The organism is Carnobacterium sp. (genome assembly GCF_045617425.1).
Lineage (GTDB): Bacteria > Bacillota > Bacilli > Lactobacillales > Carnobacteriaceae > Carnobacterium_B.
The window spans coordinates 403699-519041 of sequence record NZ_JAZLIO010000009.1 but is presented as its reverse complement, the minus strand read 5'-3'; the positions used below and the strand labels follow the sequence as shown (position 1 = coordinate 519041).

The 115343-nt window shown below is 35.2% G+C and carries 115 protein-coding genes and 1 pseudogene (2 of these 116 only partly in view); 101 read left to right on the top strand and 15 right to left on the bottom strand.

Going from position 1 to position 115343, the window contains the following annotated elements; translation table 11 throughout:
* The 6 genes from ACKI3H_RS05770 to ACKI3H_RS05745 all read left to right on the top strand — a co-directional run.
* Positions 1 to 692, top strand: the 3' portion of a protein-coding gene (locus ACKI3H_RS05770) for a 1-phosphofructokinase family hexose kinase (RefSeq protein ID WP_407371320.1). The gene continues 232 nt to the left of window position 1, outside the view; only the last 692 of its 924 coding nucleotides appear in the window; the start codon falls outside the window, past its left edge; it ends in the stop codon at positions 690 to 692.
* A gap of 412 nt (positions 693 to 1104) precedes the next feature.
* Positions 1105 to 2367, top strand: coding sequence for a dicarboxylate/amino acid:cation symporter (locus ACKI3H_RS05765; protein ID WP_407371319.1), 1263 nt, complete (start codon positions 1105 to 1107; stop codon positions 2365 to 2367).
* A 36-nt stretch (positions 2368 to 2403) separates the two neighbouring features.
* Complete coding sequence (locus ACKI3H_RS05760; RefSeq protein WP_407371318.1) at positions 2404 to 3330, top strand: RimK family alpha-L-glutamate ligase; 927 nt, start codon at positions 2404 to 2406, stop codon at positions 3328 to 3330.
* A gap of 110 nt (positions 3331 to 3440) precedes the next feature.
* On the top strand, positions 3441 to 4058 hold the full coding sequence (locus ACKI3H_RS05755; RefSeq protein WP_407371317.1) for a PepSY domain-containing protein: 618 nt from the start codon (positions 3441 to 3443) through the stop codon (positions 4056 to 4058).
* A 117-nt stretch (positions 4059 to 4175) separates the two neighbouring features.
* Positions 4176 to 4829 (top strand): ATP-binding cassette domain-containing protein, encoded by a 654-nt coding sequence (locus tag ACKI3H_RS05750; protein ID WP_407371316.1) that lies wholly within the window; start codon positions 4176 to 4178, stop codon positions 4827 to 4829.
* The gene (locus tag ACKI3H_RS05745; protein ID WP_407371315.1) at positions 4826 to 5584 is read left to right on the top strand and encodes an ABC transporter permease; all 759 of its coding nucleotides are present in this window, start codon (positions 4826 to 4828) and stop codon (positions 5582 to 5584) included. The genes ACKI3H_RS05750 and ACKI3H_RS05745 overlap by 4 nt, the downstream gene beginning before the upstream one ends.
* 337 nt (positions 5585 to 5921) lie before the next feature.
* On the opposite strand, the gene ACKI3H_RS05740 is transcribed toward ACKI3H_RS05745, so the two are convergent.
* On the bottom strand, positions 5922 to 6767 hold the full coding sequence (locus ACKI3H_RS05740) for a DegV family protein (RefSeq protein ID WP_407371314.1): 846 nt from the start codon (positions 6765 to 6767) through the stop codon (positions 5922 to 5924).
* Positions 6768 to 6930: 163 nt separating this feature from the next.
* Positions 6931 to 8568 (bottom strand): peptide ABC transporter substrate-binding protein, encoded by a 1638-nt coding sequence (locus ACKI3H_RS05735; RefSeq protein WP_407371313.1) that lies wholly within the window; start codon positions 8566 to 8568, stop codon positions 6931 to 6933.
* Between the two features lie 223 nt (positions 8569 to 8791).
* On the opposite strand from ACKI3H_RS05735, the gene ACKI3H_RS05730 reads away from it, so the two are divergent.
* From ACKI3H_RS05730 to ACKI3H_RS05700, 7 genes are all read left to right on the top strand, one after another.
* On the top strand, positions 8792 to 9295 hold the full coding sequence (locus ACKI3H_RS05730) for a general stress protein (protein WP_407371312.1): 504 nt from the start codon (positions 8792 to 8794) through the stop codon (positions 9293 to 9295).
* Positions 9296 to 9392: 97 nt separating this feature from the next.
* Positions 9393 to 9899, top strand: a complete 507-nt coding sequence (locus tag ACKI3H_RS05725) for a cysteine hydrolase family protein (RefSeq protein ID WP_407371311.1) — start codon at positions 9393 to 9395, stop codon at positions 9897 to 9899.
* Positions 9900 to 10047: 148 nt separating this feature from the next.
* Positions 10048 to 10389: a GNAT family N-acetyltransferase gene (locus ACKI3H_RS05720; RefSeq protein ID WP_407371310.1), complete on the top strand. Its 342-nt coding sequence runs from the start codon at positions 10048 to 10050 to the stop codon at positions 10387 to 10389.
* 143 nt (positions 10390 to 10532) lie between these two features.
* Positions 10533 to 10898 carry a DUF2512 family protein gene (locus tag ACKI3H_RS05715; protein WP_407371309.1) on the top strand — a complete coding sequence of 122 codons (366 nt, stop codon included), beginning with the start codon at positions 10533 to 10535 and terminating at the stop codon, positions 10896 to 10898.
* A 208-nt stretch (positions 10899 to 11106) separates the two neighbouring features.
* Entirely contained in the window at positions 11107 to 12024 is a 918-nt protein-coding gene (locus ACKI3H_RS05710) for an alpha/beta hydrolase (RefSeq protein ID WP_407371308.1), read from the top strand.
* Between the two features lie 37 nt (positions 12025 to 12061).
* Complete coding sequence (locus tag ACKI3H_RS05705; protein WP_407371307.1) at positions 12062 to 13471, top strand: alcohol acetyltransferase; 1410 nt, start codon at positions 12062 to 12064, stop codon at positions 13469 to 13471.
* 5 nt (positions 13472 to 13476) lie between these two features.
* Positions 13477 to 14142, top strand: a complete 666-nt coding sequence (locus ACKI3H_RS05700; RefSeq protein WP_407371306.1) for a DUF6320 domain-containing protein — start codon at positions 13477 to 13479, stop codon at positions 14140 to 14142.
* 246 nt (positions 14143 to 14388) lie between these two features.
* On the opposite strand, the gene spxA is transcribed toward ACKI3H_RS05700, so the two are convergent.
* Positions 14389 to 14793, bottom strand: a complete 405-nt coding sequence (gene spxA, locus ACKI3H_RS05695; RefSeq protein ID WP_013711643.1) for a transcriptional regulator SpxA — start codon at positions 14791 to 14793, stop codon at positions 14389 to 14391.
* A 271-nt stretch (positions 14794 to 15064) separates the two neighbouring features.
* Here spxA and ACKI3H_RS05690 point away from each other — a divergent pair, with 271 nt between their 5' ends.
* The gene (locus tag ACKI3H_RS05690) at positions 15065 to 15712 is read left to right on the top strand and encodes an NAD(P)-dependent oxidoreductase (RefSeq protein WP_407371305.1); all 648 of its coding nucleotides are present in this window, start codon (positions 15065 to 15067) and stop codon (positions 15710 to 15712) included.
* Between the two features lie 66 nt (positions 15713 to 15778).
* Here ACKI3H_RS05690 and ACKI3H_RS05685 read toward each other — a convergent pair whose 3' ends face one another.
* Complete coding sequence (locus ACKI3H_RS05685) at positions 15779 to 16642, bottom strand: PPK2 family polyphosphate kinase (protein WP_407371304.1); 864 nt, start codon at positions 16640 to 16642, stop codon at positions 15779 to 15781.
* Between the two features lie 171 nt (positions 16643 to 16813).
* On the opposite strand from ACKI3H_RS05685, the gene ACKI3H_RS05680 reads away from it, so the two are divergent.
* Complete coding sequence (locus ACKI3H_RS05680) at positions 16814 to 17233, top strand: pyridoxamine 5'-phosphate oxidase family protein (protein ID WP_407371303.1); 420 nt, start codon at positions 16814 to 16816, stop codon at positions 17231 to 17233.
* Positions 17234 to 17283: 50 nt separating this feature from the next.
* Here the strand turns inward: ACKI3H_RS05680 and helD are convergent, their stop codons facing one another.
* A complete protein-coding gene (helD, locus tag ACKI3H_RS05675) occupies positions 17284 to 19530 on the bottom strand; it encodes an RNA polymerase recycling motor HelD (protein WP_407371302.1) in 2247 nt (748 codons plus the stop codon).
* 702 nt (positions 19531 to 20232) lie between these two features.
* On the opposite strand from helD, the gene ACKI3H_RS05670 reads away from it, so the two are divergent.
* The 4 genes from ACKI3H_RS05670 (at position 20233) to pepF (ending at position 26688) form a co-directional block, all read left to right on the top strand.
* Positions 20233 to 21102 carry a manganese catalase family protein gene (locus ACKI3H_RS05670; protein WP_407371301.1) on the top strand — a complete coding sequence of 290 codons (870 nt, stop codon included), beginning with the start codon at positions 20233 to 20235 and terminating at the stop codon, positions 21100 to 21102.
* Positions 21103 to 21816: 714 nt separating this feature from the next.
* A complete protein-coding gene (locus tag ACKI3H_RS05665) occupies positions 21817 to 23487 on the top strand; it encodes a peptide ABC transporter substrate-binding protein (RefSeq protein ID WP_407371300.1) in 1671 nt (556 codons plus the stop codon).
* An 11-nt stretch (positions 23488 to 23498) separates the two neighbouring features.
* A complete protein-coding gene (gene pepT / locus ACKI3H_RS05660) occupies positions 23499 to 24728 on the top strand; it encodes a peptidase T (RefSeq protein WP_407371299.1) in 1230 nt (409 codons plus the stop codon).
* A gap of 148 nt (positions 24729 to 24876) precedes the next feature.
* The gene (pepF, locus tag ACKI3H_RS05655) at positions 24877 to 26688 is read left to right on the top strand and encodes an oligoendopeptidase F (protein ID WP_407371298.1); all 1812 of its coding nucleotides are present in this window, start codon (positions 24877 to 24879) and stop codon (positions 26686 to 26688) included.
* Positions 26689 to 27196: 508 nt separating this feature from the next.
* On the opposite strand, the gene ACKI3H_RS05650 is transcribed toward pepF, so the two are convergent.
* The 5 genes from ACKI3H_RS05650 to ACKI3H_RS05630 form a co-directional block, all read right to left on the bottom strand.
* Positions 27197 to 27475 carry a hypothetical protein gene (locus ACKI3H_RS05650; protein WP_407371297.1) on the bottom strand — a complete coding sequence of 93 codons (279 nt, stop codon included), beginning with the start codon at positions 27473 to 27475 and terminating at the stop codon, positions 27197 to 27199.
* Between the two features lie 182 nt (positions 27476 to 27657).
* On the bottom strand, positions 27658 to 28641 hold the full coding sequence (locus ACKI3H_RS05645; RefSeq protein WP_407371296.1) for a permease prefix domain 1-containing protein: 984 nt from the start codon (positions 28639 to 28641) through the stop codon (positions 27658 to 27660).
* A 2-nt stretch (positions 28642 to 28643) separates the two neighbouring features.
* On the bottom strand, positions 28644 to 28973 hold the full coding sequence (locus tag ACKI3H_RS05640; RefSeq protein ID WP_407371295.1) for a PadR family transcriptional regulator: 330 nt from the start codon (positions 28971 to 28973) through the stop codon (positions 28644 to 28646).
* A gap of 136 nt (positions 28974 to 29109) precedes the next feature.
* A complete protein-coding gene (locus ACKI3H_RS05635; protein WP_407371294.1) occupies positions 29110 to 29301 on the bottom strand; it encodes a hypothetical protein in 192 nt (63 codons plus the stop codon).
* A gap of 396 nt (positions 29302 to 29697) precedes the next feature.
* Positions 29698 to 29874, bottom strand: coding sequence for a hypothetical protein (locus ACKI3H_RS05630; protein WP_407371293.1), 177 nt, complete (start codon positions 29872 to 29874; stop codon positions 29698 to 29700).
* 213 nt (positions 29875 to 30087) lie between these two features.
* Here ACKI3H_RS05630 and ACKI3H_RS05625 point away from each other — a divergent pair, with 213 nt between their 5' ends.
* From ACKI3H_RS05625 to ACKI3H_RS05615, 3 genes are all read left to right on the top strand, one after another.
* Positions 30088 to 30507 carry an Hsp20/alpha crystallin family protein gene (locus ACKI3H_RS05625; protein WP_407371292.1) on the top strand — a complete coding sequence of 140 codons (420 nt, stop codon included), beginning with the start codon at positions 30088 to 30090 and terminating at the stop codon, positions 30505 to 30507.
* A 181-nt stretch (positions 30508 to 30688) separates the two neighbouring features.
* Positions 30689 to 31810 (top strand): NADH-dependent flavin oxidoreductase, encoded by a 1122-nt coding sequence (locus ACKI3H_RS05620; protein WP_407371291.1) that lies wholly within the window; start codon positions 30689 to 30691, stop codon positions 31808 to 31810.
* Between the two features lie 214 nt (positions 31811 to 32024).
* Entirely contained in the window at positions 32025 to 33431 is a 1407-nt protein-coding gene (locus tag ACKI3H_RS05615; RefSeq protein ID WP_407371290.1) for a uracil-xanthine permease family protein, read from the top strand.
* 87 nt (positions 33432 to 33518) lie between these two features.
* On the opposite strand, the gene ACKI3H_RS05610 is transcribed toward ACKI3H_RS05615, so the two are convergent.
* Positions 33519 to 34430 carry a nuclease-related domain-containing protein gene (locus ACKI3H_RS05610; protein ID WP_407371289.1) on the bottom strand — a complete coding sequence of 304 codons (912 nt, stop codon included), beginning with the start codon at positions 34428 to 34430 and terminating at the stop codon, positions 33519 to 33521.
* Positions 34431 to 34826: 396 nt separating this feature from the next.
* On the opposite strand from ACKI3H_RS05610, the gene ACKI3H_RS05605 reads away from it, so the two are divergent.
* From ACKI3H_RS05605 to ACKI3H_RS05360, 50 genes are all read left to right on the top strand, one after another.
* Positions 34827 to 35738 (top strand): aldo/keto reductase family oxidoreductase, encoded by a 912-nt coding sequence (locus ACKI3H_RS05605; protein ID WP_407371288.1) that lies wholly within the window; start codon positions 34827 to 34829, stop codon positions 35736 to 35738.
* A 261-nt stretch (positions 35739 to 35999) separates the two neighbouring features.
* On the top strand, positions 36000 to 38072 hold the full coding sequence (locus ACKI3H_RS05600) for a methyl-accepting chemotaxis protein (RefSeq protein WP_407371287.1): 2073 nt from the start codon (positions 36000 to 36002) through the stop codon (positions 38070 to 38072).
* 94 nt (positions 38073 to 38166) lie between these two features.
* Entirely contained in the window at positions 38167 to 38616 is a 450-nt protein-coding gene (locus ACKI3H_RS05595; RefSeq protein WP_407371286.1) for a chemotaxis protein CheW, read from the top strand.
* Positions 38617 to 38650: 34 nt separating this feature from the next.
* The gene (locus ACKI3H_RS05590) at positions 38651 to 39133 is read left to right on the top strand and encodes a chemotaxis protein CheD (RefSeq protein ID WP_407371285.1); all 483 of its coding nucleotides are present in this window, start codon (positions 38651 to 38653) and stop codon (positions 39131 to 39133) included.
* Positions 39134 to 39158: 25 nt separating this feature from the next.
* On the top strand, positions 39159 to 40181 hold the full coding sequence (locus tag ACKI3H_RS05585; RefSeq protein WP_407371284.1) for a chemotaxis response regulator protein-glutamate methylesterase: 1023 nt from the start codon (positions 39159 to 39161) through the stop codon (positions 40179 to 40181).
* A complete protein-coding gene (locus ACKI3H_RS05580; RefSeq protein WP_407371283.1) occupies positions 40181 to 40951 on the top strand; it encodes a CheR family methyltransferase in 771 nt (256 codons plus the stop codon). Before ACKI3H_RS05585 ends, ACKI3H_RS05580 begins: the two co-directional genes overlap by 1 nt.
* A 38-nt stretch (positions 40952 to 40989) precedes the next feature.
* Positions 40990 to 43044: a chemotaxis protein CheW gene (locus ACKI3H_RS05575; RefSeq protein WP_407371282.1), complete on the top strand. Its 2055-nt coding sequence runs from the start codon at positions 40990 to 40992 to the stop codon at positions 43042 to 43044.
* The gene (locus ACKI3H_RS05570) at positions 43034 to 43630 is read left to right on the top strand and encodes a chemotaxis protein CheC (RefSeq protein ID WP_407371281.1); all 597 of its coding nucleotides are present in this window, start codon (positions 43034 to 43036) and stop codon (positions 43628 to 43630) included. The genes ACKI3H_RS05575 and ACKI3H_RS05570 overlap by 11 nt, the downstream gene beginning before the upstream one ends.
* A gap of 14 nt (positions 43631 to 43644) precedes the next feature.
* Positions 43645 to 44007 carry a response regulator gene (locus ACKI3H_RS05565; RefSeq protein WP_407371280.1) on the top strand — a complete coding sequence of 121 codons (363 nt, stop codon included), beginning with the start codon at positions 43645 to 43647 and terminating at the stop codon, positions 44005 to 44007.
* Between the two features lie 13 nt (positions 44008 to 44020).
* On the top strand, positions 44021 to 44422 hold the full coding sequence (locus tag ACKI3H_RS05560; RefSeq protein ID WP_350450895.1) for a chemotaxis protein CheW: 402 nt from the start codon (positions 44021 to 44023) through the stop codon (positions 44420 to 44422).
* A 16-nt stretch (positions 44423 to 44438) separates the two neighbouring features.
* The gene (gene fliM, locus ACKI3H_RS05555) at positions 44439 to 45434 is read left to right on the top strand and encodes a flagellar motor switch protein FliM (protein ID WP_407371279.1); all 996 of its coding nucleotides are present in this window, start codon (positions 44439 to 44441) and stop codon (positions 45432 to 45434) included.
* Complete coding sequence (gene fliY / locus ACKI3H_RS05550) at positions 45434 to 46516, top strand: flagellar motor switch phosphatase FliY (RefSeq protein ID WP_407371278.1); 1083 nt, start codon at positions 45434 to 45436, stop codon at positions 46514 to 46516. The genes fliM and fliY overlap by 1 nt, the downstream gene beginning before the upstream one ends.
* A 532-nt stretch (positions 46517 to 47048) precedes the next feature.
* Positions 47049 to 47351 carry a flagellar biosynthesis anti-sigma factor FlgM gene (gene flgM, locus ACKI3H_RS05545; RefSeq protein WP_407371277.1) on the top strand — a complete coding sequence of 101 codons (303 nt, stop codon included), beginning with the start codon at positions 47049 to 47051 and terminating at the stop codon, positions 47349 to 47351.
* The gene (locus ACKI3H_RS05540; protein ID WP_407371276.1) at positions 47351 to 47719 is read left to right on the top strand and encodes a flagellar motor switch protein; all 369 of its coding nucleotides are present in this window, start codon (positions 47351 to 47353) and stop codon (positions 47717 to 47719) included. The genes flgM and ACKI3H_RS05540 overlap by 1 nt, the downstream gene beginning before the upstream one ends.
* A gap of 12 nt (positions 47720 to 47731) precedes the next feature.
* Positions 47732 to 49159 (top strand): flagellar hook-associated protein FlgK, encoded by a 1428-nt coding sequence (gene flgK, locus ACKI3H_RS05535; RefSeq protein WP_407371275.1) that lies wholly within the window; start codon positions 47732 to 47734, stop codon positions 49157 to 49159.
* A gap of 3 nt (positions 49160 to 49162) precedes the next feature.
* Positions 49163 to 50086 carry a flagellar hook-associated protein FlgL gene (gene flgL / locus ACKI3H_RS05530; protein ID WP_407371274.1) on the top strand — a complete coding sequence of 308 codons (924 nt, stop codon included), beginning with the start codon at positions 49163 to 49165 and terminating at the stop codon, positions 50084 to 50086.
* Between the two features lie 203 nt (positions 50087 to 50289).
* Positions 50290 to 51141: a flagellin gene (locus ACKI3H_RS05525; RefSeq protein ID WP_407371273.1), complete on the top strand. Its 852-nt coding sequence runs from the start codon at positions 50290 to 50292 to the stop codon at positions 51139 to 51141.
* A 131-nt stretch (positions 51142 to 51272) separates the two neighbouring features.
* Positions 51273 to 52145, top strand: coding sequence for a flagellin (locus ACKI3H_RS05520; RefSeq protein ID WP_407371272.1), 873 nt, complete (start codon positions 51273 to 51275; stop codon positions 52143 to 52145).
* A gap of 98 nt (positions 52146 to 52243) precedes the next feature.
* On the top strand, positions 52244 to 52615 hold the full coding sequence (locus tag ACKI3H_RS05515; protein WP_407371271.1) for a flagellar protein FlaG: 372 nt from the start codon (positions 52244 to 52246) through the stop codon (positions 52613 to 52615).
* 4 nt (positions 52616 to 52619) lie between these two features.
* A complete protein-coding gene (gene fliD / locus ACKI3H_RS05510; RefSeq protein WP_407371270.1) occupies positions 52620 to 54104 on the top strand; it encodes a flagellar filament capping protein FliD in 1485 nt (494 codons plus the stop codon).
* Between the two features lie 45 nt (positions 54105 to 54149).
* Positions 54150 to 54515 (top strand): flagellar cap protein, encoded by a 366-nt coding sequence (locus ACKI3H_RS05505; RefSeq protein ID WP_407371269.1) that lies wholly within the window; start codon positions 54150 to 54152, stop codon positions 54513 to 54515.
* Between the two features lie 34 nt (positions 54516 to 54549).
* Positions 54550 to 54915 (top strand): flagellar export chaperone FliS, encoded by a 366-nt coding sequence (gene fliS / locus ACKI3H_RS05500; protein ID WP_407371268.1) that lies wholly within the window; start codon positions 54550 to 54552, stop codon positions 54913 to 54915.
* A 421-nt stretch (positions 54916 to 55336) separates the two neighbouring features.
* A complete protein-coding gene (gene flgB / locus ACKI3H_RS05495; protein WP_407371267.1) occupies positions 55337 to 55717 on the top strand; it encodes a flagellar basal body rod protein FlgB in 381 nt (126 codons plus the stop codon).
* Between the two features lie 28 nt (positions 55718 to 55745).
* Entirely contained in the window at positions 55746 to 56183 is a 438-nt protein-coding gene (gene flgC, locus ACKI3H_RS05490) for a flagellar basal body rod protein FlgC (protein WP_407371266.1), read from the top strand.
* 26 nt (positions 56184 to 56209) lie between these two features.
* A complete protein-coding gene (gene fliE, locus ACKI3H_RS05485) occupies positions 56210 to 56530 on the top strand; it encodes a flagellar hook-basal body complex protein FliE (protein ID WP_407371265.1) in 321 nt (106 codons plus the stop codon).
* Between the two features lie 27 nt (positions 56531 to 56557).
* Positions 56558 to 58132: a flagellar basal-body MS-ring/collar protein FliF gene (fliF, locus tag ACKI3H_RS05480; protein ID WP_407371264.1), complete on the top strand. Its 1575-nt coding sequence runs from the start codon at positions 56558 to 56560 to the stop codon at positions 58130 to 58132.
* Positions 58133 to 58140: 8 nt separating this feature from the next.
* The gene (gene fliG / locus ACKI3H_RS05475; RefSeq protein WP_407371263.1) at positions 58141 to 59145 is read left to right on the top strand and encodes a flagellar motor switch protein FliG; all 1005 of its coding nucleotides are present in this window, start codon (positions 58141 to 58143) and stop codon (positions 59143 to 59145) included.
* Positions 59129 to 59887, top strand: coding sequence for a FliH/SctL family protein (locus ACKI3H_RS05470; RefSeq protein WP_407371262.1), 759 nt, complete (start codon positions 59129 to 59131; stop codon positions 59885 to 59887). The genes fliG and ACKI3H_RS05470 overlap by 17 nt, the downstream gene beginning before the upstream one ends.
* Positions 59888 to 59889: 2 nt before the next feature.
* A complete protein-coding gene (gene fliI / locus ACKI3H_RS05465; protein ID WP_407371387.1) occupies positions 59890 to 61221 on the top strand; it encodes a flagellar protein export ATPase FliI in 1332 nt (443 codons plus the stop codon).
* Between the two features lie 11 nt (positions 61222 to 61232).
* Complete coding sequence (fliJ, locus tag ACKI3H_RS05460) at positions 61233 to 61676, top strand: flagellar export protein FliJ (RefSeq protein WP_407371261.1); 444 nt, start codon at positions 61233 to 61235, stop codon at positions 61674 to 61676.
* Positions 61677 to 61732: 56 nt separating this feature from the next.
* On the top strand, positions 61733 to 63229 hold the full coding sequence (locus tag ACKI3H_RS05455) for a flagellar hook-length control protein FliK (RefSeq protein WP_407371260.1): 1497 nt from the start codon (positions 61733 to 61735) through the stop codon (positions 63227 to 63229).
* 13 nt (positions 63230 to 63242) lie between these two features.
* The gene (locus tag ACKI3H_RS05450; RefSeq protein ID WP_407371259.1) at positions 63243 to 63674 is read left to right on the top strand and encodes a flagellar hook assembly protein; all 432 of its coding nucleotides are present in this window, start codon (positions 63243 to 63245) and stop codon (positions 63672 to 63674) included.
* Positions 63674 to 64054 (top strand): TIGR02530 family flagellar biosynthesis protein, encoded by a 381-nt coding sequence (locus ACKI3H_RS05445; protein ID WP_407371258.1) that lies wholly within the window; start codon positions 63674 to 63676, stop codon positions 64052 to 64054. Before ACKI3H_RS05450 ends, ACKI3H_RS05445 begins: the two co-directional genes overlap by 1 nt.
* 71 nt (positions 64055 to 64125) lie before the next feature.
* Complete coding sequence (locus tag ACKI3H_RS05440) at positions 64126 to 64989, top strand: flagellar hook-basal body complex protein (protein WP_407371257.1); 864 nt, start codon at positions 64126 to 64128, stop codon at positions 64987 to 64989.
* Between the two features lie 33 nt (positions 64990 to 65022).
* A complete protein-coding gene (locus tag ACKI3H_RS05435) occupies positions 65023 to 65283 on the top strand; it encodes a flagellar FlbD family protein (protein WP_407371256.1) in 261 nt (86 codons plus the stop codon).
* Entirely contained in the window at positions 65280 to 66089 is an 810-nt protein-coding gene (locus ACKI3H_RS05430; RefSeq protein WP_407371255.1) for a motility protein A, read from the top strand. Before ACKI3H_RS05435 ends, ACKI3H_RS05430 begins: the two co-directional genes overlap by 4 nt.
* Positions 66082 to 66813 (top strand): flagellar motor protein MotB, encoded by a 732-nt coding sequence (locus ACKI3H_RS05425; RefSeq protein ID WP_407371254.1) that lies wholly within the window; start codon positions 66082 to 66084, stop codon positions 66811 to 66813. Before ACKI3H_RS05430 ends, ACKI3H_RS05425 begins: the two co-directional genes overlap by 8 nt.
* Before the next feature lie 5 nt (positions 66814 to 66818).
* Positions 66819 to 67286: a flagellar basal body-associated protein FliL gene (fliL, locus tag ACKI3H_RS05420; RefSeq protein WP_407371253.1), complete on the top strand. Its 468-nt coding sequence runs from the start codon at positions 66819 to 66821 to the stop codon at positions 67284 to 67286.
* A gap of 27 nt (positions 67287 to 67313) precedes the next feature.
* Positions 67314 to 67706: a flagellar biosynthetic protein FliO gene (locus tag ACKI3H_RS05415; protein WP_407371252.1), complete on the top strand. Its 393-nt coding sequence runs from the start codon at positions 67314 to 67316 to the stop codon at positions 67704 to 67706.
* Entirely contained in the window at positions 67703 to 68473 is a 771-nt protein-coding gene (gene fliP, locus ACKI3H_RS05410; protein ID WP_407371386.1) for a flagellar type III secretion system pore protein FliP, read from the top strand. The genes ACKI3H_RS05415 and fliP overlap by 4 nt, the downstream gene beginning before the upstream one ends.
* A gap of 10 nt (positions 68474 to 68483) precedes the next feature.
* A complete protein-coding gene (gene fliQ / locus ACKI3H_RS05405; RefSeq protein ID WP_407371251.1) occupies positions 68484 to 68747 on the top strand; it encodes a flagellar biosynthesis protein FliQ in 264 nt (87 codons plus the stop codon).
* Between the two features lie 10 nt (positions 68748 to 68757).
* Entirely contained in the window at positions 68758 to 69510 is a 753-nt protein-coding gene (gene fliR / locus ACKI3H_RS05400) for a flagellar biosynthetic protein FliR (protein WP_407371250.1), read from the top strand.
* A 130-nt stretch (positions 69511 to 69640) separates the two neighbouring features.
* Positions 69641 to 70708: a flagellar biosynthesis protein FlhB gene (gene flhB / locus ACKI3H_RS05395; RefSeq protein ID WP_407371249.1), complete on the top strand. Its 1068-nt coding sequence runs from the start codon at positions 69641 to 69643 to the stop codon at positions 70706 to 70708.
* A 28-nt stretch (positions 70709 to 70736) separates the two neighbouring features.
* Entirely contained in the window at positions 70737 to 72818 is a 2082-nt protein-coding gene (flhA, locus tag ACKI3H_RS05390; protein WP_407371248.1) for a flagellar biosynthesis protein FlhA, read from the top strand.
* A gap of 97 nt (positions 72819 to 72915) precedes the next feature.
* A complete protein-coding gene (locus ACKI3H_RS05385) occupies positions 72916 to 73632 on the top strand; it encodes a sigma-70 family RNA polymerase sigma factor (RefSeq protein WP_407371247.1) in 717 nt (238 codons plus the stop codon).
* A complete protein-coding gene (locus tag ACKI3H_RS05380; protein WP_407371246.1) occupies positions 73625 to 74383 on the top strand; it encodes a flagellar hook-basal body protein in 759 nt (252 codons plus the stop codon). Before ACKI3H_RS05385 ends, ACKI3H_RS05380 begins: the two co-directional genes overlap by 8 nt.
* A gap of 12 nt (positions 74384 to 74395) precedes the next feature.
* Entirely contained in the window at positions 74396 to 75151 is a 756-nt protein-coding gene (locus ACKI3H_RS05375) for a flagellar hook-basal body protein (protein WP_407371245.1), read from the top strand.
* Positions 75152 to 75265: 114 nt separating this feature from the next.
* The gene (gene ftsE, locus ACKI3H_RS05370; protein WP_407371244.1) at positions 75266 to 75982 is read left to right on the top strand and encodes a cell division ATP-binding protein FtsE; all 717 of its coding nucleotides are present in this window, start codon (positions 75266 to 75268) and stop codon (positions 75980 to 75982) included.
* Positions 75983 to 76321: 339 nt separating this feature from the next.
* The gene (locus tag ACKI3H_RS05365; protein WP_407371385.1) at positions 76322 to 77959 is read left to right on the top strand and encodes a methyl-accepting chemotaxis protein; all 1638 of its coding nucleotides are present in this window, start codon (positions 76322 to 76324) and stop codon (positions 77957 to 77959) included.
* A 231-nt stretch (positions 77960 to 78190) separates the two neighbouring features.
* A complete protein-coding gene (locus ACKI3H_RS05360) occupies positions 78191 to 79885 on the top strand; it encodes a methyl-accepting chemotaxis protein (protein ID WP_407371243.1) in 1695 nt (564 codons plus the stop codon).
* A gap of 270 nt (positions 79886 to 80155) precedes the next feature.
* Here ACKI3H_RS05360 and ACKI3H_RS05355 read toward each other — a convergent pair whose 3' ends face one another.
* Entirely contained in the window at positions 80156 to 80599 is a 444-nt protein-coding gene (locus tag ACKI3H_RS05355) for a YaiI/YqxD family protein (protein WP_407371242.1), read from the bottom strand.
* 104 nt (positions 80600 to 80703) lie between these two features.
* Between ACKI3H_RS05355 and ACKI3H_RS05350 the strand changes: the two genes are divergently transcribed.
* The 3 genes from ACKI3H_RS05350 (at position 80704) to ACKI3H_RS05340 (ending at position 82089) form a co-directional block, all read left to right on the top strand.
* Positions 80704 to 81126 carry a secondary thiamine-phosphate synthase enzyme YjbQ gene (locus tag ACKI3H_RS05350; protein ID WP_407371241.1) on the top strand — a complete coding sequence of 141 codons (423 nt, stop codon included), beginning with the start codon at positions 80704 to 80706 and terminating at the stop codon, positions 81124 to 81126.
* Positions 81127 to 81221: 95 nt separating this feature from the next.
* The gene (locus ACKI3H_RS05345) at positions 81222 to 81665 is read left to right on the top strand and encodes a MarR family winged helix-turn-helix transcriptional regulator (RefSeq protein ID WP_407371240.1); all 444 of its coding nucleotides are present in this window, start codon (positions 81222 to 81224) and stop codon (positions 81663 to 81665) included.
* Positions 81658 to 82089: an organic hydroperoxide resistance protein gene (locus ACKI3H_RS05340; RefSeq protein ID WP_407371239.1), complete on the top strand. Its 432-nt coding sequence runs from the start codon at positions 81658 to 81660 to the stop codon at positions 82087 to 82089. Before ACKI3H_RS05345 ends, ACKI3H_RS05340 begins: the two co-directional genes overlap by 8 nt.
* Before the next feature lie 77 nt (positions 82090 to 82166).
* Here the strand turns inward: ACKI3H_RS05340 and ACKI3H_RS05335 are convergent, their stop codons facing one another.
* The gene (locus ACKI3H_RS05335) at positions 82167 to 82685 is read right to left on the bottom strand and encodes an arginine repressor (protein ID WP_407371238.1); all 519 of its coding nucleotides are present in this window, start codon (positions 82683 to 82685) and stop codon (positions 82167 to 82169) included.
* A 240-nt stretch (positions 82686 to 82925) separates the two neighbouring features.
* On the opposite strand from ACKI3H_RS05335, the gene arcA reads away from it, so the two are divergent.
* The 23 genes and pseudogenes from arcA (at position 82926) to ACKI3H_RS05220 (ending at position 110242) form a co-directional block, all read left to right on the top strand.
* Entirely contained in the window at positions 82926 to 84167 is a 1242-nt protein-coding gene (gene arcA / locus ACKI3H_RS05330) for an arginine deiminase (protein ID WP_407371237.1), read from the top strand.
* Between the two features lie 43 nt (positions 84168 to 84210).
* Entirely contained in the window at positions 84211 to 85227 is a 1017-nt protein-coding gene (gene argF, locus ACKI3H_RS05325; protein WP_407371236.1) for an ornithine carbamoyltransferase, read from the top strand.
* A gap of 134 nt (positions 85228 to 85361) precedes the next feature.
* Positions 85362 to 86789 carry an arginine-ornithine antiporter gene (arcD, locus tag ACKI3H_RS05320; protein WP_407371235.1) on the top strand — a complete coding sequence of 476 codons (1428 nt, stop codon included), beginning with the start codon at positions 85362 to 85364 and terminating at the stop codon, positions 86787 to 86789.
* Positions 86790 to 86804: 15 nt separating this feature from the next.
* A complete protein-coding gene (gene arcC, locus ACKI3H_RS05315; RefSeq protein WP_407371234.1) occupies positions 86805 to 87746 on the top strand; it encodes a carbamate kinase in 942 nt (313 codons plus the stop codon).
* A 146-nt stretch (positions 87747 to 87892) separates the two neighbouring features.
* Positions 87893 to 88597 carry a Crp/Fnr family transcriptional regulator gene (locus ACKI3H_RS05310; protein WP_407371233.1) on the top strand — a complete coding sequence of 235 codons (705 nt, stop codon included), beginning with the start codon at positions 87893 to 87895 and terminating at the stop codon, positions 88595 to 88597.
* A gap of 218 nt (positions 88598 to 88815) precedes the next feature.
* Positions 88816 to 89676, top strand: coding sequence for an ROK family protein (locus ACKI3H_RS05305; protein ID WP_407371232.1), 861 nt, complete (start codon positions 88816 to 88818; stop codon positions 89674 to 89676).
* A gap of 30 nt (positions 89677 to 89706) precedes the next feature.
* Positions 89707 to 90702 (top strand): LacI family DNA-binding transcriptional regulator, encoded by a 996-nt coding sequence (locus ACKI3H_RS05300; protein ID WP_407371231.1) that lies wholly within the window; start codon positions 89707 to 89709, stop codon positions 90700 to 90702.
* Between the two features lie 221 nt (positions 90703 to 90923).
* Positions 90924 to 92309 (top strand): annotated as a pseudogene (locus ACKI3H_RS05295) (sucrose-specific PTS transporter subunit IIBC); the annotation flags it as partial.
* A gap of 40 nt (positions 92310 to 92349) precedes the next feature.
* Complete coding sequence (locus tag ACKI3H_RS05290; protein WP_407371230.1) at positions 92350 to 93759, top strand: glycoside hydrolase family 32 protein; 1410 nt, start codon at positions 92350 to 92352, stop codon at positions 93757 to 93759.
* A gap of 121 nt (positions 93760 to 93880) precedes the next feature.
* Complete coding sequence (locus ACKI3H_RS05285; RefSeq protein ID WP_407371229.1) at positions 93881 to 94540, top strand: undecaprenyl diphosphate synthase family protein; 660 nt, start codon at positions 93881 to 93883, stop codon at positions 94538 to 94540.
* Positions 94541 to 94740: 200 nt separating this feature from the next.
* Positions 94741 to 96783, top strand: coding sequence for a BglG family transcription antiterminator (locus ACKI3H_RS05280; RefSeq protein WP_407371228.1), 2043 nt, complete (start codon positions 94741 to 94743; stop codon positions 96781 to 96783).
* The gene (locus ACKI3H_RS05275) at positions 96783 to 97064 is read left to right on the top strand and encodes a PTS sugar transporter subunit IIB (RefSeq protein WP_407371227.1); all 282 of its coding nucleotides are present in this window, start codon (positions 96783 to 96785) and stop codon (positions 97062 to 97064) included. Before ACKI3H_RS05280 ends, ACKI3H_RS05275 begins: the two co-directional genes overlap by 1 nt.
* Before the next feature lie 44 nt (positions 97065 to 97108).
* On the top strand, positions 97109 to 98461 hold the full coding sequence (locus ACKI3H_RS05270; protein WP_407371226.1) for a PTS ascorbate transporter subunit IIC: 1353 nt from the start codon (positions 97109 to 97111) through the stop codon (positions 98459 to 98461).
* Between the two features lie 273 nt (positions 98462 to 98734).
* Positions 98735 to 99529 carry a histidinol-phosphatase HisJ family protein gene (locus ACKI3H_RS05265; RefSeq protein ID WP_407371225.1) on the top strand — a complete coding sequence of 265 codons (795 nt, stop codon included), beginning with the start codon at positions 98735 to 98737 and terminating at the stop codon, positions 99527 to 99529.
* A gap of 162 nt (positions 99530 to 99691) precedes the next feature.
* Positions 99692 to 101086, top strand: a complete 1395-nt coding sequence (locus ACKI3H_RS05260; protein ID WP_407371384.1) for a glycoside hydrolase family 1 protein — start codon at positions 99692 to 99694, stop codon at positions 101084 to 101086.
* Positions 101087 to 101314: 228 nt separating this feature from the next.
* On the top strand, positions 101315 to 102595 hold the full coding sequence (gene celB / locus ACKI3H_RS05255; protein WP_407371224.1) for a PTS cellobiose transporter subunit IIC: 1281 nt from the start codon (positions 101315 to 101317) through the stop codon (positions 102593 to 102595).
* A gap of 173 nt (positions 102596 to 102768) precedes the next feature.
* Positions 102769 to 103485 carry a GntR family transcriptional regulator gene (locus ACKI3H_RS05250; RefSeq protein WP_407371223.1) on the top strand — a complete coding sequence of 239 codons (717 nt, stop codon included), beginning with the start codon at positions 102769 to 102771 and terminating at the stop codon, positions 103483 to 103485.
* A 34-nt stretch (positions 103486 to 103519) separates the two neighbouring features.
* On the top strand, positions 103520 to 106219 hold the full coding sequence (locus ACKI3H_RS05245; RefSeq protein WP_407371222.1) for a sigma 54-interacting transcriptional regulator: 2700 nt from the start codon (positions 103520 to 103522) through the stop codon (positions 106217 to 106219).
* Between the two features lie 158 nt (positions 106220 to 106377).
* Positions 106378 to 106695: a PTS sugar transporter subunit IIB gene (locus tag ACKI3H_RS05240; RefSeq protein ID WP_407371221.1), complete on the top strand. Its 318-nt coding sequence runs from the start codon at positions 106378 to 106380 to the stop codon at positions 106693 to 106695.
* Positions 106696 to 106726: 31 nt separating this feature from the next.
* Positions 106727 to 107056 (top strand): PTS lactose/cellobiose transporter subunit IIA, encoded by a 330-nt coding sequence (locus ACKI3H_RS05235; RefSeq protein WP_350466500.1) that lies wholly within the window; start codon positions 106727 to 106729, stop codon positions 107054 to 107056.
* Positions 107057 to 107184: 128 nt separating this feature from the next.
* On the top strand, positions 107185 to 108603 hold the full coding sequence (locus tag ACKI3H_RS05230) for a glycoside hydrolase family 1 protein (protein ID WP_407371220.1): 1419 nt from the start codon (positions 107185 to 107187) through the stop codon (positions 108601 to 108603).
* A gap of 117 nt (positions 108604 to 108720) precedes the next feature.
* Positions 108721 to 108885 (top strand): hypothetical protein, encoded by a 165-nt coding sequence (locus ACKI3H_RS05225; RefSeq protein WP_407371219.1) that lies wholly within the window; start codon positions 108721 to 108723, stop codon positions 108883 to 108885.
* A 184-nt stretch (positions 108886 to 109069) separates the two neighbouring features.
* Positions 109070 to 110242, top strand: a complete 1173-nt coding sequence (locus ACKI3H_RS05220) for a hydroxymethylglutaryl-CoA synthase (RefSeq protein WP_407371218.1) — start codon at positions 109070 to 109072, stop codon at positions 110240 to 110242.
* A gap of 226 nt (positions 110243 to 110468) precedes the next feature.
* Here ACKI3H_RS05220 and ACKI3H_RS05215 read toward each other — a convergent pair whose 3' ends face one another.
* Positions 110469 to 111791, bottom strand: coding sequence for a hydroxymethylglutaryl-CoA reductase, degradative (locus ACKI3H_RS05215; protein WP_407371217.1), 1323 nt, complete (start codon positions 111789 to 111791; stop codon positions 110469 to 110471).
* A 136-nt stretch (positions 111792 to 111927) separates the two neighbouring features.
* Positions 111928 to 112539: a 50S ribosomal protein L25 gene (locus ACKI3H_RS05210; RefSeq protein WP_407371216.1), complete on the bottom strand. Its 612-nt coding sequence runs from the start codon at positions 112537 to 112539 to the stop codon at positions 111928 to 111930.
* 327 nt (positions 112540 to 112866) lie between these two features.
* On the opposite strand from ACKI3H_RS05210, the gene ACKI3H_RS05205 reads away from it, so the two are divergent.
* The 3 genes from ACKI3H_RS05205 to ACKI3H_RS05195 form a co-directional block, all read left to right on the top strand.
* On the top strand, positions 112867 to 113505 hold the full coding sequence (locus ACKI3H_RS05205) for an SGNH/GDSL hydrolase family protein (protein WP_407371215.1): 639 nt from the start codon (positions 112867 to 112869) through the stop codon (positions 113503 to 113505).
* 27 nt (positions 113506 to 113532) lie between these two features.
* Positions 113533 to 114303 (top strand): MurR/RpiR family transcriptional regulator, encoded by a 771-nt coding sequence (locus ACKI3H_RS05200; RefSeq protein WP_407371214.1) that lies wholly within the window; start codon positions 113533 to 113535, stop codon positions 114301 to 114303.
* 123 nt (positions 114304 to 114426) lie between these two features.
* On the top strand, positions 114427 to 115343 hold the 5' portion of the coding sequence (locus ACKI3H_RS05195; RefSeq protein ID WP_407371213.1) for a PTS transporter subunit EIIC. It continues 688 nt past the right edge of the window; the window shows 917 of its 1605 coding nt (coding positions 1-917); its start codon is at positions 114427 to 114429; its stop codon lies beyond the right edge, outside the window.

Genomic DNA, 115343 nt, shown 5'->3' with positions numbered 1-115343 from the left:
ACCATGACTTTGTAGAAATTTATGGCAAACCAACAAGAGAAAGTTACGTAATCTTAGAAAAAGGAATCAGCGGCAGTATTCTGATTACTGAAAAAGGATACGACGTTTCTAGTTATGCTAAGTCTTTATTATTTGATAAAATTGAAGAAAAGGTGGAAGCGAAAGACACAGTTTTGATAGCGGGCTCTATGCCTCCGGGTTTTGAAATTAAAGATTTAGAAAAACTAATGAGGCTATTGAACAACATAGGCTGTTTTATTGCTTGTGATCTTTCAGGGGAAGCTTTAAAATCAGCTGTAAAATGTGGTGTCAATTTTATTAAGCCAAACAGATTTGAAATACAAGAATTATCCCAACATGGTCAGACGTTGGTGGAAACGGTAGAAGAACTAACAAAAACAATTGATTACGTTATCGTGTCTCAAGGTGGATCAGGTAGTCTCTGCGGCCATGCAGATGAATTGTATCAAATTAAACCTCCGTCTGTAGTTGTTAAAAATGATACAGGTGCTGGCGATTGTTTTGTCGGTTCATTTTTAGCTTCTTTAACGCAAAAAAAGTCTTTTGTTGATTCTTTAACGTTTGCTACAGCTTGTTCAGCTAGTAAAGTTCAATATAATGATAGTTCATCCTTTAGTGTTAAAGATGCTGAGAACTTACAAAGAAAAGTAGTCGTAGAAAAAATAGACTAACTAGGAGCATGTTCTTAACTTTACTCATTTAGAATGAACAGTTGACAATGAAATTGGAGATTGTTACAATAAGTCTACTTTAACTGTGTGAGCGCTCACCTTTAAAGAAAATTAAAAAATAACCTAAGAAGGAGGAAGCGAATATGAAAAAGATGATTTGTATGAACGTGTTGTGTTGTCCATGTTGTATGAACCACTCATGTTATCAGCAATCATCTTTTACTAGAGCTTCTTTCCTATTTAACTAATTAGAGTAGCTCTTTCAATAAGGACAAGACACATCTAAGCCTGCTTTTGGCATACTCAGGGCGTTTTTTCGTTAATTGTTAAGGTGATCCAACTGTGCATGAGTGTAATATTACTCATGCACTTTTTTTGTACTCTTTATTAACCGATTGGAGGAAAATAGATCATGTCAGGAAACACTAGAACGATGAAAAAGCCAAGCTTAATGTTGCAAGTTATCATTGGTGCTTTGGCAGGTATAATTGTCGGGTACTCCAGTAAAAGTGCAGGGCTGCAGTTAGAAGTACTCGGAACGATATTTATGAACTTGATTCAAATGATTATAGTGCCGCTTATTTTTCCAGTCATTATTTTAGCAATTGTTAATATTAGTGATTCTAAAAGTTTTGGAAAAGTAGCAGGTAAGTCTTTTATCTATTTCTTTTCTGTCACAACTGGCCTGATCATTTTGAGTGTTTTAGCGGGGAAATGGACTGGAATTGGCAGTAAATTCCAAACAGGTAGCATTTCAACTGAGTCACTTGATGGTATAGCAAGCGGGATTGAGTTTCAAAGCTTTTTCCTAAGCATCGTACCTAGCAATCTATTTCAAGCTTTCGCAGATGGTAATCTTTTGCCGATTATCTTTTTTGGTATTTTTCTAGGACTATCTTTAGTATCTATAGGTGAAAAAGGAAAACCAGTTATTGTATTTTTTGAATCATGGTCGCAAGCGATGTTTAAAATGGTAGATTATGCAATTTCTTTTGCTCCCATTGGTGTATTTGGATTTCTGGCATATGATATAGCCGCTTATGGAATCGGAAATTTACTTTCTTTAGGGCAATTCGTCTTATTTACGTATCTTGCGTTCATGGTTGTAGTCTTACTCGTTTTTCCAATCATTGCTTGGTTTTTCCATGTACCTTACTTCGCATTACTTAAAGAAATTAGTGATTTGGTCGTTCTTGTTTTTACGACAGGCAGCTCAAGTGTGGTATTGCCATCTCTTATTGATCGATTGAAGAAATTTGGCGTATCGCCGGCGGTTTCTTCTTTTGTAACACCGCTTGGTTATTCATTTAATTTAGATGGAGCATGTGTTTATATTAGCTTAGCAACAATGTTTATTGTGAACATGTATGATGTAACTTTAGGATTTGGAGAGATAGTCGCACTTGTTTTATTTTTAACCATTATTACTAAAGGCATTGCAGCCGTTCCTTCGGGAGCAGTAGTGGTATTATTAGCAGCAGCAACACAACTTGGCTTACCTGCTGAAGGAGTTGCACTGATGGTTTCAGTAGATTTCTTTATCAACATGGGCCGGTCAGCTGTTAACGTTGTTGGTAATGCATTAGCACCAGTCTTAATTGCTCAGTCAGAAACTGCATTTGAGTATGAGAAAAATGGGAATTTCACTAAAGAAGCTTTGGAATCTAAGAAATAACAAGGAAGACATAAAGATGAATGAGGAGAGAGTAAAATGAAAAAAATATATATTATTCATGAAAATAACGATTGGACAAGACATTTGACCGCACGCTTAGATGAAATCAATGCCCCTTATGAACTATGGGACTTATCTGATGGATTGATCGATATCCAAGAAGAACCCCCTGTAGGAATTTTCTATAATCGAATGAGTGCTTCTTCTCATACGCGTGGCCACCGTTACGCACCAGAATTAACGGATAATCTGTTAACATGGCTGGAGAGTCATAATGCAGTTGTGTTCAATGGAACAAAAGCTATTGAATTAGAAGTTAGTAAATTAAAACAACACTTAGCTTTGCAAAAATATGGTATTCAAACACCTGAGACATATGGGGCAGTTGGAAAAGAACACATCCTTAAAGCAGCGGAAAAGCTGAATAAATTTCCATTTATCATCAAGCACAACCGTGCTGGAAAAGGTTTGGGCGTTCGTTTATTGCAATCTATTGAAGAGCTAAAATCTTATGTGTCTAGTCCGGAATTTGAAGATTCAATTGATGGTATAAGTTTAATACAAGAATACATCAAGCCAGCTGATGGAACAATCGTCCGTTCAGAGTTTATTGGGGGGAAATTCTTTTATGCTGTAAAAGTCGATTCAAGCGATGGGTTTGAATTATGCCCAGCAGACAGCTGCCAAATTGGAGATGTGCCAGTAGCTAATAAATTTACAATTATTGATTCATTGCCAAGTGAACAAATTAAAAAGTATGAACACTTTCTTAAAGAACAAAATATTGATGTAGCAGCTATTGAATTTATTTTTGACGCTGACGGAGTAGCGCATGCATACGATGTAAATACAAACACCAATTACAATGCTGATGCTGAAAAAGTTGCAGAGAAGTTTGCTATGTTAGCATTAGCAAACTTCTTGAAATCAGAATTGGAAAAAGTAGTAAAACTAACTAGTTAAATATTTCTTAAACATATTCTACAACCTAAGACTGAATTTACTTCTATAGAGGCGGATTTATGTAAAGGTGAGAAAATTTTTGGTAGAATAGGCGAAAGGGAGATGATAAAATGTTAACGAAATTGAAATTAGGATTAGTTAGTGGAAGTGCTTTGCTATTATTAGCAGCATGTGGAGGAACAGACACTACGACTAATGATTCAGCGACCTCGACAACAGAATCATCGGCAACTAGTTCAATGGAAAGTTCAACAACTTCAGAAAGTAATTCGAATCCAAAGAACTTTGAAGGGGAAAGTTTTACAGTAACCTATGAACAAGCTATTGCTAGTTTCCAAGAAACGTATCCAGATTCATCAATTACTTCGATTGATTTTGATAAAGACTTTGGCGAGTATACTTTTGAAATCAATGGATTCAACGATGCTGAAGAAATTGAGTGGGAAGTAAGTGCTGAAACCGGAGATGAAACAAAGAATAGAACAGAAAAAAAGGATGCTGATTTTGACGACCAAGAACTTATGGTAGATGAGTTGATGGCAATCGATGAGTTGATTACTAAAGCTGAAGAAGAAGCTCTAAATGCAACACTTATGTCATGGAACATAGAAGCAGACGATGATACTAAAACACCAGTATTTACAGCAGAATTTGAAGAAAACGACAACGAGATAGATGTACAACTGAACGCTGAAACTGGAGAATTTTTATCTACGGATAACGACTAAAATAGACAAACTGCCAACCTTTTCTTTTGGGTTAGCAGTTTTTTTGTTATCCTATGTTTAATGGATATATTTTTTAGTAAATCGTTCATACATAAACGTTATCTAGGAGGAAGAAAAATGAATGCACCACTATTGACTATTAAACAATTAGGCTATGAAGCAGAAGGAAAAGTTATTTTAAAAGGTATTGATTTTTCTGTTGAAGAAGGAGAATTTGTGACGATTACTGGCCCGTCTGGAAGTGGGAAAAGTACACTATTAAAGATTGTTGCGTCCATGTTATCTCAAACTTCCGGAGAAATCCTTTATCAAAATAAACGAGTTGAAGATTATGAACCTACTAGTTATCGAAAGGAAGTGTCTTATTGTTTTCAAACAGCCACACTGTTTGAAAAAACAGTAGAAGATAATTTAGTCTTTCCCTATGAAATTAGAAATCAAACGTTTGATAAGCAAAAAGCGTTATCCGCTTTAAACGAAGTTGGTTTGGGAGAAGAGTATTTGGCTAAATCAGTGAATACTTTGTCAGGTGGAGAAAAACAAAGAGTGGCATTGATCCGCAATCTAATGTTTTTACCTAAAGTAATTTTATTAGATGAAGTAACCAGCGCCTTGGATTCAGAAAATCAAGAAATTGTTCGCAAATTGATTCATACACTCAACCATGAACAAGGTGTGACCGTATTATGGGTGACACATAATCCAGTGGAAGTTCAATTATCCAGTCGGATTATTCAACTTGTTAATGGTGAAATGGAGGTTTCTAAATGAATCTAGCTATTAATAACACGTCATTATTATTTGCCACAGCATTAGTTGGAATAGCACTCATGATTGTTTATAAAGAAAAGTTAGGATTGGGAAAAGATATACTTCTGAGCGTTTTTCGAGCTGTTATTCAACTATTTGCAGTTGGTTATTTATTAGGCTACGTTTTCAAATTAAACAATACTGTAGTAACATTAGCACTCGTTTTAGTCATTATTTTTAATGCTTCTTTTAATGCAGGAAAGAGGAGCAAAGGCTTATCCCATGCATTTAAAATCTCGTTTATTGCTATTTTTACTGCAACGAGTTTAACGTTACTGGTTTTAGTCGTGTCAGGTTCAGTGTTATTTATTCCTTCACAAGTGATTCCAATTTCAGGAATGATCGCCAGTAATTCGATGATTGCTATTGGTATCTGTTACCGAAATTTGAATGCAAAATTTACTGATCAACGACAACAAGTTTTAGAAAAATTAGCTTTAGGCGCAGATTTAAAGCAAGCTTCTCGTTCAATTGTGCGGGATAGCATTCGTGCAGGTATGTCGCCAACAATTGATTCAGCAAAAACGATTGGGATTGTCAGTCTGCCCGGAATGATGTCAGGCTTGATGTTTGCTGGAGTGGATCCTACACACGCGATTAAATACCAAATTATGGTGACTTTCATGTTATTATCTACTACAAGTATCGCATCCGTTAGTGCAAGTTATATGGCGTATAAGGAATTTTATACAGAACGAAAACAACTGAAAATGTAATGTGAACTGTCTGAATAAAAGTTTTATCTAAATAAATGAATAATAATAGATGATTTTTAAATCCAACTCATCTTTTCATGGAAGAGTGAGGTTGGATTCTAAATTCACTTCGACATGAAACTAACTTTGATGGAAAAGTGAGAATCAAATTTGGGGTCACTTATCTATGAAAAGTCGTTTCATGGATAAGTGAGACACTTTTTCAACGTCACTCTTCCGTTAAAGGGTATTTCACGGAAGAGTGGCGGTAGTACACATAAAAAGAACATCAAAAAGCCACGCCATCTATAAATATTAGATAGTGTGGCTTCTAAAATGTAGTTTTACCGTTCAATAGCTATTTTTCTAATAAAAATTGGACGGAAATTGCTTCAGGACCTGCATGTGTCATTACACTAGGACTAGCGTAAGAAACCATTGGTTCAACATGAGGAAAGGTTGTTTTTAAAAGCTCTAAAATCGTAGTTGAATAGTCGCTCATACCAATATGAGTAAAACCGATAGCAATAACTTTTTTGGGTGCATCATGAAGGGTATGACAGATTTCTTTATAACGCTTCACAATTGACTTCGTTCCACGTCCTTTAGAATCTGAATGCAGTTTTCCATCCGTCATTTCTAAAGTAGCTTTGATATTCATTAAAGAAGTAAATTTTCCCATAGTCTTACCAATGCGGCCACCTTTTATCATGTTCTCCAGGTTTGCAATACTGATATAAAGGATGGTTCTAGATTTTATATCTTCTAAATGATCAAGGACTTCTTCTATTGATGAAGCTTTTTCAGCAAATTCAGCTGCAGCTAGGACTTGAAAAGCCATACCGCGTGCGCAAAATTTAGAATCGATAACTGTTACATCTCCATCAGCTAACTTTGCGGCTTGATGCGCTGATTGAACTGTTCCACTTAAGGTTTCAGTTACATGAATAGATAAAACTTCACTTCCGTCAGCTGTTAAGGTATTGTAGGTATCTAAAAATTTCCCAACAGGGGGCTGAGAAGATTTAGGCAATGTAGACGATTGTTGCATTTTTTGTAAAAATTCTTTATTTGTTATTTCGATATCATCGTGATAAACAATTCCATCAATTGTAGAAGATAAAGGTACGATGGTGATACCGTAACGAGCAGTTTCTTCGTCGGTTAATTCGACGGTTGAATCGGTTACAATTTTTAATTTCATTAATAAGCTCCTTAAATAAGTTCTTGCTTTAGTATATAGGAAAATACTTAAGAAAAGTATAAATTATCGGTATATAGTGATTTTATGCAAACCTACATAAGTAAAAACAACCCTGTTCATCCTATAACATGAGTTGTTTTCGCTGAATTTCATTTAATTAGCCTTATTTTGTAGAATCAATAGATGCATATTTAAAACTTCGACTACCAAATACTGGGCGATAAATGTCTTTTACATAAGGCTTCTCAAGATAAGCTTCAGCTGTTTGGTAGACCGGAACATGAACATAATGTTCACCTAAAGCAACTTTTTCAATTTCGATTAGAGTGTTCCATCTTTCTAAGGCATCATCGTATTGTTGATTGCTTTGATCGATTAGTGCATCAATGTCTTCAAATGAATAATTTCCGCGATTAATATCTGTATCAAAACGTTCGATAAAATTAATAGGGTCTGCAAAATCAGCTAACCAATAAGAGGTCGCTATTTCATAGTTGCCAGACTTAATATTATCTAATCTAGAGTTATCTGGCATTTGACGGATCTCAATCGTTAAACCAGGCAAATTGTTTTGTAATTCGCTTTGAAGGAATTCTGCTAATTTCTTACTATCTTCAGAATCTGAAGTTGTTAATTCCAATGAAATACTCTCCGTACCCAATTCTTCTAAACCAGTTTCCCATGCTCCTTGAGCCGTTTCTACATTGTATTCCACGACATCTCCAGCATCTTCACGGAAATCAGTACCAGTTTCAGGGTTTTTTGCTAAACCATTTGGCACATGTCCAAATGTTGGCTGAGAACCATTTAAGAGAACATTATCGGTAAAACCTTGACGATTGATGGCGTAAGTTAACGCCTTACGAATATTTTCATTCGCTAATTCAGGAACGGCATGATTCACTTCAATATAGTTGATCCATGCTTTGCCATTCGTTTTGAAATCAGGATTTTCTGTATACTGAGCGACAAAATCACCAGATAAATTAATAGAATCTAATTCGCCAGATTCAAATAAGTTAAGTCCAGTTCCAACTTCTTTAACGACTTGATTATTGATTTCGTCTAATATAACCGTATCTTTGTCCCAATAGTCATCGTTTTTTAGATACTTCCAAGAATCTCCTGAAGCAGCATCCCAATCCGCTAGTGTAAAAGGACCATTATAAATAACATTTTCTGCAGTCAGCCCGTAGTTTTCACCTTGTTCCATTACAAAAGCTTCATTTTGTGGGAAGTAAGAGGGGATAGTCAAGACATCAAGAAAGTAAGGTACAGGTTTTTCTAATGTTACTTTTAACGTCTTATCATCAACAGCTTCTACTCCTAGTTCATCGACAGGTGTTTCACCGTTTAAAATTGCTTCAGCATTGTTAACGATTCCCGAAAATAAATAAGCATATCCAGAACCATTTTCGGGATTTACCATTCTTTTCCATGCAAAAACAAAATCATCAGCTGTTACAGGTGTTCCATTTGACCAATTAGCATCTTCACGAAGATTGAAAATATAGGTTAACCCATCTTCAGATACTTCAGGCATAGCAGTTGCATTTCCAGGTACTAAATTCCCCTCTAAATCGTAAGTAATCAACCCTTCAAAGACATTGTTCATAGGTGTAAAATTGGTAGTGGATATCGTGGTATCCATCGTATCCATTTCTGAATCAGCAGCTAAATTTAGGATTTGCTGTTCTTCATCAGTATTTTCTGTATTTTCTTGTCCAGTATTTCCACATGCACTTAACACTGCGAGGGAAGCAAGTGTTAAAAAACTAAATTCTTTAACCGTTCTTCTCATATGTCACACTCTTTTCTTTAAAAGTATAGAATTGTTTTCTATACCAATTTGTTTTTTTCTTTTATTGTATCATGTAAAGTCTTTTTTTGAGTAACGATTACAACTAGTTAATGAATCATTCATTAGACTAAATGAAAAAAATTAAAAGCATTATCTTTGGAAGCGTTTCTTTTATTTGATATGATATAAGAAATACAAGCAGAAACGAAAGGTGTGGAAGTAGATGAAAAAAATACAAGCAGCTTATCCTACAATTGAAGAAACAACTGCAAAAGTTGAACAATTGTTACAAGAAGGCTACAGGTCAGATAATATTACTGTAGTGGCAAAAAAAGAAAAAATCGAAGCGATAAAAAGTCAAACTATAGCTGAGGTTGAATCGGTTACCACTGTAGAAGAATCACCCTCTGTATGGGAAAAAGTTAAACAAGTTTTTTCAAATGAAGAAGACAGTCCACTTGGAAAATATCACTTTAGTAAAAAACAAACGGAAGACTACACAAAGGCTATTAAAAATGGGGAATATGTAGTGATTATTGATGATTATACAGATTATGCGGATGAGGATAGAAAAAAACAGGTTATTCCTATTGTACCGACTGGAAACAATACGGCTTCAGGATTTGGATCAATTCCTATTATTCCTGGTGTTGGTGTGAATCCTGGAGCAGCAAAAGAGGACCCAGAAAAGGATAATCTTGATGACTCCACTCTACCACCAAGATAACCAGTATCCATCACTAGATGTTCAATTTTTTAACTACCTAATGGAGTTACACAAATTGTGTGACTCTTTTGGCGTTCTATAAAAGGGAGGAAATCAAATGCTTTTTGTTATTGATATGCAAAATGATTTTGTAGATGAAGAAAAAGGAATTCTTTCAGTTACAAACGCTGAAACATTAGTACCAAAAATAATTAAAGAAATACAAGAACAAGAAAAAAAAGGGGAACCTGTTTATTATACGTTAAATCAGCATGAATTAGAGGATGATGATCGATCAGATGAAGAAAAACAATGGGGGTTGGAGTTATTTGGTCCGCTAAAAGAAGTCTTGAAAAAACATAAAGCTATTAAGAAAAAATTCCATTCTATTTCTCCTGAGAATGCAGCAGAATTAAGAAGCCAATATGAAGATGATCCCGATAGAATCATTGAATTTATTGGTGTAGAAACAAATGTGTGTGTGTTATCAAATGCAATTATGCTGCATAATTCTTTTCCGCTTGCTACCATAAAAGTGATTAAAGACTTATGTGCAGGTTCTACTGAAAAATTGCATAATGAAGCTTTAGATGTGTTGGAAAGTTTGAAAATCGAAATCCATTAATTGTAACAATTTCAGATTTGATGTAGAAAAAAATGCATATAACAGTTAACTAGCAGTTCACTTTGTTGGGACACTGATTAGGTATGTGGTAATCTTTCCTAGTAACCAAGATGGATGTGATTTATGTTAAAGGAGAGTAGGATATCTAGTGTTAGTTAAGTTCAGAAATAGCCAAAATAAAATGGCTTTAGGTTTACTATCACTGATGTTAAAAGAGCATGACGCTAAACAACTCCAACAATTGATGCAACTCTATGAACAGAACCCTGATATGGAAATGTATTTTTGGAAAGAAGAAGAAAAATACATTGGAATAATCGGTATTGAAGTCCAAGAAAAAGAATTTATTATTAAGCATTTAGCAGTTTTACCGTCCTTCAGAGGAGAAGGAATTGGTAGAGCAATGGTAAGCGAAATACAAAAAAAATATAGTGATCTTACTATGAATGCGACTGAAGAAACAGAAGCTTTTGTTCAATCTCTTTATTGATAAATTCATAAGAAATACAAGTTGTTATTTTTGATTTTAAGAATAGAATAACGTAAAGTTATATTAAACAAAGCAACACATTTGGTATTTTATCTTGTACTCGTCTTAGCAGACAAAATAAAAAAAGAAGGAGTGATAGAAATATGAAACATGTAAAAGCTTTAGTAATAAAAGCCATTATGATTTGGGCTATTTTATGGATCGTATTGACTGGTATATATGATGTTAGTTTTATGGATTCTACTATTGTAGGGGTTATCATTGTAGTCATGATTTATATTTTAGGAGACTTGGTTATTTTAAGAAAAATTGGGAATGTTGCAGCTACAATTGCAGATTCTGGAGCAGCAGCAGTTATCTTATGGATTTACCTTACTTCTATGGACTACACAGCAGATTTATGGATGAAAGTACTGATTCCTGCTATTTTAATTGGCGGAGGAGAATGGTTCTTCCATAAATGGTTATTAAAACAAGATATTGTACCAGATGAAAGAAAAATGAAATAAAGATAGCACTCATATTAGAAGGTTTAGGATGAAAGATATCCTAAACCTTCTTTTTATATAGTTAAATAAGTGTTATAGCAGTTTTTGAAAAGGAAGCAGTTCATTTTTCCTAATAAAGTTATAAAGTAGAAAAAATAGTTTGGCTTGACAATCCTAATCGAATAACTCATGCTAAATAAAAAGAATGTGCAGTGTGAAAGGGAAAACCATGAATCTATTCGTTCGATTGATACTAAAGGTAGTATCTTCACCAAAAATCAATATGCAAGAAGACTATATCTGGGTAAGGAAAGCACAACAACTATTCTCAAAAAAGCCTAAAAAAGGCTATCGAATATTGGATAAGAAAATTTATTCAGAGGATCAATCACATGATATTCCAGTTCGCATATTTTACCCAAAGGAACCATTAAATGAAGATGTTTTAGTTTTTTTTCATGGAGGAGGCTGGGTAATAGGCGACATTGATACCTACACGAGTGCTTGTATCAATATGGCTGATTTAACAGGAAGAGTCGTGTATTCAGTTGATTATCGTCTAGCACCCGAATTTCCGTACCCATCAGGTTTGGAAGATTGTTACCAAGTGGCAGAAACCTTAATGACTCAACTGGAATTAAGCGGTTTATTAGATGCGTCACAAATTACGTTGATTGGAGATTCAGCCGGCGGAAATTTGGTTGCAGCTGTTTCTTTATTATTAAGAGATAAAGGAAAACAAATTCCGACTAAACAAATATTACTGTATCCCGTAACTTATTGGAACCATTCCAAAAGTTCACCTTTTAAATCGATTCGTACTAACGGATATGAATATGGATTAACTTCAAAAAAAGTTCAGGAATATATGGAAATGTACGAGCCTAATAAAGCTAACCGTAAAAATCCTTATATTGCACCACTGATGGCAAAAGATTTAACCCATCAACCTAAAACATTGATTATAACGGCTGAATTTGATCCTTTACGTGACGAAGGAGAAATGTATGGTATAGCTTTAAAGGAAGCTGGAAATGAGGTAGTGATACAACGTATTGGAGGTGCTGTGCATGGATTTATTACCTATCCTAAAATTGCAGCTCCGGTGACAGCCACTTATCAAGCAATAAATGAATTTTTGAACTGATTTAAAGGGATTTTATCCAAATGAAAGGAGGAGAATAATGAAAAGATCCAAAAGAAAAACATGGGTCCGCTTAGATAATGCGTCCAATATTTTTCTTGCAGCAATGACTGATTTTGATACAAAAGTTTTTCGTTTAAGTGCAGCTATGGAAGATTCAATAGACCCAGAACTTTTGCAGCAAGCTCTGGATAAAACATTTGAATCTTATCTGCTGTACCATAGTGTACTGCGTAGAGGAGTATTTTGGTATTACTTAGAAGAAAGTGATCTTAAACCACAAGTAATGTTAGACGAACAACCACCTTGTGCTCAATTGTATCACTATGATCGCAAAGAATTGTTATTTCGAGTGATTTATTATCAAAATCGAATTCATTTGGAAGTTTTTCACGCTTTATCAGATGGAACAGGAGCATTGTGGTTTTTTGAAGATTTGCTAAGTGAATATGTTCTCCTTCGGTATGCTCAGCCATCTACTCAATTAAATGAAGAAAATTCTCTTTCCAGGCATCCAATCGAACAGATGGATACAGATAGTTTTATTCATTATTTTCGTCATAAGGGGCAACGCAGTTATACTGAAGCGACTCAATCTGCCATCCGAAAATTAACAGGAGCCAGCAAGACGGTTGGGAAATTTGCATTGCGTTATGGGAAAAAAGCTATTCAATATGAAACAGCACCCGAACAAGAAAATGCGAAGAAAAAGAAAGTTTATCAAGTGAAAGGTAAGCGAACTATTGATAATCGAACGCATGTTATCGAATTGGACATGCCAGTTCAACCTGTTTTGGCATTAGCACATGAACAACAGGCTTCTCTTACGATTTATTTAACGGCATTATTTATGGAAGCCATTCGAAAAACAGATCCAGCTGTACAAAATGGAATGACCATAGCGGTATCAGTTCCAGTTAATCTAAGACAATTTTACTATTCAAATTCAGCACGAAATTTTTTCAGTACTACGCGGTTGGAATACACATATGATCCAGCAGAGGAAACAACGCTAGCTATCATTTGTAAAACACTTAAAGAACAACTTCAACAGCAGCTTAGTCCAGATAGCTTAGAAAAACGATTGAACAACTTGATAGCCTATGAATTTAACCCAGTCACACGTGTAATCATTCGTCCTATTAAGGATATCGTTTTAAAAGCAATCAATTATTTTAACAATCGTGGATTGACATTTGCTATGTCTAACTTAGGCAAGGTGCATCTATCTCAAGGAATTGATGAAAAGGTTCAACAATTTTATTTTCAAACATCTGCTGTTAGACCTCAGTTTTGTGTCATTAGTCACCATGATCATTTATCGATCTGTTTAAATTCACCATTTGTTGAAACCACCATTTCTAAACAATTTGTTAGAGATCTAACGGCTCTTGGAATACCAGTAACCCTATCTGCCAATAAGATAAACGAAATTACTAGTGAGGAGTGAAAATTATGAGTCATTGCCAACACTGTCAGGTAACAGTTAAAGGCGATTGGTCAACTTGTCCACTTTGTCATCAGTCGTTAGAAAAAAGTTCGGACACACTTATACCGAATCCTTATCCAGATATCCCGTTACGTTTTAACAAAGAACAAGTTATCCGGATATTGATGATTATTTCTCTTGCGACGATTAGTATATCTTTGATTATTGAATTATTCTGGCTACATTCAGCCAAGGGTCTGAATATCATTTCATTTGGTATAGTGAGCATGTGGTTAGTTCTATTAATCATTATTCGGAAACGACGAAATATTGCTAAAAGCATTGTTTATCTGATTATTTCTTTATCCCTCCTAAGTATTTATTGGGATTATGTAGGCGGTTGGTCAGCTTGGTCAACAACTCATGCGGTACCTATGATTTGTATATTTGCGCTTGTTGCTATGTATATTGCAGTCCGATTAGTAAAAATAGAAGTTGGAGATTATATTTTATATTTGCTATGTGCTGCCTTGATAGGTTTTATACCAGCCGTATTTCTTTTCTTTAATTGGGTAACCACTCCTTTACCATCGTGGCTATCTATTGGTTTTAGCACAATAATGCTAGTCATAACGATTATTTTTTATCGGGTAGAAGTTTTGAAAGAATTAGAAAAAAGAATGATGATATAATTAGTTGATTTTGGTAGTGGAATAGGTTTTTTACAGAATAATACTTCAAAAAGAAAAAAATTAAACAACAGACTCTCCAACAGAAATTTTTAATATTTTTGTTGAAAAGTCTGTTGTTCTAATAAAAAACTAGAGCATTGACGTTAGTTACAAGACGTCAATGCTCTAGTTTTGTTTGGTACATATTTAAAATAATCGTGTACAAGAATAAGTATAAACTCTTTTCTTGCTAAGTATAAATTTATTTTAAGATATATGAGAAAGTTGTTTTTGCATTTCTAATAAATCGATGCGACGCACTTCTCTTGGTAAAAAACGACGGATATCATCATCGTTGAATCCAATTTGCAATCTTTTTTCGTCAATCAAAATAGGACGACGAATCAGGCTTGGTTCTTCTTGAATCAGTTCCAATACTTCAGATAATGAAAATTCATCTATCGGCACATTTAAATTTTGAAAGGCTTGTGAACGGTATGAGATAATATCTTCTGTTCCATTCTCTGTCAGACGTAGAATGGCTTTCAGTTCTGAAATAGTCAAACTTTCGTTGAAAATGTTTTTTTCAATAAAAGGTAGGTTATTTTCTTCTAACCATGATTTTGCTTTACGACATGAAGCTGAGCTAGGTGTTGTATATAACGTAATCATTTTTTTCACTCTCCTGTTTATAATTAATCTAATTTATAAGTGCTGAACGAAACTGAAATTCGTTTACAAGTAATATATTACTATGAATGTGTACGAAAAGCAACGTTATTTGTCACATAAAGTTCACAACTTTGTGACAAATAGACGTATTTTTTGTAAAAATCTGTAATGAAATTGTAAAGAAAGAATTTAAGACGAGAAATTTTGATTAAAAAGCGCTATATGTTAATCTGATAAAAAGAGTGCAACAAAATTAAGGGAGGTCATTGAAATGAAAGTCGCCGTTATTGGAGCAACTGGAAGAGCTGGCAGCTTAATTGCTAAAGAAGCGAAAGATAGAGGCCATAAAGTAACGGCCATCGTAAGAAATGCGGAAAAAATGGCCGATAAAGATATAAGGGTAGTAGAAAAAGCTTTTTTCACACTAACTTCAGAAGATATAAAAAAATATGATGTAGTTGTAAATGCTTTTGGTACAGGAATGGAACAAGAAGAAGCTGTCAAACATGTACAATTTGGTAAAATTTTAATTGAAGCTTTAAAAGAAGCACCTGATACAAGGTTGATTGTTGTAGGTGGAGCAGGCAGTTTATATCTAAATGAAGATAAAACGCTACGAGTAATGGATACGCCAGATTTACCAACATTTTTTCAGCCTACAGCGATCAATCAAGCTAAAAATTTGGAGGATCTCGAACAAGCTGATGATATAAACTGGACTTTCGTCAGTCCAGCATTAGATTTTGATGCGACAGGAAAACGAACGGGAACTTATCAAACAGGTACAGATCAAGTGATCGTTAATTCAAAAAATCAAAGTTACATTAGTTATGCTGATTTTGCTATTGCTATCGTGGATGAAATCGAAGATGCAGCACACATGAATGAACGCTTTACAGTCGTATCTGAACCTGAATAATAGACAAATAAAAAGGAACCTAATGAGCTGAATGCTCGTTAGGTTCCTTTTTATTTGTTAACGTTGTTAGTCATTTTCAAGTAATTCAATACTTTCATCAAGTTGTTGACGGTCTTCTCCAGAAATTTCTGGAAATTGTGGGTCAAGATTTTCGAGTACATTTATCATTACTTCGCTAATGATGTAACGTGCGTACCAATCGTCATCCGCTGGTAGGATATACCATGGTGCATAATCTGTGGAAGTATTATTCAACATATCTTCGAATACTTCTTGATAGGTATCCCAATGTTCTCTTTCTTCGATGTCACTAAATGAAAATTCCCAGTTCTTTTTAGGATCTTTCATTCTTTCTAATAAGCGTTCCTTTTGTACATCTTTTGAAACATTGAAGAAAAATTTAATGACTGGAAACCCATTTTCTGTCATGTATCGTTCAAAATCGTTTAATTGACGGAAGCGGACTTTCCATATGTCTTCATCGATTAAGTGATCGGGAAGAGGATCCTTATCCAATACATCGTGAATCCGAGGTGCAATAACTTCTTCATAATAGGAACGATTTAAAATACTGATTTCTCCCCTTGAAGGTTTTCCTTCATGAATTCTCCAAAGATAATCATGCTTAACTTCTGTTTCAGACGGTTTTTTTACTGAAGTAGTCTTCAATCCTTGAGCTGTTAGATTAGAAAAAATAAAACTGATGGCTTCGTCTTTGCCACTAGCATCAATTGCTTGCAGAACGACCATAATGCCTTTTTCTTCTTCTGCGTGGAGTTTTAAGTGTAAATCTTGTAGTTTTTTTATGCTTTCCGGAATCCACTTGTCTTGTAGTTCTTCTTCACTGAGGTGTTTGTATTCGGTTGTCGGATAATCTGCTAATTTAATTGGCGTTTGTTTTGGGGTGATGCGGTATTTTGAAATATCCATCCTAAGTTCCTCCTATTTTAATACTTGATTCTTTATTTACTATCTTTTATTTAAGTATGTCACATATAGTAAAGAGAGTAAAAGAATAGGATTAGGTGTGGATGAAATCGTATTCTTTGAAGAAGAACATCTGATATGGCATAATTAAATTATAAATGGAGGGATGCACTTATGGCTGATGAGCGTGATAAAGCGTTAAAAATTATTGAAAAGAATAAGATTGGAACAATGTCTACTGTCTCAGAGAATAAACCAGTATCTCGTTACATGACCTTTTTTAATGAAGGATTCATTCTTTACACTTTGACCGACAAACGGACAGATAAAGTGGAAGATCTGGAAAAAAATCCTCATACGTTTATTTTACTCGGATACGACACAGGTTTATTGAACAATAAATATGTTGAAATAGCAGGTCAGGTTTCCATTACTGAAGACCAATCTTTAATTGAACACCTATGGAGCCCGTATATGAATGCCATTTTTGATGGGAAAGATGATCCAAATATTACAGTTTTAAAAATTAAACCCGATACAGTTACTCTGAGAGGTACAAAAGATTCCGAAATTATCTCAGTTGATTTAAATTAAAACTAAAAAAAGTGAGACTACCAAGCATTATGCTTAGCAGTCTCACTTTTTTAGTTCAGTTCGGCTAAGTGATAATCAGCTGATTCAAGTCGATTGATTAAGGGATCTTGAAGATCTGGAGCCAGAACATATAACTCATGCATAGCTCGACTGCAAATGGTGTAAGCAGTAGATAAATTAGTAGCAGAAGATTGATTCGAGTAATGGAAAAGTGCAAAAGCAATATCAAATTCTAATCCCTTAGCTAACTGTACTGGGATGACAATAACGGGATGATGAGTGCTATCTGTATCTTGTAGTACTAAACTACTGTCGATACCAGCGTTTGTTAACTCTTTGTGGAAAAGTTCAGCTTCGTCGTAGTTTTTGCTAATAAAAGCTGTACGCAAGCCGTTTTTTTGACTATTAGAAACCTTTTCTTTTAGATAATTCCAATAATAATCGTTGTTAGCTGTTAAAATCAATTCTGGTTTTTTACCTTCACGAAAAGGCGACTCAGCAGCAACTTTTTCTTCTAAAAAGCGATTTGCGAATTGAGTGATCTCATTTGTAGAACGGTAACTTGTTAACAACTGATAGCGTTGAAAAGAATTTCCAGTGAATATGGTATCTAAATCGTTAAAAGAGATTCTCTTCATCAAAATATTTTGGTTTAAGTCACCACTCATAACAAAATTAGCCGTTGGATAAAAATCTTTCAGCATTTGCAATTGGAAGGGAGAGAAATCTTGTACTTCATCTAGGCAAATGTACTTGAATTTAGTGCTACTGATGGGACCATGCATTAATTGATATAAGCTATAAAAAGCATCCATATCTTCCAATACCATTTTTTTATGAGCCATGTTCGTTACAACTTGTTCGATGTGTTCTGACCACAGCTCTTCATCAATTGAAAATTCTTTTAGAGAAAGCAATTTAGGTACTGCTTTTAAGAAATGAATATATTGATGCTGATAACGAATAAAAGTTAATTTTTTAATTCTTTTGATAACTGGTGAGTAAGCCGTTTCTATAATTGAATCAATCAATGTTTCTTCAGCTTTTTGCTCATTTTTCGATTCACTTTCGTGCTGGCGCAATTCACTGTCCGACATGGAAAGCATTGCATCTTCGACCCATTTAGCGGTTCGTTGTGTTCTTTTGAGGACGTCTATTTTTTGTAACAATTGTGTTTGAAGAAGCCCTAATTTGCTGGCTAAAGTACCTTTGCTTTCAATACGGTAAAAGAGTTCTTTTATCTCTTCTTTTGAAATAAGAATTTCACCTTGAAAAGATAGAGAAGCAAAACGCATATAGTTCATTTTCAATTGATTTGTATAGTGTTTTAAAGCGTCTGAAAATTGAAGACTTCCTTTTAGTAAACTTACTTTAGATAATTCTTCATCCTGATTAGAAATAAGGGTGAAATTTGAAATTTTTTGATTCATGAATTCAGGGAAAGTATGACTAGTAACGTTCATTTCGCCCAATTCGGGCAATACTTGTGAAATATATGTTTGGAAAATTTTATTGGGTGAGAATAAGATGATTTCAGATGCTTTTAATTGATCTCTGAAAGTATAAAGCAGATAAGCAATTTTTTGCATCAATACAACAGTCTTCCCAGATCCAGCAACACCTTCGATTAAAGTGATTTTAGCAGAGATTTCTCGAACGATTTGATTTTGTTCCTTTTGAAGTGTCGAAATAACGGCACCCATTTGATAAGCGGATTTGTCTTCTAAGGCCTCAAGTAAGTAGGGGTCGCCCATTACATTATCTGTATCTAACATTTGAATGATTTTAGCCTTGCGAATTAAAAATTGACGTTTCAACTCGATCAAAAGAGCTAATTTTTGATCTCCAATTTTCAATGAAATGGTGTCTCCTACATTGCCTTCATAATAGAGCGAAGCAATAGGTGAACGCCAATCGACAACTAAATGGTCGTATTCATCAAAGACAGAACTGATACCAATATAAATGGTTTCTTGGCCAAATTCGTCTTCATAATCAATTCGCCCAAAATAAGGGTCGTCTACCATTTTTTCTAATGCGACAACTCGATTTTGGTTTTTTAACAATGTTTTACTGCGGATCATTAAATCTTGTTCAACTGCTCGTAACTCTCCGGCTGATTCCCACATACTTTCGCTTGACCCTTGATTGATTTTAATTTCGCCGGATTCTTTTAAACGTCTTTTTTGTTCAGCACTATCTTGTTCAACTGTTTTTTTTAATTGATTCAGTTCAAGTTGAATCTTTTCAACAACGGTATGGACACGTTGCTGTTCCATGTATTGGCTATCTTTCAATGAAAAAAACTCCTTTCAAAAACTCAAAAAATAAAGAATAATTTATTCAACTCATTTTTAATGCAACTAGCAGTATACCACCCAATAAGCTTGATTGCTATAAGTGCTTTTAATTCCATTTTAAAGAGTAAAAGTTATATAAAAAAACTATACACTATTTATGAAGCACTTTTATTATGAGAGCATCAATAATCAGGTTTAAATAAATCGTTTTTCTGAAAAAGATCTGTTACTTAGTAAATATTGAAACAAATATATCGACGCCTCTAATGTATTAAAAAATAATATAGATATTTCCAGAACTGTTGTCTGCGGTGCAAAGATGTTTTGATTTTAAACTTATAAAAATATATTTTGTGCTTGCGTATGTAAGAATTCATTTAAAAAATAAAACTAGATAAAGTCATGTATCGATATACTCTTATTAAATTAATGATCTAGTTAGTAAATCTGAAAATTTTAATCGACACGTATACCAAACAGCGAAAATCATTCAGATCAATACTTGGTAAATAGATATCCTGGGTAGACTCTATTAGTAAAGAAGCTAATGCCTATAAATTGTAATATAGACTTTAGATATCAGCTTTTTATAAAAAAAGTAAGCCTTGAGCAGGGTTTTTGTAAACGTTATATAAATGTGCTACATTAACCGTGAGCTTAAAAGTTCAATGCTAAAAAAAATTAGAAAGAAGGAATTTTATGTTTAAGCATACGAAAATTTTACAGTATAACGCTCTACCTGATAAACCAGATGCTTTAATGGCACGTCGGTTGCAAGAAAATCTTGGTGGCCACTGGGGTGAAATGACCGGAATGGCTGCATATTTATTCCAAGGTTGGAATACAAGTACTCCTGGAAACGAAAAATACAAAGACTTATTATTAGATACGGGGACAGAGGAGATTGGACATATTGAAATGCTCGCAACGATGATTGCTCATCTTTTGGACGATGCCCCTTTAAATATTCAAGAGAGCGTTTATAATAGTGGAGATCCTGCCATTGCTGCAGTAATGGGCGGAATGAATCCACAACATGCTATTGTAAATGGGTTAGGTGCTAGTCTTCAGGATGCTAATGGTAATCCTTGGACAGCTGCATATATGGAATCAAGCGGAAACTTGCTGGCTGACATGCGTTTCAATATTACTCGTGAATCTATGGGACGATTGCAAGTTACTCGACAATACCATTCGACAGAGGATAAAGGAGTTCGCGATATGTTGAGCTTCTTAATGGCGCGTGAAACTCAACACCAACTGCAATTTATGCAAGCAGCGAAAGAATTGGAAGAGAAATATGGTGTAGTAGTTCCTCATGGTACAGCTGATTTACAACATTCGGAATTCAGTCATACACTTTACAGTTTCTCTGAAGGTGACGAGTCTAGAGAAATTGTTGAAGGGAAAACAGCCAGAGATGGACAACCATTCAAGTATGAAGAAGGAAAAGCCATGTCTGAAAAACCTGTTAGTAAACCAAGACCTGAAGAATTGAGAAATACGGATGTTGACAAAATAATCGAAGATGGAAGAAAAATTATCGAAAATGATCCTGAGTTAAAATAATTAAATAGAATTTTTCAAGAGATTGGGAAAAAGATGCTGACCCCAAAAGTTAGAGAGAAATTTAAATTTTTTGGGGTCATTTCTATAGTATTCATTTATAATAATTACAATTGACCAGAATTATACAAATAAATAATTTAACAAACAAAAGGACTCTATCGCTTAAAAGCCGTAGAGTCCTTTTTTTATACGATTTAGTTAGATAGCTCATGAATTGTATACTTTTTTGAATATTTTTCAAACACTTCTATCCACTTTTTATTCACTTGAGACGTTTCTATATTAGGATGGACTGTAAGCACAAGTGTTTTCATAAAGCGCATTTTCTTATTTATAGTAATACTGTTCTACATTTAGTATAGCGTTCCTATTTTTTATAAGTACGCATTATTTATTTAGGTACTTTCGTAAAGGTAAGTAATAATTTAACTTATGCCTACTATATAAAATTTAGAGGGGAACTATGGAAATTAATCTCAATTTGAAATAAGAAAGAAAAGGGCTGAATTTAACTCAAGAACAAATAGTACAAAAAATAGTTGTATCTCAAAAATCATTTTCAAATTGGGGGACTGAGGAATCATTTCCTGATAGTTAGAATATAATTTAATTAGCTCATTTATAATTAATTATGAATAATAAATGATAAAAAGATTAAAATTAAATGTGTATTATGTTAAGATAAATATACTTTAATTTTTTGGGGGTATATTTATGAGAAGAAACAAAATAGGCGTGTTGTCTGTAGCACTTACACTAACCGCGGCACTAACTGCAGCTTGTGGAGGAGCTAACAGCGATACAAAGTCAACGAGTTCAGGTGAATCAAGCAATGGGGAAAATCTTGCAGCAGATCAAAGTATCTCTGTTGGAGTATTAAATGAATTGTCTACAGGGGATACCTTACTCGTATCGGATATTGGGACGAATACGGCAATGAATCAATACTTAGAAGGTCTCTATCGACTAGATGAAAATAATCAACCCATTCCGGCTCTTGCCGAAGATACAATCGTATCAGAAGATGGTTTAACGTATACCTTTAAACTTAAAGAAGATGCCGTGTGGTCAAATGGAGATCCGGTCACGGCTCATGATTTTGTGTATGCTTGGAGACAAGCTGTTAATCCTGAAAAGGCTGCACCGTATTCTTACATGTTTACTTCAGTGGTTAATGCAGAAGAAATTATTAATGGCGAAATATCACCAGATGAACTAGGTGTAGAAGCAGTCGGAGATTACGAATTTAAGGTTCAATTAAACGTGCCAGTCTCTTATTTTTTAGGTGAAATGGCCTTTATGCCTTTTTTTCCTCAAAATCAAACATTTGTAGAAGAAATGGGTTCAGATTATGGAACAAGTAGCGAAACAACACTTTCAAATGGACCATTCATTTTAACCGGTTGGGATGGAACGAACCAAGCCTGGAGTTATGAAAAAAATGAAGACTACTGGGATGCAGAAAAAGTTACTTTAGAGAGTATCAATGTTCAAGTGATCAAAGAGGTCTCAACAGCACTTAATTTGTTTGAATCTGGTGGGATAGACGATGCCATTCTTTCAGGTGAAATTGCTAAACAATACGTCGATCATGAAGCTTATGTAGTTGAACAAGAAGCTCGTACAAATTTTCTGCAATTTAATTACACTGATGTACCAATGCTTTCTAATGCAAAATTGAGAGAAGCTTTCTCTTTGGTATTAAACCGTGAAGAATTAGCAAATACGATCTTAGGAAATGGTTCGCTTCCAGCAAAGGCACTTGTTCCACATGATTTTGTCACAAACCCTGTTACCGGAAATGATTTTGCAAATGATGCAGGAGATTTTTTGACATATGATAAAGAACAAGCCATACAACTTTATGAAGAAGCAAAAGAAGAGTTAGGAACAGATACGATTGAAATAGCATTGGTTGCAGATGATGATGAAACAAGTAAGCTTGTAGGACAATACGTTCAGGGGGAACTACAAAATAACTTTGAAGGGTTAACCATTAATCTGACAAATGTACCGAAGAATAACCGAATTGAAAAAGGGCAGTCTGGTGATTTTGATATGATTCTAGGCGGTTGGGGTGCAATATTACCTGATGCTATCAACTTGTTGGATATTATGAACAGCGAAACGACTTTCAATAATGGGCCATATAAAAATGAAGAAGTTGATCAATTGTTAAATGATGCAGAAACAGTCAATGCGAATGATCCAGAAACCCGTTGGCAAAACATGCTTGATGCTCAGGCGATCATGCTAGATGAAAAAGGGTTCATTCCTTTGTATCATACAGCAGAAGTGCATTTGCGCAATCCAAAATTAAAGGGTGTTGAAGTTCATTCCGTAAGTTCTCGTTATGATTACCGCAATGCTTATGTTGAAGAATAGGAGAATAAAAAATGAAGGAACGCTTACTCGAACGATTCGTCAAATACGCTAAAGTTAACACACGATCTGATATGAATAGTCAGACCATTCCAACCACTTATTCACAAGTTGAATTTGCTTTAAAATTAGCTGAAGAATTGCAAAAAATAGGGTTAGAAGAGGTGGAGTTCAATAACAAAAATGGATTTGTAACGGCAACATTGCCAAGCAATTTGCCACATGAAGTTCCGACTATTGGATTTATTGCTCATATCGATACGGCCGATTTTAATGCAGAAAATATCCAGCCACAAGTCCACACGAATTATGATGGCCAAGATATTTTACTGAATGAAAAATTAGGTATTGTCATGACCACAACTGAATTCCCTCAGTTAGCGAATTATGTGGGTAAAACGGTGATTACAACAGATGGAACAACCTTATTGGGAGCAGATGATAAAGCAGGGATGGCCTCTATCGTTACGGCGATGGAAGAATTTATCCAGCATCCAGAACTTCCGCATGGAAAAATACGGATTGCTTTTGGACCAGATGAAGAGATTGGGCGAGGAGCATTGCTGTTTGATGTCGACCATTTTCAAGCTGATTTTGCTTATACATTAGACAGCGGAGTAGTTGGGAAATTCGAATACGAAACGTTTAATGCAGCTCAAGCAGAACTGACAATTAAAGGAACAAGTGTGCATCCTGGAACAGCTAAAGACAGTATGGTCAATGCGTTATTAGTTGCTGCTCAATTTGCCACAGCGTTGCCGCAAGAAGAAGTACCAGAAAAAACAGAAGGTTATCAAGGGTTCTACATGCTTTCGAGTCAAGTGGGAACGATTGATGAAGTCAAAGCAACCTACATTATTCGGGATCATGATAAAGCAACTTTTGAAAAAAGGAAGCAGCACTTCAAATTATTAGTTGATCAGTTTAATGAAACCTTTGATCAGCCACGTATTGACTTGAAGTTGTATGATCAATATTACAATATGCGCGATATCATTGAAAAGGATTTATCTATAGTAGAGTTAGCCTTAGATGCCTATAGGTCGTTGGGCATTGAACCAGATGTAAAAGCTTTTAGGGGCGGAACAGATGGCAGTATTATTACCTATAAAGGATTGCCGACTCCAAATATCTTTACCGGGGCTGAAAATTTACACGGTAAGTATGAGTTTGTTTCGTTAGAAGGTATGCAGCAAGCCGCTCAAGTGGTCATTGAGATTGCTCGGATGATTGCAGAAAAGTAAAGATTAGACAAAAAAAGACTCAGTGCTAATGGGTCTTTTTTTGTCTAAGATAAATAAATTTGGCAACCGATAAATGAGTAGTGTTATACTAGATGGGTAATTCTATTAAACGAAGTAAATAAAGTACAGGATGAAGGAGCGCGATAAAATGGCACAAGAAGAAATGAAAAATAGAGCAGATGTCTCTGAAGCATTAACCTGGGATCTTACAGGTTTATACCCAACGAAAGAAGCATTTGAAACTGCAGTAGCAGAGTTGAAAACGGCTGTTGCACAGTTCAGCACAACTTATGAAGGTAAATTAACGAATACCCAAACCATCCGTGCGGCTTTAAAAGAATATGAAGCTATTATGCAAACTGCTGACTGGACGAATCATTATGCCTTTTTGCCAGCTACGACTGATTTAACAAATCCCGCAAATACTGAATTGTCTCGTTCAATGGACAATGTGTTAGCTGAAATAGGTGCACAGTTATCTTTTTTTGAGTCAGAATTAAAAGCAGCAGATACAGTTGTCTTAGACCAAGTTGAAATAGAAGAGCCACAATTTGCTTCTTTTATCCGTCACATTAAAGAAGATAAATCGATTCAGTTGGACCCTAAAGTTGAAAAAGCATTGGCTCAACTTTCTCCTGTTCTTGGAGCGCCTGAAGCTATTTATGAACAAGCTCGTTTGGCGGACATGGATTTTGGAACGTTTAGTGTTGCAGGAAAAGAATACCCATTAAGTTTTGTTTTGTACGAAGACCACTATATGTACCATGCGGATACAGCTATTCGACGTGCGGCATTTGATCAATTTTCAGCAGTCCTGAGCAATTATCAAAATGTTGTGGCAGCTGCTTATTACACGCAAGTGCAAAAAGAAAAAACACTTGCTACGATGCGTGGTTTCGATTCTGTTATTGACTATCTTTTGTACGATCAAGAAGTCGACCGCGACTTATACAATCGCCAAATCGATCGCATTATGAATGATCTATCTCCTGTTATGCAAAAATACATTACTCACGTTAAAGAAATTAATGGGCTGGATAAGATGACCTATGCTGACTTGAAAATTGATTTAGATGCTGATTATTCGTCAATAATTACAGTGGAACAGTCAAAAGAAGTTGTGGTAGATGCATTGAGTGTTTTAGGACAAGATTATGTTGACCTTGTTATGAAAGCTTATCCAGAACGTTGGGTAGACTTTGTTCAAAATAAAGGGAAATCAACCGGTGGATTCTGTACGTCTCCATATGGCAAACACCCTTATATCTTGATGTCATGGAATAATCAACTATCAGATGTGTACACATTCATCCACGAAATAGGACATGCTGGACAAGGAATTCTTTCCGCTGAAAACAACAGCATCTTGGGTGCAGAACCGTCTCTTTATTTGATAGAAGCGCCATCGACATTCAATGAATTGTTATTGACTGAAGCGTTGCAACGCAAAAGCGAAGATCCGCGTGAAAAACGCTATGCCTTATCAAATATGATCTCAAATACGTACTTCCATAACTTTATTACTCATTTATTGGAAGCTGCTTATCAACGTGAAGTTTATCAATTGATTGATGAAGGGAAAAGTTTTGATGCTGCTAAATTAAGTGACATCAAACGCTCTGTATTGAACCAATTTTGGGGAGATGCTGTTGAGATCAATCCTGGGGCAGAATTAACATGGATGCGCCAAAGCCATTACTATATGGGCTTGTATTCATACACGTATTCTGCTGGATTAACGATTGCAACTCAAGCATTTTTACGGATTAAAGAAGAAGGGCAGCCAGCTGTAAAAGAATGGTTGGAATTTTTAGCTCTTGGAGATCAGTATCGTCCAGCTCCAGCTGCTAAAATCGCAGGTGTAGATATCACTACTGATAAACCTTTATCAGATACGATTCAATATTTAGATGAATCCGTTGATACGATTATTGCCTTGAGCAAAGAAATAAACATCTAAAGATAGCTAAGGGAAATAGTTAGAAGAAAACACATTCTAAATTTTTGATGATCTCATTCATCAGGAGTTAGAATGTGTTTTTTTATCTATTTTTCTTGGAGTTTCGTGCCACTCTTCCGAGGAATGACCGTTAACGGAAGAGTGGAGCAGAAAAAAGGTGTCACTCATCCATGAAACGACTCTTCATGGATGAGTGACACAAAAAAAGACCGTTACTTTTCCATCAAAGTGGGTTTCATGGAAGAGTGAAGCTAGAAAAAGAGCGTACTTGTCCATGAAAAGATAAACTAAATAAAAAAAAGCCTTTGCTATTAAAGCAAAGGCTTGAAAAGGGGGTATAACTATTTATTTATGGGGGTAAATAAATAGAAGAGAAAAGAAAAGGTTTAAGGTTTGGTATGTCTATAGTATAACTATTGGATGTGAAAAAATAATGCTCTTTTCGACTTATTTTATGATGATGAATGAAAGAAAATGTGAAGATTTTAGGAATATTACCTCAGCTGATTTAAGCAATTAAAAGTGTATAGATTGTAAAAGCTATAAAAGCAATGATCAGCACATTAAGGATAAATAAAAGAATGGTATAAGCTTGGCTTCTAGATTTTGATGCCAATACTAATGATAACGTGTTTAATAAAACTGCGACAATCAGCACACCAAGAAAAATAGGAAAGCTAAACAGTGAGAATTGATTTTGAATAAAAATAGAGACAATAGTTAAGATGAAAGAAATAGAAATTAAAAACGTTGGCCATTTGGTAGTGCTTTTTTTTGTGTTATACATAAGTTTGAACTCCAGTCTTTTTTTATGAAATATCGATAAACTTAAGTATACAATTTGAGAATCTGCTTCACAATAGTTTCTTAAAAGAAGACTTGATTTTGTAAGAATAGACATGAAACAGGTGGAATCATTATAGATAGAAAAAAACCCTCCACTCGAATCAGAGTAGAGGTTTTAGAACATTATTTTCTTCGTTTTGTCTTAATAAGACTTTGGTACAAGGAAGAAAATGCAGCAAAGAGAATACCGGTGATTGGAAAAATGATCCAAGCTGTTCCCCAAGCATTATAGATAAAACCTAAAAGCAAATAAACAGCTGTGGCTATTGGAAATACGACTCCTGCAATAGTATCTGTCAGTTTACTGGCAATAACTTTTTCAGGCTGATAGTCTCCTAGCGAAAGGAGTTTTTCATAGGTGGAGTACAAAACGCCATAAAAGACAAATAAGAAAACACCAACGGATACAAAACCTAGAAGAAAGATAACGGACCACGCGTTATCGTCTCCCAGAAGAACAATTGCGAGCAATAAAGAGATAGGGGCTAAGATACATAGGATAACTCCAGCTGCGATTGCTTTTGCAAAACTAGGTTTGAACTCCTGCATCTCTCGATCTAAGTGGATACGTGTAGAAGGATCAAGAATAACGACCTTTTTATCAAGGTTGTATTGTTCCTCTTTTAAACCAAAGATAATAAAAATTCCAACCGCAATAGCAATGAAAATAAAAAGTGGAATAATCGATAAGAGATCTATGCCCTCCATATTTGCAGGAGAATTAAAAGAAAACAAATTTGCAAGTTCGTTGAATAATAGCATCACAGCTGGAGCGAGAATACATAGAGCAACTCCTGTCGCAATTCCCAGTCCAAATTTTGTCCGATGCTGCATAAAATCCTCAACTTCTGCCTCTGATAAAAAGACAGAGTCCTTGTCAACTTCTTCCGAATCCTTCTCTAAATTGTACTCTTCGATGATTTCATCGATATTGCCAAATTCAGAGAGAACAGTTCCAATCGCTTCATTTTCACTTTGACCTTCTGATTTTAACTGAAGGTATTTATCTTCCATATTGGTCAGCATATCTTCTTTAAGTTGCTGCATTTCAGGAGTGCGTGGCAATTGAACAAAAACTGATTCGACATAACTTTTAATTGTATCCATTTTTACGATTCCTCCTTAATAAATCTATCCATCACATTTTTTGTATCCAGCCATTCGCTTACTTTATCGCTATACGTTTTTTTACCTAATTCTGTAATTCGGTAGTAAGTTCGCGGTTTGCCATTGGTTTCGGTACTAGAATAAGATTGAATAAGAGCACTTTTTTCTAATCGGTTAAATGCAGAATAAAGAGTGGTTTCTTTCATAATATATTTTCCATCTGTTATTTCTTTAATTGTATTTGAAATTTGATAGCCATAAGAATCTTCTTTCATCAAAATAGACAATAGAATTAAACTATTAAATCCTCGCATGACATCACTTGATATCACATCATCACCCCGTTTTTTACTTCATCTATCGTAGTAATTAAAGTATACTCCTTTTACTACGACAGGTAAAGTAATTTGAACGACATTGGCAAATGAAAAAAGAGATAGCTTATAGAAAGCTAATCTCTTAAGTGAATTAATTGTTTGATACGTTTACTATTTTTTTAGAACGAAAGATATTTAAGATAACGGTTCCTGTATGAAAGAAAAAGACGATTGTCGAATACCCCATTAAAAAAAGAATGAAATTGTCTGTTGGAATGTTTAATTCATCATACAAAATACCAGAGAAAAAAGAAGCGGAAACGATTGTTATAAAGGTTAACAATGAAGGAATCCATAAAAATAATAAATTTTTTATTGAAGTTTCCTTTCCATTATTTATTAAGAAGGAGGTCACCAATAATACTGTTAAAGTAATGCTTAAAAATATAAAAACATTTTGAAATAAATTCCAATATAAGTTATAAATAGGATGCATTGTCAAAATCCTTTCTTCTATGTAATAAATTTTTTATCTGTATTCTTTATTATGATGTAAGCGTACACCAAAACTTTTGTTATTCCTAAATAGAAGTTGATAAATTATTCAGATGATTAATAAAATCTATATATAATTGTCTATACAAAAAAAGATAGATCAATCATTAAGATTAACCTATCGTACTTATTCAAAAATGATAAAACGTTATGTTCAGCATCTATCTTTTTATTGTTAAATCGATTATATTCTAGGTGGTAAGTTACGTCCAAAGACAAAAGCTACAGCTGCAATAATGATACCCACTATAATAAATAGGGTTCCAATAATTGGATCACCAGACCTAACGGGTCCAAAATAACCAAAAATGATAATAATGATACCAACGATCAATAAAATTTTTCCTAATATATTAAACATCATACCTACCTCCAGTACAGTTTTTATTTGATCAGTATAGCAGATAATAGTGAAAGAAAATACTAATATGACTAGTAGGCTAGCTAGTAAAAAAACTTCAAAAAATTTTTTAGCGCTCTGTTGACAAGAGTGCTAAAACGTATTATATTAAACGTGAGCAAGGGAAATACCTGCTCAGGAGGTTAAAAAAATTTTAGAAAGAGGGTTAAGTTTATGAGTAATTTATTTCCAGTAGGACGTGATTTCATGAATTTTGGCAAAAACTTTTTCGAGGATCCTTTTGACCATTTATTAGCACACACGGCTAATTTTAATGTAGACATTCGAGAAGAAGAGAATGCTTATATCGTAGATGCTGATTTGCCAGGTATGCCTAAAGATAGTATTCAGTTAAAATATGAAGACAATGTATTGTCAATTGGGGCAACTCAAGAAGAAAGCAAAGATGAAAAAGACGATAATGGCAATTACATCCGTAGAGAGCGTTCAACTAAATCTTTCAGTCGCCAATTTTTATTAAAAAACGTCAACGAAGAAGAAATTGCTGCATCTTTTGATAATGGAGTTTTAACAGTTACTCTACCTAAAAAGGTTTCAGACGAAACAACTCCTAAACAAATTGAAATCCAATAAATATAATAGTATTAAGAGTAGTTGAGAGGAAGTTTCTCGATTACTCTTTTTTACATATACAGACGGACTTTTTTACAAATTGTAAGTAAAAACAATTGAAAAAAGATGGCCGTTCTTTTACCATTAGAAGAATGAGGCTAGTTGCTTAAAAAATAAATAAATAAAAAGTAGGAGAAAATTTATGAAACCAAAATACAATCCACTGTTTGAGCCATTTACATTTGCATCAGGAGTTAAAGTTGACAATCGCCTATTTATGGCACCAATGACGACAAATTCTTCATTTGAGAATGGCATGGTCACGACTGATGAAAAAGATTATTATAAGAGACGTGTCGCTGGTCTTGGTGCTGTTGTGACTTCGTGTGCTCAAGTCATGGAAAATGGGCGCTTTGCTGGGTCATTAAGTGCAGCATCTGACGACCGAATCGATAGTCTTGCGGGGTTAGCAAAAACGATTCAAGATGAAGGTCCAAAAGCGATTTTACAAATTTTCCATGTAGGAAGACTGGGCTCAAAACGAACGTTAAGAGGTGAGCAGCCGGTTAGTGCAAGTGCTGTCCCAATTGATTTTGAAGGAGCCGAAGTACCTAGAGCGTTAACAGATAAAGAAGTACGTGAATTAGTTGATGCATTTGGACAAGCGACTAGAAGAGCCATTCAAGCTGGGTTTGATGGAATCGAATTGCATGGAGCAAATAATTATTTGATTCAACAATTTTTCTCTCCACATTCCAATCAACGAGAAGATCACTGGGGAGGATCACTTGAAAACCGAATGAACTTCCCATTAGCTGTTGTTCAAGCGGCAAAAGAAGCGATTCAAACCTATGCGGAGAAACCTTTTATTTTTGGCTACCGTATTTCCCCTGAAGAAATAAAAGAACCTGGGATCACGATAGAAGATACCTTACAATTAGTAGCTAAGTTAAAGGAACAAGGATTGGATTACAGTCATGTTTCAACAAACAAATGGACGCAAGGTTCGGTTCGTGATCTTTATGAAACAAGACCTGTAGTCCAACGGATCCAAGAACATGTAGGAAAAGAGTTTCCTATTATTGGAGTCGGCTCAATTATAACGCCAGATGATGCTGTCGAAACAATGGCATTAGGTGTACCACTTGTGGCGATTGGTCGAGAGTTAGTTGTTGAACCGGACTGGATCCAAAAAGTGAAATTAGGAAACGAAACAGCCATCCGTAAAAAAATTAAACCAGAATACCGTGAAGATCTCACTCTGCCAGATGCAATGTGGGAGTATATCGAAAGCAGACCAGGTTGGTTCCCAATCGTGGATTAATAATTTTAAGAAATCACCAAAAAGACCTTTCACTTCAAAGTGAAAGGTCTTTTTTTGTTAAAACACGAACATTAAATAGTGGAAAATGATAAAATAATTCGCTTTTAGGTATTTACATCATGTTGTTTTGAGGTTATACTACAAATGAATCATCAATAAACGAAGTATAATCAGTTTGATAAAATAAATGTTCGTATTTAATAGGAGGGTTATTTTGGAAGAAAGAATGAAACAGCCAGCAGGAACAATTGTATTGCCGAAAAGAGAAGGGAAGAAAGCAAAGGTTACGCCAAAACCTGAATCAAATCTTATTTATCAAGTAGACGATAAACCAGGATTTATCTTGATGACACTTTTAGGTTTTCAAAATATACTGACTGCTTTTGGTGGAATTGTTGCTGTTCCTTTAGTTATTTCCGGTATGGCCGGATTTGGGGTTGCAGATACTTCTTATATGATAAGTGCAGCTTTACTGGGTTCAGGTGTCGTTTCAATCATTCAATCTAAAGGAATTGGACCAAAATGGTTTCGTGTAGGAGCTGGGCTTCCAACAATTATGGGAACCGATTTTGGATTTGTTGGTCCTGCAAATGCGGTCATCAACACGATGGGCGGCGGTATTGCCGGTTACTTCGGTGGAACCATGATGGGTGCTGTTTTAGAAATTATCTTGAGTTATTTTATTAAACCGCTAATGAAATTTTTTCCTCCTGTTGTTACAGGTACCGTTATTTCACTGATGGGATTAACGTTGATGCCTGTAGCATTTGACTGGGTGGCTGGCGGAGTTGGTGTAGCCAACTACGGATCGCCTCTTAATTTAGCAATTGCTACTATTGTATTTTTATTGATCGTGGTGTTGAATCACTATGGCAGCGTCAAAATCGGACCTGCTGCAGTCCTGATTGGTATTGTAGCTGGTTATATTATGTGTATCCCACTTGGAATGGTTGATTTTAACCAAGTAGCTCAAGCAAATTGGTTCGCTATGCCACAATTGTTTAAATATGGCGTTAATTTTGATTTGAAATTTGCAATTCCATTTATTTCAGGTTACTTAGTTACAGTTATCGAAACTGTTGGTGTGATGCAAACGATTGGAGAAGTCACAGAAACAAAATTAACTGATGAAGATATTGCAAATGGTGTTCGTGCTGATGGTGTGGGTTCATTTATTGGACCTGCAATGGGATCAGGTCCAGTAGCTACTTTTAGTCAAAATGCTGGATTGATTCCGTTGACTCGTAATGCTTCTCGTTCTGTTGCGATTACTGCGGGTGTTCTTTTAATGGCAATGAGTTTCCTTCCAAAATTTGCTACGTTGGTTTCTATTATGCCAATGGCGGTATTAGGTGGAGCAGGAGTCTTGATGTTCGGAAACGTAGCAGCATCTGGTGTTAAGTCATTATCACGTGTGAATTTTGATAACCGCAATTTAGTCATAGTCGCTGCAGGTTTAGGAGTTGGACTAGGTGTAGCTTTTCGTCCTGAAGTGGTAGCTGGACTGCCTGGAATTCTTGGTGGATTGTTCTCATCAGGAATTTCAGCTGGAACAATCGTTACATTAGTGTTAAATATTATTTTAAAAGAAACACCAACAATGGAATCGCAAGAAGCTTAATAGAAAAGCAAAACGTTTGTCACTCAGTTTTATAGGTGATGAACGTTTTTTTGTTGTAAGGGGTCTAGTTCTTTCCATGAATGAACATTATTTTTTACTATAATAAGTCATCTTACGTGATAAATGACTCTGGTAATTTTTTTTTAAGATAATTCGAATACGTTCTTTGGAATAGTTTTTTTCACACCATTCGTAAATCTGGCTTGTTGACATTAAATTATCAGGAAAGAGCAGTTTGAATTCTTTTATACTCCGCTCAATTGCGGTTTTAATGGTTTCTTTGTGTCCACATGCAGTACAAAAGTAATTTTGTCTAGTAGTTGTATGACTAAGTGAAAAGCAAATAGGGCACAAAATACCTTTCTTCAGTTGTCCCAATTGATAGATAGGAAGATTATCGGGACGATAATCTTCATTATGTAACTCTTTAAGTTTAATTGCTAGATTTAAATGTTCTTGTTTTATCAAGAAATTTTGATTGGATAGAGTACTAAGATGTTTAGGCAATTGATAAGAAAAAAGGAAATGTTTATTTGGCAAGATAGAGTAGAGAGTGAATTCGGGATTAATAAAGACAACAATTGGGTGTATGGGCAATCGGTATCCTAGGCGAAGCAGCACGTTTTGTAAATAGGTCACACTTCTATCGATTTGCCTTAATGGGTTAAGAATTTGATAGCCTGATTCTGTGAAAAAAGAATCTTCTTTATAAAAGTAGGAACCGGTATAATTTTTCACTTCATATAAATAGATAGAATTATTCACAATAAAGAGACAATCAATTTGAAAAACAGTGTCTTTATAATTTAGAACGAGATCATTTAGTACATAGCCTGATTGGTGAAATTGACTCATATAGAAATCGAAATGTTTTTCACCAGCCCAACCTTTCACTTGATGCTCATATTTTAGTTTTTCGTCAACGGGTAAGTTCATGCGGAAATTTAAAGATTCCAATACACGATGAGTAATCGATTTTGTTCGTTCTTTTAGTATCATGATTTTCGTGCGCTCCTTAAATTTAATCGTTCTCTCTTAATATAAGAAAAAAGTATCAAGAATCACTTTTTATGTAAGCTATTTTGTTGCTTTTTGTAAATGGAGTCTTCATGGAAGAGTGAAGAGGAAAAGAAACTTCAGTTGTCCATGAAACTGCATTTAACGGATAACTGAAGCAAGAAATGGGCTTCACTTATCCATCAGCAGGTCGTTCATGGAAGAGTGAATCATAAAACTACACTCACTTAGACATTAAATAACATTTGATGAAAGAAAAGAGTATTTTGAATCCAGCATTATAATCTGAGTGAAGAATGACCATTATTTTAGTAAAAAAAGTGTAGTAGTGGTATACTGAAAACGATTTCTTATAGAGAAGAAAGAGGGTTGATGGATATGAAAAGAATGTTTTTAGGGAAAAGTGAGTTAATGGTACCGAATATTGCGTTAGGATGCATGTCGATGGGGAAATTGTCTCCTGACGAAGCTAGCAAAGTTCTAAATAATGCATTAGACCATGAAATTGATTTTTTTGATTTAGCAGATATATATGGTGGAGGAAAAGCTGAAGAAATATTTGGAAAAGTAATTGAAATGGATCCTTCTATACGAGAAAAAATGTTGATTCAATCTAAAGTAGGGATTCGAAAAGACAGTTATGATTTTTCAAAAGAGCATTTGATTGAAAGTGTGGATGGAGTTCTTAAACGTTTGCAAACAGATTACTTGGATGTATTGCTGTTACATCGTCCAGATGCACTAGTTGAACCTGAAATCGTTGCGGAAGTTTTTGACGAATTAGAAAAGAGTGGAAAAGTCCGCAACTTTGGAGTCAGCAACCACAATCCATATCAAATTGAATTATTGAAAAATTATGTTCAACAACCACTTGTTGCAAATCAATTGCAGTTTAGTGTCATGCACACCGGAATGGTCGACGCGGGAATAAATGTCAATACGAAGTTTGATAGTGGTATCAATCGTGATGGCGGAGTATTGGATTACAGCCGTTTAGAAGCCATGACGATACAAGCTTGGTCACCGATTAAAAGTGGTGAAGATATTTTTGTAGATAACAAAAACTATCCGGAAGTAAATGCTAAATTGCAAGAAATTGGAGAACGATATGGATTATCTAATTCAGCAACTGCTATTGCTTGGATCTTGCGTCACCCAGCTAACATGCAAGCCATTGTAGGTACGATGACTCCTGAAAGATTAACTGACTACAGCAAAGCTTCCGAAGTGCGTATGACGCATGATGAATGGTATGATATCTATCGAGCAGCTGGAAATGAATTGCCTTAAAAAATAACTTGATTTATTACAAATTGAATCGTAAAGCACCTCTTTTGATTAAAAATCAAAAGAGGTGCTTTTTTTAATTGAATAAGATATGACAATCGTAAGAAGAAATAAAAAAAGAACTTAACTACTTAAGAATGAAGAAAAAATACCGATATATTATTTAATAAACGTTTAATTAAAAGTAGAGTTGAGAACTTCTATAAAACACGGGTAAAATGGAAAAGGTGTTCTAAGGAAGTTTTACATAAGGAGGAGCAATTGGTGAAGAATTTGCGCAAAGAGAAGAGCCCAAGGAAAAAAAGTATAAGGGTTGTTATTATCCCTACGTTGATCGCTATGATTACGATACCCATTATTATACTAGTAGTCATCAATTATTACAGCACGCAAAATCTATTGTCTCAACGTGTTGAGCAAAGTGAAAAAAATCTAGCAACACAATTTACTACACAACTAGATTGGATCGGTCTAGAATTAGAAAATACGATTAATTCATTAGCAGAAAAATCTGAATTTCAAGATGTTACTGAGGATGAAGAGGCTCAAGCCTTCGTTCAAGAAGAATTGCAATTTGTTTTAACCAATAGTATGTACATAGGAAATGCTTATTATGCTCCTGAAAATCAGGGAGTGCTTGGAACAGTTGAAAATTTAGCTTCAGACTTTGATGCCAGTGCAACAACGTGGTACCAAAGAGCGGTTGAACGTAACGGTGCACTGATTTGGAGTGAACCTTACCGTGATGCAACTACAGGAGCTATGGCAATGACTATTTCTAGAGCAATCATTGTCGATGACGTATTTTATGGTGTTTTAGCCATTGATTTGAACTTAGAAAGAATGAATACTTATTTGACCTCAGTACAAAATGGAAATACCGGACACTTTTTTGTGCTTTCTGAATCAGGGGATTATTTGATGTCAAATGATCCAAAGAAACTTGGGACAAATATTGGTGACAGTGAGTTATTTAAAGAAGCAACCGAACAAACAGGTTACGTATACACTGATAGCAACAATCAAGAAATCGGTAGTTATTACGCTAAAGTCAGTCGTCTAGGTATGACTGTTTATGGAGTCGTTGGCGAAGAAGAGATGGCTAATGAAGTCGCTGCTACCAATAGAGCTGCTCTTATTGGTTTAGTGATTGGAATCATCATAGCGATTTTAAGTGCCTTACTTGCATCTAGATATGTTATGACGATTGCAGCAACGTTAACTAAGGCATTCAGCAGAGTAGAAGATGGTGATTTAACGACTGAAATTACTGGAAATGATTTACACATGTTGCCAGATAGTAAATACTTTAAAGCGTTTAGAAAACCGAAAAAAATCAATGAAACCAGCGATGAAATTGGGCGAATTGCATTTGCATTCAATAAAATGATGGTTCAATTTAGACAAATGGTTGGAGGCATCCAACAAAAGAGTGATCATTTGATGGATATGACCCAAACACTGAATGATATTTCTAAACAGACGACTTCAGCAACAGAAGAAGTGTCCGAAACCATCACAGGAATTGCTCAAGCTACAAGCATCCAAACTAAAGACACTGAAGATACAGTAGGAAAAATGGAAGAATTATCCAAAACCGTGGGTGAAATTGATCAAAATATTCAAAAAATGGGACAACATACAGATGATACAACGATTGCCAATGGAAAAAATAATCAAATGATGTCTGAAGTTCATGACAACTGGGAAACAACGGTCGATACCATGGCTAAATTAGCGAAGAGTATCCATGCTGTAAATGAGGATATTCAAAATATAGAAAAAATTGTTAAAGTAATTGATGGAATATCCGACCAAACCAATTTATTGGCTTTAAACGCTTCAATTGAAGCGGCTCGTGCTGGTGAAAGCGGTAGAGGTTTTGCAGTAGTTGCCAATGAAATCAGGAAACTAGCTGAGAAAAGTGATGCATCGACAAAAGATATCGCGACTATTATTAAAAACATTCAAGAAAAATCAAATGAAATGGTCAGCAAAGTCGAACAATCGCATGCGGAAAGCGAAGTACAAACAAAAACAATCGATGAAGCGATCGATTCATCAAATAAGGTAACCGATCAAATGGATAAATTAGTTGAAAGTATTTTGAATGTTGCTAATTTAGGCTTCGCTATTTCAGCTAAAAAAGATGAAACATTGGTGGCAATTGAAAATATTGCGGCTTCAGCTGAAGAAAATTCTGCAGGGACACAAGAAGTATCCGCAAATGCAGAAGAAATTTTAGCAACAATGGAAGAATTTTCATCAAGTATTGCTAAGCTAGAAACAATTGCAAATGAATTAAAAGAAGAAACAAATCAATTTAAATTAGAATAACCCGAACCTTAACTGACAGTTCAGTTACCGTGCATTCTTATACAGAGTGAATGCACGGCAATGAATAAAAAAGAAATTGGAGGAATAAAGAATAATGGAAAAGTTTGTTATTTTTAGTAGTGGTGGTCAAAGCTTTGCCATTCCAATTGAAGTAACCGAAAAAATCATACATGTTGAAGGGTTGACCAGAATTCCAGATACCTCTACGTATATATTAGGCGCAATTGATTATGATGAAAGTATTTTACCTATCATTGATTTAAGAGAACGGTTCTTTCAAAGTAAAACAGAGCTAACTGCTGACACTAAAGTGATTGTTGTCAACTGGCAAAAGGAAAAAATTGGTTTGGTGGTAGATAAAGTGACCACTATTCGCTCTTTTGAAAGTGCAGAACGCGAAACTTCAGAAGAAGCAGCGCAAGAAGCAGCTAGTTATGTCATGGCCTTTATCCGAACAGCAGAGGAAATCATTTTACAGTTAGATATAGACAGTATTTTTACAAACAATGGGGAACAAGAACTAGTATCATTAATCAATAGATAATAAGGGGTAGAATTAGAGGAATGGTGAAAAATGTATGGCAGATGAATTGAGGGTTGGAATCTCAGATTATAAAATAGCAGAGCAACCTCAGTCCTTGATAACAGTAGGATTAGGTTCCTGTATTGGGATTGCTTTATATGATCCTAAAACGAAAATCGGCGGATTAAGTCATATCATGCTGCCAGACAGCACTGCTTTTAGAGAGGTCAATAAAATTGAAAAATTTGCTGATTTAGCTGTCCCCTATATGGTATCAGAAATAAATAAACGAACAAATAACAATCCACTAGTCGCTAAAATAGCTGGTGGTGCAAGTATGTTTCAATTTTCTAAAGATCTTCCACATGGAAGTATCGGGGATCGAAACATTCTTGCTGTTGAAGAAGTATTGAAACAGTTAGGGATTCCTTTATTGGCCACTCATACTGGGGGAAATATGGGCAGAACAATGATTATCGATTTGGCCACCTTTACAGTAACGATTCGAATGGTGAATAGAGAGATAATAGTATTGTAAAAAGGGATAAGGGGAGAAACAAAGAATGGATATAAAAGTATTGGTTGTGGACGATTCTCCTTTTATGAGAAAAATTATTACTGAAACAATAACGAGTATTGACGGATTAGAAGTTATTGGTACGGCAAGAAATGGGCGAGACGCACTAAAGGCAATTCCACAGCTTCAACCTGATGTTATTACGTTAGACATTGAAATGCCGGGATTAAATGGATTAGAAACCCTTGAAATTATAAAAAAAGAATACTCTACACCAGTCATTATGATGAGTTCATTTAGTGGAGAAGACAACACGATTGCCGCATTAGATCTAGGTGCAATGGATTTCATTGAAAAACCTCATGATATAAGAAACCAATCAGATGTATTTAAAAATGAAGTAGCAGATAAGATAAAACCATTATTTGAACAACTGAAAACAGAAGTCCATATAGAAAAGTCGTTTTTACAAAAAAGTGAATTAGAAGATAGGTTACCTAAAAAGATTAAAGCCATTGCCATCGGGGCCTCTACAGGAGGACCTAAAGCCCTATTCTCAATTATTCGCTCACTACCAGAAAATTTAAAATTTCCAATATTTATTGTTCAGCATATGCCAAAAGGATTTACTACATCCTTTTCCAAACGTTTGGACAAAGAGTCCTCTGCGACAGTGGTGGAAGCTGAAGATGGTATGACAATAAAAGCTGGTTTTGTCTATGTTGCTCCAGGTGGTTACCATATGGTTATTGACAATCAATGCATCAAATTAAATGAGGCCGATAAAATCCATGGCGTACGCCCAGCGGTAGATTATTTATTTGAAACAGCTGCTGATACGTACGGTAGTGATTTAGCTAGTTTTATTTTAACGGGTATGGGGCAAGATGGTGCAAAAGGATTGGATAAAATAAAAAAAGCTGGTGGTTTCACAGTTGCACAAAACCGTGAAACATCTATTGTTTATGGCATGCCAGGCAATGCAGTTCAAAAAGGTGTGATTGATGAGATCGCGAGTTTAAATGAAATATCAGAATTAATTAATTGGATGATAAGGATGAGAAGCTAATGTTGAATTTCGAATTTTTCTATGCATGGACAAAAGAGCATTTGAATATTAATCTAGATGGATACAAAGAAAAACAGCTTCAAAGACGTATTGGAACGATTATGAAAAATACTGGTGTTGCAACGTTAGAAGAATACGCTGTGAAGATCCAAACAGATCCAATCATTAAAAAGAACTTTTTGAACTACATTACGATTAATGTAACAGATTTTTTTCGTAATAGAGAAGTGTTTGATGAATTTGAAGAGTTGATGGTATCGTATCTTGAACCTCGTTTTGGTGCTTTAAAAATTTGGAGTGCAGCTTGCTCTACCGGGGCAGAAGCTTATTCACTAGCAATGATCATGGACAAGCATCATATTGCTCAAGCAGAAAAAATAACCGCAACAGATATTGATGAGACTATTTTAGCGAAAGCTGAAAAGGGAATCTTTTCCAGTACAGAAATAAAGAATGTGGATGATGAGAATCGTAAGCATTATTTTACAGAAGAAGAAAGTATCTTTTATTTGGCAGATCAAATCAAAAATAAAGTTGCATTCAAGAAACACGATTTAATCGGTGATCGCTTTGGGAAAGAGTATCATGTAATTGTTTGCCGAAATGTGACCATTTACTTTAAAAACGAAGTGAAGGAAGAGTTGTATCAAAAATTTAGTGATGCACTTGTACCGGGTGGTTTGTTCTTCACAGGGGCAACAGAAACGATTTACAATCCAGAAAAATACGGTTTTATTAAACGTGCATCTTTCATTTATGAAAAAATATAGTCAACAAAGTACACGAACCAATGAAAGGGAGGGATACTATGGACGAAAACAGTAAATACCTCGATTTATTTTTTGAAGAAACGGATGAACATTTGCAAAGTTTAAATGAACAAGTACTCGAGTTAGAGAATAATCCGGAAGATTCCAGTATCGTAGACGTGATGTTTAGATCAGCTCATACAATCAAAGGAATGGCAGCGACTATGGGTTATGATACGATGGCTAAACTGACACATAAAATGGAGAACGTATTTGATTTGTTGAAGCAAAAAATTATTGCGGCTGATACGATTTCCATCGCTTTGATTTTTGACTGTCTGGATACATTGTCTGATTTAGTGGAAGACTTAAGAGAAGGAAATGATGCAGAGCGAGATATTTCTAATCTTGCCAAACGTCTAGACCAAGTATCGTCAGGAGAAAGTGCCATAGAAGATGCTTCAGAACTGGAACAAGAAACTGGATCATCACTTAATTTGGCTTTGAAGAAAGTTGAAGATTCAGATTTGATGATTATTGATGCTGCTAAAGAAGACGGCTACAATGCGTATGTGCTGGCTATCCAAATCGATGAAGAAAGCTCAATGAAAAACGCACGTGTGTATCTCGTGATGAGCAAATTGGAACAACATGGAGATGTATTGTATTCTGAACCAGGTACAGAAGTTCTTGAGAACGATGATTTTGGGAACATCTTCAAATTGATCTATGTCAGTCAATTGGATGAAGAAACTGTTCATAACCTAGCATTAGATAATAGTGAAATCGAAAAAGTGTTGATTCAAACGATTCAACAAGCTGATGACTTAATGGTAAAAATGGCAGAAACATTTCAACCTGAAGAAAAACCTGTTGAAGAACAAAAAATAGAAATGGTAACTGAACCTCAAGCAGCTACGAAAGTACCGAGTAAGGGGAAAGCACAAAATCATGCGATGAATCAATCGATTCGAGTAGATATTGGGAAATTAGATTCCTTTATGAACTTGGTCTCTGAGTTGGTCATTTACCGTACAAGATTAGAAGACTTAACCGAACAACTACTAGTATCAGAAATGAAAGAGCCATTGGATCATGTTGCTAGAATCAGTTCAGAATTGCAAGAGTTGGTTTTGAAGATCAGAATGCAACCAGTCAGTACAGTAATGACACGCTTCCCTCGAATGATCCGTGACTTGGGGAACGATTTAGGGAAAGAATTTAACTTAGTTATCGAAGGTGAAGATACTGAATTGGATCGTACGGTTGTTTCTGAATTGAGCGAACCGTTAGTGCATCTCTTGCGGAATTCAGCTGACCATGGAGTAGAAATGCCAGCAGACCGAGTGAAGTTAGGTAAAGATCCAAAAGGAACGATTAAGATTACGGCTTATCAAGAAGGCAATCGAGTAGTACTAACATTGAGTGATGACGGAAAAGGTGTTAATCCAACCATTATTAAAGAAAGTGCGGAACGTAAAGGCATCTCAACAGAAAGTATGAGCGACAAAGAGATTCAGCAACTGATTTTCCATCCAGGTTTTTCTACGGCAAAAGAAGTCACGAGTATTTCTGGTCGTGGCGTAGGAATGGATGCGGTTAAACAAAAAATTACTGAATTAGGTGGAACCGTTGAATTGGAAAGTGTGGTCAATAAAGGGACAACATTTAAAATCAATTTGCCATTAACGTTGTCTATCATCCAATCCTTGCTTGTAACAGTTGGCCAAGATACATTTGCGATTCCTTTAGGGATCATCAAAACAATTGTTAAAGTAACGGAAGAAGACATTATTCGTGTGCACAATCGGGAAGTCTATAAATATGAAGGGTTGGCGGTTCCTGTTATTCGGCTAAACCAAGCACTGAGTATGGAAACAAATGAAGAATCAAATCTGCATTTGGTCTTAGTGAAACATGGAGAAAGTTATAAAGCCTTAGCGGTAGATGATTTAGTCAGACAACAAGAAATCGTCATTAAAAAGCTAGGACAAGAACTAAAAATGTTGAAGAATTACTTAGGAGCAACTATTCTAGGGGATGGTAGTATTATCTTGATTTTAGATGTATCGGCTATTTGCAGTGAAAGAATAGGTGAGTACAGTGAAGTCTAATTACTCAGCGATGGAACTAGATGTATTGAAAGAAGTGATCAATATTGGTGGAGGACATGCCGCAACGAGCTTGTCTCAATTGATTGAAAAGCCAGTTCAAATGACTGTCCCTGTTATTGAAATGATGGAATACGCAGATGTTTATGAGCAAATCATGCCAGAAGAAGCTGTGATAAAAGCCATTATCATCAAGATGATGGGAGATGCAGAAGGTGTCTTTCTTTTCACAGTCGATCAACAAGTTTCTGAAACTATTGTCGCAATGATGTTGCCGGAAAATACACCTTATTCAGAAGCTATGGCTAATTCAGCCTTGCAAGAGTTGGTAAACATACTCGTTAATTCATTTTTGAATGCAGTGATGAAACTAATGGACGCGAATTTGATCACATCTGTGCCAATCATTATTGAAGATATGTTTGGAGCAATTATGAGCAGTGTGTATTTAGAACAAAGCCAGTATGATGATTCTATTATGATCATTAAGAACGAATTTTATTATTTAGGAGATCGATTAGAATCTTCATTGTATTTCGTCCCAAAACCAGGGATAATAGAAAAGATGTTAACAGCACTAACAGTTTGAGAGGAGAAAAACAAATGACAAAAAATGTAATGATCGTAGACGATGCAGCTTTTATGAGGATGAAATTGAAAGATATTTTAGAAAAGAATGGCTATAAAGTAGTAGCAGAGGCACAAAATGGGGTTGAAGCTGTTGAAAAATACAAAGCTGAAAAACCAGACTTAGTAACAATGGATATCACCATGCCAGAAATGGATGGAGTAGATGCTTTAAAAGAAATCAAAGCATTTGACCCAGCTGCACGTGTTGTCATGTGTAGTGCGATGGGGCAACAAGGAATGGTTATGGATGCAATTCGTTCTGGAGCAGTCGATTTTATCGTAAAACCATTCGATAGTGATCGTGTTATTAAAGCTTTAGACAAAGCAAGTTTGTAAAGGTGACAAAAATATGCAGATGATTATTTTTACGTTAAACGAAAATTATTATGCCTTTTCTTCTGAAAACGTTGAAGAGATAACAAATAAAATGCCTTGGACCCCAGTCCCTCAATCGCCATCTTGGGTTCAAGGGCTCGTTAATTTACGAGGAAATGTAATCACGTTAATAAATTTTTATAAATTGCTTTCTCCCACTGATGAAACAAAAGAATTATGGTACAATAATATCATCATTGTGAAAAATGATGAGGAAAAAATAGCATTCATGGTGGATGATGTCGCATGGGTTTTGGATATTGAGCCATCCGCTATTCAACAGTTGGACGATAAAACTGATGAATTAGTGTCTAGTGTGATTCAAGTAAAAGATCAAATAGTGAGTGTCATCAATATGGAGAAACTATTTTTATAAAAATGAGGGATAATTAGTGAAGCAAGTTTTATCACAGCAAGAAATTGACTCGTTATTGCAAGCAGTAGAAAGTGGCGAAATTGACGCTAAAGGATTAGATGAAAAGGAACAAGAGAATAAAGTTAAAAGTTATGATTTTAGACGTCCAGTTCGTCTTTCAAAAGAATACATAAGTACTTTGAATATGGTCTTCGAAGAATTTGCTAAAATAGCTGGAAATATCTTGTCTACTCAAGTTCGAACAAGTGTGGGTGTTCAGTTAGCTTCTATTGAACAAGTAAGTTTTGATGAATTTGTCCATTCTGTACCTCGTTTTACATTAATGGGATTGTTTCGTTCTGTTCCATTAGAAGGAACGCAGATTATTGAAATCAGTCCGCAACTTTGCTTGCAACTGGTTGATCTGTTGTGCGGAAGTACGGAGATTAGAGACAATATAGATGAACTCTCAAAAGAAAATTTCACGGATATCGAAATGGCTATCTTAGAAGAAATATTAAATAATTTCATCCATTCTTTTGAATTGGCATGGCGCGATGTTGTAGAAATCAAAGGGAATTTAGATTCAACAGAAACCAACCCTCAAATCATGCAGACGATGTCACCGAATGAACCAGTAGTGTTGGTTACATTTACTGTGGAATTATATGGTGTTCGGACATTTATTAATTTGTGTGTTCCTTATATCTTTTTTGAAGGGATATTAGAAAAATTAAGCTTACGCAACTGGTTCCATTCTGAAAAAGAAACTGACCATACAGATAGTGGAAAAATAGAAAGAAGTCTGCATTCTGCACCAGTAAACATGGAAGTACTTTTAGGAGAAACAGTCATGACGTTGGAGAACTTTCTACAATTAGAATTGGGAGACATCATTCCTTTGGATGGTAAAACATCGGATCCGCTCATCCTGTCTGTGGAAAAACTTCCAAGATATTTTGTTAAACCCGGATTAAAAGGAAAAAACATGGCGGTTGAAGTATTACAGTATATTGGAGGAGAGACAGACTAATGAGCAGTGAAAAATTAACGCAAGAAGAAATTGATGCAATGCTGAATGGTAATGCAAGCGCCCCTGAGCCAACAACAAACGACACTCTTGATCAAACACAAACGGATATTATTGGAGAAATTGGAAATATCTCAATGTCTCAAGCCGCTACAACTCTGTCTTCTATCTTAAGTCGCCGAGTAGCAATCACGACTCCAGTTGTCTCTTGTCTGAAATTCCAAGAAATTATTGACGCAAGTGTGACACCAAAAGTTGTCACCACAATTGATTTTAAAAAAGGATTGATTGGCAGCAACTTATTGATGATGAACGAAAAAGACGCGATTATTATTGCTGACTTAATGATGGACGGGAATGGTGATGCTGAAGGGAAAGAATTTACTGAACTCGAATTGAGTGCTGTAGGAGAAGCCATGAATCAAATGATGGGTTCTGCTGCAACCGCAATGGCTACGATGTTGGAACGAATTGTTGATATTTTACCTCCTGAAGTGGAAGTATGGAAAAATCAAGAGCAAGCAAATTACGATAGAATCAGTGGAGATACAACGGTTTGTAAGATTGCTTTCCAAATGACTGTAGATGACCTGATTGAAAGTGAAATCATGCAAATATTTACTCTTGAAACAGTCAGAAATATCGCAAGTATTGTATTAGCAGACGAAGGTGAAGTAATTCAAGACCGTGAATTGCCTCAACCACAACCACCGGTTGTTCCAAGTGAACCAGCAGCTAACCAAGCACCACAACATACAGAAGATAAGATTGGCATTCAAAAGCCTGAGTTCCAAGAATTGACGCATGCGGGTAGTTTGAAAAATCCGCGCAATTTAGATCTAATCATGGATGTGCCTTTGCAATTTAGCGTTATGCTTGGTGAAAGCAAAAAAACGATTAAAGATATTTTATCATTAGGAACAGGTTCAGTTGTTGAGTTAAATAAAATGACGGATGAACCTTTAGAAATTTTTGTGAATGGAAAATTAATCGCTGAAGGTGAAGTTGTGGTGATCAACGAAAGTTTCGGAATTCGTATTACCAACATTTTAAGCAAAGAACAACGGATTCAACATTTGAACTAATTATGTACGAAAATGGGAAAAGCCAGAATGAATTGTTCTGGCTTTTTTTTTTATCTTGAATATTGGAAAAGTAACCGCTAGTATAGAAGAGTCTAGTTTATAAACAAATGTACATAAGAAAAAAATGTTTAAACAATAGTGTTAATGATTTAAAAGAAATTTCTTCTGGAATGAACGGGTTTGCTTGTAAAGAGCCATGGGACCGCCTGAAGTCTGTAGTCTTCAGACTTTCAAGCCTCAAACAAAGCGTAATCGCTGAAGCGCTAACGCTTTGTTATTCACATTGAATCCTTTACACGGCTACAAGCAACCCCTATTCCACCAAAAATTTCAAGTAAGTGATTCAACTAAACTACAAACTCTAAAATAATAATTTAAGATGTTTTTTAAATTTTAAGACTTAAGTATCTTAAAAAGCTGCCGATAGTAAACATGTAAGGAAAAATTGCCGATAGATAAAAACTAATTGAATTCAAAAACTAAATCAACCAATCAAAAACTTGAGAGCATACACAAGAAAGGAGCACTACCAATGAAAATAGGAAATAATGGCTACAACCAATACATTAATAATGTCCGTCAAAATCAAGAAAACATACCAAGCAAAGGTTTATCTAAATCGAATGCAACCGTTAATGAAGATTCCGTAACAGTTAATATTTCGGATGCAGCTAAACAATTGGCAAATGTTAAATCAACAGATACTGCAGCAATGTCGTCAAATGTAGAAGCAATTAAAAAAGCTGTATTGAATGGGACGTATGACGTATCACCTGAAAAAATTGCGAATGGCATGATGCAAGCAATGAGCAACCAAAGGGAGTTTACTGAGTAATGACTAAAGAAACGACTGCACTTGAGACGCTACTGAAATTTAAAAATGTGCTTATAGATGAAAAAGAAGCATTAATTAAAAATGATAGTGCAAAAGTAAAAGCTCTTGTGGAAGAAAAACAATTATTTTTAGACAGTCTTCCAACACTAATAACAGAGGGCTTAACAAAAGCAGACCTTATTGAAGTGGTAGAAGACATTAAAAATTTGCAAGAAACAAATTTAACCCTAGCAAAACAAGCTTTGCAGTACCAAGCAACAATGATGGAAGCTATTACTAAAGGGGTTAAAACAGGTGGGTCTACTTACTCCAAACAGGGAGATTACAGTACCACACAACAAGCTAATCTTATTGACCAATCCCTATAGTGAGGTGAAAGAATGTCAGGTTTATTCGGAACATTAAACAATGCAACCAAAGGCTTGAATGTACAGCAATCCGCTTTACAAACAACCAGTCACAATATCTCTAATGCGAATACAGTAGGTTACTCTAGACAAAAAGTTACTATGGTAGCTGATAATCCGTATACTCTAGGAGGAATTGGCCAACTCGGTACAGGTGTCCGAATTTCTTCTATTGACCGTATCGTTGATCCATATGTGAATAAGCAATTAAGAAATGAAAACTCATCTTTAGAAATGTACAGTAAAAAATCAGAAGTGTTAGGTCAATTGGAAGGAATCTTTAACGAACCTTCTACAACTGGTTTAAACAATAACTTAAGCCAAGTTTTTTCTTCTTGGACTTACTTAGGGTCTAATCCAGAACTTGCGACCGCTAAAACAATGGTAGCTCAAAATTCAGAAACGTTTACGGATACCTTGCACCATATGTCCAATCAAATCGACAGTCTTCATGAAGGTACTGTTCAAGATGTGGAAAAAAATGTGTTAGATTTTAATGCAAAAGTAGAACAATTAGATTCATTAAACAAACAGATTTTCAATATGACTTCTCAAGGTCAAGCGCCGAATGATTTGTTAGACCAACAAGATAAAATTCTTAGTGAATTAACAGGAATTGCTGGAGTTGAATCAACTTATGATAAATTCAATCGAGTGAGCATTACTGTAGGCGGAGAATCCGTATTAACCGAGGATTCCATCTCTAAAATGAGTGTCTCATCAGATTTAGATAAAGTAGGGCAATTAGTTGTAGATGGGAAAGACATTGAGATCACATCTGGTAACATTAAAGGATCTCAAGAAGCTTTAACAGAGATCGACACTAAAAAACAAGAACTAAATGAGTTGGCATTCACTTTTGCGACTGCTGTGAATGCTGTACATAGCAATGGCGGAGAAGGTACGAACTTCTTCGAGTTAGGAACAGATGGAAATTACGCTGCTTCCATTCAAGTGAATAAAGAAATCCTTAATGACGTCTCAAAAATCAATGCCGGTAAAAACATTGAATCCGTTGTTGGTGGAGACGGAACACGTGCTCAAGCCATTGCGGCATTGCAAAATACGAAATTAGTTTATCCAGTTGATCCAACTGGAATCGAATACGATTCAGATACGATGACAATTAAAAATCAAGTAGGTGGATCAACGGTTTCCGGTGCTTACAACGATAGTGTTACGCAAATGGGGATTGTAAAGCAACAATCGGATAACATGGTAGATAGTCAAGAAAGTTTAGTTAGTCTTCTTGAAGCCCGCAGAGATTCTGTTTCAGGAGTTTCAATCAATGAAGAAGTAACCAATACAATAGCCTATCAAAGTGCCTTTGAAGCCAATTCTCGCATTATTTCAGTTGTTTCAGAGATGTTAGATACATTAATCAACCGGACAGGAGTGTAGGAAATGCGTGTAACCGATTCGTTAATGTCGAGAAGTTTCTTACGTAATCTTTCGGCTAATACAGAAAATGTGATGAAATACCAAAATCAATTGTCAACATTAAAAGAAGTTAGTAAACCTTCTGACGATCCGTTAAAAGTGTCAAAGATATTAGATCTAAATAATTCAATTATTCAAAATGACCAATACAAAACAACCATTAATGATGCTATCCAATGGACTAACGTACAAGATTCTGCGTTAAGCAGTGCTACAGAATCGATGCAACGCATCAAAACATTGATTCAATACTCAGCCAATGGCACACTAAGCCACGAAGACCGACAAGCCAATAAAGCGGAGATTGAATCTGAAATTCAAGGAACTGTTGATGCATTGAATACCAACTTTGGTGGACGTTATGTTTTTGCAGGAAAAAACACCACAGAGAAACCATTTGAAGTACAAAAAAATGATGCTGGTGAAATTACTGGGATTACTTATAGTGGAACAGCTGAAGGTAATGGAAATTTGTCACGTGAAATTGCGCCAGGTGTTTCAGTAGAATTGAGTACGGATGGTCGTAACTTTATGAATGCACAAAATGCGGATGGTTCAGATAATTTAGGTTCTTTCTTTTCTGAGGTATTAATTGCTTTAGACGCAGATGATACAGAAAAATTATCGGGCTTATTAGACAGAGCAGATCAAGAAATCGAAAATGTCGTATCGAATCGTTCAAAAATCGGATCTGTCTTTAATCGATTAACTGCGACATTAGAGCGTAATGACAATGAAAAATTGAATCTTAAAACGATGTTATCTGAAAATCAAGATATTGATTTAGCAGAAAAATACATGCAATACACCATGGAATCAACGGCCTACCAAGCAGCCGTATCCATGGGAACTAAAATATTGCAAACAAGCATATTGGACTATCTTTGAGATAGTCTTTTTTTTATTTAATTCATAAAAAAGACTTAACTCTTAATCTGCTCTGCCGATATAAGAAATATAAGGCAAGCTTATTTAAATAAAGCATGATTGTTAAGTAACATAGAAAAAAAGCTTAATAGATAAAGAAACATACCGATATAAGATGTAGAAGGCAACACCTTCACAAAATAGAATTTAGGAGGAAATACAACATGAGAATCAATACAAATACAGCAGCAATGAATACTTACTCTCAATTAACATCAGCTAACGCTTCAAAAAGCAGCTCATTAGCTAAACTATCATCAGGATTACGCATCAATAAAGCTGGGGATGATGCAGCAGGATTAGCAATCTCAGAAAAAATGAAAAATCAAATCAGCGGTATGAATCAAGCTTCACGTAACGCTCAAGATGGCATTTCATTGATTCAAACAGCTGAGGGTGGATTAACAGAAACACACAGCATCTTAAATCGTATGCGTGATTTAGCTGTTCAGTCTAAAAATGATACGAATACTGACGAAGATAGAGGAGCTATCCAAAAAGAAATGGATTCTCTTACTAAAGAAGTAGACCGCATTGCAAATCAGACAGAGTTTAACGGGAAAAAATTATTAACTGCAGATGATGGTACTAGTGGTACTAGCTTCACTTTCCAAATCGGTGCTAACAAAGGGCAAGATATTACGCTAAGTATATCTAATATGACAGCTAGTGAATTAGGAGTAGGTACGGGTACAGGCGACACAATGACTGGTCCAGATGTATCGACTGCAGCAGCTGATTTTGATCAAGTTATTGAAGATTTAGATACAGCAATTAGTTCAGTATCAACAGAACGTGCAAATTTAGGTGCAACACAAAACCGTTTAGACCACACAGTTTCTAATTTAGCTACAACTAAAGAAAACCTTTCAGAGGCAAATTCTCGTATTACTGATGTAGATATGGCTGAAGAAATGATGAGCTTCACTAAATCAAATATCCTTTCTCAAGCTTCAACAGCAATGTTGGCACAAGCTAATCAAATGCCTCAAGGCGTACTACAATTATTACAATAAAAATTTTAATCAGTCAACAAGTATAAAAATTGAAATAATTTTTATTTCAATTTTTATATTAACGAAGCTAAAAATCGTCCGATATAAACCAAGAAAAGCAATTGAATTTTAAACTTAGGAGGAATAACATAATGAGAATCAATACAAACACAGCAGCAATGAATACTTACTCTCAACTAACTTCAGCTAATGCTTCAAAAAGCAGTTCATTAGCTAAATTATCATCTGGACTACGCATCAATAAAGCTGGGGATGATGCAGCAGGTTTAGCAATTTCTGAAAAAATGAAAAATCAAATCAGTGGGATGAATCAAGCTTCACGTAACGCTCAAGATGGAATTTCATTGATCCAAACAGCTGAAGGTGGATTAACAGAAACACACAGCATCTTAAACCGTATGCGTGATTTAGCTGTTCAAGCGAAGAATGATACAAATACTTCTGAAGATAGAGGAGCAATCCAAAAAGAAATGGATTCACTAACCTTAGAAGTTGATCGTATTGCAAACCAAACAGAATTTAATGGTAAGAAATTGTTGAAAGAAGGAGGAACTGCAGGAGAAGGTAGCAGTTTTACTTTCCAAATTGGAGCTAACAAAGGACAAGATATTACATTAAAAGTTGCAGATATGACAGCTGCATCTCTTGAAATCGGAACTGTTACTGATGGTACATTAGATCCAACAGATAAATTGGATGTTTCTACGGGGACATTAACAGCAGCTGACTTTGATACAGTTATTGGAAAACTTGATAATGCAATTAGTTCAGTATCAACAGAACGTGCAAATTTAGGTGCAACACAAAATCGTTTAGACCACACTGTTTCTAACTTAGCTACAACAAAAGAAAACCTTTCAGAAGCAAATTCTCGTATTACTGACGTAGATATGGCTGAAGAAATGATGAGCTTTACTAAATCAAACATTCTTTCTCAAGCTTCAACAGCAATGTTGGCTCAAGCTAACCAAATGCCTCAAGGTGTTCTACAATTATTACAATAATAATTGTTTAAAGACTTTGAAGCACGATAAAAGCCGGCATTGTGCCGGTTTTTTATTTATAGTAAACTATATGATGTTGAGAAATGGAGTTGTCAGATATGGATATTATACAAGCTGTCACTAAATCTCTTCAAATTCGTCAGGTAGAATCGAATACAATCCATCAATCGGGTATACAAAATTCTTACATAAAAGAAAAGTCAGATACAAAAGAAATAAAGGAACCTATAATCGTTTCTGAAATATCTAAAGAAGAACTGGAACTATCTATAGAAAAAGCCAATCAGTTCTTATTGGGACTAAATACACAATTTGATTTTAAAGTGCACGAAGGTACAGGTAGAACAGTTGTTAGATTGGTCGATAAACAAACAGAAGAAGTGGTAAAAGAGATTCCTCCAGAAAAAATGCTTGATGTTATTGCGGGCATTTGGGACATGGCAGGAATCGTAATAGATCGAAAGGAGTGAAATAATGGCTGGTAGTATTAGTTTTTTAGGATCGTATTCCGGTATCGATTCAGCAACAATTGACTCAATGATTGAAGCCGAATCTGGTAAACTTGTTCAATATACAAATAAGCAAACAAGCATTACAGCAGAAAAAAATGCATGGAAAGACATCAACACACGTTTAGATAGTTTGTTTACAAAGCTAGGCACTCTTGGAGAGGATAAAACCTTCCAATCAAAACTAGCAACATCCAGTGACGAAAGTAAAGTAGGCATTACGGCCAACACTGATTCAACAGCAAGTGATTACAGCATTGAAGTATCTCGATTAGCAACTGCAACCCAAACAACATCAGGTGTTGTTAGCTCAGCTGCTGGAAAAACAATTAAAGAAAGTTTAGGGCTAACTGGAACATTTACTATTATAAATCACGAAAAAGCTGGTCCAGAAGTAGATGGTGAAACGCCTAAAATAGGATTTGAAATTAAAATTTTAGAAAAAGACAGCTTGAAAGATATCGTTAGCAAGATCAATGAAGTGTCAAAAGAAACGGGTATACAAGCCAAAATTGTTGATAACCGAATTGTTATGACAGATAGTAAAATGGGTGAACGCACAATGTCGTTTGAAGGTACATTAACTGCTGGGGGCAAAACAGATACGGGCAGTATGGTTGATGAACTAGGGTTAGGAGCAAGCTCAAAACAAGTAGCTGGACAGTCAGCGATACTTAAAATAGATGGTATTGAAATGACTCGCGATACGAATAGTATCACCGATGCTGTCGAAGGTTTAACACTTGAACTAAAAGGCGTAACGGAAGCCTCTAAGCCTATTACTATTGGCATTAAAGAAGATACAGATATGTCAGTAAAAGCATTTCAGGAATTTGTAGATCAATACAATTCAACTTTAGATTTTATTGGTGATCAATTAGATGTTGGCGATCCTTCTGCTGAAAGCAATACTACTGGAGCATTAGTTGGGGACAGTTCTTTAATGCGATTACAATCAAGTTTGCGCTCTTTAATGACTGGAGCCGCAAATACTGGAAATGTTGCATACAATAACTTAGAAGCAGTGGGTATTTCAGTAGACCGATATGGTAAGGCCTCACTTGATACAGAGAAATTGAAAACAGCATTAAAAGATGATCCAACAGCGGTAAAAAAACTGTTGTTCCAAACGACTTCAACTGAAACAACAGGAGTAGATGAGAATGGCAATCCAACAACTATAACTACTGAAACCGAAGTCGGTATGGCTCAAAAAATGCGTTCTTTAATAGACACGTATATTTCAGAAAAAACTGGTATTATTGCGACTAAATCGAACACCTATGATAAATCATTAAAAGACCTTTCTAGTAGCATTACAAAATTCAATGAGCGTCTAGTGAAAAAACGTGAAAATTACGTTGCTATGTTTACCCGCTTAGATACAGCTATGATGGAAGCAGAATCGCAACTAGCTTACCTGCAAAGTCAATTTAGCACAACTACCTAAAAGATAAGTCTACTTAAGATAATAAAGAATAGAGGAGGTCTCACTATGACAACCGATACTCAATGGGCTAAACTTCGAACGGATGTATTGGAAAATATTAAAAATTTGCTGGATTCATGGAATGGCAGTGCAGAAGAAGCTGTAACATTGATATCTGAGAATGAACAAAACATGGATCGATTAAAAAAAATTGAGCAGCAGTTAAGTGAAGATGAAGCATTCCAGTACACTTCAATCGAAAAACAACTTCTTACTGTGATCATTCCGAAACAACAACAAATGATTGCTGCTATTCGTGGCGAAAAAATAAGCTTGATGAATAAAATGAAACAAATCAATCAAAAAAATAAAGTTAGAGATAATTATATGTCAGTGCAACGCGCTCCGGTATTTGTAGACAGAGGTATCTAGTAACAACTAGTTTGAATAGCAGGAGGTAAAAACAATGTACCAAAAAAATGGATCAGCGATTTATAAAGAAAATCAAATTTTAAATGCATCTCCAAAAAAATTGATTGTCCTTTTATATGAAGGTTGCATCAAAAATTTGAAATTAGCTGAAATTAGTATTGCTGAAAAGAATATTGAGAAAACAAATCAAGTATTGATCAAAGCACAGGATATTATAGCGGAGTTAATGAATACGTTAGACTTTGAAAAAGGTGGAGAAGTTGCTGAAAACCTTTTTCGCATGTATGAATACATCGCTAGCGAATTGATCAAATCAAATCTATCGAAAAATGTTGAAGACGTCCAACGCAGTCGTAAATTAGTTGAGGAATTACGGGATGCTTGGATCGAAATTGAGTGAAATATAAAAACCAACATTTGTTGATTTTTAGACACATTTTTAAAACAAATGAAATATATCTGTAAATTGAATAGATCTCTTCTGCCTTACTTAAAAAAAGTGAGGTTTTTTTGCGCGGATTAGTGTTTGATAGCGTTTTTCTTTGATGTTCAAACTAAAAAAAAAAGTCTTAGAAAAACCTCATTTTCAATAAAAATACAATCTTGTGTTTTTATGAACGTAATGTTTGTGTAAAGTCTATTGCTGAATAAAAAAAAAAAGGATATACTTTCTAAGTGTTGATATACATGAATAGTTACCCAGAAATATCAATAAAAGACGTATAATAATTAATAACAAGTGTATTTTATTAATAAAAAATGATTAAGAACTAATGGCTAATAGTGAGCAATATGAGAAATTAATTATGGAGGATAAGATAATGAATGACCCTACTTTTAATTTAATGAAAAATGCATTAGATGCAGCGTCCATGAGACAAGAAATGATTTCAAGTAATATCGCGAATGTGAATACGGCAGATTACAAGGTAAATAAAGTCGAATTTGAAAGTATTTTAAAAAATGTTTCGAATGGTACAGCAATGGAAAAGACGAACGATTTACATATCGGTTTTGGAAATTTAAATGAAGTGACACCGGTCGTATCCAAAAGAACCGATACTTCGGTGAAGGAAAACGGCAATAACGTCGATATCGATATTGAAATGGCTGAAGAAGCTAGCAATTCTATTTATTATAATTCGCTGGTGACTCAATTAAACGCTAAATATTCCATGTTGCGTAGTGTAATTACGAAGTAGCAATAAAAATGATGAAGAAGGTGTAAAAATGTCCATTTTTGATTCTATGCAGATAAACGCGAGCGGATTAAGTTTAGAACGGTTAAAGTTAGACACGATTTCAACAAATATTGCAAATGTGAATACTACGCGAACAGAAGACGGTGAAGGTCCTTACTTAAAAAAAGAAGTGGTGTTTGAAGAAAGTTTTAAACAAGTTGAAACCTCTTTAGCTGGTCAAGGTACTGAAAAAAGTTTTGGTGTCAAACCAACTGAAATTAGAGAAAATGCAGATGATATCGTGATGGAGTACAATCCAACACATCCTGATGCTAATGAAGAAGGTTATGTTCAGATGCCAAATGTGAATATGGCTGATGAAATGATTGATATGATGACGACATTGCGTACGTATGATGCCAACGTGACAGCGATGAATGCCAGTAAAGAGATGCTGTCTAAAGCCTTACAAATCACGATAGGATAATAAAATGAGTTTAGAGGAGAATTTAAATGAATGTAGATGCACTTTTTAACAGCTTGGTAAGTGGGCCAGCTCAAACGGGACTAACCAGTGGAGTGAATGAACAATCAAGTGAAGCAACGACAGGTTTATCGTCATTTTCAGGAATGCTAGAAAACGCGATGGGTTCACTAAATGAGCAACAAGTTGCAGCGAATCAAGGGGTGCAAGATTTAATTACTGGAAATACAGATAATTTACATAATGTCATGATTCAAACATCTGAGGCGCAATTATCATTAGAATTAGCCTTACAATTAAGAAATAAAGGTTTAGAAGCTTACAATGAAATAAAAAACATGCAATTTTAATGAGTTTTTGAGGGAGTTATGCTAATAATGGATGGAATGAAGAAAATCTGGACTGGCATCAAAGACGGTTGGAAAAATCTAGGCAAAAGCAAACAAACTGGGCTCGTTTTTGTTCTTATATTTGTTGTCAGTATTGTGATGGGGCTGACCTATTATACACAAAAAGTAGAATATGCCACGTTGTTCTCTGATTTAGAAGAAGCTGATGCGGGTACGATCGTTAATGATATAAAGACTAAAGGTATCAAGTATAAACTAGAAGATGATGGAACAACGATTTTAATAGATCAATCCCAAGTGGATACATATAGAATTGAATTGGCTGTAAACGATATGCTGCCAAAAAGTAACACCGGTTTTGAAATTTTTGACGAAACCAGCATGATGGCGACGGATGAAGATCGGAAAATCATGTACCAAAGAGCTGTCACTGGTGAGCTGGAACGCTCCATTTCTGCCTTGGACTCTATTGAACAAGCAAAGGTCATGTTATCACTACCAGAAGACAGTGTTTTTACAAATGAAGAAAACCAAACAAAAGCATCAGCTTCTATTGTATTGACACCAATAAATGGGTCTCAAATCCCGATGTCTGCTGTTCAAGGAATCGCTTCGCTAATTTCAGGAGCAGTCGATAATCTACCAAAAGAAAATATCAAAATTGTGGATACAGCAGGTAATTTATTGAGTACGGCATTGGAAGATGAAGGAAATTTAAATGCGACCGATCTAGTTAGTAAATACCAAGCGATCACTAAAAGTTATGAACAAGAATTGGAACAAAAATTACTTCAAACATTGGGCCCGATTTACGGAATGGATAAAATGACGGTTGCCGTTAATGCGGAAATGAATTTTGATTCAAGTGAAAGTGAGATCATTAACTATGGAGATTCTTCTGTCCGAAGCGAAACGGTTTCTGCAGGTGGCGGAACGATTGATGTCGAAGAAGGCGAAGGATTCGAAAATAGTATCAACCAAATTGAAAGTGGCGAAGAAGGTGGAAACTCTACCTATAATCGTACGACGAATTATGAGTTGAATTCAGAAACAACCAATACCATCAAAGCACCCGGAGAAGTTGAACAATTAAGCGCTTCGGTTATTTTTGACGGCAATTTAAGTCCAGCAGATCAGGACTCACTTGAAGCAATTGTGGCTACTACCATTGGTTCAGTTGAAGAACGTGACACGATTACCATACAAGGTATCGATTTTGCTACCTCTACTGAAGTAACGGAAACAACAACACCTGAACAATTAAAGAGTAGTGTTCAAGCTACACTTATTCGGTATTGGCCTTACCTAGCAGGTGGACTAGCCATTATCATTATTCTCATTGTATTATTGCGTTTGTTACGTAAGCGAAATGATGAAGAAGATGAGCTGGATTTCTTTGATGAGGAAGAGCTTGAACCAGTCGCAGCACCTGTGCGTCCGGTAAGACCAACTGAGGAAGAAAGAAAAGCAAAAGAAAAAGCTGACATGAAGAGAGAACTAAACAAAAATATGTCTGAAAAAGAAAGTAAAGTAAGAGATTATGCGAAAGAAAGTCCGGAAGGCGCGGCTGACTTGATCAAAATTTGGATGAAGGATGAGTAGGTGAAGATATGAAAGAAGTAGACGGGTTAAAAAAAGCGGCTATATTGCTGATATCTCTAGGCTCAGAAACGGCAGCCAAAATTATGAAAAGTTTGCCAGACAGCTATATTCAAAAAGTAAGTTATGAAATAGCCAATATTGACTATGTGAACCCAGAAGAGCGGGATGCAGTCATTAATGAATTTATCGAAATGTCTCAAGCAAGAGAATACGTGATCGATGGAGGAATTGATTACGCTAAAAATCTATTGAATATGGCTATTGGTCCGCAACGTGCCAAAGAAGTCATCGATATGCTGAATCAAATTCAACTGCGTGAGCGACCATTCAATATTGCGCGAAAAGCGGATCCGCAGCAATTGACTAATCTGCTGCTCAATGAGCAACCACAAACGGTGGCATTGATTTTATGTTACATGCAACCTGAAAAAGCAGCATTGGTTTTAGCTGAGTTTCCAATCGATTTGCAGTCGGAAATCGCTGAAAGAATTGGAACAATCACCAGCACTTCTCCAGCTATTATTGAAAAGATTGAAAAAGTTATTGAGAACAAATTCTCTAATTACATTGAAAATGATTTGGAAACAGTCGGTGGCGTTCGTACATTAGTAGAAATTTTAAATTCTGTTGGAAGAAGTACAGAGAAAAATATCATCAGTGTATTGGAACAAAAACAACCTGAATTGGCTGAAGAAATCAAAGCAAGTCTATTTACATTCGAGGATATTATCACACTTGAAAAAGGCGATGTACAAAAAGTTCTTAGAGATGTTAAGAATGACGATTTGGCATTGGCACTTAAAGGCGTGTCGGATGAAATCAAGAATTTTGTTTATACCAACCTTTCTTCACGTGCGGTTGAAACGCTTAAAGAAGATCTGCAATTTATGGGACCTACTCGCTTATCAGCGGTTGAGGAAGCTCAACAACGCATTGTGACAGTGATACGCCGCTTAGATGAAAAAGGCGAGATTTACTTGAGAAGAGGCGAACAAGATGCAATTATCTCATAAGATTATCAAACAAGGACAGTCTTTTACCCAAGACAGCCGGTCTTTTATCCAAACGGCGATGACAGCAGATAAATTTCCTGAGGAGGAAGAACACTCGAGTGAAGAGCAGATAGTGGAACCCATTGAAGCTGCTCAAGCTAGAGCTTTATTAGCTGAAACACGTCAAAAAGAACAAGCCATTCTTTCAGAAGCAGAAAAAGAAGCGAACAAACTAAAAGAAGCAGCTGAAAAACAAGGTTTTGAAGAAGGTAAGACACAGGGGTACGAAATGGGCTACACAACAGGTTATGCAGTGGGTATGAAACAAGCAGATGAAGAAAGCCAGCGTATGCGAGAAAACATTCGAAATATGTTAGATGAAGCCCAAGAAGTAGTAGAAAACTATTATCAAGCAAAAAAAAATGAGTTCATTGAATTAGCAGGACATATGGCAGAAACCATTGTCCATAAAAATATCGATGTTTCATCGGATCAAGTCATGGATTTGATCAACCCGGTGCTGCATCGTTTGAAGCGAGAAGATCAATTCATTACCTTGATGGTCAGACCAGAACAAAAAGAATTGGTAAAAGAAAAAGTAAAAGAGTTTGAAAAAGAAAATCAAGATATTCGGTTTGCGGTACTATCCGATAATACTTTGGATAAAAACGGGTGTGTAGTTGAAAATGCCCATGCAATCGTTGATTTACAAGTTAGAAAGCAATTGGATGCTATGATAGATGAGATGAAGAATGCGGAGTGACGATGATGTTTAATATTCCTTTTGAAACATATCACAACCAATTGAATAAAAAGAGCTACTACTTAAAAATGGGGAAAGTTAGTCAAGTGACAGGCTTGATTATTAAAGTAGAAGGATTAGATGCGTTTGTTGGTGAAGTATGCGAGATCCATATCAAATCGTCCGGTAGAGTCGCCTTGAGTGAAGTCGTTGGATTCGTCGATGAAATGGTATTGCTGATGCCTTTAGATGAATTAGAAGGCATTGGGCCCGGCTGTTTAGTCAAACCGACTGGCAAAACATTAAAAGTCGAAATCAGTGAAAAATTACTGGGTAATACATTGGACGGTTTAGGTCGACCGATGGATACCTCCTTAGAAGTTGATGGCGTATTTTATGACGTAAACCGAAGTTCGCCTAATCCGTTTAAACGAAAAAAAATCAAGGATGTTATGCCTACAGGAATAAAAGCCATTGATGGAACATTAACTGTCGGCGAAGGCCAACGCATCGGGATATTTGCAGGTAGTGGGGTTGGGAAAAGTACCTTGTTGGGTATGATGGCCCGTTACATTGAGGCAGATATCATCGTGATCGGACTAATTGGAGAACGTGGAAGAGAAGTACTGGAATTTATCGAAAAAGATCTAGGCGAAGAAGGATACCGGAAATCGGTCGTTGTCTGTGCAACATCTGATATGCCACCACTTGTGCGTTTAAAAGGAGCTTCCGTAGCGACTACGATTGCTGAGTATTTTCGAGATCAGGGCAAAAAAGTTGTGTTAATGATGGATTCTGTTACACGTGTAGCTATGGCGCAACGTGAAATTGGGTTGGCAACTGGTGAGCCGCCAACTACAAAAGGGTATACACCTTCAGTATTTACGACATTACCTAAATTATTAGAACGAAGTGGGATGTCTGAAACGGGTTCAATTACAGCCTTTTATACCGTATTGGTTGAAGGGGACGATATGAATGAACCCATTGCCGATTCCGTACGTGGAATCTTAGATGGTCACATCGTATTGTCGCGAAAAATTGCTTCAGAAAATCATTACCCGGCAATCGATGTTCAAAATAGTATTAGCCGTTTGATGAAAGATATTACAGCCGAAAAACATTCGGCAATAGCTGGGAAATTAAAAGAAAACATGTCTATCTATTCAGATTCAAAAGATTTGATCGATGTAGGAGCTTATCGTAAAGGCAGCAATCCACTAGTCGACCGAGCGGTTCAATTAAATACACCGATAAAGGATTTTTTAAAACAACGAGTGGATGAACGATATGCTTTTGATGAAGTTGTGGACCAGCTAAAAACGCTCTTTGAAGTACAGCAGTTCGTTAATTAAAGTGACTTGGGGTGAATGACATAGCAAATTATACATTTTCAATGGAAAAAGTTCTCGACTGGAGATCCGATACTGAGGAAGAGAAAAAAAAGAATTTAGGTCAGGTTCAACAACAAAAAGAAAAGCAAGAAACTATTCTACAACGATTAATAGGCGAAAATATTAAAATTAAAAATGATAGTTTATCGACTACTCGAATCGATGTATTGCGTCGTCAGCATCTATATAAGAATATGATTGATGAAAAAATCATTCATCAAAAGAATCTGATTACGAAGGCTGAAAAAGAAGTTGAAGTGGCTCGTGTCGAGTTAATGGAAGCCCATAAAGACCGAAAAGTCATGGAAAAGTTAAAGGAAAAAGAATACATATTTTTGATGGAACAAGAGAAACAAGAGGAACAGAAACAATTAGATGAGATGGCTACCTTAAGTTTTGGGAAAACCTATTATTAATAGACCTATTCATAAGTAATTGGACTTATTCCCCATTGAAAGGAGGTGAAAAAGAAATGAATCCAACTCCTGTGGTAACCACTAGTACTGGTCCACAACAACTGTCTAATCAAAAGCAAGAAATAGTACCTGAAGAATTTGAAACTCAACTTGCAGGGTATTTAAAAAAAGAGCAACCAGGCACGATACATAAAGAGGTTTCTGATTCCGAAGGGACGACTGAAAAAGATAACCAAGACAAAGAAAGTAATAAAGAACCAAACGATGAAACAATTATCTTAGAGTCACCGCTACTTTACACTGGTCTGTTGTTTAGCCCAAATACAGAGCAACAAACAATAGAAACTAATCTATTTGAATCATCAAAAACTGAAATGAATCCACAACTAAAGAGTAGTGAGCCAATTTTTGGAAAACAAATGGATGATGAAACTGAGAAAATAGTAGCAATTGTTCAAAATGAAGATCCATTGGCTAATACCAAACATGCTCAGCTTGAAGAACCTTTTGTGGAGCCTTTAACGAAGGAAAAAAAAGAATTGCAAAAGAGTGTAGTGAGTCAAACGGCAATGAACGAAGAACCAACAAAAACGGCTGTCTCTAAACCGATGATAGATAGTGAGCTTATTCGTAAAACAACTGAGGAAATTCCTTTAGAAAAAGAAACGAACCTTTCATTAGAAGAATCTAGTTTGATCCAAACGGAGAATGTTCGGTCTTCTATGAAAAAAGAAACGGTACTAGCGGATGTTGTTCTATCAAATGGACGTTTTTTAACTGCCGAATGGAAAAACGGACGGTTAGCTAACCAAATAATGTCTGAACCTAATAGTGCAACTGTAAACTCATTAAATGAATTACCAGTACAGATTAATGAAACGCAAATTGATAGCGATCAGCAACCAGAAGCAATGATAGATGAAAGTAAACTAACCAAACTAACTGAAATTATTTCGACCGAAATTGTTCTTAAAGACTCAGTTTCACGTTTGAAGAATTCAGATAGTTATGAAGCTGTTACTCAATTCTCTGAAGTTGAGACTCAAGGACAATCTGTTCAACAGCAACAAATCATTGAAACAGCTTCTGTCAAACAAGCAAACGTCTTAGAAACGGTCAAACACACAGGTCTCCAAATGGTAAATGAAGTGGTTATGGAGCAGGCTGAAACAGTTTTAAGTGGTAAGCAATCTACTGCACATGTGACATTAACACCTGAACGGATGGGTGAGGTCAAGATTACCGTAGAGTTAACGGACAATGTGTTGGTAACTAAGATTATTGTGGATAATGTGGAAACAAGAGAGTTATTAACCACTGGGATGAATCAGCTAACGGATAAACTGGATCGTCAAAACATTCGATTAGGTGACTTGACCATTCAAGTGAACGAAAATCCATCTTCTGATTTTACTTCACAAGAAAGACAGGGAGAAGAGAAGAAGAGTACTTTTGGAAAGCAACAAACAAATTTTACCGCTAACGAAAAAGAGATACTACTATCTGAAGCAACAGTAGAAAGTAATACAAAAAGACTCAGCATATTAGTGTGAGAGGAAGAAAACAATGGACTTTCCAACAGATTTCATGATGGGATCAATTAATAATGTTTCATCTACTGAAAAAAAAAATAATGAACTTGCAACTGAAGATTTTTTACAAATCATGGCAGCGTCGATAAAGATGCCTTCTATGCCAGGTGAGAGTGGAAGCAGTGGTGGCGGCGGAGAAACCGATTATCTTGCTCAATTGGCACAATTCAATACATTGGATCAATTAACAACAGTTTCAGAAACACTAAATATGAATGTCTTGATGACTCAACAGCAACAAGCTTTAAGTCTATTAGGAAAAGAAGTCAAAGTAGCAGGTGCCGAATCAGGTTTTATCAGTGGGAACGTTGATAAGGTTAAATTTGATAAAGGTTACGCGACGATTCAAGTAGCTGGCAAAGATTATGCATTAAATTCTATTTTAGAAGTTGGTGATCAGACTTAATGTCTTTTCGCGTTGAAGGTGCACAAAATCAATCAATAGAAAATAGATCCAACTTAATCAACCAAAAAATTGATCGAACATTCCAGACATTCTTTAAGGAATCGTTGCAGACTCAAGCATCTTCTACAGAAATGAAAATTTCGAACCATGCGCAAAAACGAATGGAAGAACGAGGGATTCAACTAGATCAAACCGATTTAACGACCATCGAAGATGCAGTAGAAGAATTGAATCAAAAAGGGTCAAAAAACTCATTGATCGTCTATAAAGATATGGCATTAATTGCAAGTATCAACAATCGAACCATTATCACAGCTATGAATGCAAATGAAATGGAAACCATCACCAATATTGACAGTGTAAAAAAAATCAACGTATAAATCAGCTGGACTTAAAAGAGGCTGCACCCCATGGAATGACTGAAGTGGGATAATCGAATGGAGGAAAAAAAATGTTAAAATCACTATACTCAGGTGTTACAGGAATGAAAAATATTCAAACAAAAATGGACGTTATCTCAAACAATATTGCTAATGTAAATACAACAGCCTTTAAAACAGGAAGAGTGCGTTTTGAAGATATGTTAAGCCAAACAAATGCATCGGCGCAAACAGGAATCAATGCTCAACAAGTTGGTTTAGGAGTTCAAGTCGGATCAATTGATACCGTTATGTCAGGTGGATCATTGCAATCTACCGGAAGAGCATTAGATTTTGGGATTGAAAACGGGGACAGTTCATTTTTTAATGTAACAGATGGAACCAATACATTTTATACTAGAGACGGAGGATTTTACGCAGATCCTAGTGGTAATTTAGTAACGAGTGGTGGACTGCAAGTACAAGGATACATGTCCACCCCCCCTGCTGTAAATGACGCTAATTTTGATGCAGAAGACTTAGGGACAAACATGGCACCTATAAATATTCCTCAAACTATTCAAGAAGGTGGCAATACATTTGAATTACAAAGCTACAGTGTAGATAGTGATGGATTTATAGTAGGTTCTTACAGCGGTGGAAACTCTAGGGTAATAGGTCGTTTGGGATTAACTTCATTCTCTAATCCGGATGGTCTGCAAAAAAGTGGTGGAAATCTTTACTCAGAATCTGCTAACTCAGGAGTTCCTGTAGATGGAAATCCATCAGATGCAGGATATGGAAGTATTCGTTCTGGGTTCTTGGAAATGTCTAACGTGGACTTAGCGAATGAATTTACTGAGATGATCGTAACCAGCAGATCTTATCAAGCGAACTCCAGAAGTATTACAACTTCGGATACAATGTTAGAAGAACTAATCAACCTGAAAAGATAATTAATTTTTGAGTCTGAGTAAGAAGGATTCTTGATGGTTCAAGAATCCTTCTATCTTGACAAAGAAATCAAAACAGAATGGGGTTTGAGTATGATTGCTTTAACAACTGTTTCAGGAAAAGAATTTTATTTGAATTGCGATTTAATTTATCGAATAGACCGTTCTTTCGACACTATGATTACATTGGTTGATGGTAAAAGCTTACGAGTTACCGAGACAGATGAAGAAATAGTGAAAAAAATCATTCAGTACAGAAGAAAAATAGTTAACGGTTTTTCAGAAGGAGAATTATGAAAAAAAATATTGTACCAATAGTCGGTTTGATTTTAGGCATTGGATTGATCATTTGGTCGATTACTTCTAGTGGGAATATTGCCAGCTTTTTAGATGCACCTTCTCTAGTGATAACGTTGGGTGGTTCATTTAGTGCAATTTTAATTAGTTTTCCATTGAAATCGATTAAAAAATTACCGTCTATTTTGAAAAATCTAATACTTGACCCAAATCCTGATTATGCTAAATTGATTGAAACGTTTGCATCATTGTCTAGAAAAGCAAGAAGTCAAGGGATTTTAGCGATTGAAGAAGATATCGTGGAACAAGATAATGAATTGATGGTAACTGGACTACAAATGGTTGTCGACGGTTTAGAACCAGAAACCGTCCGAGACATTATGGAGATTACAGCAGAAAATATTGAGAAAAGACATAGTATTGGTCAAGATATCTTTTTAAAATGGGGAGAAATGGCACCGGCTTTCGGAATGATTGGTACACTGATTGGTTTAGTAATTATGCTGGGAGAATTAAATGACCCTAGTACAATCGGTGTAGGAATGGCAACTGCCTTGATAACGACTTTTTATGGTAGCTTCTTAGCTAATTTAATATTCATTCCAATCGCAAGCAATTTGCAAATGCAAACGAATGAAGAGATGAAGTTCTGTGAAATGATCATAGAAGGTGTATTATCTTTGCAAGCTGGAGAAAATCCACGTGTAATTGAACAGAAATTAAAAGGCTATATGTCATTTGAAAGTAATGAAGATACGATGAAAGCAGTAGAGAAGCTACAACAAGAGGAACAAAATTATGGCTAGAAGAAGGAAAAAGAAAGAAACTAGCAGTAGCTCTGGTGGAGGAGGTTGGATAACGACCTTTTCAGATTTGATGTCGTTATTGTTGACATTTTTCATTCTTCTCTATTCTATGTCAAGTGTAAGCTTAGAAAAATTTCAAGAAGCATCCAATTCGATTCAGTCAGCCTTTAATGGAGGAGATTCTGTAATTGAAGGAAGTACAGCAACAGATACTGAAACAAAAACAGAACTAGAGACTGAAACAATTGAAGAGACTATTGATCCAGAATTAATTGAAATGTATAACGAAGTTGTGGCTTTTTTAGAAGCAAATGAGATGACTGCTCAAGCAAGTGTTGAATATGATCAAGATGGAATTTATGTCAATATTCAAGAATCTATATTATTTGGAAGTGGAAGTGCCATTATAGCTGATTCAGGTAAAAGCACATTAAATGATTTAGGTGAATTGATTCAGCAGTTTGAAAATGATGTTGTTGTTGAAGGATATACAGATAATGTTCCTATGAATAATTCTTTATTCAGCAGCAACTGGGAACTATCTACAGGTAGAGCCTTGTCGGTTTTACGTTATTTAAGTGAAGAAAGACAGGTTGATCCAACGCGTCTTTCAGCAAAAGGCTATGGGGAATACCATCCCATTGCTCCAAATGATACAGAAGAAAATAAAGAAAAAAATAGAAGAGTAAACATCGTACTTGTTTATGATCGGCAGGGGGAGTAAAGCAGATGGAATCTGAAAAAATTAAAACGACTAAAGGAAAGAAAATATGGATATGGATTGTTATTGTTTTCTTAGCAATAACAATAGGAGGAGTCGTCACTTTTGGTTTTACTTCTGGTAAAGCTCAGGCAATCATTTCAGATTTATCTAAAGAGGAAGTTGTAGAAATAACTGTTCCTTTAGACGAATTTTTGATTAATTTAGATTCTGGTACATCCGTTAAGAAGAATTTTTTAAAAATCGAACTTACACTACACAGTTCAAAAGAGGGAGCTGAGGAAAAGCTGACCGCGAATATCGCTCAAATCAGAGATTCCGTTATCTCAGTTTTACGTAAAAAAACAGAAGATACTGTTTTTAAAGAAGAAGACACTAAATTATTGATCAAAGAAGAATTAATAGAGGCTATTAATTCTAAAATTGATGAAGATCTTGTGGATGATATTTTTATTACGAATATTGTTACCCAATAGAAGAATTGAAGAAGGAGGAGTAAAAGATTGGAACTTGGACTAAGTTATGTGTTAAAAAGTGTTGTGGCTCTAATTGTGATCATACTTGCAGCGAATTACGGATTGAAATACTTAAACACATTTATGACGAAAAGAAATCAAGTGATTAAAGTGATAGAGAGAACCCCAATCAGTAAAAGTTCAGCACTTAGCATTGTAGAAATTGCAGGTACGTATTACTTAATGAGTTTTACAGATACACGCAATGAAATATTAAGAGAACTGACTGCAGAAGAAAAGGAAAAAATTACAGCAAGTATAGATGAACCAACAGTAGTTGACCCGACGAAGTCTAAAAAACAACAATCGGAGAAAAAAGCCATTCACACTTTTAAATCATTGCAGTCTCAGTACCAATCTTTCTATGAAAAGAGGAAATAAAGTTGCAAAAGAAAAAAATTTTAATGTTATCCTTTACCCTCTTTTTAATAAGTATTTTACTCTTTCCGCAAGTCGTAACAGCTGCAGAAATCACGGATGGGTTAAGTGGATTATCGGAAGTTCTGGGCAATGAGACTGGAGAAACCTCTCAAGTTGTTCAACTATTTTTATTAACAACAGCCCTTAGTCTAGCCCCGACATTTTTAGTATTGACAACTTGTTTTACGCGTATCATTGTTGTACTTTCATTTGTCAGGAGTTCGTTAGGGACGCAGCAAAACCCGCCTAACTTGGTGTTAATGGGAATCGCCTTGTTTTTATCTTTGTTTATTATGCAGCCTGTTTATACTGATGTTATGAATGAAGCGATTACCCCTTACATAAATGAAGAAATATCTGGACAAGCCGCATTTGAATCGGCAGAGTTGCCAATAAAAGAGTTTATGTATAAACAAACCAGAGACGAAGATATTCAATTATTTTTAGATATATCTGAAATGGATAAACCAGCAGATATAAATGATCTTTCGTTAACAGTAGCTATCCCAGCTTTTATTATTAGTGAACTACGGACAGCATTCAGTATTGGATTTTTAATTTTCATTCCATTTTTAGTGATTGATATTGTAGTAGCCAGCATATTAATGTCGATGGGGATGTTTATGCTGTCTCCGGTCATGATTTCTTTGCCGTTTAAATTATTATTATTTGTTTTAGTTGATGGATGGTACTTAGTGGTTGAATCGTTAGTCACAGGATTTCAGTAGAGGTGTAAAAATGACAACAGTAAAAGTTTTAGACATTATAAGAGAAGCCTTTATGATTATGATCACCGTAGCTGGTCCGACATTGATCATTGCACTAGTCATAGGGTTGATCATTAGTATCATACAAGCAACAACACAACTTCAGGAACAGACATTAAGTTTTGTGCCTAAAATCTTAGCTGTGATCGTCTCGTTGATCGTTTTTGGGAATTTTATGCTAAACAGTCTAGTCGGATTTACGCAGAAGATTTTTGAAATGATCGCGGAACTTTGAGAGGGTAATCATGACAATACAATTACAAACGATTATCTTAATATTTATACGAATAACTTCTTTTATTGTGCTAAGTCCAGGATTTTCTATTAAAGGTCTGCCAAGTGTGGCTAAAATTGCCTTATCAATGGGCATCACGCTTGCAACTTATTCAGCAGTACCCGTGATGGAACAAGAAGCTGGAACATTTTTTTTCGCTATACTGATTTTAAAAGAACTCCTTCTCGGGATAGCCATTGGATTTATTACAAAACTCTTCTTTTCTGCAGTTGAAATTGCAGGGAATTTTGTGGATTTCCAAGTGGGTTTTTCAATGGGAGCCGTGTACGATCCAAGTATGGGAATAAATGTTTCTTACTATGGGAAAATTTATTACTGGTTGTCTATGTGCGTATTTTATTTGACTAATTTACATCATATCGTCATTAAAAGCTTGGTTCAATCGTTTCAAACGATGCCGATTTCTAGTACAAACATAGGCGATTTTGGTGTTGAAGGAATGATGAAGTTATTAGGAATCATTTTTGAACTGGCATTTAACTTGTCTGCACCAATGGTAATTGTCGCTTTATTGACGGAAGTTATCTTAGGATTGATTTCACGTTCGGTCCCTCAAATCAACGTTTTGATTTTAGGGATGCCTTTAAAAATCGTGGCAAGTTTTGTGATCATGCTGATTTTACTGCCAACGCTATTTGAAAATATTCGCACAACGTTACCATTAATGGTGAAGTACATGAATGAATTTGTTCAGTCGTTGTAAAAAAAGTGTTGTGGTTCCATGACTTTTCCCAAGCAAATCGTTTCATTCCAGAAGAAATTTTGGGTAATCAACTGAACTAATCAACCAATATTAAAAATGATAGAACCTGAAAAATGTGAGGTGAGAACAAATGGCGGAAAAAGATGGAAAAACCGAAAAAGCCAGTCCAAAGAAACTAAGGGACACTAGAAAAAAAGGTGAGATTCCCAAAAGTCCAGATTTAACTTCCGCTGTTACATTTATCGTTTTCATTTTTGCAGCTACTTTTTTAGGAAATTACATATTGAAATACAGTTTACTTTATTTACAGAATTACTTATCGGCAGGATTTACCGTAAATGGATTAGAAAATAATCTAGCAAATATTGGGATGAAATCAATCATTTTTGTTTTAGTTTTAGCTGGACCATTTCTAGCAATTGCCTTTGTAGCAGCATTTGTATCAAGTATTGCCCAGACTGGATTTTTGTTTTCTGCAGAGCCTATTAAATTTAAGTTAAGCAAAATAAATCCTATTAGTGGGTTTAAGAACATGTTCAGTAAAAAAACATTGTTTACGATGATAAAAAACGTTGCTAAATTGGCTCTCGTTTTTTGGATGGCGTATAAAACGCTTGAAACCTCCATCTATTTGATTCTTAATTCAAGCAATGTGGGAACGGAAAAGTTGTTTTTCTTAATGTCCGATCTTGTATTGGAATTGGGAACCCAATTAGGTGTACTGCTGCTTCTATTAGGTTTGATTGATTATATCTATCAAGTTTATGATTACCGGAAAAATTTAAAAATGTCTAAACAAGAGTTGAAAGATGAATACAAGGAATCTGAAGGTGATCCACAAATTAAATCTCAAAGGAGACAACGATACCGTCAGTTGTCAAAAGGAGCATTGCAAGATGTGGAAACTGCAACAGCTATTATAACGAATCCAACACATTTAGCTATTGCCATTCGGTATGAAAAAGGGAAAGATGAAGTACCAATTATTGTGGCTAAAGGAGCAGATTATCAAGCTGCCAAAATTAGAGAACGGGCTAAGGATTTTGATATTCCGATTATTGAAAATAAACCAGTCGCTAGAGCGATGTATAAAACGGTTGAGATTGGACAGCCAGTTCCCGTTGATCTTTACCAAGCCATTGCTGAAATATTAGCACTGGTTTATCAAATGGAAGAACTAAACAAACACAAGATTTAATGCTTTTTAAGATAAGGAGTTCAAAAACATGTCTACTGCTTTTTGGGGAAAAATTGAAAAACTAACCAGTTCAATGGATGTTATTGTTGCATTTTTTGTAATGATGATTTTAGGAATGATTATTATTCCATTACCAGCTGGATTACTCGATTTTATGCTGATCATCAATATAGCATTGTCGATTACGATACTACTGCTGACTCTGTTCACAAAAAATGTGTTAGAATTCTCAACTTTTCCGACACTATTATTGATTACAACCATGTTTCGTTTAGCATTGAACATCTCTTCTACAAGGCTAATTTTAACTGAAGGAGAAGCAGGAGCCGTAATTGAAACCTTTGCTAACGTTGTAACAGGAAGTAATTTCATTGTTGGAGCGGTAATCTTTATTATTATCGTTATTATCCAAATGATGGTTGTCACCAACGGAGCAAGTCGTGTTTCTGAAGTTTCTGCACGATTTACTTTAGATGCAATGCCAGGTAAACAAATGGCGATTGATGCAGATTTGAACTCTGGACTGATCAATGAAGATACAGCTAAAAAAAGACGTTCAGACCTTGAAAGAGAAACACAGTTTTTCGGAGCAATGGATGGAGCGAGTAAATTCGTAAAAGGGGATGCTATCGCTGGGTTGATCATCACCGTCATTAACCTAATTGGCGGAATAGCTATTCATTCCTTACAAAATGATATGGAGATTATGGAAGCTTTGACTACCTTTGGTCAATTGACCATTGGGGATGGACTGGTCAGCCAGATTCCTTCACTATTGATTTCAGTAGCATCCGGAATCTTAGTGACTCGTTCTGGAAGCATCAAAGGTTTTGGTAGTTCCATTGGAGAAGAATTATTCCATTCACCAAAAGTAATGATGATGCTATCCTCTATATTACTTTTATTCGCGATTATGCCAGGTTTTCCAACTATCCCATTTTTAGTATTGGGATTAGTAGCTGGAGTAGCTGGATACTTATTGATGGAAAATGAAAAATCACAGAAATCAAATCAACAAGCCAAAGAGATCCGAGCGAAAGCAGCACAACGTACGAGCCAAGAAAAGAGTCCGGATGAATCAGTAGCTTCCTTTCAAGTGGATCCGATTTCGATTGAAATTGGTTACGGCTTGATTCCCATTGCGGATGAAAATCAAGACAATAACTTGATGAGTCATATTACAACCATTCGTAAACAAAGTGCTCATGAATTAGGCATCTTATTGAGTCCCATTCGAATCAGAGATAATTTGCAACTGAAAGCCAATGATTATGTTATCAAAATCAAAGGAAATGTCGTAGCTCGTGGAGAATTGTACTTAGATAAATACATGATCGTAGATCCTGGTGAAACAGAGTTTGACTTTGATGGCATTCCAACTAAAGAACCCGCTTTTGGTTTGGACGCTATGTGGGTAAATGAAGGCGACCGCGAAACAGCTGACTTACGAGGGTATACAGTTGTAGATCCGATAACGGTTTTAGTGACTCATTTGAAAGAGACCATTTTCAAGTCTAGTTATGAACTATTAGGCAGACAAGAAGTAAAACAATTGCTCGAAGGAATCAAAGATAAGTATGGCGTAGTCATTGATGAACTGATCCCCGACATTCTTCGTTTAGGTGAAGTTCAAAAAGTCTTGCAAAACTTATTGAAAGAAAGCATTCCAATCAATGACCTAGTCACTATATTAGAAACTTTAGCGGATTATGGAAACACGACCAAAGACATTGAAATGCTGACTGAATATGTACGTCAAGCCCTGAAACGGACAGTGGTCAAACCTTACTTAGATGAACAAAATGTTCTTCAAGTAGTTACCATAATGCCTGATACAGAAGAATTGATCACACGAAGCATTCAAAAGTCTTCTGCTGGTTCCATTCCAATCTTGCAACCAGAAACGGTTACAAGGATTTTTGATAGTATCACATCCATTCATAACCAATTATCAGCTAGAGGGATACCACATGTTTTATTGGCTTCACCAAAAGTAAGGCCAGCTATGAAAAATCTGATTTCATATAATTTTCCTGATTTAACAGTTGTATCATTAAACGAGGTACCAAATGACATTCCGATTGAAACAGTTGGCATGATCGAAGGATAAATGCAAATAGAGAGGTAAGCAGAGTGAAGGAAGAACGAGAATGAGATAGATTGTTTTCGTTCCAACTCATTCCGTTTTCTAAGGTGGAGGGGTATAAATGTATTATGAAAATGATAGGGAAAAGGAAATCATTAAATACCTTCCCCTAGTAGAAAAAATTGTTAATCGAATTGATGTTAAGCGAAGTGAATATGACCGAGACGATTTATATAATATTGGGGTTATTGGTCTGATGGATGCACTGGAAAAATTCGATAAATCGAAAAAAGTTCCTTTTGAGGGATATGCGTATATTAGAATAAAAGGCTCGATCATTGATGAAATCAGAAAAACGGCTCCTGTATCTCGAACCAGAATGGGAAAGTTGAACGACTATTACCGTGCGAAAGAAAAGCTGGAAGCAACACTCATGCGTACACCTACTGAAAAAGAAATTTGCGAAGAATTAAAGATCGATGAAAAGGCTTTAACAAAAATTCACGAAACAGTACATAATCTTGCATCTGTATCACTAGAAAAAGTGATGTTTAGTGATGACGGAAATTCCACTGAGTTGATTGATTTCTTAGAAGATAAGCATGAGACGGGCTCTGAAGATACCTTACTCGACAAAGAACGTCAGCAGCTGCTAACAAAGAATGTCAGCAAATTGGATAAGAGAGAACAAACCATTTTAAACTTGTATTATGTTGAAGAGTTGTCACTGAAAGAAATTGCGTATATCTTTGATATTTCGGTTCCTAGGGTTTCACAAATACACGGCAAAATGATTTTGAAATTAAAAGAATCGATGAGGAGAGAATACGATGATTAGAAGTTTAACCACACTCAATAATAATTTTAATATTTTGCAAAAGAAACAAGAAAATATTAGTGCAAATGTAGCCAACATCAATACCTCCGGTTACAAATCGCAAGAAATCATTCAAAGTACACGCGCATCAGAAATGATGTCCAACCATTTAGATGGCCCGTTCTTAAATCAACAGCAAGATATCGGCGGATTTACCTTTGGCAATCAGATTGATGAAATCGCTCAAAATTTTAGTCAAGGTGGTTTAAAAGCTACGGCTTCTCCAACCGACATAGCGATTCAAGGAGACGGCTTTTTTACAGTAGAAGCGCCAAATGGTGGAAATTACTATACACGTAACGGAAACTTTGCTGTTAATGATACTGGAGAACTAGTCACTCAAGAGGGCTACCGTGTTCTTGGAACAACGGCAGGTGGACAGTCTGCTCCAATTCAAGTTAATGGAACAGAGTTTTCAATTGACAACAGAGGCAATATCTCAGGAACCGGAATGAGTTTGATGGTCACTGAATTTGAGAATACAGCTGGATTAACCAGAGCTGGAGACACAATGTTCACTGGACAAGGTGGAACGGTACAAATGGATGAAACAGTTATGCAACAGAATTATCTAGAAACATCTAATGTACAAACAGTCGATGAAATCACGAACTTAATGCAAGTTTCAAGAGAATTTGAAGCCAATCAAAAAGCCCTCAGTGCTGCGGATGAAACGTTAAGAAAAGCGGTAAATGAAGTTGGGAAAGTCTAGGAGGAAATGAAATTGAGTATACCTTTAAGCATCAGTAAAAGCGGCATGAATGCAATCCAAAATCAAATGGATGCTGTATCAAATGACATTGCAAATATTAATACCACTGGATACAAATCTAAAAACATCAGTTTTAATGAGTTGCTGTTGAATGATATGAATGGTGAAGCAGATTACCTATCGGATACGGTTCAAAATGCTGGAATCAATAGAGGATCAAAAAGTGGTGTAACGTCTACGAATTTTGCCCAAGGATCTCTGATTTCTGATTCGAATGATTATCACTTAGCGATTGCTGGTGAAGGTTTCTTTGGAGTTATTGGAGAAAATGGTGAACGATATTTGACACGTGATGGAGCTTTTCAAGTAAACGGAGATAAATCAATCACAAATGGTAATGGTGATACTTTGGAAATACAGACGGTTATTCCGAAAAATCAATGGCCTGAGGGTGACGTCTCCATTGCTGTAAACGGCGAAGTAACGATTCATTCAGAGAATGGAAGTACATTAGTAGGAACCATTCCGTTATTCTACCCAACTCAAACAAATGAACTGGAACCTATTGGAGAGAACAAATACAGTTACAATGGTGCTTTTGGGACAGGTGAAGGTTCCATTCAACAAAATTATTTAGAAGCATCAAATGTTGACTTAGCCTCTTCTATTACTGAAATGATGTTGGCACAGCGTTCGTACTCCTTAAATCTTAAAGTCGCTCAGGGAACAGATGAAATGGCTTCTGTGATCAACCAGTTTAAACAATAGACTTGGTGAAACAACAGTCTGAGATGATAACTTTGGCACATGCACTATCGGATTTGGTTTGACGCATTGATAATGACGTCAGGGAAGAATTTGAGGTAAATCAGGTGATAAAACATGATTAGAATGAAAAATGTCGTAAAAAATTACTCTAAAGGTGTAAAAGCTCTTAGAGGAGTTAATCTTACCATTGAAGATGGAGAATTTGTTTACATGGTAGGAGCAAGCGGCTCTGGAAAATCAACATTAGCAAAATTATTGTATAGAGAAGAAAAAGCGACTAAAGGTCAAATAGAAGTCTGTGGACAACTATTATCTAAAATCAAAGAAAAAGATATTGCTAAACTTAGACGACAGATTGGTGTTGTTTTTCAAGATTTTAAATTATTGTTAGATCGCACCGTTTTTGAAAATATCGCCTATGCATTGGAAGTCATTGGAACTGAACCGGATGAAATTGAACCATTAGTGATGCAGGCATTACGTTATGTTGAACTAGCAGATAAGGCGAATGATAAACCAACAGAACTCTCTGGTGGAGAACAACAGCGAGTATCGATTGCACGAGCAATCGTCAATTCGCCCAAATTAATTATTGCAGATGAACCAACAGGCAATTTAGATCCTAAAACTGCTTTAGAGATTATGCGTTTATTTTACCGAATCAATCAAAAAGGAACAACGATTTTAATGGTTACACATAATCGCAGAATAGTAGATAAATTCCGTAATCGCGTAATAGAGATTGAAGAAGGAAAAATCGTTTGGGATGAAAAGAAAGATGAAGACGTAATCCAATATGATAGTTCATTAGGCGAATATGTGGCTGTTTAAAGTAACAAGGTAGTTTAATAAGAGAGAGGTTCAAAAAAAAAAAAGATGCTAAAGGCATCTTTTTTTTTTTTGAAAATTAATTGAAAAGAAACTATATTATTCGTTAAGTATTCTTGGAAAATACCGATATAGTAAAAGATAAAGAAATACGTAAAAGGATTTTTCAAGAATAGGGGAAATTTTAACAATGAGAGGACGTATGACCAAGTGCAAAATAGTATAAAAGAGAAAATGAGTAAAATGAAAAAAATAGATTTCAGAAGTCTTGACTTGAGTAAATTCAAGAAAATACTTGACTTTAAAAGCTTAAAAGCTAAAATTTTGTTGCCGTTTGTGGTGGTGATAGGTTTGGTAATTATTATGGCTACAATAACAATAGTTAATATTATAAATACAAATAGTAATACAAAAGAAATGGTGGATGAAGAACTAACGTTATTGATTGCTGATGATCAATTGAGTTTAAGCATCTCACAAAGAATAGCAGCAGCACGAGGGTACATATTGTTTGGCGATACCATGTATAAAAATTTATTTGATCAATATACGGAAAAAAGTAAAGAGTATCAAGAACAACTTTTAACTCTGTCTGGATCAGAAGAAGTACAAAAAGTTATTAATAAAACAAGCGATTGGGAAGACCAAGTAATAACGGATGTTTTTGGAAGATATGATAAAGGAGATGTTACGGGAGCAACTAGTTATCTTCATTCTTCTGTAGAACCTTATTCTAATGCTCTAATACAGGATTATGAAAAACTTACAACTTCACGAGTAGCATCTATCAATGATAAAGCAGACTCTGTAATGCAATTAGGAAAACAGTCTTTAATTTTAACTGTTATCATTAGTTTGTTAGTAGTTTTATTCGGAATTTCTATTGCTTTATTAACTTCTAATTCTATTACTAAACCAATAAAAAAAGTGATGGAACGTATGAATATTATTGCTTATGGTGATCTAACTTCTGAACCTCTAGAAGTAACATCAGAAGATGAAACTGGTCAATTGGCTATAGCGATCAATCAAATGCAAGTTATGGAAAAAGAAGTGATGGAAGGCATGAAAATGGCATCTGAAATGTTAACGAATCACAGCAATGACCTTACACAGTCTGCTAATGAAGTGAAATCAGGTTCTGAACAAGTAGCCACGACTATGCAAGAATTAGCAACTGGATCTGAAGCACAAGCAACAACAGCAAGCAACTTGGCTGTTGTGATGGATAACTTTACTAAAAAAGTGCAAACGACCAATAAGAGCGGTGAGAAAATCAAAGATTCTTCTATTGGCGTTTTATCTATGACTAATGAAGGCAAACAGTACATGGAAGATACGAGTCGCCAAATGGCTAAGATCGATGAAATCGTTTTGGACGCGGTATTTAAAATGGCCACTTTAGATAATCAAACAAAAGAAATCAATAATTTAGTTGTCATCATCCAAAAAATTGCTGATCAAACCAATTTGTTAGCTTTAAATGCAGCTATTGAGGCAGCACGTGCTGGCGAACATGGAAGAGGATTTGCAGTTGTGGCGGATGAAGTACGAAAATTAGCTGAACAAGTAGCCGTTTCAATCGCAGATATCACTGGATTTGTTGGGAAAATACAAAATGAGTCTAAGAGAGTAATCGATTCTTTACAAACAGGCTATACCGAGGTTGAAGAAGGAACCAGTCAAATTAAAAAGACTGGTGAAACCTTTAATAAAATCAATAATTCTGTTACTAAAATGGTAGAAGGTATTAAAGATATTTCTACTAACTTAGAAAGTATTCAAGCAAACAGTGAACTTATGAATAGTTCAATCGAAGAGATCGCATCTGTTTCAGAAGAGTCTGCTGCTGGAATCGAAGAAACATCAGCTGCCTCACAAGAAATCACTAGTTCAATGGAGGAAGTTGCTGGAAATTCAGAACAATTGGCTGATTTGGCAAAAGGTTTGGCGGATATGGTGGATGAATTTAAACTCTAAACTAGTGAGAAATAATAGATAATAAAAAGAGAGGCCGGAAAAATTTTCCAGCCTCGTTATATGAATCGGCAAATAGTTGCTTGAAGGAATAGGAACTATAGGGTTGCCTGTTAGTAAAGGCATAGCGTTAAAGGAAGAATTCTTTAAGAATAAAACAGGGAGTTAGGGGTTAAGAGTTCCGCATAAGGGAGCAGTTCTAAATCAACTAACAAATAAGAGGGAGCAAAAAAAATGAAAAAGAGGTTTCAGTTTAAAAGTATTCGGGCAAAGATTTTAGCAGGTTTTGGAGTTACGATCGTATTAATGCTTGTATTAAGCATTTACACAATCAACTCAATAAACAAAACAAATGATTCAGTAAAAATGATATTGGAACAAAAGATGGAGCTGTTAATTGTTAACGAAAAATTATCAACGAATATGAACAAACGAACTAGTTTGATGAGAGGGTTCATGTTATATGAGGATGAATCATATAGACAAGAATTTGAAAATGAAACAGACATAAGTATTGCACTAGAAAATCAAGCATTAGAATTAAGTGAATCTGAAAAATTAAATGAGTTGATCAGTAAAAAAATCGAGTGGGGCATGCTGACTGATGAGGCTCTTGCAGCCTATGATAATGAGGATATGGAAAGTGTCCGTGAAATTATGGTAGGACAAGCACAACCAATTGAGAAAGAACTAGTTGCAGGATTTTCTGAATTAGCTGAAGAACGCGAACAAGAAATTAACACTATTGGTCAAGAAGTTATTGAAAACGGGGAACGTGTATCAATAATAGGTGTTATTATAATGATGCTGGTTGCTGTTTTATCAGTAGTTGTAGCTTATTTGACCTCTAATAACATTGTAAAACCGCTTAATGTAGTGATGCAAAGAATGCAGAGTATATCTGCAGGAGATCTTAGTTCAGAGCCCTTAGAAATAACTGAAAAAGATGAAACAGGCAAATTAAGTATCTCTATGAATAAAATGCAAAAAACGGTTAAAAGTGTTATGAAGGGCATTGCAAAAGCTTCAGAAGATTTAAGCAGTCATAGTGAAGAACTAAATCAATCAGCAAGTGAAGTGAAATCAGGGTCTGAACAAGTAGCCATAACGATGCAAGAGTTGGCTACAGGATCAGAAACACAAGCAACAACTGCCAGTAATTTAGCTGTTGTCATGGAAAACTTCACGAAAAAAGTACAAAGTACAAATAAAAATGGTGAAAAAATCAAAGATTCATCAATGGGTGTTTTATCTATGACAACTGAAGGAAAGCAATATATGGAAGATACTAGCCGTCAAATGGCTAAAATTGATGAAATCGTTCAAGACGCAGTAGCAAAAATGGCTACTTTAGATAATCAAACTCAAGAGATTAATAATTTAGTCGTGATCATCCAAAAAATTGCCGATCAAACTAATTTACTAGCTTTAAATGCAGCTATTGAAGCAGCAAGAGCTGGTGAACATGGTAGAGGATTTGCTGTCGTTGCAGATGAAGTCCGTAAACTAGCTGAACAAGTAGCCGTTTCAATCGCAGATATTACTGGATTTGTTGAAAAGATACAAACGGAGTCGAAACGAGTAAGTGATTCGTTGCAAACGGGTTATGTTGAAGTAGAAGAAGGAACAAGTCAAATTGCTAAGACTGGTCAAACGTTTAATCAAATCAATGCTTCTGTTACTATTATGGTAGATGGAATCAAAGGGATCTCTGATAACTTAGAAAGCATAAAAGTTAACAGTGAGATCATGAATAGCTCTATTGAAGAAATTGCATCCGTTTCAGAAGAATCGGCTGCTGGAGTTGAGCAGACATCTGCAGCTTCACAACAAATTACGAGTTCTATGGAGGAAGTTGCAGGAAGTTCAGAACAACTTGCCAACCTTGCTGAAAACTTAACTGAAATGGTTAGTCACTTTAAACTTTAAAAATTTTTGATCTCATTTTTCCACGGAAGAGTGAGATCTTTTTAATGTCTTACTTAGACGTGAAATGAACTTTCATGGATAAGTGAAGTTCATTTTAGGTGTCACTCATCCATGAAGAGTCGTTTCATAGACGAGTAAAGAGATTTTTAGGTTCCACTCTTCCATGAAAGGGCAGTTGATGGAAGAGTGGAACTTTCAGTAAGCGAAAAATAAGTGGTCCAAAAAAATATTCTTATTCTGATGGAGAGACCATCAAAATAAGAATTTTTTTTATAGAGTAGAAATAAGTTCTTTGAACCGCTGTCTAAATTCTCTGCGATTTTCATCTGTGAATGGTTTTGGGCCTTTTGTTCGTTTGCCACTTTTTCGAACCATGGCACTTAAATAGCGAGATTGCAGCAATTGGTCAATGTTTTCTGATGTGTACATATATCCTGTATGATGAAGAACAATACACCCTTTTCCTAATCCTAATGAAGCTAATCCGTAATCTTGTGTGATAAGGATATCGCCTTTTTCAATTAGTTTTATGATCCGATAATCTGCAGCTTCAGCTCCGGTATCAACATATACGGTATTTACTCCTACAGGTTGCTCTTTGGTTGAGAAATGCGAAATACTTGTCACCAGTGTGACAGGAATGTTCTTTGCTAAGGCTTCTTCGATAATAATATTTTTTACTGGACAGGCATCTGCATCGATATAAATCTGCAAGATTTCACCGACTTTCTACTTATTTTTATTCTCTTAGTATATCAGTTTCTAGCGTATATGTTTAGGATTACTTTAGAATACTGTATGATGGAGGTAAAGAGGAAATGGAGCTGAATAATATGACCAATAACCTTTATACATTTGAACTTTCAACAGAAAAAAAACAATCGTTTATAAACATTGATGAATATTTGCAACAAGCTTTATCTAGAAGTGGGATAAAGAATGGACTAATGTTAGTTTTTTGCCCACATACGACAGCAGCGATTACTATTAATGAAAATGCAGATCCAGATGTTAAAACGGATCTGAGTTTAGGTTTGAATCAGACGTTTCCCAATAAAGAAGAGTATATACATATGGAAGGAAACTCAGATGGGCATATGAAATCATCCGTTCTAGGGGCAAGTGAAACCTTAATAATCTCTAAGGGACGTTTGATTTTAGGGACATGGCAAAGTCTTTATTTTTGTGAATTTGACGGACCTAGGGAGCGAAATTTCATGGTAAAAATCATTGAAGGATAGAAAGAAAAAAAATTTGGAATAGATGAAAAGTATTGTAATTTAAAATTAAATAGCGTACAATTTAATTGTGCGCAACTTATTTAGGAGGAACATGAATGGAAGGAAACGATTTTTTACTAGAAGAACAATTATGTTTTTCTACTTATTCTTTATCGAAACAGTTTACGAAACTTTATCGTCCGGTATTAGAACCCTTTTCTCTTACGTATACTCAATATGTCACATTGCTTGTATTATGGGAAGAATCTGGCCTGAGTGTTCAATCATTAGGAACAAAACTTGGACTGGATAGTGGAACTTTAACACCGATGCTAAAGCGAATGGAAGCGAATGGATTTATTACTCGAAATCGTCATCCGGAAGACGAAAGAAGAGTAATTATTGCGACTACTTCAAAAGCTGATAATTTAAAGGATGAGTTATTAGAAAAAGTTTCTGCCTGCCTGTCCCTATTAAATTTGGAAGAAAAAGATTATTTTGACCTATTAACAAAAATCAATCAATTAACAGAAATTTTAGGAGGAATAAATAATGGCTGAATCAAAAGTATTGTATCAAACGACAGCAATCAACACGGGGGGACGTAACGGAGAAAGCCGTTTACCCGATGGTTCTTTTTCTATAAAAGTATCGACTCCAAAACAAATGGGCGGACCAGGACAAGGTAGCAACCCAGAACAATTATTTGCTTTAGGTTATAGTGCGTGTTTCAATTCAGCACTTGAAATAATGATCAAACAAGCTAAAATTGAAGCTAAATCAGAAGTAACAGCTGATGTTTCTTTAAATTCAGATCCGACAGACAACGGTGTTAAATTATCTGTAGTACTGACAGTTGCTATTGAAGGACAAAGCATAGAAACAACTCAAGAATTAGCAGAAAAAGCACATGCATTCTGTCCATATTCTAAAGCTGTTCAAAACAACATTGATGTTGATATAAAAGCGATAGAATACAAATAAAATTGTAGCAAACTAAAAACTAATCTGAAAAAAGTGAGATGTAAGAATCCCTTTTGTTCAGATTAGTTTTTTTGTTTTTATGTAAAGTTTTTTTGAAATAAAGGAACTAGTTTTTTTTCTAAATCATCAGTAGATTGCTCAAGAATAATATCAGACAAACAAGCACACAATAGTTGAGCTTCTTGTTCCGTATTTAAAATAATCAAACAAGTATCAAAACTAGCAATTGTACCAGCAATGGCCGGTATCTTTAATTCATCAATCAGAGAAGCAATAATTCTTGGATGAGTAGGACGAACAAAAAGGATAACAAAAAAACCAATACATTTTATGCTTACTGCGTAGTTATGTAACGCTTTTTCAAGTCTATAGTACAGACTCTTTTCGAGAAAAGTGTCATGGAAAAATGTATATTTTGTTGTTCGGTCTAATTGTGTTACTTTGATTAAATTTAATTCTTTTATATCTCTAGAAAGAGTTGCTTGAGTAGTTTGGATATTTTCTTTTTGCAAGTGATTCATTAATTCTTGTTGTGTAGCAATACTGTGATTGAGAATAAGTTTTTTTATCGTAAATAAGCGATCTTTTTTCTTCATATTTCTCCACCTTTTAAAAAAAAGTTAGTTAATAAAAAATGTATAAAGAACATTCATATACAGTATAAAGATTCGTTACATAGTGAATATTCTATAAAAAGAATATATATGAAAAATGAGAAAAATAATGTGATGAAATCGACATTTTAAGTGTGAACTTTAAACTTTCATAAAAAAAAGGTAAACGTTATTATAGATGTGTAATCAATAAGAAGCATCAAGAAGGGAAGGTTAAATGCAATGACAACACCCATTCATGTAATGTCTGAGATTGGAAGATTAAAGACGGTATTATTGAAAAGACCAGGAAAAGAAGTAGAAAATTTGACCCCTGAAATTATGGAGCGCTTGTTATTTGACGATATTCCTCATTTACCAGTTATTCAAAAAGAGCACGATGCCTTTGCTCAAGCATTGATTGACCGCGGAGTTGAAGTACTGTATTTGGAAAAACTAACAGCAGAAGCAATCGATGCTGGTAAGATGAAAGAAAAATTTCTTGATAGAATTCTAGATGAATCAAATATTGAAACGGATGGTGTTAAAGAAGGATTAAGGAAATATCTTCTAAGTTTTGACACACAAGAAATGGTAGATGCTATCATGGCAGGTATTAGGAAGAAAGATGTCAGTATTGAAAGCCATCATTTAGCAGACGTATCAAGTGAAGAAGTTTATCCATTCTTTATGGATCCAATGCCAAATCTTTATTTTACTCGAGATCCAGCTGCGGCAATTGGAAATGGACTAACAATTAATCATATGGCTTTTGAAGCTCGTAATAGAGAGTCGCTGTTTATTGAAGCAATCATGAAATATCACCCAAGATTTGCTGACCAAGATGTAGAAGTATGGCGAGATCGTAATCATACATCTCGAATTGAAGGCGGAGATGAACTTGTCTTAAACGATAAAGTAATTGCAATCGGTATCTCTCAACGAACTTCAGCTAAAGCCATTGAACAACTAGCAATCGAATTGTTTGACCGCAACTCCAATTTTGAAAAAGTATTGGCAATAAAAATTCCCAATGTTCGTGCTATGATGCATTTGGATACAGTGTTTACAATGGTTGATTATGATAAATTTACTATCCATCCTGGCATACAAAAAAATAATGGTGAAGTAGACACTTATATTTTAGAAAAAGGTGACGAACCTGGAATAGTGAAGATGACCCAGCGTTCAGACTTACAAGAAGTTTTACGTGAAGCACTTGGTGTACCAAAATTGACACTGATTCCATGCGGTGGCGGAGATGCGATTGCTGCACCTCGTGAACAATGGAATGATGGCTCTAACACATTAGCTATCGCTCCTGGAGTAGTGGTCACATATGATCGCAACTATGTTTCGAATGCCTTGTTAAGAAGCCACGGAGTTGAAGTGATCGAGATTGCCTCCAGTGAGTTGTCTAGAGGTCGTGGCGGTCCACGTTGTATGAGTATGCCTTTGATTCGTGAAGATTTACCAAAACAATAAGAACTGTTTTAAAATCAGATTTAAGTATATGGAGGAATAAGTAATGACAAAACAAGTATTCCAAGGACGTAGTTTGTTAGCTGAAAAAGATTTTACAAAAGAAGAATTGATGTATTTAATCGACCTATCTGCACATTTAAAAGATTTAAAAAAAAGAGGTATTCCACATCACTATTTAGAAGGGAAAAATATCGCTTTGTTGTTTGAAAAAGCTTCTACTCGTACGCGTGCTGCGTTTACTACAGCAGCTATTGATTTAGGTGCACATCCTGAGTACCTTGGGAAAAATGATATTCAATTAGGTAAAAAAGAATCTGTTGAAGATACAGCACGAGTACTCGGAAGTATGTTCGATGGAATTGAATTTCGTGGATTCAAACAAAGTACTGTAGAACAATTAGCAGAATTTTCAGGTGTTCCCGTATGGAATGGGTTAACGGATGAATGGCATCCAACGCAAATGATCGCAGACTTTTTGACGGTTAAAGAAAACTTCGGACACCTTGAAGGGCTTACGTTAGCCTATGTTGGAGATGGCCGTAATAATGTAGCAAACAGCTTGCTAGTCACAGGTGCAATTTTAGGAGTAAACATTCGAATCGTCTCACCTGAATCATTATTCCCAGAAAAAGAATTAGTTGATATGGCTCAATCTTTTGCGAAACAATCTGGTAGCAAATTGATAATCACAAAAGATGTTGCAGAAGGTGTTAAAGGCGCAGATGTGTTATATACCGATGTCTGGGTATCTATGGGAGAAGAAGATAAGTTTGCAGAACGGATCGAGTTATTGACTCCTTATCAGTTAAATATGGAGATGGTTCGTGCAACTGGAAAAGATGACATGATTATTTTACACTGTCTACCAGCCTTTCATGATACCAATACCGACTATGGAAGAGACGTAAAAGCAAAACACCATATTGATGCGATGGAAATTACGGATGAAGCATTCAGAAGCAAACATGCACGTCAATTTGAGCAAGCTGAAAACCGGATGCACTCTATCAAAGCTATTATGGCTGCGACACTAGGAAATTTATTCATTCCTAAAGTCTAAGTCACAAAATAAATTGTATGAAACCACAAGTATGAGAAATAATCGTTCTCATACTTGTATTCATACGTTCAAACGAATACCACACTTTAGTTTAGGCTACACAGTAAAGTCATTAAAACTGAGGAGGAAGAATCGTGGAAGATAAAAAAGTAGGTCTAATTCCTTTAATTGCCCTAGTTGTAGGCTCAATTATTGGTGGCGGAATTTTTAATTTAATGTCTGATATGGCTGTAGAAGCTTCTGTAGGTCCAGTAATTATTGGTTGGATTATAGCCGGCATAGGAATGGGATTCTTGGCATTTTGTTTTCAAAATTTATCTGCTAAGCGTCCTGACTTGGATGCTGGGATTTATAGTTACGCTAAAGAAGGATTCGGAAAATATATGGGATTCAATTCAGCATGGGGTTATTGGTTGTCAGCATTTTTAGGAAATGTTGCTTATGGAACACTACTATTCAGCTCAATTGGGTATTTTTTCCCTATTTTTGGAGACGGTCAGAATTTAGCTTCTGTTATCGGAGCATCTGTCATGCTTTGGTTGGTTCACGCACTTATATTAAAAGGAGTCGAAACGGCTTCTTTTATCAATACAATCGTCACAGCAGCAAAATTGATTCCGCTAGCCATCTTTTTTGTAGCTATGTTTGTAGCCTTTAAATTAGATGTTTTTACAGCTGACTTTTGGGGAACAATCTCCGGAAATTTTTCATTTAAAGAAGTAATGGACCAAGTTCAAGGTACGATGTTAGTTACGGTATGGGTATTTATTGGAATTGAGGGAGCAGTGGTCTTCTCTGGTCGAGCTAAGCACAAATCTGATGTTGGTAAAGCGACGATTATCGGTTTAGTCACCGTGATTGCTATTTATCTACTAACCACGATTTTATCAATGGCTGTTTTAACTAGACCAGAATTAGCTGACTTGCCTCAACCTGCAATGGCTTATTTGTTAGAAAGTGTTGTTGGTAAATGGGGTGCAGTGTTGATCAATATTGGTGTGATCATTTCTGTATCAGGCGCTTGGCTTGCTTGGACTATGTTTGCAGCTGAATTGCCATTTCAAGCAGCAAAACAAGGTGCGTTCCCTAAATTTTTTATTAAAGAAAATAAAAATGGAGCACCCGTTAATTCATTATTATTTACAAATGTACTGATCCAATTGTTCTTATTTACTTTTTTAATCAGTTCAAGAGCTTACAATTTCGCTTTTTCATTGGCTTCATCAGCCATTTTAATTCCATATGCATTTACAGCATTTTATCAGTTAAAACTGTCATTGATGGAAACAAGTGACACAAAACGTCGTAACCAAAATATTTTTATTGGAATAGTAGCGAGTATTTATGCTATTTGGTTGATTTATGCAGGTGGAGTGGATTATTTACTGCTAACCATGTTGTTGTACGCACCAGGAATCATTATTTACGCTTGGGTACAAAAAGAAAATAAAGAAAAAATATTTACTAAGAGTGAATGGATTGCAGCAGCGATCATTGTGCTTCTCTTTATACTAGCTGTTATACAGATTGCAAATGGTTCAATTGATATTAGTAATATGTAGAGGAGTGTAATAATGATGACAAAAAGAAAAATCGTGGTTGCTTTAGGTGGAAATGCAATATTATCAAATGATGCAAGTGCTCAAGCACAACAACAAGCACTTGATGAAACAGCAGAATATTTGGTGAAATTTATTGAGAATGGTGATGACTTGGTTATTTCACATGGTAACGGGCCACAGGTAGGAAATTTATTATTGCAACAGATTGCAGGAGATACACCTAATAATCCAGCTATGCCGCTAGATACCTGTGTAGCTATGACTCAAGGAAGTATTGGGTATTGGATGCAAAATGCACTTGGACGAGCTTTAGAGAAACGAAATATAGATAAACAAGTGGTCTCATTGATTACTCAAGTAATTGTTGATGAAGCAGACCCTGCTTTTGAGCAGCCAAGTAAACCAGTTGGTCCTTTCCTGTCGAAAGAAGAAGCTGAAGCAGAAATGGAACAATCTCAAGCTGTTTTTAAAGAAGACTCTGGAAGAGGTTGGCGAAAAGTCGTTCCTTCACCAAAACCAATCAGCATTAAAGAGCATTGTGTGATCAATCAATTAGTAGAAAATGGAATCATTCCAATAACGGTTGGTGGAGGCGGTATTCCAGTCGTAAAAAGAAATAATGAGCTAAGAGGAATTGAAGCTGTAATCGATAAGGATTTTGCCTCTCAAAAGTTAGCAGAGTTGATACAAGCGGACTTACTGGTAGTGTTGACGGGCGTCAATAATATCTATATCAATTACAATCAACCCAATCAAAAACAACTTAATAAAGTAACGGTTACAGAAATGAAAGGCTATATTGCTGAGCATCAATTTGCTGCAGGAAGTATGTTGCCTAAAGTAGAGGCTGCAATTGCGTTTGTAGAAAATTCAAAGAATGGAAAAGCAATTGTTACCTCTTTAGAAAATATTGAATACGTTTTATCAGAAGGTGCGGGAACAATTATTATAAAGTGATGTAAGCGTTATTTAAAAAATGCATAATAAAGTAAAAAAAGCCTTTAATCTGAAGGCTTTTTTTACTTTTGTGTTATACTTATATTGTGAATAAATTATCTATGGGCAAGTGTTTAAAGATGAAAAGTATGAATAGGAGTGTTTTGATGTCAACCATTCAAAAAAAGTTAATCAACTTATATGAACTAAGATACAAGCCTATTTTTTCAGAATTTACCGATCCCGAATTTAATCTTCTTCGAAAAAATATGTATCTGCGAAAGTATAAAAAGGGACAAGTTCTATTTGACGAAGGAGACATTCGTGAAAAAATATTTTATTTAGTCGATGGATTGGTTAGACTTGAAAAATATGACGAAAGTGCTTTTTACACGTACACAGACTATGTGAAAAAGGAAACATTATTCCCGTATGGTGGAATGTTTTCCGATGAGGTTTATCATTACTCTGCTTATGCTGTGACAGATATAGAGCTGTATTATATTCCCACAACTCTTTTTGAGAGTATAATAGAAAAAAATCTTAAACAAATGATTTTCTTCTATCATAAATTATCTAAAATTCTTAAAAGTCATGAAGAAAGATTACAATATTTAGTCGTATCGAATGCTACAAATCGTATCATTAAAACATTAAATTATTTAATGAAAGAGTTGGGAGATTATACCAATCCAACAATGGTCAATATACCTTATCCAATTACGATCAATGAAATAGCGAATATGAGCGGATGCTCAAGAGAAACGGTAGGAAACACGATTAAAAAGCTAAAAGAAACAAAAAAGCTAGAATATGAACACAAGCTTTTTGTATTTAAAGACTTGGTTTATTTTAACTCCTATACAGAATAAATTAGTAATATACTAGCGGTGACTTAAAAATCAAATAAGCTAGTAGTTATAAAGCTCTTAAAGAAGGAAACATCTTCGAAGAGCTTTTTTTATTAGGATTGATTTAACGGATGTAAAGATTAATTCCTCGTCTAGTACTCTTAAAAATTCTGTGGTAATATGGTGGTTAAGAAAACCTTTTCTAAAGTTATTATGGAGATTCATTAGGAGGAAAAAGTATGATGTATGGTGCAATTGAAGCAGGCGGAACAAAGTTTGTTTGTGCAATAAGCGATGAACAATTAGAGATAAAAGAACGTATAAGTATTCCTACCACTACACCAGAAGAAACCCTTAAACAAGTTTTTGACTTTTTTGATCAGTACACATTAACTTCTATTGGAATTGGATCTTTTGGGCCAATTGATGTTAATGAAAAATCAGCTACATATGGATATGTAACATCAACTCCAAAAACCGCATGGAAGAATTTTGACTTCTTAGGAGCAGTTAAACAGAGATATGATATTCCAGTTGCTTGGACGACAGATGTAAATGCAGCCGCTTACGGAGAACTTAAAAAAGGAAGCGCTCAAGGAACGGAAAGCTGCCTTTACCTAACTGTTGGTACCGGAATCGGTGGTGGAGCTGTAGTTGATGGGAAAGTACTAAGCGGTTTTGGGCATCCAGAAATGGGACATCTTTTAGTCAGCATGCACCCTGATGATTATTTTGAAGGCGTTTGTCCTTATCATGGAAATTGTTTAGAAGGTGTTGCTGCAGGCCCAGCTATTGAAAAACGCTATGGGAAAAAAGGACATGAGTTAGCAGAAGATAAAAAAGTTTGGGAGATAGAAGCATTCTATTTAGCACAAGCTTTAGTGAATTATACCTTGATTCTTAGCCCTGAAAAAATTATTTTAGGCGGAGGGGTTATGAAACAAACTCAATTGCTCGCTATGATTAAAGAACAATTTACTCAGTTGATGGCTGGTTATGTTGCGACTCCTTCTTTAGATGAGTACATTGTAACTCCAGAACTTGAAGACAATGCAGGAATAACGGGTTGCTTGTTGATGGCTATTGAAGCAAATTTATGAGCAAAGATCAAAGAAACGTAGGGTGAGAAGATGGTAACCATAAAAGATATCGCTTATAAAGCTGGTGTAGCTAAAAGTACGGTTTCTAGGTATTTGAATGGCGGATCCGTTAGTAAAAAAACGAGGGCCAAGTTAGATCAAATTGTTAGTGAGACCGGCTATGCACCGAATACTTTTGCGCAAAGTTTAAAAGCGAAAAAAACAAAGATGATAGGTACCATCATTCCTCGACTAGATTCCTTCGCAACAAATACGATATTAGCGAGTATCGATGAAGAATTAAGAAATAAACATTATCAATTAATTATTACAAATACAAATCAAAATGTTGAACATGAAGTTGAAAATATTTATACTTTGGCTAAACAAAAAGTGGATGGCATTATTTTATTGGCAACGGTTGTAACTCAAGCGCATAGAAAAGCAATCGCAGACGTCAATATTCCAGTTCTGCTACTGGGACAATTTGCAGATGGATTAAATACAATTGTTCATCAAGAGTATGAAGCTGGGTTTAAAATGGGAAGTTATGCAACTAATTTAGGGCACAAAACCTTTTTATATTTTACCGTTCTTGAAGAAGATGAGGCAGTTGGGCAGTTGAGGTCGAAAGGCGTTTTAGATGCGTTGAAATGCTCTCCAGAGACGACTGTTGAAGTTGTTGAAACTAGTTTTTCCTTTTCAAAAGCGTATGAAAAGGCGATGAGTGTATTGACAGAAACAACGGCGACGTATGTTTTGTGTGCAACTGATAATATCGCGTTAGCCGTTATGAAAGCTGCTCACACATTAGGACTGAGTATTCCGACTGATTTCTCATTATCTGGCTTTGGCGGTTATGAAGTTACTTCCATTGTTACACCAACTATTACGACTGTAAAATACCCATACGAAGAATTAGGTTCTGTTTCAGTAGCGAACCTCATTGAATTAATTGAAGGTAAAGACAGCATACGTAATTTAGAATTGCCTAATATTTTGGTAAAGAGAGAATCAACTACTTCTTATCAAAAAAGTTCGATATAATTTTGACATTATATCGAACTTTTTTGATTTTTTATATCGATATAAGATACATTTTAATTAACCGATATGGCAGTCAAATGACTTTATGCACTATAACGTGCATCGTATTTAGCTCATAAGGTAGTCATAGAATTTTTATATACATTAAACTAGACAGAACAAATGAAATCGGTTAAACTAAAAATAGAAACCGGTTCCAAAATAGAAAAGGAGGAAGAGTCATGTCGAATAATAAAGAAATAGCAAAAGAAGTTATAGCAGCAGTTGGAGGAAAAGAAAATATCCGTTCTATAGCTCATTGTGCAACTAGATTAAGGATTATGGTAAACGATGAAAATAAAATAGATAAAAATACAGTAGAAGGTATTGAAAAAGTAAAAGGTGCATTTTATAATTCAGGACAATTTCAAATCATTTTTGGAACCGGTACCGTAAATAAAATATATGATGAAGTTGTTGGCTTAGGTGTCAATGAAGGATCAACTGGTGAAATGAAACAGGAAACAAAAAAACAAGGTAATGCCTTCCAACGTGTCATTCGTACATTTGGGGATGTATTTGTTCCTATCATTCCAGTATTAGTTGCTACAGGTCTGTTTATGGGATTACGTGGATTATTGACCCAAGAACAAGTTTTAGCTGTCTTTGGAATGGTCCCAACTGATATTAGCCCTAATTTCTTATTATATACTCAGGTGTTAACGGATACAGCTTTTGCTTTTTTACCAGCTTTAGTTGCTTGGTCTTCATTTAAAGTTTTTGGCGGATCACCCATCATTGGGATCGTCTTAGGATTAATGCTAGTCAATCCATCTCTTCCAAATGCTTATGAAGTAGCCGGTGGAACAGTAGACCCAATCACCATGTTTGGTTTCATTCCAGTAGTTGGCTATCAAGGAACCGTGTTACCGGCCTTTATTGCTGGTTTTGTAGGAGCAAAATTGGAAAGATGGATCCGCAAACGGGTACCAGAAACGCTTGATTTATTGGTAACGCCATTCATGACATTACTGATTATGAGTATCTTGTCATTATTTATAATTGGACCAGTTTTTCATTCTTTAGAAGTGGTTGTATTAAATGCCACTATTTGGGTGTTAGGATTGCCATTTGGTTTGGCAGGGTTGGTACTAGGAACAATAAATCAACTGATTGTTGTAACAGGAATTCATCATCTCTTCAACTTCTTGGAGATTCAACTGCTAGCAAATACTGGTGTGAACCCATATAACGGAATTATTACAGCCAGTGTTGCGGCACAAGGTGGAGCTTCATTAGCTGTAGCTATGAAGACAAAATCTAAGAAATTAAAAGCATTAGCCTATCCTTCTACCTTATCTGCTTTCTTAGGTATTACTGAGCCAGCCGTATTTGGAGTGAATTTGCGATATGTTAAACCGTTTGTCTTTGCATTAGTTGGTGGAGGAGTCGGTGGTTTCTATGGTAGCTTAGTTGGACTGGAAGCTACAGGAATGTCTTTAACAGTTATTCCAGGAATATTGCTGTATTTAGATGACCTGAGCCATATTCTTTTATATATTTTAACAAATGTTATCGCGATTGCTGTAGCATTTACATTAACTTATTTATTTGGATACAGTGACAAAATGAGAGAAGAAATTGAAGGCTGAAAGGACGTTTAGATATATGGAACAAACCAATAAAATGGAGCAATATGAGTTGGGCTATCATATTCGACCACCTCATGGGTTGCTAAATGATCCAAACGGACTCGTGTACTATAAAGGTATTTATCATGTTTTCTATCAATGGAATCAAACGGATACAACACACCAGTCAAAAAGCTGGGGTCATATGACAACGAAAGATTTTATCCGTTGGGAAACTCATCAGCCAGCATTAGAACCTATTGATTGGTATGATAGAGACGGATGCTACTCTGGTAGTGCCGTTGTTTTTGAAGAAAAAATGTATGTATTCTACACTGGAAACGTTCGGGGGAAAAATGGAGAACGCAAAAGCTATCAATGTTTAGCTATTTCAGAAGATGGCATCCATTTTGAAAAAAAAGGACCGGTTTTAGAGCATCCAATAAAAGGCTACACCGCCCACGTTAGAGATCCGAAAGTTTGGCAAGGAAAAGACGGAAACTGGTGGATGATCTTAGGGGCACAAAAAGAAGAAACCTTAACTGGGGATGCATTAATGTATCAGTCTACTAATTTAATCGACTGGTCCTTAACTGGATCGTTGATGGATGAACCTCTCTCATTAGGGTATATGTGGGAATGTCCGGATGTCTTGAGATTTGATGACAAAGATGTATTTGCATTCTCTCCCCAAGGCTTAACAGCAGAGGGAGAAAAATACAATAATATCTATCAATCTGGTTATTTCACAGGTGAATTGTGTGATAACGGTAAATTTATAAGAGATCATCAACCGTTTAAAGAACTAGATTATGGCTTTGAATTTTATGCGCCACAAACTTTTAAGGATACTGGTGGACGAACGATTCTATATGCGTGGGTCGGTGTGATGGAACCAAAATTAGAAGCAGCTGTACCTACTAGAAAGAGTGGTTGGTTGCATGCATTATCTATACCAAGAGAAGTGACATATGAAAAGGGCAAACTTATCCAATACCCTATTGCTGAAACAACTCATTTAAGAGAAACGAAGTCGGTAGTTAGCAAAAGTATCCAAGATGAAAGTTTTACGTTATCTTCACTCCAACAAGACATTCTTGTTGAATGGGATGCAGCAGCAACAGATTTTATTATTTATTTAAGAAATGAAATTGAGATTAACTATCAAGCATCAAATAAAAAAATTACCGTTGTTCGAACCAATTGGCTGACAAATGTTAAAGAAGAAAGAACAACTTTTTTAACACAGGATTTGATGGAGTTACGGTTACTGATTGAAAGCTCAATGGTAGAGATATTTTTGAATAAAGGAGAAGAAGTGTTTACGTTAAGATATTTTACAAGCGAAATGAACCATTCATTTAACTTTAAGTATTTAAATAGAAAAGTAGAAAAGACTATCACTGGATACACTCTTCGTTCATTTATAGTGAAAGACAAGAGTTAAATAAAAAACCTCTCAAAAGAATTTATTTTGAGAGGTTTTTTCATAGAATAAAGTAATTTATTATTTATTTAGCACGAATTCAGTTACAATAATAAGAGGATGAGTTAAAGGGGGAAATCAAATGGCAACATACAAACGTCTGCCTAAACATATTGGTATCATTCCGGATGGCAATAGGCGATGGGCTCAAGAAAATGGTTTTAAAAAGCAAGAAGGTTACAAATTTGGTATAGAACCTGGATTAGAGTTGTATCATCTTTGTTTAGAATTAGGTATCGAAGAAATGACTTTTTATGGTTTTACTGTAGATAATACCAAAAGACCAGCTGAACAAACAAGAGCTTTCCAAAAGGCTTGTGTAGATGCAGTCAATAAATTGAAAGATAGAGATGCAGACCTGCTGGTTGTTGGAAATACTAATTCTCCATTGTTTCCAAAAGAATTACTCCCTTATACTAAACGGACTAAATTCGGAAAAGGACTAATGAAAATCAATTTTTTAGTGAATTATGGCTGGAATTGGGATTTAAATTATGGCATTAAGCAAAGTGATTTTGATCCTAAACAAGATTTTACAAAAAATATTGCATCTTCAGATATCTCAAGAATGGATCTTATCATACGTTGGGGCGGTAGAAGAAGATTAAGTGGATTCTTACCGATCCAATCCATCTATTCTGATTTTTATATAGCTGAAGAAATGTGGCCGGATTATAATCTCGATCAAGTACATGCAGCACTGCAATGGTACCAGGATCAAGATATTACATTAGGTGGATAAAAATAAATGCAAAATTATGTTATTGTATATAAAGTGATGCAAGCCTAAGCTCCTGATTTTAGGGTTAGGTTTGTTTTTTTTTGTGGAATTTCAAGTTGAGCACAACAAATAAAGAAAACGATTACAAAAATTGGGTTTAAATCTCATTGATATAGAATGAGTAGACTATTATAGTTGATTTATGAAGAGGAGGTACTCTTTTGTTTGATGAAAAAGCTTACAGGCTATTCGAAGAAATAACGCTACATGATAAGATAAGTAAATTTGAAGTTATGAGAGTACTAAATCTAACTGAAAGACAACTTCAATATGATTTAGATAAGGTCAATGATACATTGCTAATGATGAATTTGCCTGTGATTAGAATAGAAAATCAAAGTTTCTTTATCGACAAAATATTAAAGAAACGAATCGAAATAGGAATGCCATTAAACATCAATGCAAAGCAATTTGTTATACCTGAAGATACTCGAAGTCTTTTGATTTACTTATATACCTATATTAGAAGTGAAGCACTATCAAATTACCACTATCAATTATTGTTGGGTGTAAGTAAGAACACTGCTTTAACAGATGTGAAAAAAGCAAAACTAAGCTGTGAAGAGTGGGATATCAGTCTAGTTTATTCCAGAAAGGAGGGGTATCACTTAAAGGGAACTGAGAATAAAAAATGGAAATACGCTTCCTATTGTATTGACTATTTATTATCCCAACCGTTAGGAAAAGAACTGATTATTTTGATTATTAAAGCTTGGAGAAAAGAAGAAGAGCTTGTAATCGTTCAACAAATAGTCGATAGATTAGTAAAAAAAAATCAATTAAAACTAGTTAAAAGTAGAAAAGCAGAAATGATTCTGCATATTCTCTTCGTTAAATTGAGAAATAAAACAGAAAAATTGCAATACACTGAATTTGAAAAGCAATTATTACAAAGACAGTTATTATTTGAAAATGGAAAACAATTGGCGACATCTTTGTTTAATGGGAAAAATGAAACTGTGGTGTATTTTTTTACTATTCAATTACTAATCACACAAGAAGAAATAAAGGATAACGAAAACCCCTTTCTTGAGGAATTAGCAGAACAAATTATTGAAGAATTTGAAAAAAGCACTTTATTGCCCATGCACTACAAAAAACAACTAAAGATAAGTTTATATAATCATCTTGTTCCAGCATTTTTTAGAATTACATTTGCCGTTCCGTTAGTCAATCCTATGGTAACTAGAATTAAAACAGAATACGCTGATTTGTTCGAATTTGTTAAAAGAGCCTTAGAGCCATTATCAGCTTTGACGGGAAAAATGATTAGTGAAACAGAAATAAGTTTTTTTACATTACACTTTGGTGGTTACCTAGAAAAAAGCAAAGAAAAGAAACCAGAAAAAGTAAATGCACTCGTTATCTGCTCAAATGGAGTTAGTACATCAATCATGCTCCGTTCACAATTGCAGGACATGTTTCCAAATATTCAATTCTCTCGTGTTCATACAATTGAACAAATTTATCATATTCCGATCACAGATTATGATTTGATTTTTTCAACAGTAGAAGTGATATCAATCAAACCAGTTTACCGAGTAAAACCCTTACTAACAGATATTGAAAAGAATCACCTAATTCAATCTGTATCTACTCAATTTCCAAGATTAAATTTAAAAAATATTTCAATTAATCAGTTAATGAAAATAATTCATAAATATACAGAAGTAATAGATGAGAAAAAGCTACTATCAGAACTAATTACTCTCATTCATTCAAGAGAAATAGAAAAGGGGGCTTATAAGCCAATGCTTTCAGAATTATTAACTAAAGATATGATTCAATTTACAAATCAAGAAATGGATTGGAAAAGTGCAATTACTAAGGCTGCTCAGCCTTTAGTTGATTCTAACAAAGTTCAATCGGGATATGTGGAAGCTATGATAAAAAATGTTGAAGAAATTGGAACTTACATTCATATAGGTAAAGGAATTGCAATTCCACATGCACGACCTGAAGCGGGTGTGAATAGTTTAGGTATTTCATTTTTAAGAACAACAACTCCTGTACTGCTACTGGATAAAGAAGAGCATAAAATTGATATTTTTATTTGTTTAGCCGCTATTGATAATCAAGCTCATTTGAAAGCTTTAGCACAAATTACGAAACTTTTAAGCAATGATACAACATTAAATGCTATTAAAGAATCAAAAACAGCAGAAGAGATTATTAGTATTATAAAAAAGGGAGAAGATGAATAATGAAAATTTTAGCAGTTTGTGGACAAGGATTAGGGACTAGTTTTATGGTGGAAATGAATATTAATCAAGTATTAGGTGAATTAGGAGTTACAGATGTAGAGGTTTCACATTCTGACTTAAGTTCTGCACAACCAGGAGATGCAGATATCTTTTTCTTAGCTAAAGATATTGCTGAAGGTGGAGAACAATTAGGAAATGTTGTTATTTTGGACAGTATCATTGATATTGATGAATTAAGAGAAAAAGTAAAAAAAGCACTTGAAGAAAAAGGTGTGCTTTAAGATTTTGTGCAAGAGAAATTAATAAATGAATAGGAGATAAAAAAATGAATACTTTAATTGATATTTTAAGTGCACCCTCCATTTTAGTTGCGTTTATTGCGCTTGTAGGTCTCTTGGTTCAAAAGAAAAAAACGTCGGATGTTATAAAAGGCACTGTTAAAACATTTGTTGGATTTTTAGTTATACAAGCCGGTGCAGGAATATTAGAAACGTCTTTGGCACCATTTGGTCTAATGTTCCAAGAGGCTTTTAATATTGCAGGAGTCGTTCCAAATAATGAAGCAATTGTAGCATTAGCATTAACTGAATATGGAACAAACACTGCTTTGATCATGTTTTTTGGGATGATTGCTAATATCTTAATTGCACGATTTACTAGATTTAAATACATCTTTTTAACAGGACATCATACCCTATATATGGCTTGTATGTTAGCTGTAATAATGGCTGTAGCTGGATTTAATACAATCCCGCTAATTATTGCAGGTTCTGTCGCATTAGGCATCATTATGACTTTATCTCCAGCTATCGTTCAACCATTTATGCGTGAATTAACAGGAAATGACAATGTGGCACTAGGACATTTTAGTGCAGTAGGTTATGCTTTAAGTGGTTATGTTGGAAGAATCTTTAAAAAGGATAAAGAACATTCTACAGAGAATATTAATTTTCCAAAAGGACTAGGATTCTTACGTGATAGTACAGTAAGTATTGCGATTACGATGATCATCATGTACTTTATCGTTGCTATCTTTGCTGGACCTGAATTTATTGAATCTGAACTTAGTGGAGGAACGAACTTTTTAGTATTTTCATTGATTCAAGCAGGTAACTTTGCGGCAGGTGTATTTGTTATTCTAGCTGGTGTTCGTTTAGTTCTAGCAGAAATTGTTCCTGCATTTAAAGGAATCTCTACAAAACTAGTTCCAAATGCTAAACCAGCACTAGATGTTCCAATTATCTTTACGTTTGCCCCAAATGCTGTATTGATTGGTTTCTTTTCTAGTTTTGTAGGAGGAATTGTTAGTTTAGCTATTATGTTAGCTGTTGGAAGCACAGTTATATTGCCAGGTGTAGTTCCACATTTCTTTACTGGAGCTGCAGCTGGAGTATTCGGAAATACAACAGGTGGAATTAAAGGATCAGTGGCTGGTTCATTTGTTAATGGTGTGATTGTTTCATTCTTACCATTATTCTTAATGCCAGTACTAGGAGAGTTAGGTTTTGCAAGCACAACGTTCTCCGATGCTGATTTTGGAGTAAGTGGTCTATTCTTTGGCACGTTAGCTAACTATGCAGGTCCAATTGCTATAGTTATTAGTTTAATCGTCATTCTTGTGTTAATGGCAATCCCTTTTAAAAAGAAAAAAACTGAAATGGAAACTAAACAAGTTTAATACTAAAAAAAAGAGAAAAATAAAAGATTCTGTATTAAAATAGATAAGATAATCCATTTATTAGGGATTATCTTATCTTTCTAATTTATATAATCTTTGATATTGAAAATAGAAGAATAAAAGAGCTTAGTTGAAATTTCTGAAGGAATATGGATTGCTTGTAAACATGGTTCCACACAAACAATCCTGTCATTCTATAAAGAATTTTATTTTGAACTACCATCACCATTTTAATACTACAGTTGTTTAGAATAGATTAAGGAGAGGAAATTCATGTATCTTGCAGATTACCATCACCACACGGATAACTCATTTGATTCTCAAGCACAGATGAAAGAAGTGTGTGAACAAGCTATAAAAATGGGATTGGATGAAATTTGCTTTACTGAGCATTTTTCCGTAAATCCAAAAGCCCCAACGTATGATCATATGAATTTTAACCGCTATTTTTTTCAGATAACAAAGTGTCGTGAATTATTCGGAAACGAATTAGTGATTAAGGCTGGAATCGAATTATGCGAACCGCATTTGATGAAAGAAGAATACACAGAAGCGTTAGCTTACTTGGAAATCGATTTTTTTATGGGTTCAGTTCATAATATAAAAGAAGAAAAATTACGTACATTCATGTTAAATAAAACGAAGGAAGAAATTTATCAACAGTATTTCGAAGAAGTCTATGCAATGGTTGCTGAAGCTGATATTGATGTGATTGCACATTTAGACTTAATTAAACGTTATGCAGTAGATTCAGTAGGGAATTATGATTTCATAACTTACAAACCTATTATTGAGAAAATAGTACGCAAAGCAATTGAACGTGGTATTGGGATTGAAATCAATACATCTGGATTAGCAAAAAAAACATTAAATGAAACCTTACCTTCAATAGAAATTTTACGGTTGTATCATTCATTAGGAGGAACAATTTTAACGATTGGCTCGGATTCACATTTCTCAAAAACAGTAGGGTCAAATCAAGAACTAGCTATTGAGATGGCAAAAAAAGTAGGATTAGATGGAATAACTGTATTTGAAAAAAGAATTCCGAGAAAAATTTATTTCTAATAGGCACAAAAAGAGGAAATAACCTTAATGGCTATTTCCTCTTTTTATTTTTAAAATATAGCGCTAACATCTTGTAATAATTCGTTTATAAATGTATACTTGTTTTATGCAAAAGACTAGACAATTAGTTTGGTTGTAAAGATAAAAAAAGGAGTGTTTAATATAATGAGGTACGAATTTCCAGAAGGATTCTGGTGGGGATCTGCAGCTAGTGGACCGCAAACAGAGGGCGTTTTTGAAGGCGATAACAAAGGGGATAATATTTGGGATCATTGGTACCGTGAAGAACCAGAAAAATTCTTTAACCAAGTAGGACCAGAGAAAACTTCTTACTTTTATGAAAAGTATAAAGAAGATATTCAATTAATGAAAGAAACCGGACATACAACATTTAGAACTTCTATTCAATGGAGTCGTTTAATTCCGGATGGCACAGGAGAAGTCAATCAAAAAGCTGTTGAGTTTTATAATGATGTAATCAATGAATTGCTTGCAAACGATATTGAACCTTTTATTAACTTGTACCACTTTGATATGCCTATGAAATTGCAAGAAAAAGGCGGGTGGTTAAATAGAGAAACAGTGGACGCTTATGTAGAATTTGCTGAAAGATGTTTCGAATTATTTGGTGATCGAGTTAAAAAATGGTTTACACATAATGAACCTATCGTACCGGTTGAGGGTGGATACTTATACCAATTCCATTATCCAAATGAAGTGAATATGAAAAAAGCTGTTCAGGTTGCTTATCATGAAGTGCTTTCGAGTGCTAAAGCGATTAAAGTTTATCATGAAATGAACTTAGACGGTGAAATTGGAATTATTCTAAACTTAACACCAAGTTATCCAAGAGATGAATTTAATCCTGAAGATGTAAAAGCAGCACAACTTGCTGATGCATTCTTTAATCGTTCATTCTTAGATCCTTCAGTTAAAGGGGAATTCCCAACAGACTTAGTTGAATTATTGAAAGAAATCGATCACTTACCAGTGATTGAAGAAGGCGATTTAGAAACAATTAAAAATAATACAGTCGATTTGCTAGGCGTTAATTACTATCAACCTCGTCGAATCAAAGCGAAAGAATCCTCAGAAAAACTAGCAGATGGTCCTATGCCAGATGACTATTTTGACAATTACATCAAACCTGATCGTAAAATGAATCCATACCGTGGATGGGAGATTTACGAAAAAGGGGTTTATGATATTTTAACAAATCTAAGAGAAAACTACGGCAATATTCGTTGCTACATCTCTGAAAATGGAATGGGTGTAGAAGGAGAAGAAGCTTATATTAATCCTGATGGAAGTATAGAAGATGATTACCGTATTGAGTTTGTAAAAGATCATCTAACTTATATGCATCAAGCAATTCAAGAAGGCAGCAATGTACAAGGTTATCATATGTGGACATGTATGGATAACTGGTCATGGACAAATGCTTATAAAAACCGTTATGGATTTATAGCCGTTGATATTGAAAATGAAGGAAAAAGAACAGTTAAGAAGAGTGGACGTTGGTTTAAAAAAGTATCTGATGCTAATGGTTTTGACTAATTAACTAATAAAAAAGCGCAATTTCCTTTTGGAAATTGCGCTTTTTTTAAATAAGTTCAGTTTTTTTAAATAAAAGACTAGACATATAAAATAAAAAATGATATTATTCATATGTAATCGATTTCAAATAATTGATGAAAACTAAAAAGAGGCCTATTTTTAGTTTGTGTTACAAAGTTTCATGTATTTATTCTACTTAGAAAATAAGAACAGAAAAGAGGAATACCAGTGAATGGATTTATTGATATGCTTGGTGAAAAATTACTTCCTATTGCCGGAAAATTAGGTGAAAATCGTTACCTTAAAGTTTTACGTGACGCGTTCATGCTTGCTTTTCCAATTACCATGTTTGGTTCGATTGTAGTTGTATTAAATAACTTGCCATTTTTCAGTGATGCTACAAAAGGTACTTTAGGGAACTTGTTCGGTAATGGACAAAATGCTACAATGTCGATTATGACCATTTTTGTTACATTTGGTATCGGATACTATTTAAGTAAATCATATGATGTCGAAGGTATCTTCGGTGGAGCAGTTTCATTAGCTTCTTACTTGATTTTGACACCGTTCTCAATGGTAACTGAATCAGGAGAAGTAATACCTGGTGTGTTATCTTTAGACCGTCTTGGTGCAAAAGGAATGTTTATCGGTATGATCGCAGCATTTGTTGCTGCTGAGATATATACACGTGTTGTAAAAAAAGGTATTGTTATTAAGATGCCTGATGGTGTTCCACCGGCAGTTGCAAATTCATTTGCAGCCTTGTTACCTGCTATTATTACTTTAACAACTTTCTTATTGCTTAATGCAGCAGTTATTGGATTCTTTAACACAAACTTACATGATGTTGTTTATACAGCTATTCAACAGCCTTTAACAGCTCTTGGTAGTGGGCTACCAGCTACATTAATCGCAGTATTCTTTGTTCAATTCTTATGGTTCTTTGGATTACATGGTCAAATTATTGTTAACTCAGTAATGGACCCAATTTGGAACACCTTAGCTTTAGAAAACCTTGATGCTTACAAAGCTGGTGAAGCTTTACCACATATTGTAACTAAACCATTTATGGAAATTTACACTGTTGGAATGGGTGGATCTGGTAGTACATTAATCGTTGTATTATTGTTAGCCTTTATTATGAAGAGCAAACAAAATAAAGAAATCGGTCGCTTAGCTTTAGGACCTGCAATCTTTAACGTTAATGAACCATTGATTTTCGGAATGCCGTTAGTATTAAATGCTTCTATCTTTATTCCTTGGATTCTTGCTCCTTTAGTAACAACAGCATTCAACTATGCTATGATGTCTACTGGAATATTCCCAATCCCAACAGGGGTTACAGTACCATGGACAATCCCAGTTGTTATTAATGGAATCATGGCGACAAGTTCAGTAATGGGTGGAGTACTTCAAGTTATCGATATGGCTCTTATCGGATTGATTTGGTTCCCATTCCTTAAACTAGTTGATAAAGTAAATCTTAACACAGTTTCTATGGCTGATTGATAATAGATAAAAAGGCATAAATTAATAACTAAAAAAAGAACTTGCCTAATAAGGCAAGTTCTTTTTTTAGTGTAAATTTTAGAAGGAAATAGCCTTTTTTTATCATAAGGCTAGTCTTATGATTTTAATTAAGCTATGATGATTGTGAGCACGAGAACAAGGAGGTAACCACTATGTTAAAGTACGAAGCGATAGCAGATGAAATAAGGAATCGCATTACAAATGGCGAATATAAAGTGGAGTCTCTTATCCCAGATCAAGTAACCCTATCAGAAGAATTTAAAGTGAGCAGAATGACAATTAAAAAAGCACTAGATATCTTAGCTATGGAAGGATTAATTTATAGGCAACGTGGTTCTGGAACATTTGTGATGAAAAATTCTCCCTTAAACGAAAAAAATGCCGCTGTTAATGAATACGATGGTCTAACTAAACAGATGCAAGGCCATAAGCTAGAAAGTAAAATTATTAAATTTACAGTTGAATTTCCAAATAAAGAAATGATGGAACATTTGATGATTGAAAAAAATATACCAGTATATAACTTAATTAGGTTAAGAATTCTTGATGATAAACCATACGTTCTAGAACATACGTGTATGCCAACGGATTTAGCAGTCGGATTAACGGAAGACATCATTGAGGGTTCAATCTATAAATATCTTCACGATGAATTAAATATAACTTTTAGTGGAGCGTATCGTAAAATTCGTGCAGATAAGTCTTCTAAGTACGATCAAGAGTATTTAAATTGTGATGTTCATGACCCTGTATTAGAGGTTGAACAAATCGTGTACTTAAAAGATGGTCGCCCATTTGAGCATTCACGAAGTCGTCATCGATATGATACACGTAGTTTTACATTTATAGATATGAATCAAAAATTTTAAAAGAATTGAACTCTCAAAGTAAGGGGGAGGAAAAATGACAAATAACCGTAAAAAATCAGTATTAGATTATTTAAATGAAATGAATAAAGGTGTCACAGCCAAAGATATTGCCTTAGCTTTATCTTTGGACCGTGCAAATGTTAGTCGTTACTTAAATGAATTGTATAAAGAAAATCAAATCGAAAAGATAACTGGACGTCCAGTATTGTATCAATCCATAGCTGTTACCGAAAATGTGATAGAAGATTACTATAAAATGAATGCTTTTTCTCGCTTAATAGGCTACGAAGCTTCTCTAAAAGAAATGGTGCAACAAGCAAAAGCGGCAATTTTGTACCCTCCCAACGGCTTGCATACTATTATTTTTGGACAAACAGGAACAGGGAAGTCGTTATTTGCAGAATGTATGTATCAATTTGCGATTGAATCAAGAGCATTGTCTAAAGAAGCTCCTTTTGTAACGTATAATTGCGCAGACTATGCCCAAAATCCACAATTGCTTTTTGGGCATATTTTTGGTGTGAAAAAAGGGTCTTATACGGGTGCTACTCAAGATCGAACTGGGCTTATTCACCAAGCCGATAACGGTATTTTGTTTTTAGATGAAATTCATCGATTGCCACCTGAAGGTCAAGAAATGTTGTTCACGTTTATCGACAAAGGAATTTATCGTCCTTTAGGAGAAAGCAATGAAACGCATCATGCAAATGTATTGATTATTGGAGCAACAACAGAAAAATCTAACGTATTATTGTCAACGTTTACTCGCAGAATCCCAATGGCTATAACCTTACCTGAGTTAAGTGAACGTACAGTGGAAGAACGTTATGAAATGATAGACCGTTTTTTGAAACAGGAAGCACAACGTCTTAAACAAAAAATTACCATTGAAAGAGAAGCTTTATTAGCCTTTATGTTGTATCAACCAGAAGGAAATATTGGGCAATTTCAACGAGATTTGAAACTAGTCTGTGCCAAAGCTTTCTTGAATGTTCGAATGGAAAACAGACAGTCTTTGAAAATTGATCAAAAAGACTTACCTCTACAAGTTCAAAAAGGGCTATTATCCATAAAAGAAATGCCCAAGCAAATGGAACGATTGATTCAGCTAGACCAAGAAGAATTTACTTACATGCCAATAACAGATTCAACTGATTCATTGGCTTATCAGCAGATTGAAAAAGCAGTCATACCCTTGATAGAAAAGAATCTCTTGAAAACGACAAATGAGAATCTTATAGAAAATTATCATTTAGACGGATTAGGACATAAGGAACAGAAGACGTATTTTAATGAATATGTCAAAACACTTTCAACCACATCCGATGTACGCAAACATATTATTGATCCAGTTTTAAAAGAATTGGTTGAACAAATGTATTCGCTTGCTAAAGAAAGGCTGCATCGTTCATATTCTACTAAAATCGAATTTGCTTTTGCTCTACATCTACAAAGCGCTCTGGAGCGAATAGAAGAAAATCAACGAATTGATTTTCCAAATTTGAACGAGATCAGAAAGAACTACTCGAAAGAATTTCAAGTAGCGATCGATCTTTCAGCTATGATTGAAGAAGCTTATTCTGTAGAGATTCCTTTTGAAGAAATCGGGTTTATCACATTATTTTTAACGAAACAAGAAGAAGTCGAAATGACTCAAAAACAAGAAGAAATGACGGCTGTTATGGTGTTGATGCATGGAAAAACAACCGCAAGTAGTATGTTGGAAACCGTAAAAGAATTATTAGAAACGACAGTTGGAGTGGCCGTTAATATGCCATTAACGATGAAAGTTCAAGAAATGTATCAACTGGTTCGTCAAACGATTGAGGAAAATAGGGAAACATACCAACAAGGGCTACTGATTTTAACAGATATGGGTTCATTAAATACTTTTGGAAATATGTTAGCAGAAGACTTAGGTTTACGAATTAAAACACTCCCTATGGTAAGTACTTTAGTCGTTTTGGAAGCAGTAAGAATGGCAAGCATTGGCCGTACATTAGAGGAAATTTACCAAAGTTGTCAAACGGTATTAAAAAGCAGCACAAAACAACTAACATTAGTGGACGTAAAGAAAAAGAAAGCTATACTAGTTACCTGTTTTACGGGAGAAGGAGTAGCTAAAAAATTAGAACAACGTATTCTTCCAGTAGTGGATTCTACAAAGGTAAAAATTATTCCTTTACAGTTTTTGCACCGCGAAGCATTCAAACAACGAATTGATCAGTTGATGGAAACGTATGATATTAAAGCTATAGTAGGAACTGTTGAATTTGACTATCAAAATATACCCTTCTATACCACATACGATATATTTAATGATGAAAAATTACTGTTGCTAAGCAATCAATTAGAAGAAGAGCTTCCCATAAACGAAATTATACAATCGTTGACGGGTACTTTGAAAAAAGTGGGGTCTATCCAACAACTGATGCGCTTTTTGCAAAAACTAATCCAACAAATGAAAAATCAGTTGAATGTTATGATTCCAGCTGGAGTGGAAACGGGTATGTTGTTGCATTTGGCATTTTTGATTGAAGGATTACAAACTGGTACGATTATTCGCGAATTTCATGGATTAGAAGCATATGCCAAAAAGAATCGTATGACGATGGACATAATCAAAGCAACTCTTATTCCATTAGAAAAACACTATCAAATGGATATTCCAGAGGATGAGATTGCATATATTGCTCAAATGATTATTGAAAACCAAGTGAAATTGCATATTTAAAAAATACACACTGAGGAAGTGTGTATTTTTTTATCTATAGTGTGTAGCATTACATTGACAAAGAAAAGGCTTTCTGAATGTGTTTACATTTTAAAATGTTGGCACGACAATTGCATTATAATAAGTGTAAAGCAAATAACTTAATGGAGTGATAAATAATGGCAGAAAAAACAATCATGTTAGTATGTTCAGCAGGTATGAGTACAAGTCTATTAGTAACTAAAATGCAAGCGGCTTCAAAAGCTCGCGAAATGGATACCGAAATTTTTGCAGTATCAGCAGCAGAAGCAGATAAAAATATTTCAAGTAAAAATATTGATGTTATGTTATTAGGGCCACAAGTTCGATTCATGAAAGGCCAATTTGAAAAGAAATTAGCTGGGAAAAATATTCCATTAGACATTATCAATATGCAAGATTACGGTAAAATGAACGGTGAAAATGTATTAGATCAAGCTATTAAATTAATGAATTAATTAGTGATGGTTATGAAAGGAAGTTTTTAAAGTGGGACAAGCAATAAATATAGAAACAATCATGGGGTTAATTATCCATGGAGGAAACGCTAAAAGCGATGCAATGGAAGCTATTCATGCTGCCAAAACAGATGATTTTGCATTAGCAGCTGAAAAATTGGATGCAGCAGATAAATCTTTAGTTGAAGCTCATCATGCTCAAACGAGTTTATTGACACAAGAAGCTTCTGGTGAAGAGCTAACAGTTTCTTTATTAGCTGTGCATAGCCAAGATCATTTGATGAATGCTATAACATTTAGAGATATGGCATCTGAAGTTGTTGACGTATATAAAAAACTTGCAGGGGTATCGATAGACTAAATGTAAGTTCATAGCAAGTCATAAAAAGTCATAAAAATTTCATTTTATGGCTTTTTATTGTTTGTCGAGTGCGTAAAACTGGCATGCAAAAGGTTTGATTGAATCTATAAATGAAGGAGAGTATAAAATTGAAAAAACAAATTCCAAAGGATTTTATTATTGGCGCTGGTTCGTCCGCTTGGCAAACAGAGGGGTGGAAAGGCAAAAAAGAAGGACAAGATTCATATCTTGATACATGGTATAAAAATGAAAGACATGTTTGGCATGAAGGTTTTGGTCCAGGAGTTGCAACCAATTTTTATGAACGTTATCAAGACGATATTGATTTGATGAAAGAAATTGGGTTGACTCATTTTCGAACCTCAATAAATTGGTCAAGGTTTTTTACGAATTATGAAACTTTAGAAGTTGACGAGGACTACGCTTCATTTGTTGATTGCTATATAAATAGTTTGATTGAAGCTGGTGTAGTACCGATGTTGTGCCTGGAACATTATGAATTGCCAACTTATTTACAAGATAACTACGATGGCTGGAGTTCAAAAAAAGTTGTTGAATTATTTACACAGTACGCAGAGATTGTTTTTGACCGTTACGCAGATCGGGTGAAATACTGGTTTACCTTTAATGAGCCTGTTGTTATCCAAACACGTACTTACTTAGATGCTATTCGTTATCCACATGAACAAAATACTAAAAAATGGATGCAGTGGAATTACCATAAAGTTTTGGCAACGGCAAAAGTTGTCGAAATGTATCATAGAAATAATTATGATGGTCAGATTGGCATTGTGTTGAATCCAGAAGTAACGTATCCAAGATCTTCTTCAGAAGCAGATAAAAAAGCGGCTGAGATGTACGATTTATTTTTCAATCGCATTTATTTAGATCCTTTGGTTAAGGGAACGTATCCTGAAGAGCTGTTTCCGCTGTTAGAAAAGCATGGTATCCAATTTGAGTATACAAAAGAAGAATTGGATATTATTGCACACAATACGGTAGACTATTTAGGAATCAATTTATATTATCCAAATCGAGTGAAGGCACCAAGCTACCAATGGAATGAGCAAACACCTTTCCATCCGGCTTTCTACTATGATCATTTTGAATTGCCTGGACGAAAAATGAATAAATCTAGAGGATGGGAGATTTATCCTCAAATGATGTTTGATTTCGGAATGCGTATAAAAAATGAGTACGGAAATATTCCATGGATGGTAACGGAAAACGGAATGGGTATTGAAGATGAAGAGCGTTTTATGGACAGCAATGGAATTGTACAAGACGATTACCGTATCGAGTTTATTACAGAGCATTTGAATAGTTTGATTGAGGTAACTGAAGCTGGATCAAACTGTAAAGGGTATATGTTGTGGGCTTTTACCGATTGTGTATCACCTATGAATGCGTTCAAGAATCGTTATGGTTTAGTCAGAATCGATTTAGACAATAACAGAGACCGCTCATTAAAAAAATCGGCTTTTTGGTACCAAGACATCATTAAAAATAGTGTTTTTGAAGTTCCAGATAAAACGCAAATCAGATAAATAGCGCCTAACTCAAACAATTAATAAGAATAAATAAAATAAAAATGGTAATCTAGTATTAATGGATTACCATTTTTTTGTTACCAATTGAAAGACATCAAAGAAGAGACATTAGAAATGACACTTTTAGGTGAAGGAGACATTCCTATAGCAGAAATTTTGAGCAAATTTCCAAGTGACATCAATACAGCTATTGAACACCCTTGCGGTAAAGACCCTTTAGCTGTATTGAAAGAAGAAGTCACGAAATTAATAACCATTAAACAGGTAGATGCACATTAAACCTCTGTCTATCAAGTAATTAGATTCTTAAGCTTCTCTTTAGATTAGAAGCAGACAGTTGTTTTTTAACTGTGAATAACTTATTATTTATTAGAATGCGTAGTAGAATAGGTTAATAGGCAGGTATAGACGGAAGATAAGGCTGTATAAGAGAAGTCATTAAATAAAAAAGGGGTCCTTTCTTTTGAAAATTGGAATAGACAAAATTGGTTTTTATGCACCACATATGTATGTAGATATGAATAAATTGGCAGTAGCTAGAAATGTAGAACCAGAAAAATTCACTATCGGGATTGGTCAAGAAAAAATGGCCATTGCTCCAATCACACAAGACCCAGTAACATTAGCAGCAAATGCAGCGTTAATGATACTGGATGAGACGGATAAAGAAAAGATTGATTTTGTTATTTTTGGTACAGAATCAGGCATCGATAATTCAAAATCAGGCGCTGTATATGTGCATCATTTGCTAGGATTAAATCCAAATGCACGTTCTATTGAAGTGAAACAAGCTTGTTATGGAGCTACTGCAGGAATCCAGATGGCAAAAGGGCATATCATTTTAAATCCAGAGAGCAGAGTATTGGTATTGGGATCTGATATTGCGCGTTATGGATTGCACACTTCGGGAGAAGCTACTCAAGGAGCTGGCGCGGTAGCTATGGTTATCAGTGCCGATCCAAAAATTATGGCATTAGAAAATCAAAGTGCCTACTTAACAGCGGATATTATGGACTTTTGGCGACCAGTTTATTCAGATACAGCTTTTGTTGACGGAAAATTCTCCAACGAACAGTACATTCACTTTTTTACAACGGTTTGGGAACAATACAAAGCCAAATCGGATTTAGCTTTAAACGATTTTGAAGCTATCTGTTTCCATTTGCCTTATACTAAAATGGGTCTTAAAGCTTTGAGAACTGTAATAGAAGAAGCAGATGAAGCTACTCAAGAAAAGCTATTGGCTCATTATCAATCAAGCACAATTTATAATCGGAATGTTGGAAACATTTATACAGGGTCGCTATATTTAAGTTTGATTTCTTTGCTTGAACAAAGCGAACAGTTGAAAGATGGTTCAAGAATTGGATTATATAGTTACGGTTCCGGTGCAGTAGGGGAATTCTTTACAGGTATTTTGCAGCCGAACTATCGCGAGTATTTACAAACAAAGAGTCATACTGAATTATTTGCTTCAAGGACAGAGATTTCGATTGAAGAGTATGAAGAAATTTTCCAACAAACAATTCCAGTCGATGGATCCACCGCAGCATTTGAGGCTACAAAAGATCCAGCTCCTATTTATTTGGCAGGTATGAAAGACAATATGCGTCAATATGTAAACAAAGCAAACTAAAATTAATGAGAAATGATTTCAATAAAAAAACTTATTTCCTTCCTTGATGATAACGTTCATCAAAGACGAAAATGAGTTTTTTGACTGTAGTAATTGAATATGATGTTCACTGTTCCATGAAAACCATTTTCATGGAACAGTGAACTAATAAAAAATCCAACTCTTCCATGGAAAAGTTGGATTTAAAAATAATACGAGTTTTAGGAGTTATCTTAGGTATTTCTGTTTAATTATATTTGACCTTTTTGAGTAACGCTTCTGCAGTAGACAGATTCATGTTTTTAGCTGATTTTAACTGCTCAGCGACTTTTTCGATGTCGCCACCAGTTGCTCCCGCACTGATTGCTAAAGAACGAGCTTGCAAGCCCATATGCCCTTTTTGGATGCCTTCAGTCACGAGAGCCTTAAGAGCAGAGAAGTTTTGGGCAAGACCCACGGAAACGATGACGGCTTCTAACTCTTTAGCCGATGGATTACCCAATAATCGTTTGCTGAATTGAGCAGCTGGATGGATGGAAATCGATCCGCCAACTGAGCCAACAGGCAGAGGTAAAGTTAATTGGCCAATCAAATCGCCATTTTCAGCCTTTTTCCATGAAGATAGAGCACGGTACTGTCCGTTGCGTGAAGCATAAGCATGTGCACCAGCAGAAATAGCACGCCAATCATTACCAGATGCTAAAACCACGGCATCAATGCCATTCATTATGCCTTTATTATGAGTGACTGCTCGGTAAGGATCCACATAAGCTAATTGACCAGCTTCAATTAAACGATCTCGCACTTCTTCACCGGAATGACCATTTTTTTTCAAGAGGTCTATGGGTATTTGGCAAGTTGCTTTAGCCAGACATTCTGTCGCATAGTTAGAAAGGATGCTCATTAAAGCCGTTCCTTTTGTTAACTCTTCAAGATAACCTGTAATGCCTTCCATCATAGTATTAATGATATTGGCGCCCATAGCTTCAAGTGTAGATACATGCAAATGAACCATTAAAAATTCAGGCGTTCCAGCGTCAGCATCAGCTTCAATTACTTTAGTAAACAAATCTGTTGCACCGCCTCCACGCTTAACAATAGAAGGATGAGCGTCATTAGCTTTTTTTAGTATGTGATTTTTGTGCTGAATCAAGTTGCTTTTGGCAAAAAGAATATCAGGAACATCTTTTAAGGCAACTTGCCCAATCATAATGCGTTCTGAAATATCGGTTTTAAAACCGCCTGCTTGAGCAATGATTTTTGCTCCGGCACTAGCGGCAGCAATGACAGAGGGCTCTTCGATAGCCATGGGTATGATGTAGTCTTTTTCATCGATTAAGAAGTTTAAAGCGACTCCTAACGGCAGTTCATAATTTGCTAAATGATTTTCAATCATATTATCGGCCAACTCATCTGATAAGAGTAGACCTTTTGTTAGCAACGAATCATCTGAAGTTAGACTACCTGAGGCAACAAGAGCATTTAGCCTTCCAACATGATTCATTCTATAAAATTTATCTAAATAGGTTTTATCCATCTTAGTATTCTCCTTGTATTTTCTCTTATCCAAAGTTTACCATATTCTATTCTTATACTTGAAATTTTTTATGATTAAGACAGATAAAAAACCTTCCATCTAAAGCTCGAAGAGCAGTGGATGGAAGGTTTGCGTTAGTTTAGTTCATTTATTCAGTGGTCAAGAATAATTATTTTGCTTCTTCTTCTTTTTCACCAATCAATTCAGGTTCAACAGCTTCAACAGCCGTTTCAGGTTCTTCAGCTGATGGAGGCAATACGCTCACAACAGATTGTTCAGCATCACTTAATACTGTGATTGCTTTGTCAACTTTAATATCTGAAACAGTTAATGCGTCACCAATTTCTAATGCGCTAACGTCAACAGTAAATTCAGTTGGGATATTCGTTGGAAGAGTTTCGATTTCTAATTCGTTTAATGTTTGAGAAACAATACCGCGTTTAACATCATCAGCATTTAAAACATTAATTGGAACAGTAACCGTTAATTTTTCTCCTTTTTGAATAACTTGTAATTCAACGTCTAAAATTTGATTTACAAGAGTTGCATTTTGGATCTCTTTGATAATAACTTGATGAGTTTCACCATCTTGAACGGCAACATCAAAGATAGCATTTTTACCTAATGTTTTTAAAACGTTATCCAATTCTTTGCTGTCTAATAATACTGCAGTGCTTGTGATACCTTTTCCATTAACGACGGCTGTTACTTTTTTTTCTCTTCTTGCACGATTAGCCGCTGAAGATCCGACCTCTGTTCTTAAAGTAGCATTAACTTTCATATTATTTTCCCCTTTCAAACTATGGTGATGAGTGTTTTGAGTTAACCTAACTAGTTAAACTAGAAAAGTGATTTTAAAACCCTTATCATGTATTGTAACAAAGAAAAGCGTAAAAAGCTATTTTAATGATTTTATAATTAAAATAGAGTGCTATGATTTTACATTTTATAAGCTGAATATTGAAATTTGAATTGCTGGATTAAAAGAATAAAGGTAAACTAAAGCTATAAATTAGACATTAATTTAAGAATATTGTATATAGAATTGGATGCGGTTACAAATTCCAGGACAAATAATAGATTTAAATGAAGGGAATGAAGCGTAATTATGTTATTGAACTCTAAAGACCATATTTTATTCATCGGGGATAGCGTTACAGATGTTGGCCGTGATAGAATGAATGCTGCAGATTTAGGCCAAGGCTATCCTCTAATGATAGCAACTGCTTTAAAGGAACAGTATGCCGAATTAGAGCTGACTTTTTCTAATCGAGGAGTTGGAGGAGATAAGTTGAATGACATGGCTGATCGCTGGGAAGTGGATTGTCTTTCTTTAAATCCAACGGTTGTATCTATTTTGATTGGAATCAATGATACATGGCATACGGTGGGACAAGATCAGTTTGGCAGTCAAGAAAATCTGCTGCAATTTGAGCAGCAATACCGCACTTTATTGACATCATTGGTAGAAAGTTCTGTTCGTCAAATTAGTTTAATGGAGCCTTTTGTCCTGCCATATCCAACTGATCGTGAAATGTGGCGTAGCGATTTAGATCCGCGCATTCAAGTGGTCCGCAAACTTGCTTATGAATTTCAAGCTGATTTAATTCCATTAGATGGCTTAATGAATGCTAATGGAATCAAACAAGGTTTTGCTTTACTAACAGGAGAAGATGGGGTGCATCCTACAAAAAAAGGTCACGAGCTGATTGCAAGAATATGGCTTGATACAATAGAAAATGATTGATGACCTTATAGACAGGAGTGAAGACAAGTGAATGATATCAGTAAGTTGATTCAAGGGAAAAATTTATCCGAATTGGATATAAAAATTTTGCATTATATTATTGAGAATATCGATGATGTGTTAGAACGAGGTGTACGTGAGATTGCTAAAGACAACTTCACCTCTCCTTCAACCATTATTCGGCTATCCAAAAAAATGGGCTACACGGGTTTTATTGATTTGTATTACCAATTGTTACCAATGGTAAAACAAACAGATGATCACTCTGTAGACAATGATGAAGATTTTTTACGTATTAGTCAGAAAGATTTTTTTAAAGAAAATAGTAGGGAAGATATCAACCAGTTTATTCAACAGGTTTTGTATTTAAAACAAAAATACATTTTTATTTATGCAACGGGTTTTTCGGCAATAGCAGCAGAGTATTTGTACAAAAAATTGTTGGTATTAGGTAAAAAAACAGTTATCGCAACTGGGACAGACTCAATAGGCGTATTTGAAAATAATCTAGAAGATATTGGTGCTTTTATTGTGATCTCAAAATCTGGGGAAACGCAACAAGTAATTGATAAACTACTGGTAGCAAAAGATCAAGGGATTTTTACGATCACGTTTACAAAGGAGACAAGCAATCGAGCAGCAGAACTATCTGATTTGAACTTTAAAATTAACGACAATAATAAACTGGATGATCGCAATATGTTACCAAATAGTTTTTTTCCTAGACTATTGATGTTAGTAGAATTTATTTTCAAAAATTATCTTGAGGAATTGCAAAAGAAAATGGGGAATGAGTGAAACGTGTTTCTAAAGTGCGAAACACGTTTTTTATGTACCTAAAAAGCTATACAATAAAACGTTTTCAAGATAAACTAAATTTATTAAAAGAAACGAAACAATAAAAAGTTGGAGGCAAGAGGTATGAAAGAGAAATTAATGGATGGTATGCAACGTTTTTCTAAAGCAATGTTTATTCCAGTATTAATTTTACCCATTGCAGGGATTTTAATTGCAATCGGTAATCTATTTACAAATGCAAAGCTAATTGAAACCGTTCCCTTTTTGAATAATCCAATTACCATGGGATTTGGAACAATTTTATCCGGTTCTTTAGTATCCATTTTAAATAATTTAGGTTTAATTTTTTGTATGGGTCTAGCAGTAGGGCTAGCAAACAAGAAAAAATCGGAGGCTGGATTTACAGCAGTTTTAGGTTACTTAGTCTTTATTAACGCAATGAACAAATTTATGGAAATCAGCGGATTATTATTCGAAGGAGAATCTTTACAAGGAACGGGACAAACGATGGTATTGGGTGTTCAAGTTCTGGATATGGGCGTTTTTCTTGGTATTATATTAGGTGTAGTAACAGCCATTGTACACAATAAATTTTGTGAGAAAGAATTTAATAATGCATTCCAGATTTATGGGGGTACTCGTTTTGTATTTATTCTATTGATCCCAGTGGTTGTATTATTGGCTATTGCATTCACTTATATTTGGCCATTTTTCCAAAGTGGTATCAATAGTTTAGGAACATTGATCAATCAAAGTGGGAATTTTGGAATCTTCTTATATGGAATGTTAGAACGATTATTGATTCCAACCGGACTACATCACTTAGTTTATACACCTTTCTTATATACTTCACTAGGAGGTATTCAAGAGGTAGGCGGACAAATTTTCGAAGGAGCTAGAAACATCTACTTCGCTGAGATTGCAGATCCTAATGTCAGTATCTTATCCCCAAGTGTGATCTGGGATGCACGTGGAATTTCTAAAATGTTCGGTTTAATTGGTGCTTGTCTAGCGATGTACCAAACAGCAAGTCCTGAAAA

Excerpts from the sequence above, each read along its gene's own strand:
- ACKI3H_RS05225 (WP_407371219.1), top strand. The coding sequence starts at position 108,721 with ATGACACTTTTAGGTGAAGGAGACATTCCTATAGCAGAAATTTTGAGC.
- fliY (WP_407371278.1), top strand. The coding sequence starts at position 45,434 with ATGAGCAGTGAAAAATTAACGCAAGAAGAAATTGATGCAATGCTGAAT.
- ACKI3H_RS05715 (WP_407371309.1), top strand. The coding sequence starts at position 10,533 with ATGAAACATGTAAAAGCTTTAGTAATAAAAGCCATTATGATTTGGGCT.
- flgM (WP_407371277.1), top strand. The coding sequence starts at position 47,049 with ATGAAAATAGGAAATAATGGCTACAACCAATACATTAATAATGTCCGT.
- ACKI3H_RS05525 (WP_407371273.1), top strand. The coding sequence starts at position 50,290 with ATGAGAATCAATACAAATACAGCAGCAATGAATACTTACTCTCAATTA.
- ACKI3H_RS05505 (WP_407371269.1), top strand. The coding sequence starts at position 54,150 with ATGACAACCGATACTCAATGGGCTAAACTTCGAACGGATGTATTGGAA.
- flgL (WP_407371274.1), top strand. The coding sequence starts at position 49,163 with ATGCGTGTAACCGATTCGTTAATGTCGAGAAGTTTCTTACGTAATCTT.
- arcA (WP_407371237.1), top strand. The coding sequence starts at position 82,926 with ATGACAACACCCATTCATGTAATGTCTGAGATTGGAAGATTAAAGACG.
- fliE (WP_407371265.1), top strand. The coding sequence starts at position 56,210 with ATGAATGTAGATGCACTTTTTAACAGCTTGGTAAGTGGGCCAGCTCAA.
- ACKI3H_RS05685 (WP_407371304.1), bottom strand. The coding sequence starts at position 16,642 with ATGGATATTTCAAAATACCGCATCACCCCAAAACAAACGCCAATTAAA.
- ACKI3H_RS05445 (WP_407371258.1), top strand. The coding sequence starts at position 63,674 with ATGTCTTTTCGCGTTGAAGGTGCACAAAATCAATCAATAGAAAATAGA.
- ACKI3H_RS05520 (WP_407371272.1), top strand. The coding sequence starts at position 51,273 with ATGAGAATCAATACAAACACAGCAGCAATGAATACTTACTCTCAACTA.
- ACKI3H_RS05725 (WP_407371311.1), top strand. The coding sequence starts at position 9,393 with ATGCTTTTTGTTATTGATATGCAAAATGATTTTGTAGATGAAGAAAAA.
- ACKI3H_RS05335 (WP_407371238.1), bottom strand. The coding sequence starts at position 82,685 with ATGAAGAAAAAAGATCGCTTATTTACGATAAAAAAACTTATTCTCAAT.
- ACKI3H_RS05710 (WP_407371308.1), top strand. The coding sequence starts at position 11,107 with ATGAATCTATTCGTTCGATTGATACTAAAGGTAGTATCTTCACCAAAA.
- ACKI3H_RS05540 (WP_407371276.1), top strand. The coding sequence starts at position 47,351 with ATGACTAAAGAAACGACTGCACTTGAGACGCTACTGAAATTTAAAAAT.
- ACKI3H_RS05575 (WP_407371282.1), top strand. The coding sequence starts at position 40,990 with ATGGACGAAAACAGTAAATACCTCGATTTATTTTTTGAAGAAACGGAT.
- fliI (WP_407371387.1), top strand. The coding sequence starts at position 59,890 with ATGATGTTTAATATTCCTTTTGAAACATATCACAACCAATTGAATAAA.
- fliS (WP_407371268.1), top strand. The coding sequence starts at position 54,550 with ATGTACCAAAAAAATGGATCAGCGATTTATAAAGAAAATCAAATTTTA.
- ACKI3H_RS05350 (WP_407371241.1), top strand. The coding sequence starts at position 80,704 with ATGGAGCTGAATAATATGACCAATAACCTTTATACATTTGAACTTTCA.
- fliF (WP_407371264.1), top strand. The coding sequence starts at position 56,558 with ATGGATGGAATGAAGAAAATCTGGACTGGCATCAAAGACGGTTGGAAA.
- ACKI3H_RS05385 (WP_407371247.1), top strand. The coding sequence starts at position 72,916 with ATGTATTATGAAAATGATAGGGAAAAGGAAATCATTAAATACCTTCCC.
- fliQ (WP_407371251.1), top strand. The coding sequence starts at position 68,484 with ATGACAACAGTAAAAGTTTTAGACATTATAAGAGAAGCCTTTATGATT.
- ftsE (WP_407371244.1), top strand. The coding sequence starts at position 75,266 with ATGATTAGAATGAAAAATGTCGTAAAAAATTACTCTAAAGGTGTAAAA.
- ACKI3H_RS05515 (WP_407371271.1), top strand. The coding sequence starts at position 52,244 with ATGGATATTATACAAGCTGTCACTAAATCTCTTCAAATTCGTCAGGTA.
- ACKI3H_RS05750 (WP_407371316.1), top strand. The coding sequence starts at position 4,176 with ATGAATGCACCACTATTGACTATTAAACAATTAGGCTATGAAGCAGAA.
- fliR (WP_407371250.1), top strand. The coding sequence starts at position 68,758 with ATGACAATACAATTACAAACGATTATCTTAATATTTATACGAATAACT.
- ACKI3H_RS05305 (WP_407371232.1), top strand. The coding sequence starts at position 88,816 with ATGATGTATGGTGCAATTGAAGCAGGCGGAACAAAGTTTGTTTGTGCA.
- ACKI3H_RS05440 (WP_407371257.1), top strand. The coding sequence starts at position 64,126 with ATGTTAAAATCACTATACTCAGGTGTTACAGGAATGAAAAATATTCAA.
- ACKI3H_RS05265 (WP_407371225.1), top strand. The coding sequence starts at position 98,735 with ATGTATCTTGCAGATTACCATCACCACACGGATAACTCATTTGATTCT.
- flgK (WP_407371275.1), top strand. The coding sequence starts at position 47,732 with ATGTCAGGTTTATTCGGAACATTAAACAATGCAACCAAAGGCTTGAAT.
- pepF (WP_407371298.1), top strand. The coding sequence starts at position 24,877 with ATGGCACAAGAAGAAATGAAAAATAGAGCAGATGTCTCTGAAGCATTA.
- ACKI3H_RS05625 (WP_407371292.1), top strand. The coding sequence starts at position 30,088 with ATGAGTAATTTATTTCCAGTAGGACGTGATTTCATGAATTTTGGCAAA.
- ACKI3H_RS05650 (WP_407371297.1), bottom strand. The coding sequence starts at position 27,475 with ATGTATAACACAAAAAAAAGCACTACCAAATGGCCAACGTTTTTAATT.
- ACKI3H_RS05270 (WP_407371226.1), top strand. The coding sequence starts at position 97,109 with ATGAATACTTTAATTGATATTTTAAGTGCACCCTCCATTTTAGTTGCG.
- ACKI3H_RS05730 (WP_407371312.1), top strand. The coding sequence starts at position 8,792 with ATGAAAAAAATACAAGCAGCTTATCCTACAATTGAAGAAACAACTGCA.
- flgB (WP_407371267.1), top strand. The coding sequence starts at position 55,337 with ATGAATGACCCTACTTTTAATTTAATGAAAAATGCATTAGATGCAGCG.
- ACKI3H_RS05425 (WP_407371254.1), top strand. The coding sequence starts at position 66,082 with ATGGCTAGAAGAAGGAAAAAGAAAGAAACTAGCAGTAGCTCTGGTGGA.
- ACKI3H_RS05310 (WP_407371233.1), top strand. The coding sequence starts at position 87,893 with ATGTCAACCATTCAAAAAAAGTTAATCAACTTATATGAACTAAGATAC.
- ACKI3H_RS05300 (WP_407371231.1), top strand. The coding sequence starts at position 89,707 with ATGGTAACCATAAAAGATATCGCTTATAAAGCTGGTGTAGCTAAAAGT.
- ACKI3H_RS05620 (WP_407371291.1), top strand. The coding sequence starts at position 30,689 with ATGAAACCAAAATACAATCCACTGTTTGAGCCATTTACATTTGCATCA.
- argF (WP_407371236.1), top strand. The coding sequence starts at position 84,211 with ATGACAAAACAAGTATTCCAAGGACGTAGTTTGTTAGCTGAAAAAGAT.
- ACKI3H_RS05250 (WP_407371223.1), top strand. The coding sequence starts at position 102,769 with ATGTTAAAGTACGAAGCGATAGCAGATGAAATAAGGAATCGCATTACA.
- ACKI3H_RS05450 (WP_407371259.1), top strand. The coding sequence starts at position 63,243 with ATGGACTTTCCAACAGATTTCATGATGGGATCAATTAATAATGTTTCA.
- ACKI3H_RS05290 (WP_407371230.1), top strand. The coding sequence starts at position 92,350 with ATGGAACAAACCAATAAAATGGAGCAATATGAGTTGGGCTATCATATT.
- ACKI3H_RS05740 (WP_407371314.1), bottom strand. The coding sequence starts at position 6,767 with ATGAAATTAAAAATTGTAACCGATTCAACCGTCGAATTAACCGACGAA.
- ACKI3H_RS05690 (WP_407371305.1), top strand. The coding sequence starts at position 15,065 with ATGAAAGTCGCCGTTATTGGAGCAACTGGAAGAGCTGGCAGCTTAATT.
- ACKI3H_RS05435 (WP_407371256.1), top strand. The coding sequence starts at position 65,023 with ATGGTTCAAGAATCCTTCTATCTTGACAAAGAAATCAAAACAGAATGG.
- ACKI3H_RS05665 (WP_407371300.1), top strand. The coding sequence starts at position 21,817 with ATGAGAAGAAACAAAATAGGCGTGTTGTCTGTAGCACTTACACTAACC.
- ACKI3H_RS05285 (WP_407371229.1), top strand. The coding sequence starts at position 93,881 with ATGGCAACATACAAACGTCTGCCTAAACATATTGGTATCATTCCGGAT.
- ACKI3H_RS05595 (WP_407371286.1), top strand. The coding sequence starts at position 38,167 with ATGGAAAAGTTTGTTATTTTTAGTAGTGGTGGTCAAAGCTTTGCCATT.
- pepT (WP_407371299.1), top strand. The coding sequence starts at position 23,499 with ATGAAGGAACGCTTACTCGAACGATTCGTCAAATACGCTAAAGTTAAC.
- ACKI3H_RS05455 (WP_407371260.1), top strand. The coding sequence starts at position 61,733 with ATGAATCCAACTCCTGTGGTAACCACTAGTACTGGTCCACAACAACTG.
- ACKI3H_RS05245 (WP_407371222.1), top strand. The coding sequence starts at position 103,520 with ATGACAAATAACCGTAAAAAATCAGTATTAGATTATTTAAATGAAATG.
- fliL (WP_407371253.1), top strand. The coding sequence starts at position 66,819 with ATGGAATCTGAAAAAATTAAAACGACTAAAGGAAAGAAAATATGGATA.
- spxA (WP_013711643.1), bottom strand. The coding sequence starts at position 14,793 with ATGATTACGTTATATACAACACCTAGCTCAGCTTCATGTCGTAAAGCA.
- ACKI3H_RS05275 (WP_407371227.1), top strand. The coding sequence starts at position 96,783 with ATGAAAATTTTAGCAGTTTGTGGACAAGGATTAGGGACTAGTTTTATG.
- ACKI3H_RS05585 (WP_407371284.1), top strand. The coding sequence starts at position 39,159 with ATGGATATAAAAGTATTGGTTGTGGACGATTCTCCTTTTATGAGAAAA.
- ACKI3H_RS05680 (WP_407371303.1), top strand. The coding sequence starts at position 16,814 with ATGGCTGATGAGCGTGATAAAGCGTTAAAAATTATTGAAAAGAATAAG.
- ACKI3H_RS05380 (WP_407371246.1), top strand. The coding sequence starts at position 73,625 with ATGATTAGAAGTTTAACCACACTCAATAATAATTTTAATATTTTGCAA.
- flhA (WP_407371248.1), top strand. The coding sequence starts at position 70,737 with ATGTCTACTGCTTTTTGGGGAAAAATTGAAAAACTAACCAGTTCAATG.
- ACKI3H_RS05560 (WP_350450895.1), top strand. The coding sequence starts at position 44,021 with ATGCAGATGATTATTTTTACGTTAAACGAAAATTATTATGCCTTTTCT.
- ACKI3H_RS05580 (WP_407371283.1), top strand. The coding sequence starts at position 40,181 with ATGTTGAATTTCGAATTTTTCTATGCATGGACAAAAGAGCATTTGAAT.
- flgC (WP_407371266.1), top strand. The coding sequence starts at position 55,746 with ATGTCCATTTTTGATTCTATGCAGATAAACGCGAGCGGATTAAGTTTA.
- ACKI3H_RS05205 (WP_407371215.1), top strand. The coding sequence starts at position 112,867 with ATGTTATTGAACTCTAAAGACCATATTTTATTCATCGGGGATAGCGTT.
- ACKI3H_RS05590 (WP_407371285.1), top strand. The coding sequence starts at position 38,651 with ATGGCAGATGAATTGAGGGTTGGAATCTCAGATTATAAAATAGCAGAG.
- ACKI3H_RS05735 (WP_407371313.1), bottom strand. The coding sequence starts at position 8,568 with ATGAGAAGAACGGTTAAAGAATTTAGTTTTTTAACACTTGCTTCCCTC.
- ACKI3H_RS05240 (WP_407371221.1), top strand. The coding sequence starts at position 106,378 with ATGGCAGAAAAAACAATCATGTTAGTATGTTCAGCAGGTATGAGTACA.
- ACKI3H_RS05210 (WP_407371216.1), bottom strand. The coding sequence starts at position 112,539 with ATGAAAGTTAATGCTACTTTAAGAACAGAGGTCGGATCTTCAGCGGCT.
- ACKI3H_RS05670 (WP_407371301.1), top strand. The coding sequence starts at position 20,233 with ATGTTTAAGCATACGAAAATTTTACAGTATAACGCTCTACCTGATAAA.
- ACKI3H_RS05745 (WP_407371315.1), top strand. The coding sequence starts at position 4,826 with ATGAATCTAGCTATTAATAACACGTCATTATTATTTGCCACAGCATTA.
- ACKI3H_RS05765 (WP_407371319.1), top strand. The coding sequence starts at position 1,105 with ATGTCAGGAAACACTAGAACGATGAAAAAGCCAAGCTTAATGTTGCAA.
- ACKI3H_RS05360 (WP_407371243.1), top strand. The coding sequence starts at position 78,191 with ATGAAAAAGAGGTTTCAGTTTAAAAGTATTCGGGCAAAGATTTTAGCA.
- ACKI3H_RS05605 (WP_407371288.1), top strand. The coding sequence starts at position 34,827 with ATGAAAAGAATGTTTTTAGGGAAAAGTGAGTTAATGGTACCGAATATT.
- fliG (WP_407371263.1), top strand. The coding sequence starts at position 58,141 with ATGAAAGAAGTAGACGGGTTAAAAAAAGCGGCTATATTGCTGATATCT.
- fliD (WP_407371270.1), top strand. The coding sequence starts at position 52,620 with ATGGCTGGTAGTATTAGTTTTTTAGGATCGTATTCCGGTATCGATTCA.
- ACKI3H_RS05470 (WP_407371262.1), top strand. The coding sequence starts at position 59,129 with ATGCAATTATCTCATAAGATTATCAAACAAGGACAGTCTTTTACCCAA.
- flhB (WP_407371249.1), top strand. The coding sequence starts at position 69,641 with ATGGCGGAAAAAGATGGAAAAACCGAAAAAGCCAGTCCAAAGAAACTA.
- ACKI3H_RS05755 (WP_407371317.1), top strand. The coding sequence starts at position 3,441 with ATGTTAACGAAATTGAAATTAGGATTAGTTAGTGGAAGTGCTTTGCTA.
- ACKI3H_RS05565 (WP_407371280.1), top strand. The coding sequence starts at position 43,645 with ATGACAAAAAATGTAATGATCGTAGACGATGCAGCTTTTATGAGGATG.
- ACKI3H_RS05630 (WP_407371293.1), bottom strand. The coding sequence starts at position 29,874 with ATGTTTAATATATTAGGAAAAATTTTATTGATCGTTGGTATCATTATT.
- ACKI3H_RS05760 (WP_407371318.1), top strand. The coding sequence starts at position 2,404 with ATGAAAAAAATATATATTATTCATGAAAATAACGATTGGACAAGACAT.
- arcC (WP_407371234.1), top strand. The coding sequence starts at position 86,805 with ATGACAAAAAGAAAAATCGTGGTTGCTTTAGGTGGAAATGCAATATTA.
- ACKI3H_RS05645 (WP_407371296.1), bottom strand. The coding sequence starts at position 28,641 with ATGGATACAATTAAAAGTTATGTCGAATCAGTTTTTGTTCAATTGCCA.
- ACKI3H_RS05700 (WP_407371306.1), top strand. The coding sequence starts at position 13,477 with ATGAGTCATTGCCAACACTGTCAGGTAACAGTTAAAGGCGATTGGTCA.
- ACKI3H_RS05340 (WP_407371239.1), top strand. The coding sequence starts at position 81,658 with ATGGCTGAATCAAAAGTATTGTATCAAACGACAGCAATCAACACGGGG.
- ACKI3H_RS05345 (WP_407371240.1), top strand. The coding sequence starts at position 81,222 with ATGGAAGGAAACGATTTTTTACTAGAAGAACAATTATGTTTTTCTACT.
- ACKI3H_RS05430 (WP_407371255.1), top strand. The coding sequence starts at position 65,280 with ATGAAAAAAAATATTGTACCAATAGTCGGTTTGATTTTAGGCATTGGA.
- ACKI3H_RS05705 (WP_407371307.1), top strand. The coding sequence starts at position 12,062 with ATGAAAAGATCCAAAAGAAAAACATGGGTCCGCTTAGATAATGCGTCC.
- ACKI3H_RS05610 (WP_407371289.1), bottom strand. The coding sequence starts at position 34,430 with ATGATACTAAAAGAACGAACAAAATCGATTACTCATCGTGTATTGGAA.